At 40.5% G+C, this 115,343-nt stretch carries 91 protein-coding genes, 1 tRNA gene and 1 pseudogene (1 of these 93 running past the window's edge); 45 read left to right on the top strand and 48 right to left on the bottom strand.

The window, feature by feature from the left end; translation table 11 throughout:
• The 4 genes in view from modC to ACM2FC_RS16815 are tightly spaced (at most 12 nt apart) and all read right to left on the bottom strand, a layout consistent with a single transcriptional unit that may run on beyond the window.
• Positions 1-1,048, bottom strand: partial view of a molybdenum ABC transporter ATP-binding protein ModC gene (gene modC, locus ACM2FC_RS16830; RefSeq protein WP_498482124.1) — the 5' portion only. 62 nt of this gene lie to the left of the window's left edge; the window shows 1,048 of its 1,110 coding nt (coding positions 1-1,048); the start codon lies at positions 1,046-1,048; the stop codon falls past the left edge of the window.
• A complete protein-coding gene (modB, locus tag ACM2FC_RS16825) occupies positions 1,045-1,734 on the bottom strand; it encodes a molybdate ABC transporter permease subunit (protein WP_498482179.1) in 690 nt (229 codons plus the stop codon). The genes modC and modB overlap by 4 nt, the downstream gene beginning before the upstream one ends.
• Before the next feature lie 8 nt (positions 1,735-1,742).
• Positions 1,743-2,492 carry a molybdate ABC transporter substrate-binding protein gene (gene modA, locus ACM2FC_RS16820; protein WP_498482123.1) on the bottom strand — a complete coding sequence of 250 codons (750 nt, stop codon included), beginning with the start codon at positions 2,490-2,492 and terminating at the stop codon, positions 1,743-1,745.
• Between the two features lie 12 nt (positions 2,493-2,504).
• Complete coding sequence (locus ACM2FC_RS16815) at positions 2,505-3,971, bottom strand: cobyric acid synthase (RefSeq protein ID WP_498482122.1); 1,467 nt, start codon at positions 3,969-3,971, stop codon at positions 2,505-2,507.
• Positions 3,972-4,105: 134 nt separating this feature from the next.
• Here ACM2FC_RS16815 and ACM2FC_RS16810 point away from each other — a divergent pair, with 134 nt between their 5' ends.
• Positions 4,106-4,636 carry a hypothetical protein gene (locus ACM2FC_RS16810; RefSeq protein ID WP_498482121.1) on the top strand — a complete coding sequence of 177 codons (531 nt, stop codon included), beginning with the start codon at positions 4,106-4,108 and terminating at the stop codon, positions 4,634-4,636.
• Positions 4,637-4,663: 27 nt separating this feature from the next.
• Here the strand turns inward: ACM2FC_RS16810 and cra are convergent, their stop codons facing one another.
• Positions 4,664-5,662, bottom strand: coding sequence for a catabolite repressor/activator (gene cra / locus ACM2FC_RS16805; protein WP_498482120.1), 999 nt, complete (start codon positions 5,660-5,662; stop codon positions 4,664-4,666).
• A gap of 226 nt (positions 5,663-5,888) precedes the next feature.
• On the opposite strand from cra, the gene fruB reads away from it, so the two are divergent.
• The 4 genes from fruB to glgC all read left to right on the top strand — a co-directional run bounded on the left by fruB (position 5,889) and on the right by glgC (position 11,285).
• Positions 5,889-7,022 carry a fused PTS fructose transporter subunit IIA/HPr protein gene (fruB, locus tag ACM2FC_RS16800; protein ID WP_498482119.1) on the top strand — a complete coding sequence of 378 codons (1,134 nt, stop codon included), beginning with the start codon at positions 5,889-5,891 and terminating at the stop codon, positions 7,020-7,022.
• A 10-nt stretch (positions 7,023-7,032) separates the two neighbouring features.
• Complete coding sequence (gene pfkB, locus ACM2FC_RS16795; protein WP_498482118.1) at positions 7,033-7,980, top strand: 1-phosphofructokinase; 948 nt, start codon at positions 7,033-7,035, stop codon at positions 7,978-7,980.
• 19 nt (positions 7,981-7,999) lie between these two features.
• A complete protein-coding gene (gene fruA, locus ACM2FC_RS16790) occupies positions 8,000-9,730 on the top strand; it encodes a PTS fructose transporter subunit IIBC (RefSeq protein ID WP_498482117.1) in 1,731 nt (576 codons plus the stop codon).
• A gap of 337 nt (positions 9,731-10,067) precedes the next feature.
• A complete protein-coding gene (glgC, locus tag ACM2FC_RS16785) occupies positions 10,068-11,285 on the top strand; it encodes a glucose-1-phosphate adenylyltransferase (RefSeq protein ID WP_498482116.1) in 1,218 nt (405 codons plus the stop codon).
• Between the two features lie 86 nt (positions 11,286-11,371).
• Here the strand turns inward: glgC and ACM2FC_RS16780 are convergent, their stop codons facing one another.
• A complete protein-coding gene (locus ACM2FC_RS16780) occupies positions 11,372-12,250 on the bottom strand; it encodes an AraC family transcriptional regulator (protein ID WP_498482115.1) in 879 nt (292 codons plus the stop codon).
• Positions 12,251-12,395: 145 nt separating this feature from the next.
• Here ACM2FC_RS16780 and ACM2FC_RS16775 point away from each other — a divergent pair, with 145 nt between their 5' ends.
• From ACM2FC_RS16775 to ACM2FC_RS16765, 3 genes are all read left to right on the top strand, one after another.
• Positions 12,396-13,544 carry an iron-containing alcohol dehydrogenase gene (locus ACM2FC_RS16775; RefSeq protein WP_498482114.1) on the top strand — a complete coding sequence of 383 codons (1,149 nt, stop codon included), beginning with the start codon at positions 12,396-12,398 and terminating at the stop codon, positions 13,542-13,544.
• Between the two features lie 164 nt (positions 13,545-13,708).
• Positions 13,709-14,332 carry a lysoplasmalogenase family protein gene (locus tag ACM2FC_RS16770; RefSeq protein WP_498482113.1) on the top strand — a complete coding sequence of 208 codons (624 nt, stop codon included), beginning with the start codon at positions 13,709-13,711 and terminating at the stop codon, positions 14,330-14,332.
• 53 nt (positions 14,333-14,385) lie between these two features.
• Positions 14,386-14,841, top strand: coding sequence for a methylglyoxal synthase (locus tag ACM2FC_RS16765; RefSeq protein ID WP_498482112.1), 456 nt, complete (start codon positions 14,386-14,388; stop codon positions 14,839-14,841).
• A 49-nt stretch (positions 14,842-14,890) separates the two neighbouring features.
• Here the strand turns inward: ACM2FC_RS16765 and helD are convergent, their stop codons facing one another.
• Positions 14,891-16,960, bottom strand: a complete 2,070-nt coding sequence (gene helD, locus ACM2FC_RS16760; protein WP_498482111.1) for a DNA helicase IV — start codon at positions 16,958-16,960, stop codon at positions 14,891-14,893.
• A gap of 249 nt (positions 16,961-17,209) precedes the next feature.
• Here helD and yccS point away from each other — a divergent pair, with 249 nt between their 5' ends.
• The 5 genes from yccS (at position 17,210) to ACM2FC_RS16735 (ending at position 22,805) form a co-directional block, all read left to right on the top strand.
• The gene (gene yccS / locus ACM2FC_RS16755) at positions 17,210-19,381 is read left to right on the top strand and encodes a YccS family putative transporter (protein ID WP_498482110.1); all 2,172 of its coding nucleotides are present in this window, start codon (positions 17,210-17,212) and stop codon (positions 19,379-19,381) included.
• Between the two features lie 285 nt (positions 19,382-19,666).
• A complete protein-coding gene (locus ACM2FC_RS16750) occupies positions 19,667-19,843 on the top strand; it encodes a hypothetical protein (protein ID WP_498482109.1) in 177 nt (58 codons plus the stop codon).
• A 98-nt stretch (positions 19,844-19,941) separates the two neighbouring features.
• Positions 19,942-20,262, top strand: a complete 321-nt coding sequence (locus tag ACM2FC_RS16745; protein WP_498482108.1) for a hypothetical protein — start codon at positions 19,942-19,944, stop codon at positions 20,260-20,262.
• Between the two features lie 226 nt (positions 20,263-20,488).
• Positions 20,489-22,033: a glycerol-3-phosphate dehydrogenase gene (glpD, locus tag ACM2FC_RS16740; RefSeq protein ID WP_498482107.1), complete on the top strand. Its 1,545-nt coding sequence runs from the start codon at positions 20,489-20,491 to the stop codon at positions 22,031-22,033.
• A gap of 112 nt (positions 22,034-22,145) precedes the next feature.
• Positions 22,146-22,805 (top strand): PilZ domain-containing protein, encoded by a 660-nt coding sequence (locus ACM2FC_RS16735; RefSeq protein WP_498482106.1) that lies wholly within the window; start codon positions 22,146-22,148, stop codon positions 22,803-22,805.
• 5 nt (positions 22,806-22,810) lie between these two features.
• Here the strand turns inward: ACM2FC_RS16735 and luxQ are convergent, their stop codons facing one another.
• The 5 genes from luxQ to ACM2FC_RS16710 form a co-directional block, all read right to left on the bottom strand.
• The gene (gene luxQ, locus ACM2FC_RS16730; protein WP_498482105.1) at positions 22,811-25,381 is read right to left on the bottom strand and encodes a quorum-sensing autoinducer 2 sensor kinase/phosphatase LuxQ; all 2,571 of its coding nucleotides are present in this window, start codon (positions 25,379-25,381) and stop codon (positions 22,811-22,813) included.
• Positions 25,382-25,718: 337 nt separating this feature from the next.
• Positions 25,719-26,849 (bottom strand): conjugal transfer protein TraF, encoded by a 1,131-nt coding sequence (locus ACM2FC_RS16725; RefSeq protein WP_498482104.1) that lies wholly within the window; start codon positions 26,847-26,849, stop codon positions 25,719-25,721.
• 216 nt (positions 26,850-27,065) lie between these two features.
• Positions 27,066-27,356 carry a GIY-YIG nuclease family protein gene (locus ACM2FC_RS16720; RefSeq protein WP_498482103.1) on the bottom strand — a complete coding sequence of 97 codons (291 nt, stop codon included), beginning with the start codon at positions 27,354-27,356 and terminating at the stop codon, positions 27,066-27,068.
• Between the two features lie 5 nt (positions 27,357-27,361).
• Complete coding sequence (locus tag ACM2FC_RS16715; protein WP_498482102.1) at positions 27,362-28,018, bottom strand: YceH family protein; 657 nt, start codon at positions 28,016-28,018, stop codon at positions 27,362-27,364.
• Between the two features lie 28 nt (positions 28,019-28,046).
• Entirely contained in the window at positions 28,047-28,244 is a 198-nt protein-coding gene (locus ACM2FC_RS16710) for a hypothetical protein (RefSeq protein WP_498482101.1), read from the bottom strand.
• Between the two features lie 192 nt (positions 28,245-28,436).
• Here ACM2FC_RS16710 and ACM2FC_RS16705 point away from each other — a divergent pair, with 192 nt between their 5' ends.
• Together ACM2FC_RS16705 and ACM2FC_RS16700 are read left to right on the top strand one after the other, a co-directional pair.
• Positions 28,437-28,754, top strand: a complete 318-nt coding sequence (locus ACM2FC_RS16705; protein WP_498482100.1) for a DUF496 family protein — start codon at positions 28,437-28,439, stop codon at positions 28,752-28,754.
• A 286-nt stretch (positions 28,755-29,040) separates the two neighbouring features.
• The gene (locus tag ACM2FC_RS16700; RefSeq protein WP_498482099.1) at positions 29,041-29,271 is read left to right on the top strand and encodes a hypothetical protein; all 231 of its coding nucleotides are present in this window, start codon (positions 29,041-29,043) and stop codon (positions 29,269-29,271) included.
• 32 nt (positions 29,272-29,303) lie between these two features.
• Here ACM2FC_RS16700 and glpK read toward each other — a convergent pair whose 3' ends face one another.
• The 4 genes from glpK to ACM2FC_RS16680 all read right to left on the bottom strand — a co-directional run bounded on the left by glpK (position 29,304) and on the right by ACM2FC_RS16680 (position 35,874).
• The gene (glpK, locus tag ACM2FC_RS16695; protein WP_498482098.1) at positions 29,304-30,827 is read right to left on the bottom strand and encodes a glycerol kinase GlpK; all 1,524 of its coding nucleotides are present in this window, start codon (positions 30,825-30,827) and stop codon (positions 29,304-29,306) included.
• A 181-nt stretch (positions 30,828-31,008) separates the two neighbouring features.
• Positions 31,009-31,851 (bottom strand): MIP/aquaporin family protein, encoded by an 843-nt coding sequence (locus ACM2FC_RS16690; protein WP_498482097.1) that lies wholly within the window; start codon positions 31,849-31,851, stop codon positions 31,009-31,011.
• A 395-nt stretch (positions 31,852-32,246) separates the two neighbouring features.
• Positions 32,247-34,667 (bottom strand): bifunctional diguanylate cyclase/phosphodiesterase, encoded by a 2,421-nt coding sequence (locus ACM2FC_RS16685; protein WP_498482096.1) that lies wholly within the window; start codon positions 34,665-34,667, stop codon positions 32,247-32,249.
• Between the two features lie 298 nt (positions 34,668-34,965).
• Complete coding sequence (locus ACM2FC_RS16680; protein ID WP_498482095.1) at positions 34,966-35,874, bottom strand: DMT family transporter; 909 nt, start codon at positions 35,872-35,874, stop codon at positions 34,966-34,968.
• A gap of 1,303 nt (positions 35,875-37,177) precedes the next feature.
• Here ACM2FC_RS16680 and ACM2FC_RS16675 point away from each other — a divergent pair.
• Together ACM2FC_RS16675 and ACM2FC_RS16670 are read left to right on the top strand one after the other, a co-directional pair.
• A complete protein-coding gene (locus ACM2FC_RS16675) occupies positions 37,178-37,924 on the top strand; it encodes an MFS transporter (protein WP_498482094.1) in 747 nt (248 codons plus the stop codon).
• On the top strand, positions 37,912-38,436 hold the full coding sequence (locus ACM2FC_RS16670) for an MFS transporter (RefSeq protein WP_498482093.1): 525 nt from the start codon (positions 37,912-37,914) through the stop codon (positions 38,434-38,436). The genes ACM2FC_RS16675 and ACM2FC_RS16670 overlap by 13 nt, the downstream gene beginning before the upstream one ends.
• Before the next feature lie 98 nt (positions 38,437-38,534).
• Here ACM2FC_RS16670 and ACM2FC_RS16665 read toward each other — a convergent pair whose 3' ends face one another.
• Positions 38,535-39,578 (bottom strand): aldose epimerase family protein, encoded by a 1,044-nt coding sequence (locus ACM2FC_RS16665; protein WP_498482092.1) that lies wholly within the window; start codon positions 39,576-39,578, stop codon positions 38,535-38,537.
• Positions 39,579-39,619: 41 nt separating this feature from the next.
• Positions 39,620-40,642, bottom strand: a complete 1,023-nt coding sequence (locus ACM2FC_RS16660; RefSeq protein ID WP_498482091.1) for an L-rhamnose/proton symporter RhaT — start codon at positions 40,640-40,642, stop codon at positions 39,620-39,622.
• 499 nt (positions 40,643-41,141) lie between these two features.
• On the opposite strand from ACM2FC_RS16660, the gene ACM2FC_RS16655 reads away from it, so the two are divergent.
• Positions 41,142-41,906: an FCD domain-containing protein gene (locus ACM2FC_RS16655; RefSeq protein ID WP_498482090.1), complete on the top strand. Its 765-nt coding sequence runs from the start codon at positions 41,142-41,144 to the stop codon at positions 41,904-41,906.
• Positions 41,907-42,074: 168 nt separating this feature from the next.
• Here the strand turns inward: ACM2FC_RS16655 and ACM2FC_RS16650 are convergent, their stop codons facing one another.
• From ACM2FC_RS16650 to ACM2FC_RS16640, 3 genes are read right to left on the bottom strand one after another with little or no spacing between them, the layout of a single operon-like run.
• Positions 42,075-43,082 carry an Ldh family oxidoreductase gene (locus ACM2FC_RS16650; RefSeq protein ID WP_498482089.1) on the bottom strand — a complete coding sequence of 336 codons (1,008 nt, stop codon included), beginning with the start codon at positions 43,080-43,082 and terminating at the stop codon, positions 42,075-42,077.
• A 16-nt stretch (positions 43,083-43,098) separates the two neighbouring features.
• Positions 43,099-44,115, bottom strand: coding sequence for a zinc-binding alcohol dehydrogenase family protein (locus ACM2FC_RS16645; RefSeq protein ID WP_498482088.1), 1,017 nt, complete (start codon positions 44,113-44,115; stop codon positions 43,099-43,101).
• Positions 44,116-44,124: 9 nt separating this feature from the next.
• On the bottom strand, positions 44,125-45,579 hold the full coding sequence (locus ACM2FC_RS16640; protein ID WP_498482087.1) for a mannitol dehydrogenase family protein: 1,455 nt from the start codon (positions 45,577-45,579) through the stop codon (positions 44,125-44,127).
• A 425-nt stretch (positions 45,580-46,004) separates the two neighbouring features.
• Here ACM2FC_RS16640 and ACM2FC_RS16635 point away from each other — a divergent pair, with 425 nt between their 5' ends.
• Positions 46,005-47,093: a 3,6-anhydro-alpha-L-galactonate cycloisomerase gene (locus ACM2FC_RS16635; protein WP_498482086.1), complete on the top strand. Its 1,089-nt coding sequence runs from the start codon at positions 46,005-46,007 to the stop codon at positions 47,091-47,093.
• A 169-nt stretch (positions 47,094-47,262) separates the two neighbouring features.
• Here the strand turns inward: ACM2FC_RS16635 and aldA are convergent, their stop codons facing one another.
• The 6 genes from aldA to ACM2FC_RS16605 form a co-directional block, all read right to left on the bottom strand.
• Positions 47,263-48,705 carry an aldehyde dehydrogenase gene (gene aldA / locus ACM2FC_RS16630; RefSeq protein WP_498482085.1) on the bottom strand — a complete coding sequence of 481 codons (1,443 nt, stop codon included), beginning with the start codon at positions 48,703-48,705 and terminating at the stop codon, positions 47,263-47,265.
• A 50-nt stretch (positions 48,706-48,755) separates the two neighbouring features.
• Positions 48,756-50,306, bottom strand: coding sequence for an MFS transporter (locus ACM2FC_RS16625; RefSeq protein ID WP_498482084.1), 1,551 nt, complete (start codon positions 50,304-50,306; stop codon positions 48,756-48,758).
• 329 nt (positions 50,307-50,635) lie between these two features.
• The gene (locus tag ACM2FC_RS16620; protein WP_498482083.1) at positions 50,636-51,721 is read right to left on the bottom strand and encodes a glycoside hydrolase family 117 protein; all 1,086 of its coding nucleotides are present in this window, start codon (positions 51,719-51,721) and stop codon (positions 50,636-50,638) included.
• 166 nt (positions 51,722-51,887) lie between these two features.
• The gene (locus tag ACM2FC_RS16615) at positions 51,888-52,814 is read right to left on the bottom strand and encodes a GAF domain-containing protein (RefSeq protein ID WP_498482082.1); all 927 of its coding nucleotides are present in this window, start codon (positions 52,812-52,814) and stop codon (positions 51,888-51,890) included.
• Between the two features lie 351 nt (positions 52,815-53,165).
• The gene (locus ACM2FC_RS16610; RefSeq protein ID WP_498482081.1) at positions 53,166-56,033 is read right to left on the bottom strand and encodes a beta-galactosidase; all 2,868 of its coding nucleotides are present in this window, start codon (positions 56,031-56,033) and stop codon (positions 53,166-53,168) included.
• A gap of 79 nt (positions 56,034-56,112) precedes the next feature.
• Positions 56,113-57,384, bottom strand: coding sequence for a carbohydrate porin (locus ACM2FC_RS16605; RefSeq protein WP_498482080.1), 1,272 nt, complete (start codon positions 57,382-57,384; stop codon positions 56,113-56,115).
• Positions 57,385-57,869: 485 nt separating this feature from the next.
• Here ACM2FC_RS16605 and ACM2FC_RS16600 point away from each other — a divergent pair, with 485 nt between their 5' ends.
• Both ACM2FC_RS16600 and ACM2FC_RS16595 read left to right on the top strand, forming a co-directional pair.
• A complete protein-coding gene (locus ACM2FC_RS16600) occupies positions 57,870-58,778 on the top strand; it encodes a hypothetical protein (protein WP_498482079.1) in 909 nt (302 codons plus the stop codon).
• A gap of 239 nt (positions 58,779-59,017) precedes the next feature.
• Positions 59,018-62,098: a carbohydrate-binding protein gene (locus tag ACM2FC_RS16595; protein WP_498482078.1), complete on the top strand. Its 3,081-nt coding sequence runs from the start codon at positions 59,018-59,020 to the stop codon at positions 62,096-62,098.
• Positions 62,099-62,259: 161 nt separating this feature from the next.
• Here ACM2FC_RS16595 and ACM2FC_RS16590 read toward each other — a convergent pair whose 3' ends face one another.
• On the bottom strand, positions 62,260-63,261 hold the full coding sequence (locus ACM2FC_RS16590; RefSeq protein WP_498482077.1) for a CobW family GTP-binding protein: 1,002 nt from the start codon (positions 63,259-63,261) through the stop codon (positions 62,260-62,262).
• A gap of 234 nt (positions 63,262-63,495) precedes the next feature.
• Here ACM2FC_RS16590 and ACM2FC_RS16585 point away from each other — a divergent pair, with 234 nt between their 5' ends.
• Positions 63,496-64,185 (top strand): DUF1826 domain-containing protein, encoded by a 690-nt coding sequence (locus ACM2FC_RS16585; protein ID WP_498482076.1) that lies wholly within the window; start codon positions 63,496-63,498, stop codon positions 64,183-64,185.
• Between the two features lie 43 nt (positions 64,186-64,228).
• Here the strand turns inward: ACM2FC_RS16585 and ACM2FC_RS16580 are convergent, their stop codons facing one another.
• The 4 genes and pseudogenes from ACM2FC_RS16580 to ACM2FC_RS16565 all read right to left on the bottom strand — a co-directional run.
• Positions 64,229-64,396, bottom strand: coding sequence for a hypothetical protein (locus ACM2FC_RS16580; RefSeq protein WP_498482075.1), 168 nt, complete (start codon positions 64,394-64,396; stop codon positions 64,229-64,231).
• 409 nt (positions 64,397-64,805) lie between these two features.
• On the bottom strand, positions 64,806-65,969 hold the full coding sequence (locus ACM2FC_RS16575; protein WP_498482074.1) for a hypothetical protein: 1,164 nt from the start codon (positions 65,967-65,969) through the stop codon (positions 64,806-64,808).
• A 651-nt stretch (positions 65,970-66,620) separates the two neighbouring features.
• Entirely contained in the window at positions 66,621-67,667 is a 1,047-nt protein-coding gene (locus ACM2FC_RS16570) for a beta-galactosidase (protein ID WP_498482177.1), read from the bottom strand.
• A gap of 618 nt (positions 67,668-68,285) precedes the next feature.
• Positions 68,286-68,888 (bottom strand): annotated as a pseudogene (locus ACM2FC_RS16565) (hypothetical protein); the annotation flags it as partial.
• Positions 68,889-69,219: 331 nt separating this feature from the next.
• On the opposite strand from ACM2FC_RS16565, the gene ACM2FC_RS16560 reads away from it, so the two are divergent.
• The 5 genes from ACM2FC_RS16560 to ACM2FC_RS16540 all read left to right on the top strand — a co-directional run bounded on the left by ACM2FC_RS16560 (position 69,220) and on the right by ACM2FC_RS16540 (position 74,664).
• Positions 69,220-69,990 carry an FCD domain-containing protein gene (locus ACM2FC_RS16560; RefSeq protein WP_498482073.1) on the top strand — a complete coding sequence of 257 codons (771 nt, stop codon included), beginning with the start codon at positions 69,220-69,222 and terminating at the stop codon, positions 69,988-69,990.
• 357 nt (positions 69,991-70,347) lie between these two features.
• Positions 70,348-71,616, top strand: a complete 1,269-nt coding sequence (locus ACM2FC_RS16555) for an oligosaccharide MFS transporter (protein ID WP_498482072.1) — start codon at positions 70,348-70,350, stop codon at positions 71,614-71,616.
• Between the two features lie 54 nt (positions 71,617-71,670).
• Positions 71,671-72,072 (top strand): hypothetical protein, encoded by a 402-nt coding sequence (locus ACM2FC_RS16550; RefSeq protein WP_498482071.1) that lies wholly within the window; start codon positions 71,671-71,673, stop codon positions 72,070-72,072.
• 348 nt (positions 72,073-72,420) lie between these two features.
• Positions 72,421-73,689, top strand: coding sequence for an oligosaccharide MFS transporter (locus ACM2FC_RS16545; protein WP_498482070.1), 1,269 nt, complete (start codon positions 72,421-72,423; stop codon positions 73,687-73,689).
• 117 nt (positions 73,690-73,806) lie between these two features.
• Complete coding sequence (locus ACM2FC_RS16540; RefSeq protein WP_498482069.1) at positions 73,807-74,664, top strand: hypothetical protein; 858 nt, start codon at positions 73,807-73,809, stop codon at positions 74,662-74,664.
• Positions 74,665-74,683: 19 nt separating this feature from the next.
• Here ACM2FC_RS16540 and ACM2FC_RS16535 read toward each other — a convergent pair whose 3' ends face one another.
• The 4 genes from ACM2FC_RS16535 to ACM2FC_RS16520 form a co-directional block, all read right to left on the bottom strand.
• Positions 74,684-75,370 (bottom strand): ChrR family anti-sigma-E factor, encoded by a 687-nt coding sequence (locus ACM2FC_RS16535; protein WP_498482068.1) that lies wholly within the window; start codon positions 75,368-75,370, stop codon positions 74,684-74,686.
• Positions 75,363-75,971, bottom strand: coding sequence for a sigma-70 family RNA polymerase sigma factor (locus tag ACM2FC_RS16530; RefSeq protein ID WP_498482176.1), 609 nt, complete (start codon positions 75,969-75,971; stop codon positions 75,363-75,365). Before ACM2FC_RS16530 ends, ACM2FC_RS16535 begins: the two co-directional genes overlap by 8 nt.
• Positions 75,972-76,385: 414 nt before the next feature.
• On the bottom strand, positions 76,386-76,886 hold the full coding sequence (locus ACM2FC_RS16525; RefSeq protein WP_498482067.1) for a fasciclin domain-containing protein: 501 nt from the start codon (positions 76,884-76,886) through the stop codon (positions 76,386-76,388).
• A gap of 199 nt (positions 76,887-77,085) precedes the next feature.
• Positions 77,086-79,689: a hypothetical protein gene (locus ACM2FC_RS16520; protein WP_498482066.1), complete on the bottom strand. Its 2,604-nt coding sequence runs from the start codon at positions 79,687-79,689 to the stop codon at positions 77,086-77,088.
• 508 nt (positions 79,690-80,197) lie between these two features.
• Here ACM2FC_RS16520 and ACM2FC_RS16515 point away from each other — a divergent pair.
• The gene (locus ACM2FC_RS16515; protein ID WP_498482065.1) at positions 80,198-80,791 is read left to right on the top strand and encodes a class I SAM-dependent methyltransferase; all 594 of its coding nucleotides are present in this window, start codon (positions 80,198-80,200) and stop codon (positions 80,789-80,791) included.
• Positions 80,792-80,804: 13 nt separating this feature from the next.
• A complete protein-coding gene (locus tag ACM2FC_RS16510; protein ID WP_498482064.1) occupies positions 80,805-83,741 on the top strand; it encodes a DEAD/DEAH box helicase family protein in 2,937 nt (978 codons plus the stop codon).
• A 146-nt stretch (positions 83,742-83,887) separates the two neighbouring features.
• Here the strand turns inward: ACM2FC_RS16510 and ACM2FC_RS16505 are convergent.
• Together ACM2FC_RS16505 and ACM2FC_RS16500 are read right to left on the bottom strand one after the other, a co-directional pair.
• Positions 83,888-83,962: transfer RNA gene (locus tag ACM2FC_RS16505), tRNA-Gly, on the bottom strand.
• Positions 83,963-84,084: 122 nt separating this feature from the next.
• Complete coding sequence (locus ACM2FC_RS16500; protein ID WP_498482063.1) at positions 84,085-86,085, bottom strand: HAMP domain-containing methyl-accepting chemotaxis protein; 2,001 nt, start codon at positions 86,083-86,085, stop codon at positions 84,085-84,087.
• 253 nt (positions 86,086-86,338) lie between these two features.
• On the opposite strand from ACM2FC_RS16500, the gene ACM2FC_RS16495 reads away from it, so the two are divergent.
• The 5 genes from ACM2FC_RS16495 (at position 86,339) to msrB (ending at position 93,300) form a co-directional block, all read left to right on the top strand.
• Positions 86,339-87,976, top strand: a complete 1,638-nt coding sequence (locus ACM2FC_RS16495; RefSeq protein WP_498482062.1) for a VRR-NUC domain-containing protein — start codon at positions 86,339-86,341, stop codon at positions 87,974-87,976.
• Between the two features lie 29 nt (positions 87,977-88,005).
• Complete coding sequence (gene dsdA, locus ACM2FC_RS16490) at positions 88,006-89,340, top strand: D-serine ammonia-lyase (protein ID WP_498482061.1); 1,335 nt, start codon at positions 88,006-88,008, stop codon at positions 89,338-89,340.
• A 101-nt stretch (positions 89,341-89,441) separates the two neighbouring features.
• Positions 89,442-91,805: a fatty acid cis/trans isomerase gene (locus ACM2FC_RS16485; RefSeq protein ID WP_498482060.1), complete on the top strand. Its 2,364-nt coding sequence runs from the start codon at positions 89,442-89,444 to the stop codon at positions 91,803-91,805.
• Positions 91,806-91,847: 42 nt separating this feature from the next.
• On the top strand, positions 91,848-92,036 hold the full coding sequence (locus ACM2FC_RS16480; protein ID WP_498482059.1) for a hypothetical protein: 189 nt from the start codon (positions 91,848-91,850) through the stop codon (positions 92,034-92,036).
• 130 nt (positions 92,037-92,166) lie between these two features.
• A complete protein-coding gene (msrB, locus tag ACM2FC_RS16475) occupies positions 92,167-93,300 on the top strand; it encodes a peptide-methionine (R)-S-oxide reductase MsrB (RefSeq protein WP_498482058.1) in 1,134 nt (377 codons plus the stop codon).
• Positions 93,301-93,332: 32 nt separating this feature from the next.
• On the opposite strand, the gene ACM2FC_RS16470 is transcribed toward msrB, so the two are convergent.
• Positions 93,333-94,217, bottom strand: a complete 885-nt coding sequence (locus tag ACM2FC_RS16470) for a LysR family transcriptional regulator (RefSeq protein ID WP_498482057.1) — start codon at positions 94,215-94,217, stop codon at positions 93,333-93,335.
• Between the two features lie 143 nt (positions 94,218-94,360).
• Between ACM2FC_RS16470 and ACM2FC_RS16465 the strand changes: the two genes are divergently transcribed.
• Complete coding sequence (locus ACM2FC_RS16465; protein ID WP_498482056.1) at positions 94,361-94,804, top strand: hypothetical protein; 444 nt, start codon at positions 94,361-94,363, stop codon at positions 94,802-94,804.
• Between the two features lie 62 nt (positions 94,805-94,866).
• On the opposite strand, the gene folE is transcribed toward ACM2FC_RS16465, so the two are convergent.
• Complete coding sequence (folE, locus tag ACM2FC_RS16460) at positions 94,867-95,520, bottom strand: GTP cyclohydrolase I FolE (RefSeq protein ID WP_498482055.1); 654 nt, start codon at positions 95,518-95,520, stop codon at positions 94,867-94,869.
• A 164-nt stretch (positions 95,521-95,684) separates the two neighbouring features.
• Here folE and moeA point away from each other — a divergent pair, with 164 nt between their 5' ends.
• From moeA to ACM2FC_RS16445, 3 genes are all read left to right on the top strand, one after another.
• On the top strand, positions 95,685-96,920 hold the full coding sequence (moeA, locus tag ACM2FC_RS16455) for a molybdopterin molybdotransferase MoeA (RefSeq protein WP_498482054.1): 1,236 nt from the start codon (positions 95,685-95,687) through the stop codon (positions 96,918-96,920).
• A 13-nt stretch (positions 96,921-96,933) separates the two neighbouring features.
• A complete protein-coding gene (gene moeB, locus ACM2FC_RS16450; protein ID WP_498482053.1) occupies positions 96,934-97,695 on the top strand; it encodes a molybdopterin-synthase adenylyltransferase MoeB in 762 nt (253 codons plus the stop codon).
• Positions 97,696-97,770: 75 nt separating this feature from the next.
• Entirely contained in the window at positions 97,771-98,601 is an 831-nt protein-coding gene (locus ACM2FC_RS16445) for a sulfurtransferase (RefSeq protein WP_498482052.1), read from the top strand.
• 104 nt (positions 98,602-98,705) lie between these two features.
• Here the strand turns inward: ACM2FC_RS16445 and ACM2FC_RS16440 are convergent, their stop codons facing one another.
• Complete coding sequence (locus ACM2FC_RS16440; protein ID WP_498482051.1) at positions 98,706-98,840, bottom strand: hypothetical protein; 135 nt, start codon at positions 98,838-98,840, stop codon at positions 98,706-98,708.
• A gap of 335 nt (positions 98,841-99,175) precedes the next feature.
• Here ACM2FC_RS16440 and ACM2FC_RS16435 point away from each other — a divergent pair, with 335 nt between their 5' ends.
• Positions 99,176-99,814, top strand: coding sequence for an SGNH/GDSL hydrolase family protein (locus tag ACM2FC_RS16435; RefSeq protein WP_498482050.1), 639 nt, complete (start codon positions 99,176-99,178; stop codon positions 99,812-99,814).
• 81 nt (positions 99,815-99,895) lie between these two features.
• Here ACM2FC_RS16435 and ACM2FC_RS16430 read toward each other — a convergent pair whose 3' ends face one another.
• Together ACM2FC_RS16430 and ACM2FC_RS16425 are read right to left on the bottom strand one after the other, a co-directional pair.
• Positions 99,896-100,669 carry an SDR family NAD(P)-dependent oxidoreductase gene (locus ACM2FC_RS16430; protein ID WP_498482049.1) on the bottom strand — a complete coding sequence of 258 codons (774 nt, stop codon included), beginning with the start codon at positions 100,667-100,669 and terminating at the stop codon, positions 99,896-99,898.
• Between the two features lie 236 nt (positions 100,670-100,905).
• Positions 100,906-101,289 carry a hypothetical protein gene (locus ACM2FC_RS16425; RefSeq protein ID WP_498482048.1) on the bottom strand — a complete coding sequence of 128 codons (384 nt, stop codon included), beginning with the start codon at positions 101,287-101,289 and terminating at the stop codon, positions 100,906-100,908.
• Between the two features lie 958 nt (positions 101,290-102,247).
• Here ACM2FC_RS16425 and ACM2FC_RS16420 point away from each other — a divergent pair.
• The 4 genes from ACM2FC_RS16420 (at position 102,248) to ACM2FC_RS16405 (ending at position 106,675) form a co-directional block, all read left to right on the top strand.
• Positions 102,248-102,790 (top strand): spore coat protein U domain-containing protein, encoded by a 543-nt coding sequence (locus ACM2FC_RS16420; protein WP_498482047.1) that lies wholly within the window; start codon positions 102,248-102,250, stop codon positions 102,788-102,790.
• 134 nt (positions 102,791-102,924) lie between these two features.
• Positions 102,925-103,587, top strand: a complete 663-nt coding sequence (locus tag ACM2FC_RS16415) for a fimbrial biogenesis chaperone (protein WP_498482046.1) — start codon at positions 102,925-102,927, stop codon at positions 103,585-103,587.
• A 35-nt stretch (positions 103,588-103,622) separates the two neighbouring features.
• Positions 103,623-104,129, top strand: coding sequence for a spore coat protein U domain-containing protein (locus tag ACM2FC_RS16410; RefSeq protein ID WP_498482045.1), 507 nt, complete (start codon positions 103,623-103,625; stop codon positions 104,127-104,129).
• Positions 104,130-104,248: 119 nt separating this feature from the next.
• On the top strand, positions 104,249-106,675 hold the full coding sequence (locus ACM2FC_RS16405) for a fimbria/pilus outer membrane usher protein (RefSeq protein ID WP_498482044.1): 2,427 nt from the start codon (positions 104,249-104,251) through the stop codon (positions 106,673-106,675).
• 57 nt (positions 106,676-106,732) lie between these two features.
• On the opposite strand, the gene ACM2FC_RS16400 is transcribed toward ACM2FC_RS16405, so the two are convergent.
• The 5 genes from ACM2FC_RS16400 to ACM2FC_RS16380 all read right to left on the bottom strand — a co-directional run bounded on the left by ACM2FC_RS16400 (position 106,733) and on the right by ACM2FC_RS16380 (position 112,610).
• A complete protein-coding gene (locus ACM2FC_RS16400) occupies positions 106,733-108,889 on the bottom strand; it encodes a c-type cytochrome (RefSeq protein WP_498482043.1) in 2,157 nt (718 codons plus the stop codon).
• Positions 108,886-109,500 carry a cbb3-type cytochrome c oxidase subunit II gene (locus tag ACM2FC_RS16395; RefSeq protein WP_498482042.1) on the bottom strand — a complete coding sequence of 205 codons (615 nt, stop codon included), beginning with the start codon at positions 109,498-109,500 and terminating at the stop codon, positions 108,886-108,888. Before ACM2FC_RS16395 ends, ACM2FC_RS16400 begins: the two co-directional genes overlap by 4 nt.
• Positions 109,500-110,909, bottom strand: coding sequence for a cytochrome-c oxidase, cbb3-type subunit I (gene ccoN, locus ACM2FC_RS16390; RefSeq protein ID WP_498482041.1), 1,410 nt, complete (start codon positions 110,907-110,909; stop codon positions 109,500-109,502). Before ccoN ends, ACM2FC_RS16395 begins: the two co-directional genes overlap by 1 nt.
• An 11-nt stretch (positions 110,910-110,920) precedes the next feature.
• Positions 110,921-111,265 (bottom strand): c-type cytochrome, encoded by a 345-nt coding sequence (locus ACM2FC_RS16385; RefSeq protein ID WP_498482040.1) that lies wholly within the window; start codon positions 111,263-111,265, stop codon positions 110,921-110,923.
• Between the two features lie 364 nt (positions 111,266-111,629).
• Positions 111,630-112,610: a sugar-binding transcriptional regulator gene (locus tag ACM2FC_RS16380; RefSeq protein WP_498482039.1), complete on the bottom strand. Its 981-nt coding sequence runs from the start codon at positions 112,608-112,610 to the stop codon at positions 111,630-111,632.
• 446 nt (positions 112,611-113,056) lie between these two features.
• Here ACM2FC_RS16380 and tal point away from each other — a divergent pair, with 446 nt between their 5' ends.
• Both tal and ACM2FC_RS16370 read left to right on the top strand, forming a co-directional pair.
• On the top strand, positions 113,057-114,007 hold the full coding sequence (gene tal, locus ACM2FC_RS16375) for a transaldolase (protein ID WP_498482038.1): 951 nt from the start codon (positions 113,057-113,059) through the stop codon (positions 114,005-114,007).
• 66 nt (positions 114,008-114,073) lie between these two features.
• Positions 114,074-115,343, top strand: a 1,270-nt coding sequence (locus ACM2FC_RS16370) for a transketolase family protein (RefSeq protein ID WP_498482037.1), incomplete at its 3' end; no start/stop codon positions are given.

Genomic DNA, 115,343 nt, shown 5'->3' with positions numbered 1-115,343 from the left:
ACAACCCCTCCTTTAAACTCAGCTCTTCACATGCCCATCGGGTGACCGAAGCCCAAAGATAACAATCATCACTTAGCTTCAGCTGTATTAAAACATTAAATTTAGACTTTGAACTTGCTGGAGGGGCTTGAATGGCTTGGATTTCTGCTTTGAATACATTGCGTATTGACGTGTTTTGAGGCTCATTCAAAGCAATAGAAACATCATTTGCTCGGATTTGTAACCTGAGCATTGTTTTGTTGGGGACCTCTACCTTTTGAATCCATATATTATGCTGCTCGGTAATTCGCACCTTACTGAGCCCATATCCCTCATTTTGTTCGATAAGTTGTCCTTCAAATAAAGAGCTTTGCTCATCACTCTCTAACCAAGGTCTCATCTCCTTCGAAGCCCAAACTTTATGAATTGGACCTGATACTGCAACGGTTCCCTTGTTAACAATCACCAAATGATCCGCTAGTCGCAGCACTTCGTGCAAACTGTGGGACACGTATAAAATTGGTATTTCAATTTCTGTGGACAAAGCTTCCAAAAACGGCATGACTTCTCGCTTTCTCGGTAAATCCAACGATGCTAAAGGCTCGTCCATCAATAAGATTTCTGGCTTTGACAAAAGCGCTCTTCCAATAGCCACTCGCTGCTTTTCACCGCCTGATAACTCGGATACATGACGACCAAGCAAGTCACTTAACGATAGCATATTAACAACTTTATCAAAGTAGTGACTGTCATGCTTACCCACACCATAAAGTAGGTTTCCTTTCACTTTATAGTGAGGAAAAAGGCGTGCATCTTGAAATACATACCCGACTTTTCTCTTGTGAGTAGGAAGGTTGCAATGCTTAACAGAGTCAAATAACACATGCTCACCAATGGAAATATAACCACTACTAGGCTTACTCAATCCGGCTACTGCATTAATAAGTGAGGTTTTGCCTGCGCCTGAACGGCCAAATATCGCTGTAATCCCTTTCTCTGGCAACGTTAAGTTGATATCAAAATCTGTTTCACCTAATGTTTGCTTATACTCAATTTTAAGTCCGCTCATTTTTTCATCCCTAATTTGCGCTGCGTATGTTTGGCAAACCAATCGGATGCCATTAGAGACACTAGAGCGATAACGATTGAGATAATACAAAGTCTGGCAGCTTGTGCTTCATCCCCTGGTGTTTGTATAAAGTTATACATAGCAAGAGGAATGGTTTGTGTTTCTCCCGGGATATTAGAAACAAACGTCATTGTCGCACCAAACTCACCCAAACTGCGCGCAAACGCTAGCATGGTTCCTGTAATTATGCCCGGCACAATGAGTGGAAGCGTGATGGTAAAAAATACTTTGAATGACGATGCACCTAATGTTGCGGCTGCCTGTTCTAATTTTCTATCAACGTTGTCAATACTTAAGCGTATCGAACGAACCATCAACGGCAGTGCTACCACTGAGGAGGCGAGAACTGCTCCCTTCCAATTAAAGCTGAATACGATACCAAAATGCTCGAGTAACCACTCTCCGATCACGCCTTTCCTGCCCATTACCACCAGAAGTAAATACCCGACAACAACGGGAGGTAATACCAAAGGTAGGTGAATCGCACTATCGACAAACCCTTTCCCTATGAATTGTTTTCTCGAAAGCAACCAGCCTAAGACAATGCCAAAAGGTATCAACCAAATGACAGTGTAACTTGCAACCTTTAGGCTGAGGACGATGGCTTGGTATTCGTATTCAGTTATTAGCATGATTATACTGGTTGGCTAAATCCGTATTGTTTTAAGATTGCAGTTGCTTGTTTACTATTCAGGAAGTGAACAAAATTAGAAACCGCTTTGTCGTGATTCATTTGTACCAATGGATAAATAATCGGTGTGTGCAACTTAGCAGGAAACTCCGCTACAACTTTTACTTTTTTCGACATTAACGCGTCCGTTTTATATACGACACCTAATGGCGCTTCACCTAGTTCAACTAACGCTAATGCTGCTCGAACATTTGCTGTGGGAGCAAGTCTAGATTCTACGGTATTCCATACTCCTAGAGACTGAAGTGTTTGCTTCGCATAAATACCTGCAGGCACTGAGTTTGTGTCTCCCACAGATAAACGCTGCCCTTTCAGTTCGTTTGCCCATGCCGCTTTACTATTAATATTAAAATGAATATTTGATGTAGTTGGCTCAATCAATACTAGGCTATTTGTCGCAAACATAGAAATATCAGTTTTCTTAATCACTTTGTTATCCGCCAAATAACTCACCCATTTTTTATCAGCGGAGATAAAAATATCTGCGGGCGCTCCATTTTCAATCTGACGAGCAAGAGACGATGACGCGGCGAAAACAGGTACAATTTTTACATTGTGATCTTGGTTGTAAGCCTTAATGATAGAGTTAACCGCATCTGTCATAGAAGAAGCCGCATAAATGTTGATATTGCTAGAAGCATTTGCCAAAAACGGCAGGCAAAGCGATAACAGAAAACAAACCAGTTTTTTCATATTTTTCTCTTACTAATTAAACAATGTTGGCCACAACGAATTCAAATCAAGATGCCGTTCTATAGCATCCGCGATTCTATCGATACTTTTTTGTTGCATTTGTTCATGGGACTGAATGTTAGTTAAATTCTTTGCTCCAGCCCACTCACATATCAGCTTCAACGCTTCAGGTGTATCGAGAATACCGTGTAAGTAAGTACCCATAATTTGCTGGCACTCGCTTAACGCCCCCTCTGGTTTACCATCGCTCAAATGTATCGGCTGAAATTCTTCCACCTTAGTCTCACCTAGATGAATCTCATATCCTTTGACATCTACAGCTTGGCCTAGCAACCGGAGGCATCCGTTTTGGTTAGTTAGTTTTTTCTGAGGTGTGAACTCAGTGTAGGTGTTCAAAAGCTTTAAACCATGACATTGCTCAGGTTTTCCTTCGAAACCACCCCTATCGTCGATCGATTGACCAAGCATTTGGTAACCACCACAAATACCGAGCACTTTCCCACCGAATCTCAAGTGGCGATAGATATCCCTATCCCATCCTTGTGCACGCAAGTAGCGTAGGTCATCTAAAACAGATTTGCTCCCAGGTAAAATAATGAGATCTGCGCCAACAAGCTTTTCTCCCTCACCAACAAAAGTTAATTCTATTTCAGGATTTGAGCGTAATGAATCAAAGTCAGTGTGATTACTAATCCTTGGGAACACAGGAACAATCACTATTAACTTAGCGGTACCACATTGATTTTGTTCAGGGTTAATGGCGTCCTCTGATTCCAAATAAAAATTAGGCAAATAAGGTAGTACGCCAAGGACTGGCTTATTTGTTTTCTGTTCTAACCAATCTAAACCTGGCTTAAGTAAATCCAAATTGCCACGAAATTTATTGATGACAAAACCTACAACACGAGCTTGCTCGCTTTCACTTAGTAATGCTAACGTGCCATATAAGTGTGCAAACACGCCACCTTTATCAATATCTGCTACGATAATGACCGGAATATCAGCTTCTTCAGCAAACCCCATATTGGCGATATCATTTTCTCTAAGATTGATTTCAGCTGGACTACCTGCACCTTCAATAACAATGGAATCAAATTGTTTTTCTAACTTTTGAAACGAGTCTAAAACAAACGGTAAAGCTTTTGACTTGTAACTTTTGTAGCCAATTGCGTCAACATTACCGAATACAGCCCCCTGAAAAATAACTTGAGCGCTAGTGTCAGTAGAAGGTTTTAATAATACCGGATTCATATCGACAGTCGGTTCGATACAACATGCCTTCGCTTGTACAGCTTGAGCTCTGCCAATTTCTCCACCGTCAACCGTAACCGCACTATTCAATGCCATATTTTGTGGCTTAAACGGACACACTTTCACACTTTTTCGCGCCAACACTCTGCATAAGCCAGCCACTAAAACACTTTTACCCGCATCAGATGTTGTTCCCTGCACCATTAAGGCTTTTATCGTTTCTTTCAATTTATGCCACCAGCTGCATGTGTTAAGGCTCTTAGTAAATTAAGGTTCTGTGATCTCATCACATTTACCCGGCCTATTTTTTGCAGGTTTTTGTTTTTAAGTCAATATTTTGTCTCATATGACATGGAGTCACGATGTTTAATAAAGCGAAAGTCATAGCTAGCGCAGTTATTAGCTCTACCTGCTTTATTCCGTTTGCTGTCAATGCCAACAATTTTAGTTACAACTACCTAGAGGTATTCACCTCTATTAGTCCAGACTCATCCGGGGTTGAATTCAGTAATCAGATCATGGAAAACGCCCATATTATTGCCCGGGCTAGTACTCGATTTGACCGTGACCACGACTTTGCCGGAGGTATAGGTTTTAACGGCCCACTCAATCAGTTCGCTGATATCTATGGCCAGATTCTTCTACATCAAATAAAAGAAACACCGGACGAAGGTGGAGAAAGTAATGTAGAAGGCGAAATGAATGTTGGGGTTCGTGTTTGGTTCAGTGACCAATTTGAGGCCACTGGCAGAGTTGGACGCTTAGACGACAGATCAGTGTTTTATGGTGGGGTACGCTTTCATTCAACCGACCAACTTTCACTTTCTGCCGAAAGCAGAAATAATGGGATATACGGGCCACAACTTACTATGTCAGTACGATTCCAATTTTAATTCCCCTTCGCCCAGCGAGAATACATTCTAACACTGGGCTTCGTTTCGTATCTTAATTTTTCTTGGTACAAGCTCTACTTGAGGCCCACAAGGCTTGCGTTTGTTCGTCGCACTGAGTGCCAAAGACAAGGCTTTGCTAGATATCACGTCAAATTGTTGTGGCAGAGAGTTCACTTTAAAGGGCAAAAAATCCAGCAATCGATTGTCACCAAACGTTGCTAACTTAAGGTTTTTAGTCAGGTGGGGCCGTTCAACCAGCACATCAAGCACACCTTCAAGCAACGTATAGGACGTCGTCATGATAGCGTCAGGCAAGTTACAGTCTGTAATCCACTTTTCAATAATTCGTTTTCCATCTTCACTATGAAAGTTTTGTCCATAGCTTGTTATGGTCTCAACGGATAATTTTTTTGCCGCAGCGAAAAATCCGTTTTCACGTTCACGTGAAATATTCAACTCTGGTAAAGCACCTATTAAGCCTATTTTCTTTATATTTTCCGCATAAATCGATTGAGTGAGTTCGAAGGCCCCTCCAAAATCTTCACTAATTACGCATGAAAAATGTTCATCATCCAATGGCCTGTCAATCGCAATGACAGGCGTACCAGAGGATTGAACCTTTAAATAGAACTCTGTCGCATCGGAGATAGAGCTGGCTACGAATAACGCATCAACACTTCGGCTCAATAACGCTTCAACTAACCTTTTCTCAGTTTCTGGATCATCGTCAGTGCAGCCTATCAATATTTGATAACCTTCAACACGAGATTTTTTTTCTAGGAACTTAGATAAGCGCGCATAACTCATATTTTCCAAATCTGGAATCAATAAGCCAAAAGAATGACTGACTCCTCCACGAAGTGAGCTTGCAACATAATTTGGACGATAGTTATTTGACTGAACAACATCCATTACCTTCTTTTGTGTTTTAGCACTTATTCTATACTTTTGTGCTTTTCCATTGACGACATAGCTTGCTGTTGTCTTAGACACACCAGCTAACTTTGCAATTTCATCTAGTGTCATATGAGTACTCTTAAATTGTGGCTCAGATCAAATATTACTAACATTCTTCTCATGAATGGTTGCATTATATACTGAAACGATTCAGCATAAAAGCTGAAAGGATTCAGCAAAGCAAATAATGTTATATCTCACACACTTCACTTAATAATCAAATGAAAATGTGAATGCTTTGCTAAATTTTTTAAGCATTTGCTGAACCGTTTCAGCTTAATTACGAGGCACAAATATGCTGCAACTAAATATTGATGACATTTCTCTAGATCGGCATAGCGACGATGCGAAATCTGCAATCAATTTACTCGCTGCTGACCTGTCAGATAAAAACTACGTGGATAGCAATTACGTAAACGGAATGCTGGCACGTGAAAAGCAAAACTCAACCTACCTAGGAAATGGAATTGCAATCCCCCATGGTACTACCGATACAAGAGACCTAGTCAATCAAACGGGCTTAGTTGTGCACCACTACCCGAAAGGTGTTGACTGGGGCGACGGCAATATCGCCTATTTAGCTATTGGTATTGCTGCCAAGTCTGACGAGCATCTCGATATACTTAAACAATTGACTAAAGTTTTGTCACAAGACGGGGTTCTAGAAGCATTAAAAAACGCCGCCACCGGCGAAGAAATTATTTCGATTGTAAGTGGTACCGCCCAAGTAAATAGTGAATTCAATTCAAGCTTGATACAAACCCGCTTCCCTGCTTCTGATCTTTTACAGTTGTCTGCTGTAGGGGCTGGCCTACTCAAAAACGCAACATTTGTCGATAGCCAGTTTGTCGCAGAAGTTGTGTCAAAAGCGCCTACTCACCTAGGAAATGGTTTATGGATGGTGAGCTCTCGTGTAGGAGTTGAAAAAACAGCCATGTCAATAGTGACCCTGTCACGCACGGTAAAATTTGACAACCAACCTGTTGCAGCATTGATTACGCTTTCCACTAATAACTTTACTCATAAAACCCTATTAGATGTCATTGAGAATCTGATTCTAAATCATGAACAACAGAAAATAACTTCAGGTTCTAAGGAAGATATTTTGCAACTTTTTGCCTTAAACACGGTTAATGAACTGACGACAGAAGATGGCTTAACCGCTGTCTACAAAATTATAAATGCTCATGGGCTACATGCTAGACCCGGCGCAATGCTTGTCGCAGAGGCTAAAAAGTTTGAATCAAGCATACAAGTAGAAAACCTCGATGTATCAAGTGAGCCGGTAAATGCCAAAAGCCTAATGAAAGTTATCGCTTTAGGTGTCAAACACGGGCACAGACTGAAATTTACCGTACAAGGTAACGACGCCACACAAGCGCTTGAGTCTATTGGAACAGCCATAGAGTCAGGTCTAGGTGAGCGTTAAGGATATGTCTATGACAAATAAAGTAGTCACGATTACCCTAAACCCTGCTCTCGATTTAACAGGCAGTTTGAGCACCTTAAATGTTGGTAACGTCAGCCTTGTAGATCGCTCTTCTCTTCACGCCGCAGGAAAAGGTGTAAACGTCGCTCAAGTCCTTAGAGATCTTGGCGCAGAAGTCACGGTGACGGGCTTTTTAGGAAAAGATAACCAAGAGATGTTTTGCCAGCTCTTCAACTCTATCGGGGTAAATGATCAATTTATTCGAGTGGAAGGTGCGACACGTATCAATGTAAAACTCGTTGAAGCGTCAGGCGCAGTTAGCGATATAAACTTTCCAGGCGTGAACGTTTCCGAGCAAGACATTGCTCTGTTCGAAAAACAACTATTTGAACTCGCACAAACCCATGAGTACTTTGTACTCGCTGGTAGTCTACCAAACGGGGTATCTCCTCAACGATGTGCTTCATGGCTTGCAAAGTTAAATGAGCTAGGAAAGAAAGTTCTTTTCGATAGCAGTCGCCAAGCTCTTAGTTCGGGAATTAACGCTCAACCTTGGCTAATCAAGCCGAATGACGATGAGCTCGCGTACTTAGCCAATAAACCATTGACTTCGTTATTTTTAGTCCAGCAAGCAGCACTTGAAGTCGCAGAAAACATTGAAAATACCGTTATTTCGTTAGGTTCAGAAGGTGTCATATGGCACTCGAAAGGTCAATGGCTAAAAACATCACCTCCAAAAATGAACGTCGTCAGCACCGTCGGTGCAGGTGACACACTCGTGGCTGGTTTGTGCTGGGGGCACATGCAGGCTATGGAAAAAGAGCAAATTCTCTCGTTTGCAACGGCTTTATCAGCACTTGCAGTCGAGCAAATAGGTGTCGGCGTACAAAACATCGATGCTGTTACCCAATTACAAAAAAAAATAAAAGTTACCTCTCTCACACTCGCAACGAGATAGAAGGACAAAGGTCAATACTATGAACATCACAATTATTACCGCTTGCCCTAGTGGAACTGCAACCAGCATTCTTGCTGCAGGCGTATTAGAAAAGGCAGCTAAAAAACTGGGATGGAACGCAGCAATTGAATGCCAATCATTAGTGACTGATACGACTACTCTGACAAAAGAGCAAGTCAGTAACGCTGATGCTGTTATTATTGCTTCCAACACCCCAATTGATGAAACACGCTTTGTTAATAAAAAAGTCTACAAAGCATCGATTTCCGAGTGTTTAGCAAACCCTGAGCAGTTTTTGCAAACCGCTGTCGAAAAAGCGACAACTTTGACCGAAGCGATTACATTAGAAAAGACTGAAGGTGGCAAAAAGCGCATCGTCGCGATTACTGCTTGTCCAACTGGCGTAGCGCATACGTTTATGGCTGCTGAAGCGCTTGAAGAAGAAGCAATTCGACAAGGGTATCAAATTAAGGTTGAGACTCGTGGTTCAGTTGGTGCAAAAAACCAGTTGACCGCTGAAGAAATTGCACAGGCCGATCTTGTCATTGTCGCCGCAGATATTGAAGTGCCCATGGATCGATTTAATGGCAAGTTGATGTATAGAACTAAGACTGGGCCAGCTCTGAAGAAAACCAAACAAGAAATCGAACGCGCTTTTGATGAAGCACACGAATATCAGCATACTGGTGGAAATGCTCCGGCCACAACAGAAGAGAAAAAAGGCGTATATTCTCACCTAATGACCGGTGTTTCTCACATGTTACCAGTTGTTGTAGCTGGTGGTTTAATCATTGCTCTTTCATTTGTATTTGGTATAAAAGCATTCGAAGAAAAAGGGACATTAGCCGCAGCTTTGATGGATATAGGTGGCGGCTCAGCGTTTAAATTGATGATACCTGTGCTTGCGGGATATATCGCCTACTCGATTGCTGATAGACCCGGCTTAGCGCCTGGCTTAGTAGGTGGCCTGCTTGCTAGCTCCACAGGTGCCGGATTCTTAGGCGGGATTGTCGCAGGCTTTATTGCTGGATATGTTGCCAAATTCATCGCGGAAAAAGTCAAACTGCCGCAGTCGATGGAAGCACTTAAACCTATTTTAATTATCCCATTTCTAGCCACGCTATTTACTGGCTTGGTGATGATATACGTGGTAGGTGGTCCAGTTTCCCATCTAATGGAATCAATGACCTCTTTCTTAAATAATATGGGCTCTGCGAATGCGGTTCTATTAGGTATTATCCTTGGCGCGATGATGTGCTTTGACTTAGGTGGCCCTATCAACAAAGCTGCGTATACCTTCGGTGTTGGTTTGTTGGCTTCTCATACCTATATGCCTATGGCAGCAATCATGGCAGCTGGTATGGTTCCACCTTTGGCTATGGGACTTGCGACGCTCATTGCTAAGAGTAAATTTGATCAAAGTGAGCGTGAAGCCGGCAAAGCTGCGTTTGTTTTAGGCCTATGTTTTATCACGGAAGGTTCAATACCGTTTGCCGCTAAAGATCCAGCCCGTGTTATCCCTTGCAATATGATTGGTGGCGCTGTAACGGGTGCATTATCAATGCTTTTTGGTGCGCAACTTATGGCTCCTCACGGTGGTTTATTTGTATTACTCATCCCGAACGCCGTTTCTCCAGTATTCTTATACTTGGTCGCAATAGCGGTAGGTACAATCATTACAGGTGTTAGTTATGCCTTTCTTAAAAAACGCCCTGAACAAACGCCTCAACAAGTTGCGTTAAGCAACTAACTTAAGCCTAAAGTGGGCTTACTTATAGCGCCAACTTCAACGTTGGCGCTTTTTTTATCTAAATTTCAACTCACTCCACTACGTTAAGCTTGCCACTTAAAAAGCAGATAAACGAATAAAAACGTAAAGCCAAGTGTTTGCTAAATTCGCTCCACATCATCATGTAAGCTAAATGCTACATTTTAGTGCTCAAAAAGTTACCTATGCACCATTTTGTACATGGTAAATTTTGTAATATGTTGATTTATATGGTCTAGAGAAAAATAACTTTGTGGCTTAATTCTTGTAGAGCATAGGAATACCACTTCTTTCTTGCACAGTTTCAGGGAGTATTAGAATGCAAAACACATTGACTATCGTTCTAGCTGGCGGCGCCGGTTCTAGGCTGAGTCCACTGACAGACGATAGAGCTAAACCCGCAGTCCCTTTCGGTGGAAAATACAGAATTATTGATTTCACTTTAACCAACTGCCTACACTCTGGACTTCGCCGTATTCTTGTTTTGACGCAGTATAAATCTCACTCTCTTCATAAACATATCCGAAATGGCTGGTCCGTTTTCAATCCTGAATTAGGTGAGTATGTCACTGCAGTTCCTCCTCAAATGAGGAAAGGAGGAAATTGGTATCAAGGCACCGCAGATGCCATCTATCAAAACATGTGGTTACTTTCTCGGAGCGACGCTGAGCATGTTATCGTACTGTCTGGCGATCACATCTATCGCATGGATTACGCGGCAATGCTTAAACAGCATAAAAAGACCGACGCCTCCCTGACTGTCGCATGCATGGGGGTACCCAAAGAAGAAGCAAGTCAATTTGGTATTATGGCGATGGATAGCCATGGGCTAGTCGATGCATTTGTTGAAAAGCCGATTGACCCTCCAACCATTCCAAATAATCCTTCTCATTGTTTAGCTTCAATGGGTATCTATATTTTTAAAATGGAAACGTTAATGGATGCTTTGGCCGAGGATGCAGACTGTTGTTCCTCTGAACATGATTTTGGTAAAGATATCATCCCCAAACTTATCGATAAACGTGGCGTCTACGCATACAGCTTTGGCAGTGACAAAGGGCGGGTAGCTAAAGATAGCTATTGGAGAGATGTGGGAACGATAGATTCCTATTATCAAGCAAATATGGATTTACTAGAGCCTGTTTCACCAATGAATTTGTATCAGCCCGATTGGTCTATTAGAACTTATGAACCCCAATATCCACCAGCTAGAACCGTATCGTCTGCGACCGGCAATGAAGGGATATTCATCAATTCCATCATCGCGAATGGAGTTGTAAACACGGGTGGTTCTGTGCAGAGCTCAGTGGTTTCTCCGAACGTACAAATTAATGACAGAGCAACCATATGCAACAGCATTATTTTCGACGACGTGCAAATTGGTGAAGGATGCCAGCTTAATAACTGCATTGTTGATAAACATGTAAAAATTCCCCCTAACACCCAGATAGGGATTAATGCGTCAGAAGATGCAGAGAGATTTCACATTTCTCCAAAAGGGATTGTCGTAGTACCGGAAAGCTACCAATTTGACTAATGTTAGGACATATACACAAACTGGCTTAAGTTCTGATTTGGATGAATCAAGGTCAACTTATATGGGAGCTGAAACGCTCCCACTCTTTACCTTGTTGCTGGCGTCTGTTCAAAATGTCTTTTGTATTCGCGGCTAAATTGTGAAGGACTGTTGTACCCAACGAGCCTAGCTGCATCCCCCACTCTTTTACCTTCAAGTTGAATCAGCTCTTTCGCCTTATTCAAACGCACTTTCTTTATATATTGCAACGGAGATTCAAGTGTCACACTACGAAAAGCATTGTGAAAGGCGGAAACGCTCATATTCGCCTCACTGGCTAATTCTTGTACCGTCAACATTTGCTGATAATCTTGATGAACCTTATTGAGCGCTTTTGCAATACGCGCGTACTGCCCTTCGTATCGAGCCAAATCAAATAGTACGTAAGCTTTATCACTGGTTAAGACACGATAGATCAGTTCTTCATAAATTAACGGGCTAAGGATTTGTGATTCTGCTTCATCGCATAACGAGTTAATTAATCGTGTACAGGTGTCCAACATTGCAGCATCCATAGGAACTGAGTCAAGACACATCGCGTCAGCACAGGCTTGCTTCTTAGGCCTTACATCTTTTTTTTCCAGAATACTGACCAAACGCTGCAACGTGGCTTGGTCGATAGTCACTGATAAACCCAATATAGGATGATCTTGTTCAGCGAATGCCTCGCACTCAAGAGGTAAAGGCACACCGACCACTAAATAATCATTAGGCCCGTAAGAGACGCAACTGTTTCCAATGTGAATGTCCTTCTTGCCTTGCCCCAATATCAAAATACCGGATTGGTAAGTAAAAGGCTGCCTAGGGTTCCCCACACTACTTCGAAAAAAACGAACATGCTCTAGTGAAGTTTCGCTAACACCCTCCAGATCGTTTAAACCTTGTTTGTCCACATACTTTTGCATGATATCGCTCAAACTAGACACAAGTCACCTCAGTGTAAGAATTACATTTAGGAGAAATAGGCAAAAAAATTGGACTAATTCACCTTTTTAAAACCAGATAACGGGACTAATATGCATACTACTAGGTGTTATCACTGTCAGCAACAACAAATCAAAAGGTAACAAAATGCAATTTTCATATTCAAACCCAACAAACATTTACTTTGGCCAAGGTCAAATTTCAACAATAGCGGACTCTATCGCGAAAGAAAAAAGGGTTCTGTTCCTTTACGGTGGTGGCTCTATCAAGAAAAATGGCGTATATGACCAAGTAGTAAAGGCACTTGAAAATCACACTTGGTTTGAGTTTTCTGGCGTAGAGCCAAACCCAACAAAAGAAACGCTCGATAAAGCAATTAGCCTTGTAAAAGAGAAACAGTTAGATTTTATTCTTGCAGTCGGAGGCGGCTCGGTAATTGATGGTTCAAAATATGTTGCAGCTGGTAGCCTTTATGAAGGAGATGCTTGGGATATTTTAACAGGAAAATACACACCTCAAGCAGCAGTTCCAATTGGTGCTATTCTCACGCTTCCTGCAACTGGCTCAGAATCTAACAAAGGCGCGGTAATCACTAAATCAGAGACTCAAGACAAGCTTGCATTTATGTCTCCTTATGTTCAGCCTACATTCGCGGTACTAGACCCGGATACAATGAAAACTTTGCCTGAAAGACAATTATTGAATGGTATCGTTGACGCTTGGGTTCACGTGTGTGAGCAATACATTACAAGCCCAGCTGGCGCGTTTGTACAAGACGGTTACGCTGAGGCCTTATTAAAGAGCCTCAAGAACTTAGGCGATAATTATGCGAACCGTGACAATGACCAATGGCGAGCGAACCTAATGTGGACAGCAAACCAAGCATTAAATGGACTAATTGGTGCTGGTGTACAGCAAGATTGGGCAACGCACATGATTGGGCACGAGCTGACAGCACTTTATGGTGTCGATCACGCGAGATCTCTAGCGATTATTCAACCTTCACTGCTTAGAAATCAAATTGAACGAAAACGCGGTAAGCTAGAACAACTAGGCAAAAATGTGTTTGGACTACCTAGCACTGACGATTTAGCAGAGAAAACGATAGACGCAATAGAAGCTTTCTATCACTCACTCAATGTTCCAACTATGTTGAGTGATTATGGAACAGATAAAGCAACAGCAATTGACCAAATTGTTGACCAACTAGAGCTACACAAGATGCTAGCGCTGGGTGAAAATCAGTCAATTACCCTAGACGAAAGCCGCAAAATTCTCGAACATGCGATCTCGTAATCATAATTGGAAACCCAATTTAAAGTTTATATCGTAATTAAACGATCTCTAGGTAAAATCATCAAAGCAGCGCCCATTGCGCTGCTTCTTTTTTAAGCTGTTAATACCGTTAATATTCTGATGATTTACAGTATTATTTAAATGGGAGTGCCTAGGAATATGATATGTGGTTAATTGTTATAGGATTATTCTGCGTTCATTCAATATTCAACAACAATCTACCGCGATGGTTATACCTCGCAACTCGTTACTTACCGACAGCGTTATTAATCGGTTATCTTTTAACTAACATTTCTAGTTACTTATATTATACCTATCTTATTTCCTTCAGTTTGGTCGTAACAACAATCAGTGACTTCAAACTCAATCAAAAAACTAACAATACTTTAATTGCTGATTCGTTTTTACTCATTGCTCATTTAATTTGTTTTTTTGCATTCTTTCATATGCTGCATAATGAGCCAACAGCTTGGCTTTCTATCGTTATTATTTGCGCAGCGGTAATCATTTATCTGTTACTACTACCGAGCCTAGCCAACCATAAAGTGTTAATTGCCATATATTTTATTGTCTCTTCGATGGTGATTTGGTCTTCTGCTGAATATTGGATAGACACTAAACACCTTCCTTCATTGTTTGCCATGTTTAGCACTGCTAGTTTCATTATCTATGGCGCATTTATAAACCTAAAACGATTTGGGTTATCTTGGTGTCTAACTAACCAAACAATCACCTTAAGCTACTTTGCATTCCAAGCTTTACTGGCTTTATCTGTACAAACGTTATAGGGTCGTAACTACTAATTCTAAACTTAAAATTGCTGACTAAATAAGGGGCTTTGATGCAAAAAACAACTCGCATTATGTCTAAGAGCAAGCAGGTTGCTCTCGTTGCGCACGACAACTGCAAACCAGATTTATTACGTTGGGTGGTAGAACACAAATCCAAGTTACAACATCACAGCTTATTTGCTACTGGTACTACTGGAAATTTACTGAGTAAAGAAACTGGACTGGAAATTACCAGCCTCATCAGCGGCCCTATGGGGGGCGACCAACAACTCGGCGCATTAATTTCCGAACAAAAAATCGATCTATTGATATTTTTCTGGGACCCACTTAATGCAGTCCCACATGACCCAGATGTAAAAGCGCTTTTAAGAATAGCCAGTGTGTGGAATATCCCGGTCGCCACAAGCCGGGCTAGTGCCAACTTTTTAATCGAATCTTCTTTGCTAGATCAGGAAGTAGAAATTGAAATCCCTGATTACAACGCTTACTTAAGCGCTCGTACATAATATAACTCCGCAAACCCATGCTAAATCAAGAGCTTGGGTTTGCTACAGTTTATTTCTGTTTGATTATTGGGTAGCCTTCGTCAGTCAATTCTTTAACAAAACTCGATCCACTGCCAGAGTACGTCACCCACACTTTCTCTTTTGCCCGAGTTAATGCAACATAAAACAAACGACGCTCTTCTGCGTATGCAAATGTATCACCTGACTCTGATAGAGCTCCATCTAAGTGTAACGCCTTAACTTTCGCTGGGAACTGCCCTTCATCTACAGATAAAATAATGACTATATCTGCTTCCTTCCCTTTACTTGCGTGACAGGTCATGAATGACAACTCCAAGTTGGGGAACTGTTTATGCCAGTCACTAAGCAACTCCGGCTTGTGATAATGGTTTCGACCTAGTAACAAAACAGATTTGTTCTGCTTAGCTTGCTTACTCACTTGCTCTAATGCTTTTTCGACATTGGTAGTTGAAGCAAGGTATACAGCCTTTTGCTTCTGCTGTTTAAAGCTCGCTAACGGCTTGGGAATCTGATTTGGGTTCTGTTGAATAAACGTATTCGCCACTTCACCTATTTTGTTGTTGAATCGATAAGTCGTATCTAAATAATGTGTTGTGGAATGAGGAAAGCGCCTTTCAAATTCAGTTGTTAAAGCAACATTTGCCCCTGCAAACTGATATATTGATTGCCAATCATCGCCGACTGCAAACAGCGAGCGCTCGTCACTGGTGTTTTTTTGTCGGCATATCGATTCAATCAAATTTAATCTTTGCGGAGAGATATCCTGATATTCATCAATCATGATGAACTTCCACTGAGCCTTAAACTTGTTCTTTCTTACTAAGTCCGCAGCTTGAGTTATCATCATATTGAAATCAATGTGACCATTTTCCTTTAGCTCCTGCTTCCAAGCTTGATAGCAAGGCCAAACTAATGCAAGTTCACTGTTTAAACGAGTATAATCCGGGTGAGAAACAAGCTGCTCTTGAATCTGTTTTTTCGAAATTGCTATTGTAGCAAGCTGATTTAACTGAGTATCTAACCAAGTAATTAATTTCTCATTTTCTACATGGCTGGCTAGCTCTTCGTCACCTGCGATATAGGCGATTGGCCACTTAGCCAAATGTTTTTGCCAGCGCTTGAAGTTCGTCGGTGTCATCCAATGCTTTTTCAGCCAATCAATACACCATGCATGTCTAAGCTTATCATCTGTTGCTAACGGAGAAATAGTCGTCTGGCTGCCTGCGATATTATTTAATATCGACAACCCGAGCTTATGAAATGTGCTGACAGTGACATTTTCAGCCCCAAGCCCAACTTTTTCGTCTAAACGTTGACGCATTTCATTTGCTGCCTCTCGGCCGTAAGCAACAATTAATATGTCCTCTGCTTTCGCCAAGTGACTTTGTAGTAAATACGCAACTCTAGCACTCAGAACACTCGTTTTCCCGGAACCCGCGCCAGCCAAAACTAAATTATTGTCGTCATTAAGTAAAACAGCTTGTTGTTGGCTAACATTTAGCGGAGATGACTCAAGTTGAGAAAAGAGCACTTCCCAGTTTTTACGTTCTTCTTCAACCCAAACCTGATTTCGGTTTGCTAGGATTTCTTTAGTATTGTTGTACCACGGCAGAATTTCACGCACACGTTGGGGCATCCTTTGTTCAGCTTCAGATAAGCTAAACCCCATCCCTTCTATATCTGACCTAACTCTATTTTTCCAAGCCTCTACTTTAGAGTGATTCAAAAAAGACGGCAAAATGGAGAGTCTGTGTAGTTCAGTTTCCCATTGCGGTAAAAAGCGATTCAGTTGCTCAACTTGGTTCGTATGCCACTTGTCGTAACAATCAACTGCACGTACAGCAAAATCTCTACAATCTTGTTTTGGCAATCCTCTCACAACCCACATGGATTGAGAGTTATTGTTTACATGAGAAAAAAATTGCAAATCTGACCAAACTATTCCCTTTTTTACGATAACTTTTCCACTCCAAGCATTGAAAGAAATGGTTTCATCCTTCAAGCTCGAAGTTAAAACAAGAGAATTCCCTTCCAATCTAACATTGTGGTATTCGTTCTGAACAAAAAATTGCGCTGATTTTCCTGCGCTAACTTCCATAATACTTTGACCCTAATGCAGTAAAACTGACTCAATGATATACCCAAATCACCTTTCATGGCGAATTTCTGTCAAATGAGTTTGAGTAATAAATTATTGAAACGAAAAAACTAGAAAACGAAATACAGCCTTTACATTTGGGAAACAAATATCAGAAAAACATTGAGTTAGTTCTATCAATAAGAGTAAGATTAGCTGAGTTGTACCACGCAAGGATTCGCACTTAGAGAGGCCATTAGAGTTTAACCAGTGTATTCAGTCAGTCATATCCGCCAACTATGGTCGAACAAAACGATTAACTATAGTCTGCTAGTTTTTGTCACACTTATAACCCTTGTCCTAGCAAGCCAATATTTGGGCTTTCAGCGCTACGATGTACCACTCATTTTAGGTGTCATCGCTGCTGCGCTTTCTATTGACGATGAAAGTTTTATTGGTAGGCTAAAATCTTACACGCTTGCGTTGGTTGGTTTCGCTATCGCTTCTGTGTCGATTCAAATTCTGTATCCTTATCCTATATTTTTTGCGATTGGTTTAGCGGTTTCCACGTTCGGCTTTGTAATGTTGGGTGCTATCGGACCAAGTTATAGAACGTTATCCTTTGGTGCTTTGCTACTTGCCGTATACGCGATGCTCGGTGCGGACAGTTATACAACGCTTTGGCTTCAACCGACACTACTCTTAAGCGGCGCTTTGTGGTTTTTCGTGGTTTCTTTGATATGGCATGCGATCGCACCCATGCATCCTGTTAGGCAACACTTATCTGATATTTTTCATACTCTTTCCAAATACATTCATTGTAAATCTAAACGATTTCACCCCAACATGGAGTTGCCAAACCAAAATCTACGTGTTTCAGAGGCTAGACTAAACAGCGCTATTGTTTCGTCTCTAAATCAGGGCAAGTCCATTTTGCTAAGCCATTCTAGGAGTAGGCTAAGAAGCAGTACTTCACAGCGATATCTAAACATATATTTTTTAGCCCAAGACATTCATGAACGTATTCGATCTAGCCACATCAAATACGACGAATTAGCGGCGTATTTTAGCCGCTCAGATATTATGTTTCGATTTAAACATGTACTGGAGATGCAAGCAGAAGCATGCAGCAATATTGGTCATACTTTGGCAGTAGGCAAAAGTTATAAACACCATAACTCCACAGAGAAAAGCCTAAATGAATTAAAACACTCGTTGAACTACGTAGAAAAACAAGGCAAGTATTCGTCACATATTCTCGACCAACTCAATTTTCTGTATAAAAATTTGGCCACAGTTGAGCGACTTCTTTGTGCTGTGAGTACCCCTGATTCTCATATATTGGAAGAAAGTACCTTACATGACTCTCAGGCTCGTTCGCTAAAATCAAAGTGGACGAACATAAAATCCAGTATGAGCAGGCAGTCTCCGTTTTTTCGGCATGCTATACGCTTATCTGTAGCCTTAGTGGTCGGGTATGTTTTGCTAGAGAGTTTTCATATCAGTCATGGCTACTGGATTATTCTTACGACTTTATTCGTATGCCAACCAAGTTACAGCGCAACAAAGCAAAAGCTAGTGACACGATCGTTGGGAACAATTACTGGTCTGGTATTAGGCACTCCACTACTTATGCTTTTTCCTTCCCCTGCTAGCCAGCTGACAATTATTGTAATATCAGCAGTATTGTTTTTTGCTTTTAGAATTAATAACTACGGATTTGCCACAGCATTCATCACAATTCTTGTCTTGTTTTGCTTTGCACAAGTTGGTGAAGGATATGAAGTTATTTTACCTAGGCTATTAAATACCATATTGGGTTGTATCATCGCCGTGACAGCTGTGACCTACCTGCTCCCTGACTGGCAATCTAAACGAATGAACAAGATAATGTCCGAAGCGATTCGGGCAAACTCTATTTATTTAGATAATATTGTGGCTCAATATCGTGTTGGTAAAAAAGATAACCTAGCCTATCGAGTCACTAGACGCAGTGCCCACGACAAAGATGCAGAGTTAAACACGGCTATTTGTAATATGCTTGCCGAACCACGCAAGCATCGAATTTCAGTTGACGATAGCTTTCGTTTTTTAACTTTAAATCATGCGCTTTTAGGCTACATTTCTGCACTTGGGGCCCACAGACAACGAATTAGTGACGAACGAGCACACGCATTAATGCTCAATGTCCATCAGCTTTTACGTATTCAAATAAACGAGTTAAGTGACAAGCTCTACTCTACGAACGTAAAACCAGCTGATTGTTGTCGCGCTGCTACGTCAAGCGAAATAGAAATGGTGTTGTCTGAATGGCCTGTAAGTGATGACGACACTATCAAACTTGTCGCGCAACAATTACATTTAATTAATCAAATAATTCCAGAGTTATTTAACTTGGTAGAAAGTTTGAACTTAGATCCAAAGGCGTTGAACATTGCTTAGGTTAGAGCGGCTGAGCCTATTCAACTCCAAGGAAATAAAGTACCCAAATAACTTGGTCACCATTACTTAACTATATTTTCAAGTTCAATTCATTAACATAATGAATCAAATCAAAAACTGAAGCAAATAGTAACAAGTTGAATACAGCTTTTTGACAATTTTCGGACAATAACGCTTTTGTCGTTTTTTATCCTTTCACTATATATCACGAGGGTGAGTGGATGAACGGAAACGTCTCTTACTTTCAAGATGATGCAAATAGCATTTATTTTGAGGAAAGATATCATGACCCCAAAGCAATTCGAATTATTCAAAGCTCAAATTAGTCGACTAACACCACAACAGTTACAGATGCTTCAAGGTGAAATTAGTCATAAGAACGAACGGCGCGAGCAGAAGCATCAAGCTTCAGCTTTGTTAACTGAAGAAGAAGTCAACGTTATCTCAAGCTTATTCGCTTGAGTAGCACAACTTGCTAGATTTGCAAATACGTCTTAAGCTTTATTTAAGGTCAGCATACCTTTTTGGAATGAGGACCCAAGCGTGTAAGGAGACGGATTATGTCGGTTTCTATTAGTGAGTCTGGGTATCAGATTGTTAATCAGTCATCGAAAATGGCTGAGGAAGCTGCTCGTGAAATCAAAGATAGATCTCTTCCTACTGAAAAAGCTCCCCCACCAGAACAAAACGATAAATCGCTAGAGTTTAACAAAGTTGATTTTGATAAGGCGAAAGTCGAGCACTCAAAAGAAGATTACGCCTCTTCACACACAGATTCATCAGTTAAACTCAATCAAGCTTCGCGTTATCACCAAATAGGTACAAATGTACTTCAGCGCGATCAAGAGATGATCGGTACTTTATTAGACATTCATGTATAACACGTACCTTTCGAAGCTCCTCAAGTTAAAACTCTTAACAGCTATATAAAATCTTTCGCTCGTTTCACCTTCCTCTATTTTACAGGGCTCAGTAGTAGAGCTTGCATTCGCATATCTTCAAGAATTTGAATTCGCTCAAATAATAAATATTTAACATTTTCTTAATTGACTATTTTGTGGTTATATACGAACATTAAAAGCGCGAACGAACATTAAGGATTCAAAAATGACCATGAGCGTTGTCAAAAACGAAAATAGAATAGAAAACGAAATCCTCGACATCATTGTGGTAGGTGGAGGCATCAATGGTGCTGGAATCGCAGCTGACGCATCAGGTAGAGGCTTAAAAGTTGGCCTTTATGAGGCGAAAGACTTCGCTAGCGCAACCTCATCCGCAAGTTCAAAGCTTATTCATGGCGGACTACGATATTTAGAGCATTACGAGTTTCGTTTGGTAAGTGAAGCACTTGCTGAACGAGAAGTTATTCTAAAGAAAGCACCGCACATCGCATTTCCTATGCGTTTTAGACTACCACATCGACCATTTTTACGTCCTGCGTGGATGATTCGCGCTGGATTATTTCTATATGACCATTTAGGTAAACGAACTTCTCTTCCATCAAGTAAAAAAATTCGCCTTAATGCTGGTAACGTCACCAAAAGTGATTTAAAAGTTGGGTTTGAATATTCCGACTGTTGGGTTGACGATGCTCGTTTGGTTGTCTTAAACGTATTGCAAGCTAAAGAGTACGGTGCTGAAGTTAAGAATTACTGCTCTGTTGTTAAAGCAACTCGTGATGGAGAGATTTGGTCGGTGACAATGAAAGACGACGTTGCCAATACAACATTTACTCGAAAATGCCGAGCATTGGTAAACGCGACAGGTCCTTGGGTGAAAGATTTCATTGATGAAAATATAGATATAAAGTCACCGTACGGAATTCGTTTGATTAAAGGTTCACACATCATCGTTCCAAAAATTCACGATGAAGAACAATCTTATATACTTCAAAATGAAGATAAGCGAATCGTATTTGTTATTCCTTATTTAGGTAAGTTCTCACTTATTGGGACGACTGACGTTGAATACAAAGGCAATCCAAGAGCAGTAGAGATATCAAATGAAGAACGCCAATATCTGGTTGATGTAGCGAATAAGCATTTTGTTAAACAAATTTCTACAGAGGATATTATCAGTACCTTCAGCGGCGTTCGCCCTCTCTGCGATGATGAATCTGATTCACCACAAGCTATCACTCGCGACTATACTCTCTCATTAGATAGCAAAGATAACAAAGCTCCCTTACTTTCAATTTTTGGCGGAAAGCTTACTACCTATAGGAAATTAGGTGAATCAGCAATGAAGCACTTGCAACCATTTTTTCCAAAAATGGGGAAATCTTGGACTGGAGAAGCATTACTTCCTGGCGCTGAATCTTTCAATCAGAAGTCATTGAGTCAGGAATTAACAGTGAAATATCCATTCTTAGGAAAAGAAATGATAAATCGCTGGATACATACCTATGGTAGCCGCGTCAATCGACTATTAAAGAACGTCTCAAACGAAGCCGATCTTGGGGTTAAGTTTTCAGACCACTTATACCAAATCGAAATTGATTACCTGATGTCGAATGAAATGGCGTTTAGTGCCGAAGATATTTTGAAACGACGTACTAAACTGCACCTCCTTCTTACAATACAACAATGCGACGAAGTAGAAAGCTACATAAATAAAGTACATAGTCAGGAAGAAGCTAAGATCATTGCTTAGTTTCGTTTCTAAGACTGAGTGCACAGTTTGATTTTCGAAAGCAGATTTTAACCACCGTTCGCACTATATTATTGATAGATTGACATATAATTTGATTCGGTGTGTGATTTAAGTGAGTAGTGCTGCATCTGAGCTTTTCCCATTATTAAAACCAGGAATGAAACTGTCCGTTGTGCTCGAATTTGGGCCAAAGGACAGTTTTAGCTTTGCTTCTCAATACATCGGTGGAAAGGCCGATTTATATATGATTATCGACTTTCCAGCCAAAGTGAAAGAACAACTCATAATGCGTAAGGTTAACAATACGCGAATTGTAATTAGAGGAGTAAGTGATACCAAAGATGGCGACATCATTGCTTTTAAGAGTACAACATTAGCCCTTATTAACACCCCCACAGGTTTACTTTTTCTAAGGGCCCCACAGCATTATGCTAGAAAGCCTATTCGTGAACACGAGCGTTATAAAATCAACCTGTCAGCAACGATCTCCGCAGAGGGAGAAACCTATAACGCCACATTAGTGGATTTCTCAGTATCTGGGTGCGCAATTCTAATAAAAGAGCAAACCTCATTAAAAGAAAAACTTACACTTCAAATCAGTTCCGATTTAGATGAATATTTAAATAATGATTTAACCGGAAAAATCATATCCCTAACCAAAACAAAACAAGGTACAAAAATTGGAACCAAGTTTACTGAAGAAATATCGTTAGATGAAAAGCTGCGGTCTAAATTACTTGAAGAGGTGTTTAACGCAAGTTCGTTTAATTAGTTACCCTATTTCTTGAAATGATGTTCTCTAAAGTATATAAATGCGTCGTTCAGAGCCTGCTCTTTAATTGGTTTTATAATCACATAATTGGCCCCAGCACTAAGAAAAGCTTGTTGCGTATCTTGCATCCCATCTGCTGTACAAGCGTATATTGGCACCGAAGATTTAAGATCTTCACGAATAGTACGAGTCGCTTCAATACCCCCTAAGTTCGGTAACTGGTTATCCATCAAAACTAAGTCAACCTTGTCGTTGTGCTCTATGTATTCTATTGCTGTAACACCATCCTTGACCCACTCAACATTCATTCCATATTTTTTACAAAATGCCTGAGCAATAAACGCATTGGTATGATTATCTTCAACCAAAAGAACTTCTAGCTTACGGTTAAAAAGTTTAGATGGGTCTGCCTTAAGCGTTGTTGGCTTAATTTTTTCTTTTTGCTGTCTGATTTCGATTGGAAGAGAAACAGTAAACTCCGACCCTTTATTTAATTCACTTTTTACATCAATTTCTCCATAGAGAAGATCAACCAAACTTTTTACAATTGCTAAGCCCAATCCACTGCCACCGTATTCACGTGTAGTCGTTGATTCGGCCTGCACGAACGGATCGAAGATACTCTCCCACCTGTTTCGTTCAATCCCTATTCCTGTATCTTCGACTTTAATGGTGAGTAGTGATTCCTCTTCTGTCTGCTCAAACATGTTTATACTAATTTTCACCTGCCCTTGATGGGTAAATTTAACAGCGTTGCTCGCTAGGTTAAATAATATTTGATTTAGCCGAATCTGATCACTGTATACAATACTGCTCTTATCGACGTTCGACGTTACGCTTAGGAAGATACCCTTGTCTTCACACAGCGGCGTAAAAATTTTATTTACCGCATTCACGAGCTCTTGAAGCCGAAACTCAGCAGCTTGAATATGAAATTTTCCTTGTTCGATTTTAGAAAAGTCTAAGATATCATCCAATACTGCAAGCAAATGTTCACCGCTGCTACAAAGTACTTCAACATGCTCTAGGTTAGAGCGCTCGTTTAGGACCCCTTTTAGAAGCTGCGAAACACCGAGTATGCCATTGAGTGGTGTCCTAAGCTCATGGCTCATTCGAGCTAAAAAATCTGCCCGGATTTGTGCTGATTCCTCAGCCTCTTCTTTCGCTGCTTGGCTTTGTTTTTCCGCTTCTACAAAGCTAGTAATGTCCTGAGCTTGGGCAATGACACTTTGTACACGGTCATTCACAATTATTGGCGAAATGTTCCATCGATAGGTTTTGTCACCAACGGGGACGTTGACCCCAGTGAGTGTTGCTCCTTGGGCAGACATTTGGATCTGAGGTAGAATACTCTCTAACAGCTCTTTACAACCCTGAGTGTTAATGTCTTTGATATTGAAGTGCTTTTGTGCGGACGGGTTCATGTTTAATAACGAACCATCTCTCCCCCACAACATAATCGGAGATAAAGAAAAATTAAATAAGTCTTGAAACTGTCTCTCTTGTTCGTTTAAGCGCTTAAAAGTAAGTTCTAGGCTACGCCCTATCTGGTCAAACTCTGCAATCGAAGAGCCTTCATACGCCTTAATCCTTTTACTTGCAGCCACTTCCGTTGTGTAATTCATCAAATCAATGAGATCTGACGATACTCGCTGCCTAAGCCAAATACGGCTGATGATCGCGACCATGAGTACTGCAAATAAGACCACGCCCAACCATACATAATGACTGCGAGCTAATTGGGCAACTCTTTCATTGTTCTGTACTGTATAGACCGAGATAAACGTTTTCCCCCCATTTACATTCAAATCGGTTTTTGCAATGACAAAAGGGCTACGTTCATGAGTATCACGATAATTTTCTAGTAAAGATTGCCCAGAATAAGCACGCGTGCTGTCTATGGTTGAAGCTATAATTGTCGGTCCTACAGCGACAACAGCATCATCCACGTTACTACCATCTCGTAGTGCGTTCGCTAAGATGAAGTTGTTATTTAATACTATGCCAATGTACATGGTGCCTATCGCATCACCATTATTTGTATCAATAACCGGAGTATGACGCGCAAGTACATATTGAATGCCGAGTAAACTGTTCATTTTAGTTAGACGCCAATTGCTCGTCGTCGACATATCTTCTGCGAGCTTCGCTAAGTCACTAGAAGTAATACCATAGAACCTAGACTGCCTATCATTCCAAATAAGCTTGTGTTTATAAGTAATGAATCGAAAATCAGGAGCTAATGTAGGATCCATGTTATCAATGCTTTCAAAAAAACTATCCAACCGCTCTAAATGAGAATCGGATATGGCGGACACCAATATTCCGCTGCGCGTGTAGCTATCTTGTTGAATCTCTAGGGAGGTCAGTTTGAAGTTAAAAATTGATTGTAGAAGGCTCGATGTTTGCAATGTTGAACGAGCGACTTCAAGAGAAACGATTTGTTTACTCACTTGATAGTTTTGGAAAAGCAACATTAATGTCAAAACAAATACGATAATAAACACCGAGCGCGTTATTAACGTTGCTAAATTTTTTCGTTTCACCGTTGTTGACGGTTTTGATACTCCATCCATTCCTTACCTAAGTACCCAAATACGTTCAAGTGTTAATCGTATTTACTACAACTACAAACAGGCGCTTACTTTGGAAATCTCACATATCACTTAAACTTAACCCCTCTTAAATTTTGCTTACAAACGCTCAAGTTGATGAGCGTTAAGCTGCCAAGGTCAGAGTTTAGCTATCAGTGATACTAACGAGTCATGTGCCACCGCTTTACGTCAAAGTTAAGTATCGCAAGCGTATGTAAGAGTTGAAAGAGAAACTTTTACTTTTATCAATAACAATAGACAAAGCGCACGCAATCGCCTAGTGTGCGCTTAAAAAACAATCACACAGTTAAATGATTAATTAGAAAGTAAACTCCAAATTGGCCGAAACTCCATATTCGTGCTTGCCTGCGTAATTCCCCGCTAGATCGAAGCTCACAAGATCCCCCGGACTTATCCCAACGCCAGCTGTCACTGAGTTGTCTAAAGTGTCCTCTAAATCAATTTGATACCCAGCTCTTAGTTGCACCCAGTCCCAAGCGTTACCTTCAACCCCAAAACGCCAAAACTTAGTATCATCGTTGACATCTGTGAACCGGGATTGTTTGGTTAAATCCAAATCAGAAGTGACAGTAACCAAGCGAGCTGCATAGGCTCCCGATACAGTAACTTGAGTATCAAGCTTATAGGTACTGACTCCACCTACATTTTGTGTGTCGATTTTTTGCGAGAATAAATCTTTTACTGCAATACCTGCTCGGAACTGCTCATGCATCCAAACCGCACCTAAGTCCATATTAAATGCATTCTTTGTAGTTTCGGTTTCGTCGTAATCACTTACGTCAAAATCATTAACGTTTATGTTCTGCTTGTAGGTTCTAAGGCGCTGGATTTTCGGAGTCAACCCAAACGATACATCTTGATTTGCAACTGCCATCCGTTTAGCTAGAGCAACACCAAACTCCAAATAACCAAAAGCTATCAAGTCAATATTAGAGTTTTGATAACGTGTTTGCGTGTCTCCAGCAGAATTGCTAACAAAAGGAGCGATATCTGGCGTACCACTAATTTCCGCATACCCACGAGTAAAAACATTTAATGAGATTTTTTCATGTGGGATAGCGAACGCCGCGCTCACACCAGCACTAACATTCAACGACTTGTTACCTTCTAACTCGTCAAGATACCCGTTTATACTCGTGTAATCGTTAGCGTTTATAGCATCTTGTAGATCGTCAATAACATCCAAGTTGTTATCTGGGTCTCTAAGCTCCGCGCCAATAGCTGGAAGTAACAAACCAAAGTTATCTTTTTCTCGATAGACTGCAACTAAGGCCGGATTATAAAATGGCGCCATAATATAGTTTGCCGTAGTGACACCTACATTACCCATACCATTGCCACGACCATCTGCTACGGTAGTAGCGGCTTCGGCACCCAAAGAAGCTAAGCCGAATGCCCCTATTGCTGAAACTCTTTTTATATTTTTCATTTCCCTGTTCACCTTTGAATCCAATTCAATTTAAATATTAATACATAACAAGGCATTCACAATTTCCATAAAAACTAATTCAAATAGAAGGGATAAATATGAGAGTTATAGTCCAAACAATTTTGACAGGTAAGTAATGTACGTATTGGAACAATAAAAGAAGCTAAGGTATTTGAACGGAAGGGTATTGGAACAGAAGAATATTCAGGTGAAATATTAAGCCATAGTCTCGATAACTTTAGATATTGAATCTGGTTGTCGTATTAAGAGTTCTTTTTTACTTTTAGTCAGTTTTTTGATGGCATACTCAAGCTTAAGTGCCTGACTTCTACTAACACCGACTTGATAAGTCCAGACCAAACTCAGTGGCCCTTTTCCTCTAAGCGACTTGGCACCTTTTCCCTCACAATGCTGTTTATAGCGCCTTTCTATATCAGTTGTAATGCCGCAGTAGAGGTCACCACGGCAATTTCGAATGAGGTAAATAAACCAGATGGATTCGGCCACGAAATTTACAATAAAGAATTGACGAGGTTTCGTAACTCGGAGAGCTCTTGCTTTAGCTCAGCCACTTCATTTTCCAATAGAGAAATTCTGTCGGTTCCGTTTGCTTCACCAGTAGGCTGAAAGGTATTTTCTAACGACGCACTTAGATCTACTTCCCCACTAAATAGATGTTGATAGCGTGATTCACGCTTGCCAGCTTCTCTCGGAAGCTTAACAACCAAAGCCCCCTCTTCTCGGCTTGCCATTTGATCTAACACTGATTCGACTTCTTTAACGTCAGTAAAGCTTGATAACCTGTTGGTTCTTGTTCTTAATTCACCTGGTGTTTGCGCACCTCGAAGTAGTAAACAGCAGACGATGCCTTTTTCTTGTTCACTCAGCTGAAGATCACCAAATTCAGTATTACAAAAACGATGTAAAAACTTACTGGTACGGCTGTTAAAACCACTTTCATCGCTCACGAGACGTTTGGAGATCAAGCTATCTACTGCCGCTTGAACATCAATTTCAGACAAAGCCATTACTGGCTCTCGGTTACTTTTCTGGTTACACGCCGCAGTTAAGCTATTTAACGTTAATGGGTAATAGTCGGGAGTCGTTACTTCTTTTTCAATTAGGCAGCCTATTACTCGCGCTTCATTTGCAGTAAGTTGCATGTTCATGAACGTTCCTTTTAATTCGAAATATTAACTAATGATCCAAAAATAGTGGGCGATGAGTAACATTTCCATCTTCATCCAAAACTACAACCTTCGCTCTCGATAGTTCAACTTCAGTATATTCCAGCTTGTTCCGTTCATGGATATAAGCTTCAGCTACTTTTGAATTTGTAGCCGCTTTAGGCTCTATTACCTCACTTTTAGGGATCACAATCTGTGAAGTATTCATTGGCTTTGATTCCGCATCATTTCTGAGTATGCGCATAATATAGCGACTATCTCAATGATTACAATTATTCCAGCAAAGAAACGGTTATTATTACATCAAAGAACAGTAACTATTGATCTAAAGACTGTTATATAGGCAACCAATGTGATTTAATCGAGCCCAGTTACTGCTTTACTTAGGGGAAAAACGAAAATGAGTAGTGTATTTGAAATCGTTAGCCAAGCGCGCCGTAAAAATAAACTGAAGCGCGAACTTATTGATAACGAGAAAAAAATTCGCGACAACCGCAAACGTGTCGATCTATTGGAAAATCTACTCGACTATATCAAGCCTGATATGCCAACTGAAGAAATTTTCGCAATCATCAAAAACATGAAAGCTGATTATGAAGACCGCGTAGATGACCACATCATCAAAAGCGCTGAGATTTCAAAAGCGCGTAGAGATATTAGCCGCCGTATCCGCGAACTCACAGAAGAAGATAAGCAAACTACTAAAGCGAAAAAGTAATACGATTTTACTTTACTTTTCATGATTGAGCCACCTGATGATAGGTGGCTTTTTAGTGCAACCTATATCGTAACTATGTCTCAAGTTAACTTTTCTAAAAAACGTTTGCGTAATCGCTAACGCTCTCCCTTCTAAACATTGTCACTATAGGCCAATACACCTTAATGCTATATTTGTTAATAACGTTTAGCTGTGGCGTGAGCGTTTCTCGTTTAGGTAATTGTTAATTTAAACTCTCAATCACTTGAATAAATTTTGGATAAGAATATTAGTATTTGAAAGAGCTATGGAAACTATCGAAGTTATCGGTTATGCCGCTTCAATTATGGTGGCAATTTCTCTCACTATGCGTGAAATCGTAAAGTTGCGGGTATTGAATTTTGTTGGTTGTGCACTCTTTGTTGCTTATGGGTTAGCGATAGATGCTTGGCCGGTGGTATTAACCAATAGCTTTATCGCCATCGTTAATGTGTATTACCTAACCAAGATCTATCAATCACGGCACTCCCAAGATTAGTAGAAGGAGATGCCGCAATTAGATGCTAAGAATTAACTTTCGCTGTCTTCCTCATGCATCGAAGCCCAAACTTGCGCACATTTTACTGCACGTTTCCAGCCCTTATAGCGGCGTTGACGTTTTTCTTCATCATGGTGTGGGATAAACGACTTTTCTACCGCTGACTTGTCTGTCAGCTCATCAAGATCATTCCAAAAACCTACCGCGAGACCTGCGAGGTAAGCCGCGCCTAATGCGGTGACTTCAGTGACTTTAGGTCTGTGTACTTTTGTATCCAATACATCCGATTGGAATTGCATTAGGAAGTTGTTAGCTACTGCCCCGCCATCAACTCGAAGAGAGGATAAAGTAGTACCTGAATCCGCTTGCATGGCATCAAGAACATCACGCGTTTGATAGGCAATACTTTCCAGCGTAGCGCGAACTATATGATTAGAGTTTGCGCCGCGAGTTAAACCTACAATAGTTCCACGCGCGTATGGATCCCAATACGGTGCACCTAAACCCGTAAATGCTGGAACAACATAAACCCCATTTGAGGTATCTACTTTTGTTGCAAAATATTCCGAGTCTTTTGCATCTGCCACTAGTTTTAATTCATCACGTAGCCACTGAATAGATGCTCCACCCATGAACACTGCACCCTCTAGAGCGTAAACCGGTTCACCTTTAGGGCCACACGCTAATGTCGTTAATAGCCCATGAGTAGACGTCACTTTTTCGTTACCAGTGTTCATTAACAAGAAACATCCCGTGCCATATGTATTCTTTGCTTGGCCGGCTTTGACGCACATATGACCATATAAAGCAGCTTGTTGATCACCCGCAATCCCAGCAATAGGAATACGAGTCCCGCCCTTACCGCCTAAGTTAGTTTGACCGTATATCTCTGATGAATTCCTAACACTTGGCATCATAGAGAGAGGAATATCGAATTCCTTAAGAAGCGTCTCATCCCATTGCTTAGTGTTTATGTTGAACAACATCGTTCTTGAAGCGTTGGTATAATCTGTTACGTGAACGCGGCCCTGCGTCATTTTCCAGACCAACCACGTATCTACAGTACCAAATAACAACTTACCTTGCTTCGCGAGATCACGAGCACCAGTTACATTGTCTAATATCCATTTGATTTTTGTACCAGAAAAATATGGGTCAAGCACTAAGCCTGTGTTCTCTCGAATATATTCTTCAAGCCCTCGTTCCTTTAGCTCATCGCAAATTTCGGCCGTTCGACGACATTGCCATACGATAGCATTATAGATAGGTTCGCCTGTTTCCTTGTTCCAAACAATCGTTGTTTCCCTTTGGTTGGTAATACCAATACCAGCGATTTGATCAGTACGAATGCCTTTCTTAGTCAGAGCTTCAACGAGAGTTGAACTTTGAGTCGCATAGATCTCCATTGGATCATGTTCTACCCAACCAGCTTGAGGATAAATCTGAGTAAATTCACGCTGAGATACACTCACGATATTTGCATCATGATCTAACACCACAGCTCTTGAACTTGTGGTACCTTGGTCGAGCGCAACCATGTACTTCTTCTCAGTCATGTTGTCCTTCCTTTCAATAAACGTTATTTAAATTTTAGAATATAAAGCCCTAAGTAACCCCAGCTTCGGATAAGCTAAGTCAATCAGCACCGCTCTTTAAGCGTCTAACGGCGTTAAAATCAACGTAATAGACTTATGATTTTAATTTCTTATCCAATCCCGAGGTTAAATAATGGCCAAGTTATGCTTTAGAGTGTTCTAGTTCGTTTTGATTGCTGTCATTTTCAACAGCAACTTGATTTGGCAAATATTGCGCGATGAATTTAGGGTAAGCCCATGCACCAAAACAAGCCCCCAGTATTGGCGCAACAATAGGAACAATAAAATAAGGAATTTGTTTACCACCAGAAAGCGCATAATCCCACCCTGCTAAGTATGCAAATAGTTTAGGTCCAAAATCACGTGCTGGGTTCATAGCAAATCCAGTCAGAGGCCCCAATGAAGAGCCGATAACGGCAATAAGAATGCCAATAAGAAGAGGGTTAAGCGGCCCGCGTACCGCGCCGTTTTTTTCATCACTAAGTGCAAGAATAGCGAACATTAAAATAGCAGTGATCGTAAACTCCACCGCCATTGCACCAAAGAAACTGAGCGCTGGATTAGGGTAAGTCGAAAAAATGCCAGCAGTGGCTAAAGCGGCCTCACTGCTCCTTGCAATGTGGTGAACAATTTCGTATTGAGTAAATAAATTACTATACAAGCCGTACACAAGCGCTGCAGAACAAAATGCGCCTAGTACTTGTGCAGCTATATATGGCAATACTTTTTGTTTATCAAAGCCATGAAATAGTGCCAAAGCTATGGTTACAGCTGGATTGATATGGGCACCTGAAACCCCTGCAGTACAATAAATGGCAATGGAAACACCAAAACCCCAGACTATACTTATTTCCCACTGGCCATAACTTGCACCTGTTAAAACTAAAGCGGCGACGCACCCTACTCCAAAGAAAATAAGTATTCCAGTACCAATAAATTCTGCAATACACTCGCCCAATAGCGTCGGCTTTTCGCTATGATTCATTTGAGCACTCCCTCATGTTACACGTTTTGATATTTGCTTAACCCTTTTACAAAAGGGATTTCTAATTATGTGGAGCGTAATTTTGCATAGTTTGTTACATAGTCAAACTAATCGACATATCTTTTGAGCGTTCGAGCACACAATCATGATAAACGTGCTACATAAGTGTTAAATAGATCGATTTTTTGACCATTAAATTTCTAACGAAATTGATACATAGAAAATTGAGCAGGCATGTAACGTCAAGAATCGTGCTCTAAAGGGAATCTAATTTTAGTAAGAAAAATGGATGGAGTTAAGATTAGCAATAGCCTACAGGTAACTTTTAGGTTACAAAAACACAACAAGTTATACGCACAATTTGTCCATTCTAAGTAATGTTCGAACGAACATTTTTAACCTTTAGTTGTAATTCCAAAGTAACGAGATTGCAATTGTTCAAGAGTCAGTGGGCGCTCGAATAACTTACCTTGCAGTACTTCACACCCTAGTTTAAGCAGCATGCTTTTTTGCATGATATTCTCAACACCTTCCGCAGCTACACGAATATTATTAGATACACCGATCATCGCGATTGTTTTGACCAAGCTGTCATTCTGTGGGTTTACATGTAAGTCAGCGACAAACTCGCTATCAATTTTAATTTCGCTTATCGGTAATGAGTTAAGATACCGAAGCGAAGAGTACCCCTTCCCTAAGTCTCTCAATGACACCTCAAAACCTAACTGATGCAGACTATCTAGAACTGGTTTCAATTTTTTCATCCCTTCTGAAAAAACTTCTTCACTAATTTCTAGGGTCACTCGATTCGTTTCAAAACCGACTTCTTTGGTGATTTCATTAAGTGTCAGGGCAAATTTTTGATACATCAGTTGCTTTGGAGTGACATTGACTGAAATAGACACGGCTCCTTCACCGTTTGGCGATAATTTCAAAATCTCACAACAGGCTTTTTTAAAGGAAAAGTAGCCAATACTCATAATCATGCCCGTAGTTTCGGCAACAGGAATAAACTCTTCCTGAGGAATATAGCCTAAAGAGGCGGAGCACCAACGGGTAATAGCTTCGACACCAACCAGCTTTCCTGATTTTGGTTCAACCCTAGGTTCATAAAGAATATCAAATTCCTTAACTTGAACTGCATTGCGTATCGCATCTTCTAGAGCGAAATTATGTTGTACCTGATCGTTAATTTGTTTGTCATAAAACATCACCGTCCCTTTTGCCTGCTCTTTGGATCGGTATAAAACAATGTCAGCTTTTGATAGTAGCTCCCGAGGTGAAGTCCCATCGCCCGGGAACATTGAAACACCAACACTACAGGAAGTGTTAACAACAGTTCCAAGCAATATAAACTCGTCCTTCATTACATCACACAGCGCCTGCGCTTTCTTTCTTGCTTGTTCAGTAGTGTCTAGAAGAGGAAAACACAATATAAATTCATCACCACCAAAACGAACTAGCATATCTTTTTCATCGATGACCTTTTCGAACTTACGACTGATAGCTTTAAGTAATTCATCTCCAATGTGATGCCCGTGTTGATCATTTACTTTTTTAAAATCATCTAAATCGACAAAAAGTACCGCTAACAATTTGTTTTTCTCTCGGCTATCTTCAATGCCGGTTTGGATGCGCTCTTCGAGCATTAAACGGTTTGGTAACTTAGTTAATGAATCTAAAGTGGCGATTTCTTCCAACTTTTGTCTACTATTTTGTAGCTCAAAGAAATCTTCATCAATTTTATCTTGAAACTTAATAAAACGTATTTGGACATATCGAGTTACGTAGTAGGAAACGGCCGCAAGTACCCCCGCTAATATAAGACATATCACCAGTATCTGTGTGAATTGCTGCCTGTTTTGTTTGGTAATTTGCTCTGTTTGAGCATTAACTAGCTGATCTATTTGAGATAAGTACAAATCCGTTGCGATGATCCATCCCCAAGTAGGAATACTTTTGGCGTAAGTTAATTTATCGAGCGTCCGCATTCTAGTTGGAAGACGGATATCCTCATAACTCACAAATGAACTGCTATTATCTTTAGCTTGAAGGATGTTTTTGTGAAAATGATTGTATAGTGCTTTATTGACTTCTCCCACTTTTACCTTGTCGCGATGGACTAACATTTTACCGTTGGGTCCGAGAACATAAATAAAGCTATTTTTCCCAATCCTAAATTCAGATAACCGTGTCAGGACACGTTCAACAATTTTTGGACTGACAGGAGTAATGTACTCTTCAGTGCCAATAAACCAGTCTAGGGGTTCAAAATATTGACCATAGCGTATTTTTTCTACCCCATAATCAGCCCCACTTGGCTTTCGATGCCACCACCGATAAAACGCTCCACCAGTGGGAGAGTTTTCTATCAGCTGAATTTGCTCTCGTATATCGTACCTTCCCGATTCAGTTCTAGAATCCCACATTGATTCCCCCTGAAATTCGGGGACCATTGGATGCATTATATTGACACCATCCATTTGAAATATATAGAAATAGCCAGACCCTTCATTAAATACCAAATCTTGTAAGGATCGAATGATCAGGTTTTCTATTTCGTCTCTTGGTTTATTGAGATTTTCATTGTAAATTTTTGTCGCAATCGCATGAACGATTCGTACATGCTCCTTGATATCTTCCTTCAAAATATCAATGGTTAAGCTCTTTTCGAATTCAAGGTTTTGCGCAATATTTTCCAATTGCCTTCTGATGGTTTGTTTTTGAGTATCTAAAAAATCTTTACGTAGGTTTGTTGAAAGCTGCTCAGTGTGATCATGATTTTCTTTGTAAATAACGATCAGAATTATCGCCATAAAGATTAGCGTAACAGCTACAGGCAAAAACTTTATTGTCCTTAGTAATTTTTTGTCTGCAATTGATGGCAAATTATTCTCTCTTCACAAAGCCCGCAACAAATTGAGTTCCATTTACTTGGTTTGTAATAAATGAGCAACTAAATTTTTGAGAATTCACTCCTAAATAGTTTAGAGCATAAAAGGCAATGATGCCTTTTGCTAAAGGCTTAAAAGACAAAGGTGAAGAAAGAAAAATTTGGCTCAAATCGATAGGGACTCAAAAGAGAACAGGCCACTTTACGTGGCCTTTGCACATTTAACTGGTTGTACCTCGTAACTTTTGCGCAATTCTGTTGAATGGGAGTTTAGTTAACAATATACCCAATAATAATGGCACCAACATTAACAGAGATTGATTTGACATCGTCTTGTGAGTAACAAGGTCTGATAAAAGTAACGCGATTAAAGGAAATATCAAAAAGCATATCGAAGCCGTAAAAGGTGTAGACACCTGACCTAACCTAAAGTACGCGACAATTCCTCCTACACTCGCGACAACACCTAGATACACGACTGCGAGAATAGAAGTTAGCGTGAAACTCGCAAAATGAATATTTTCAGTAAAGAAAGCAGTAATAAACAGCAGCATTGAAGCGATATAGCATGGTAAAGCGTTGTAAGTAATAACCTTAATATCTTTACAATGCTTCTGAACAAACACGTACATAACAGAATGAATGACCACCGCTAAAATAAGTGCCCCCGCTCCTAGCAACAGATTGTCTCCACTGATTCCGAGTTCATGCGATAGAATGACATACAAGCTGAACACTGACATAAATATGCCTACATACTGATGAAAAGAAAGTCGTAAATTCAAGAAAAACATCGACATAATCATCACAGCAATGGGCATATTTGCGAAAATAACTGAAGCCAAGCCTGAAGATATATATTTCTCACCAGCGATCATGAGCGTAAAAGGTATCGCAAAATAAAAAATAGCGATAATAAACATCCACTTTTTCTTTCCCTTTGGAAACAATAACGGTTGTTTAAACACTTTTGATAAACATACCAATATTGGCGACGCGATAAAAAATCTTAGCCCGGTAGCAAATATAGGTGGAATACTTGTAACTGCAATTTCCATCGCCAGCCAAGTCGTACCCCAAATCAAACATACTGAACAAAATAACATCAGCATCAATTTGTTGTTATTCATCATTTTTCCTTCCAATCTCGAACTTTACTTTTATTTTTATGCTGACAACCACGAGATATGAGTTTGTAGGAAAAACAAACTCTAAGTACAAGGGGTTGAAGTTTTGAGTAGAATACGTGCTACTAGATAGAATTGCTTTACCTATTAACAACCAATCACAAGCCAAAATAGAAATTAAAAACTTAAAATAGATATTTTCTAGATTATTTTTCTAAAATATATTAACAATATAGTAATTTTATTATTCATTCATGAAGCCAATGACTATTGTACTAAGGTCAGACGACAGTCGGTATCTATCATAAAGAGTCTAGAGATGAATATTAATGCACTAATCTAAGACCGAAAGAATTTATGTGCCTAGACCACATTAACCTTATGTTGAAACCTCTTTAAATTGCTCTGCTTTACGTAAGAGATCTCTCACATTTCATGTAAGACTTTGTATGCAAAAGCACTAGCAATAAACAAAAATATCAACTTATCTGTTTGTATATTATATATATTAATTATAATTTTAATGCCGAATTGATGTTGCTTTTATGTTAACGGCATTGTGAAATTATGTAAATTCTCTATTCTTATAAGTGCAGGCAAGGAGCTGGCATTGAATACAAACGTAAAGGATTTACAGTTTCTAGGATGGAAACAAGGTTATTCAGAATGGATGAATAATCTGAATAGAAAGGATACATGGACGTTTGGATGTTGGAGTGGATTTCCAACAAGCAAGAAGCTAAGGACACCGCTAGGATGGCGAAGATCAGGATAAGCTAAAGGATTTAGCAACTGTCAGGATTGATGCACGGAGCATACTCGTAGCAGGACGCTGCAAGTAAGGAATAAGCCCCAAAAGTCTTTTGAACTTATGGGGCTTTCTTTTCGACAGCACCAAGAGGCTTGGTACCCATCTATTGATGTTCCCTTCTATTTAATGTCTTAACTCTGCAAGTTCTACATACCTACCAATTTTAAACTACGTAAAACACCTCATTATTGTTAAACCAATTACAAAAAAGGTCTAATCACGCCCCATTACCTTGACTCGAAATCACAAATTTAAAATACAAAGTCAATAATAAATCGTAGCAACCCTACCAATTAAATAAATATTATTGATTATATTTCAGTATCTTAATTCAAATTAAAGTTAAATCACTAGTGTTTACCAATAAATCACATTGGTTGATGAATATACCCATTTGTGATCAAATCTAAATATTAGTTAGTACCAAGTAGCTACAATCCCAGCCATAACAAAAACAAATGGTATGTTTTTAATCAATCCATAGGAAATGAAAATATGTATACGAAGCATCGTTACTTTGTCCTGGTGTTACTATTTATTGGTTCTATGATCAATTACTTAGATCGAAGTGCTCTATCTATATTAGCTCCTTATATCACAGAAGAACTACACGTTAACAAAGCGCAGTTAGGCATGATTTTTTCCAGTTTTGCCGTTGGGTATGGGATTTTTTGTTTTGTCGGTGGTTGGTTGGCAGATAAGTTTGGATCATTCAAAGTCTATACCAGCGTTATGCTTACTTGGTCAGCTTTTGCCGCCTTATCTGGAGCAGCTTGGAATTTTGTTTCACTGTTGATTATTCGTGTTTTATTCGGAGCTGCGGAGGGACCTATGGGTTCAGTCACGAATAAAACCATTGTCGAATGGTTTCCCAAAGAGGAGCGAGCACGAGCAGTTGGCTCCGCATTTTCTGGTAACCCACTAGGTGGTGCTATTGCCGCTCCAATCGTCGCTTCATTAGCAATATATGTAGGTTGGCGCTGGGCTTTTGTTGCTATTGGATCTCTAGGTATATTCTGGGTTATTGCTTGGGTACTGGTTAATAAAAGGAAACCTTATGCCCTCAAAACAGTTGATAGCGACTCGATTAAAACTAGAGTAGAAATAGCCCAATCAAAAGAGCAGCCCCTACCACTCACTTACTATTTAAAACACCCTATCATTTCATACACGGCCTTTGCTTTCTTCGCGTATTCGTACATTCTTTCTTCTTTATGTCATGGTTTCCTATGTATCTGTTAGACGTACGCAATTTAGATATTCAGTCATTGGCGATTATGAATTCTCTACCTTGGGCAATAGGCGCAATAGGGTTAGTGAGTGGAGGATTTATTTCAGACTTCATCTATAAAAAAACAAATAATTTATTGTTTAGTAGAAAAAGCGTCATTGTGGTTGGGCTAATCGTAGCGGCAGTATGTATTGTCATGTCTGCTTTGGCTGCTAGCTTAGTCAGTGCAATGATTCTAATGTCAGTGGGAATGTGTGCCATGTATGTTACAACGTCATGTTACTGGGCTATAGTACAAGACACCGTTCAAGGCTCTAATGTCGGCGCCGTATCAGGCTTTATACACTTACTCGCCAACTCTGCTGGCATTATTGCACCTTTGGCTACAGGATTCATCGTTCAATATACAGGCAGTTATTTAGCTGCATTTTTTGTCGTAGGAGGCTTGGCTATTGTCGCTTCTTTGCTAATGATGTTGTTTGGCAAGCCGCCAAAAACTGAGCTCCAACCAACAGCTGTGTAATTTTTAGATAGTAGAGTAAAACGGCCCTGTGACTAACTCGACATTGCTAGTTAGTCGCAGGGCCATTGTTCCAAGGGCTATTTAAACGGGTTGATTAATTACCATTTGAACTTAAAAACTGTTTGTGAGGTATACATATGACCTTTTTTAGTAATAGAGTTGGGCGATTTCTTTATATTTGGCCCATTAGGGTAGCGTGACGTTTCACAACAAAAACCTTTGTACTGCCCATACTTCTCTTGTTCGTTTCTTTGTAATTTATTAGATGTATATTTGCCAGTATAAAATAACATCGTAGGCTCTGTCGTATACACTTGTAGCTCTAGGCCATTACTCGGATTGGTCACTGTCGCAGCTTGAATCAGGTTCTGTGTTGGATTATCGAAAACATAGAAGTGCTCAAACCCATCATTTAATTTGTCCTGCACTTCTCTGATAGTCTTCCCTTGGCGTAAGTCTTCGACTGCCTCAGTAACATCCCGTATGCCTCCAGTACATGCACCACTACTGTCAACCTGCAGTAGTTGATGTGAATTCACTGTCACCTGATAGTTTTCAACTGTTTCTCGAAAATCACTTAAATTAAAATAACTGTGGTTGGTTAATGAAATCGGCGTATCTTCGTCTGGTATTGCCTCATATCTCAAGGTAATTTCGTTTTCATCTGTCAGCCCAATAATGACTTTAGTGGCAACATTTCCGTTGAACCCTTCTTCGAGTGACAGACTATCCATACAAAACTCGACTTCACTACTTTCTCGCAAAATGTTAGACGACCATATTTTTTTATCAAACCCGACCGCACCACCATGGAGGCTATTGTCGCCGCAATTCTGAGTTAAATGATATGTATGGCCATTTAATTGATACTTCGCGTCTTTGATCTGAGAGGCGTACCTGCCGACAGTGCAGCCAAAATAAGGAGCATTGTCCAAGTAATCTTCTGACAAGTAACCAGAAACGTCATCGAAACCGCACACCGCTTGTAACCTGCACTCTTCCGATTCTAGCGGTAGCTCGACTGATGTAATGGTTGCGCCATAATCTGATATAGATATTGCCATACCATTTTTATTCTCTAGCCGGTAAAGAGTAAGGTCGTTTATTCCTGTTGTTCCAAAACTTTCTTTTGATATTTTCATTGATTGTTCCGTTATTAGTTTATAAATATAAACATCAACAATTAAGCTGCCATACTGTTACCAAAGGCAATAATTACCACACCAATAATCATGCAAGCTAAACCTATATATAGCGCTCTTTTTGAGGAAGTGCTGGCTGAAACCCACTCTTTAGTCACCAAACCCGCTAAGATTGCAATCGCAAGTGACACTGTATTGTAGATAGCGTAACCCACAGAATTGCCTACTTGCCCAAGAGAAAACGCGGCGTAAGCGAATATTGCAGAAGCAGAAAAGTTCAATATCGCCATAATCGACGTCATTGAGATATTTTTGGTCAAATATTTGGTGTTGAAGTTTGTCCAGTGATTATTTTTGGTGATCTGATAGGCAAAATAAGGAACAACAAATATCGCTGCAGATAAATAAATTACATCCATAACTTCTATTGAAGCCATCCACTCGGGGTTTCCCTGAGCAACAATCAAACGTTTAATTTCACTTGAGCCAACTGCGTTAGCAAAACTAAATCCTGTTGCAAATAAACCACCAACTACAGCTATTCCTATTCCCACAAGCATATGCGCAATATGATGCTCCTCAGAAGAAACATCCTCGCTTGACTTGTGCTTTTGCCTTAGTATCCCCGCATACCCGTTGGCTACCACGCCAACTAGAACCACTGTTATACCAACCAAAATCGTAAAAAACACATCGTCGGCTGGCAAGCCATCAACAACAAACGGAATCAATGAGCCGACTAATATCACTGTTCCGATAAATAGTGAGAACCCAAGTGATAAACCAATATGACTTATCGCTTTGCCCCACATCATCATGCCTATTCCCCAAAGTATCCCAGCGACAACCATTTTTATTAATATATCTGTAGGCAGCGCGACCAAAATCGAACCAAAACCATGTATTAGTGTTAATCCGGCAACTAGTGGCACGACTAGCAAAGCGGTAAAGAAAAATGTTCCCCAAGTATTTTCATGTGAAAAACCAACTGCATACTTTTCTGGTAAGGCATACAACCCCAACATAATACCAGCAGCTACAGCCCAAAAAATTCCTTCAATCATATTTGTTACTCCAATATTGTGCCTACCAAGCCTGAAGGTAGGCGGCATATTTACAAACTATGATGTGCATAGCTCATTTGTATTTAAAAAGATTTAGAATTAGCCCAAAAAGGCTCAACCTGTAATTCTTTGTAGCTACTAAGAAGATTGGTAAAAAGTTTAAACTGGTAGACACATTACTGCACAAAACAACAAATGATCAACCAATATCATATTGATAGAAACCAATTTACTTGAACTGTGAAGTAACTCAAAAATAGCCTCAATGCACACATTGATTATTCAAACGTATACTCAAAAACAAGCACATGTCACAAAAAGGATCATAGTCCATAATAATCAGATAGTTATAACATAGCATTGATGTGTGAAAAATTTTCTCAGTAAACTTGCTAGTGATAAGCGTACTGACTTGTGAAGCCATCACCGATTTGCCAGTTGTTAATTTGTATGATTCTTCTTAATATTGGTAAACCAGTAATAATTCAAAGGCATGGACATGAAAGTGAAAACAGAAAGTAATGCCCGTAGGCGCTACTTTGATATTGGCACAGAAATAGAAAAGCAATTAGTGACAGGACGTTACAAACCTGGCGAAAAACTACCTTCTGAACGAGAACTAGGTGAACAATTCAATACAAGCCGAGCTATCATCCGAGAAGCCATCATTATGTTGGAACTGAAAGAGTTAGTAGAAGTGCGTCAGGGAGCTGGAATCTTCTTTAAAGATATACCCCAAAGCCAAACACCGACTGTAGAAACTGGGCTTTATATTGACGCTGTAGGGCCATTTGAGCTTTTGCAGGCACGATCTGTACTTGAGACTAGTATCGTACAGTTTGCTGCCGTAAATATTAAGCTGAGTGAATTACAAGAGCTACGCAACATTATACAAAAGCAGAAACAATGTCTTGCTGGTGATGGTGAATCTTTTGAAAGGCTCGACCGCGAGTTTCATCTCTGTATTGCGGAAGCCACACAGAACCGGATTTTAATAGAAACCGCAAAGCGAATGTGGAATGTAGTACGGACAGAAAACCCTTTGTGGAACCAACTCAATACTCGCTATTTACATGAGGATGACTTGAAGCAAAGTTGGTTAAAGGAACACACGAAAATCTATGCCGCCCTACAAAAAAGAGACCCAAGGCTCGCACATGAAGCCATGAGTGAGCATCTTCACCACAGTAAAGCTGAGTTAGCTAAATTGGTCGATTTTCAACAAACGGATACACTAGAATTGGACGACTACTTTTTTACTTAAACTTACTCTATTTAGTCAACTTTTTCTGCGATTAGGCTACAACAACAAAGGAAAAGTATTATCTCTATTGAATTCAAACGACACAGTCTAGAGTGTGTTGACCTTATATAAAAAAACAAGAGAGTGGTTGACTCTCTTGATTCCACAAAATTTTAGTTTCCCAGAAAGTTACGACTGTAAATACTGATACACGCCGTTGGCAACTGGGATTCCGAACTCATCACACTCTGCTTGGTAGGCCACTTGAGGGTCGTTTGGTGCTCGAACTTTTTCGACACCAGGTATTGGTTTAACAGCCCTTAGTTCACACACCATCGCCGCCATTGTTGTGGCAAATAGCGCATTGCCTAACGATTCCGGGTTAATCACGATAACCAAACTCGCTAGCTTGCGAGCCTTTTCGTAATCACCATACATTTTTACGATATGGTTGCTGTAGTTCGCCCCCATCAAAACTCCGGTTAACGCGTCAATTGACAGGGAGATACCAGATCCTTTGTGACCACCAAATGGTAAAAGAGTTTCCACTTTATGAGGGTCTGTTGTTTCATGCCCGTCTTCATCAAGTGCCAAGCCTTTACCTATAGATTGCCCCGTTTCTTTTGCATGTAGCAATTTCCCATATGCTGTTGCGCTAGTGGCCATATCGACAATCATTGGATGAGAGCCTTCCACAGGAAATCCAAACGCGATTGGGTTTGTACCAAGGAATTTTTCAGCCCCGCCGTAGGGAGCAACACAGGTATCGGTTTGAGTCATCGCAATTGCAACCATACCTTCAGAAGTTGCTTGCTCTGCAAAATAAGACAATGCTCCGCAGTGAGAAGTATTTTTAACACTGACAAAACCAAGCCCCGTTTCTTTCGCAAGTTTGATTCCATGTTTAGTAGCTGCTTTTAGTGCAGAATGTCCCATTCCATCGTCAGAATCCAAAATGGCTACTGATGGCGAAACCTGTTCAATAGAAAACTTAGCATTTGGATTTAACCCACCCGCATTCAAGCGAGTGCAATAGTGTTCAACACGCATAACCCCATGAGAGTGGACTCCGGTTTTGTCTGCATGAACCAATACGTCTACCACTTCACCAGCGGTTGTAACATCAAGCCCTGCAGCCTGTAATTTATTCAAGCATAGTTGGCGTAGGTCGGTTTCGTTTACTCTAGTTGTTTCCATTTTTTACTCCAATTCCTTAAAAGTTAATTACGCCTTTAACTAAGCTCTTGTTCTCGACAACATCTTCGCGGTAAGTGTGGCCAAACTCATAAAAGTTATATTCTTTGTTTTTCATGATTGATTGAGAAATCTTGCCTGAAGCCATGAGTTCGATAACCTTTTCAAAATCCTCGCGTGTCGCATTTCTACTGCTTAATAAAGTGGTTTCTTTTTTGTGAAAGGTCGGATCATCAAGTACTAAGTCGCCAATATACAAACCGATAAACACAATTCTCCCACCATGGCGAATCAACTCAACACTTCGACTCATAGACGCTTTATTACCTGTTGCATCCATTACGACACACGGTAAATTCCCTCCTAACGCACTCTTAAGTCTCTCATCATAATTTTCCGTCAATGGGTTTAACGCTCGGACATCAAGCACGCTCTCTACATGGGCACGTCTATTTTCATCGACATCCGCGACAACGACATTGGCACCTTCAGCTTTTGCAATAGCTGCTGCTGCTAAACCAATCGGACCAGCACCAACAACGACAATATTCTCGTTCGCTTTAATTTGCGCTCGACGAACCGCATGCGCACTAATCGCAAAGCATTCAACTAAAGCGCCTTCAGAATCAGATACAGAGTCTGGCAGCTCAACTAAATTTTCCTCGAACACTGATAGATATTCACTAAAGCCGCCATCTTGATGTACACCGTATAAAGAGACATTTTCACAACAATTGGTTTTTCCATCGTTACAAGCTGCACATTCACCACATGGGATACAAGGAATAACTGAATAACGTTTGCCTTGCTTAGGTGTCTTACACTCCTCCCCGATAGTTACTGCTTCCCCACATATTTCATGACCCAACACGCGAGGGTAAGAAAAGAACGGCTGCCTGCCAGCATAAGCGTGAATATCCGTCCCACAAATACCCACCGATTTAATTTTCAACAACACTTCGTTGGGAGCAACAGTTGGCACTTCACGCTCAACGTATGCAATCGAGTTAGGCTCATGGCAAAGTAAAGTTTTCATATCGAATTCCTATTGAATAGCTAAAGATTTAATTGTTGTTTTAATTCCGTTTTCATCGATGCTGGAGAAAGCTTCTCTGATAGCGTCTGTAAAGAGGGTTTCGGTTTCATCCACCATTTTCGCAGTTCGTAAAATTGCAGCCGCTTTTTCCAGCTTACTAATATCGGCATCTACAATTTCATGAAAAAACGAGCTCAGAGGGTCAAGAACTTCTCTATTTTGAGAAATCTCATCGATAACAAAGTGGATCCAACCTGCAACAATAAATGGTAAGATTCGAGAAGATATATCTCGCTTAGATAGCGTTTGATAAGGGTCAATGACTCGTTGCGGTAACTTTTGTGAGCCATCTACGGCGATTTGGCGCGTCTTGTGTTTAATATTTGAGTTGCTAAAACGCTCGATCAGCAAAAAAGCGTACTTATGTAAATCCACTTCTAAGCTTTCACTCAAAGATCGTGCCTGCTCGTTCACCATCAGGTTCAATGTTGCCGTCCGCAAATCACTGTCTTCCATGCATTGGTATATGTACTCATACCCAGCCAAGCTACCTATATAGGCTAAGAATGAATGACTACCGTTTAACATACGAAGTTTCATCTCCTCATACGGTAGTACGTCCTCAACTAACATGGCTCCAGCTATCTCCCAACTTGGACGACCAGCTATAAAATTATCCTCGACAACCCACTGACGGAAGTCTTCACAGACAACGCCGCAAGGGTCTTTGTACCCGGTTTCAGATTCAATGACGGCATACTGTTCTTCGGTCATGGCTGGTACGATTCGATCAACCATTGTGCTTGGGAACGACACGTTCGATTCAATCCAATGACTTAATTCAGTAGAGATATAGCTGGCAAACTCTAGAACTGCTCCTTTGATCAACAATCCATTTTCTGGAATATTGTCACATGACATAACACTAAAGCCTGATAAGCCATTTAACTTTCTTAGTCTTAAAGATTCAACGATAAGGCCAATTGCTGACTGAGGTTCACTTGGTGTTCTCAAATCTTGAGCGATAAGTCGGTTTTTCACATCAAGTTTGCGAGTTTTCGGATCAACACAGTAGCCTTTTTCAGTAATCGTCAGTGAAACAACCTTGATTTGCTCTTCACATAACTTATCTATTGCTATACCTATACCAGTATCAGGGGTATGAATTGATTCTGTTACGGTTCTAATTAGCTTTGTCTGTGTTTCCGTAGCTGATTTTTCAACCACTGAAAACAGGTGATCTTGCGTTTTCAAGTTGTCGATGAGCTCAGAGTTGCCAAACATGTTGATTTCACAAATTCCCCAACGTTCATCGGCAAGTTGGTTCGTCAAATCGTTGTACAGTGCCTGATGCCCTCGATGAAAAGCACCAAATCCTAGATGAACTATCTGTGTGGTTAGCTCATCTCTCCTATAATCTGTTTGAAACGAAAATTTTGCTTGCTCGATTTCCTGGGATGACATGGGTATATTCCTCAACTCCTATTCAGCATGTAGACCAATTCTAGCCACTAAGGTAAACCAATTAAAGAGATTTATATCACATTATCTGTTGAATTTGCCTAGATCAATACTATCTGTTTTATACTAATTAATTTTATTCGTTATTAATCAATTATTTAAAACATTAACCAGTTTAACTGTGCAATAAATTAATTTATATCTATGTGATCAGATACTGCATACCAAAATTTATTGGTTGAACTGTAGTAAGGATGAGACTTACTATCTGCAGTTAATCGTTGGTATTACTAGAGATTATTGACCTTCATCTAGACTTTAGGTTGCTAAAGCACCCTTGACCTGTGAGGCTGTGTCTTAAAAAACCAACTATAAAAAACAGTTGAATAGAGTTTCTTATTATTTTCATATAGTTAAAGGAATGGTTTATGAGTACCGCTATAAAAAATATCCAAAGCCGGCTATTTAAAGTCCCACTGAAGGAAATATTGTCAGATGCAAAGCACGGCGACCATGACCACTTTGAGTTGATTACAACCACGATTACATTAGAAGATGGCTCATCTGGTACAGGGTATAGCTACACTGGTGGTAAAGGAGGCTATGCCATTAAAGCAATGCTTGAGCACGATATTCAACCCCAGCTAATAGGTAAAGATGCCACTGATATCGAAGGTATTTATGACTTTATGGAGTGGCATATTCACTACGTTGGCAGAGGTGGTATTTCTTCTTTTGCAATGTCTTGTATTGACATAGCGCTATGGGATCTAAAGGGAAAACGGGAGAATCAACCTCTGTGGAAGATGGCTGGCGGCGTAAACAATACCTGCCAAGCGTATTGTGGCGGGATTGACTTACACTTTTCGACCGCGCGATTGCTTGAAAATATCCAAGGGTATTTAGATAGTGGCTACAACGCAGTTAAAATTAAAATTGGTCGGCCAGATCCGAATGAAGACATTGCTCGTATCAAAGCTGTTCGAGAGTTCATTGGCCCAGACGTGACATTTATGATTGATGCCAATTATTCTTTGTCTGTCGAGCAAGCTATTTCGCTATCAAAATCTGTAGAACAATATGACATTACATGGTTTGAAGAGCCTACAATCCCAGACGATTACCTCGGTTATGCTGAAATAGCAAAAAATACCAGTATTCCATTAGCAATGGGGGAAAATCTACATACTATTCATGAGTTTGGTTATGCTTATGATCAAGCGCAACTTGGTTTTATCCAGCCAGATGCTTCAAATTGTGGTGGTATCACTGGCTGGCTAAATGCAGCACGGTTAGCAAGCAAGTATAAGTTGCCGATATGTAGCCATGGAATGCAAGAGCTTCATGTAAGCCTAGTTTCTGCGTTTGACACTGGTTGGTTAGAAGTACATAGCTTCCCTATTGATGAATATACCAAGCGTCCTCTCGTGGTTGATAACCACAGAGCCGTCGCACCAGACACCGCCGGCACCGGCGTTGAATTTGATTTTGATAAGTTAGCGCCTTTCGAAGTCTAGTGGCTTAAACGTAGGTTAAGCTCTTTTAATATAAAATACATAAACCTAGCACTTGATAATCAATGCTAGGTTTTTATTTAGCCACAGAATTCTCTAAGTGATAACACGTACAAAAAAGTGCCTTCACGTATATGAAGGCACTTTTCATAGTTAACGACTTATTAAGCGGTTATCCATAATTTACATAGAAGGTTTTTTTCTCTAGGTACTGCTCAAAGCCATACTTGCCGTCTTCACCGCCAGTACCACTTAGTTTATAGCCGTTATGGAAGCCTTGATGCTGCTCTCCATGACCACGATTAACGTAGATTTCACCTGATTCCAACTCATTAGTTAACCTATGAACGTACTGCATATTCTGAGTAAAAATCATGGCAGCCAAGCCGTACTCACTCTCGTTAGAGTACTGGACAACTTGTTCAAACGTATCAAACTTTAACACAGGCAAAATTGGACCAAATGCTTCTTTCCTTACGATGGACATGTCTTGTGTAACATCACCAAGAACAGTAGGTTCAAACCAGAACCCTTTCTCAAACTCTTTCCCTTCTGGACGCTTTCCGCCATGCAGTAGCTTAGCTCCTTCATCCAACGCTTCCGCAACAAGCTCTTCCATATGTTCAAGTTCTTGCTTATTTACCTTTGGCCCCATGTCTGAACACTCATCCATTGGATTACCAACTTTAAGCGCTTGAACCTTCTCCATAAATAAGCTCATAAACTCATCATATACGCTGCTGTGAACATACAAACGCTCATTACACGTACAAACTTGACCACAATTATCGAAACGAGAGTGCAGAGCGGCGTCCGCCGCTTTTTCTAGATCAGCATCCTCCATGACAATAAATGGCGCTTTACCACCAAGTTCCAGTTGAACATGGGCCATATTGTTTGCAGATGCTTTAATTATCGATTGTCCAGTAGGAGTACTACCAGTCATAGTCACCATATTTGTATCTGTATGAGAAACAAGTGCGTTACCTAGTGAACGACCACCACCAGTTACAATATTAAGAACCCCTGCAGGTATCCCAACTTTTTCAGCAATGTAACCCAGCTCAAGCGTCGCTAGAGGTGTTTCCATCGTTGGTTTAACGATAATACTATTCCCTGCGACTAACGCTGGGCCAATCTTACGACCAGCTAGTGCAAGTGGAAAGTTCCAAGCGGTGATCGCGACAACAACACCTCGTGGTATTTTCTGAATCCAAATATGTTCATTTGCATTATCAGACTGGACAATATCACCATCCATTTGCCTTGCCCAATCACAAGCATACTCAATAAAGGTCGCAGTAACTTCCACTTCCATTTTCGCGACTTTCAGTAACTTCCCTTGCTCTTTTACCAGTAACTCCGCTAAGTATTCCTTACGATTTCTAATTTCTTGAGCAAATTCTCGTAACAGATTTGCACGTTCCTTGGCTGGTTTCATTTTCCAAGTTTTTTGGGCAGCTTTTGCGGTATCCATGATTAGCTGGCAATCAGTTTCATCTGCAAATTGAACTTCAGCAACTACCTCTTCTGTAGATGGACTGACTACCGTTTCAATTTGACCATTTTTTGCATCGATCCACTCACCACCAACATACATCTGATAACGTTTCATATAAATATATCCTATAAAATTACAAATTTAACCAATTGATTTTAATATCTTTATTTAATTAGAAGTTCTTCTAACTCCTCTATTGATTTGTTTTTTGTTTCTGGTAGAGAATAAAAGAAAATAACAAACCCTATTAGTGCAAAGGTTGCGTACATAAGGAATGTATTCGCAGCGCCCATGTGGGACAGCTGCCATGGAAAAAACTGTTGAATTAAGTAACTCGCAATGCTGGTAACAAACGCAAACGTTGGTATCGCTGTACTTCTCACAGAGTTCGGGAATATTTCAGAAAGTAGTACCCACATGATAGGACCAATGGAGATATTAAATGCAGCGATAAAGGACAGTATACCAAACAAAACTAACAGCGGATTAATCACTATTGAGCTTTCTATTATTTTACCCTGATTTAATCGCAAGTAATCTGAGCTGTAACGCTCTTTTAACGCATCCTTAAACGCCGTATCTGAAGAATAGGTTATCCCGATCATTGACTTAAGGGGGGTAACGTCTATTTGAGACTCAAGCTTTTGCACAGTTTCGGCTGAAACGTCATATCGTGCATTGTTAAACCCATACCAACAAAGCCCATGGCTTACAACAGCAGTCGCTAGTCCTAATAATATTAATGGCCTGCGTCCTACTCTATCGATAAATGCAATCGCGACTCCTGTAAAGACCACACTAACCAATCCTATATACACAGCTTGTTGAAAAGAAGCATCAACACCAAAACCGACTTGTTCAAACACAGTTGGTGCATAAAATAGTATCGCGTTCATACCAGTGACACCTTGTATCACTGCGATAGTAAAACCTATAAAGAAGACCTTGCGCATATTGGATGAAATCAGCCGGCGTAACTGTTGCTTACACTTCAACTGCTCGACGTCTTCTAAGCTCGATTTTATCGACTCTAAGACCGTTATTCTTTCCGCTGAGTTTGAGTATATTTTCCTCAAAACAAAATCTGCCTGTTCTTCTCTACCTTTTGAAATCAACCACCTAGGAGATTCTGGGATTTTAAATAATAAAGCAAACCAAGCAATTGCGGGTAACAACTCTGTAGCAAACATCACTCGCCAAATAAAACGGTCTGACAGGAATGTAAAATGCTCAGAGGCTAAACTAACTAGGTAGTAGTTAATGAAATAGGTCGCTGCCAGCCCTAAAACTATCGTCAGCTGATTAGCTGCAACTAACTTTCCTCTTATTGTCGCAGGTGATATTTCACCGATATACATTGAGGCTATAGAAAGTGAACAAAATGCAAGACCCCCTATAAATCTTGCTATAAATAACATCTCATAAGAGTTGGCAAGTGTTGAGCTCAACGCTGAAAAAAGGTAAAGAAAAGCAACGACTAATAGTGTTTTCTTTCTACCATATTCCTCTACTGCCTTCCCAGTAAAAATTAAAGCAATGATAGCACCTAGGCTTGGTGCGCCGACGACTGCGCCAATTTGAAGGTCAGATAAAGAAAACTCTGAACTGATGTATCTTATCGTCCCAGATACAACTGCAGCATCAAGTCCGAACACAAATCCACCCAGTGCAACAATGAGGGCGTAAAAACTCGCATTTTTATATGTTGTAATCATAGTTATCTTATAGTTATTGGGTACAGGCGGATAACTTACTACATCTGGGCGACCAATATTGTGCTTTTGATCTCATTGGTCAACATGTTAGTTAATTTTGGTTACTGTGTATAAGAGCTTACCTGATTTAAAATTCACCCACCATAAGTACGAGACACATGCTATTTCTACCTCGCTAAATAGAACGATGAAAATTGTAAATTTTACTTTAGGGCATGTAGCCCCATTAACCTGATCTCAAGATGAGAAAGTTAATAAAGCACTAATACTCAATGATTTTATTTGTTGAAAATATCAGTGCTGACACACCTAAATTATCGCAGTTTAGATTAGTTACAATTCTGGAATGTACCAGGATTTAATATTTGTCGTCTTGCTTTATAGCGGCATATGTAATTCCAGTTCCAAGATGGATCATATTTATGACATAGCCCCCAAGGTAAACCAGATTCATCGGCCAGTTCTTCAGTTGAAGGCCGATAAATACCAAGTGCTTCAGGAGCACCCTTAATGTGGGAAAGAATTTCAAAGTTGATGCCATCTTCAGCCCACTGAACTGTGTTTTTTTCAGGACCATCTGTCGTGATTAAAGAGGCTATTCCCCCTTTGTGGTGCCAAACGGCTATTTCATGACCACTATTAGATATTGGGTTGTACTCAGATTTTGTATAGGGCCCAAGGATATTATCGGCAATGGCTACACCATGTTTGATCTCACGGCCACCCATATTCATTTCTTCACCCATGGTTTCGCCTTTGTAGTACAAATAAAACTTAGTTTTATAATACATTAGACATGGATCGTGAACTTTATGACTGTCAAAACTTCCTTTGCTCTTTACTAAAAACCTATTGTCTTCTTCACCAGCCCATTCTCCATCTTTTTCTGGACTGAGGATTGGCTCATTTGATTTATACCAAGGCCCATAGGGTGAATTTGCCCAAGCGATGGCAATTTGTTCAAACTGACGATTTGTATAAGGTGCTTGGACCGTTTGATAAACTAAATAAAATTTATCTTCGTGCGCTAATACTTCAGGTGTAAAAACCGCTCTATCATCATAGCGGCCAGGTTCGCCGGCTTGGATTGCAGGCCCAACTTCAGACCAAGTTTCCTTATCTTCTGAAGTTGCATGCCAAATTTCTGTTTTGTCCCAAGGAAACACTTTGTCATCTGGGTTACCAGTAAACCCTTTTGTATCGCCTTCGCCTTTGGTATACCAGCAGTGGTAAACCCCTGCGACTTTAATTACAGCAGTTGGATCGCGGCGTATGACGCCCTCTTCGTAAGCTAAATCTCCTTTTAGCTCAGAAGTTTCAAATTCAATAACCCATTCAGCATCGCGTTCATCATAGCCACGCTCTAGTGCACGCTTGGATGCTAAACTTAATTTTTTACCAGAATTAGTACTCATACGTTCTACCCTATTGGCAACTTTTTAGTGAATTAACCGCAGCTAAAGGTAAACCAATATTAAGTAATTGTTCAACAAAAAGAGTTGAGATATAAGAGCATGCGCAAATTTTAAAGCCGCAGATCGAATTCACGACTGCGGCTTTGTATACATAATTGCCAAAAAGTTATTTTGCTGCGTTTTTTGCACTCATTAGTAGTTGCTTAAGCTCTGCAATATTTGCGCGTGGATTTGATGCAATCCCATAGCGGAATGCAAGAGGATAGACAAAATTACTTTTCGCATTGAATGAGTTAACAGCAGCATCTAACCGCTTTAACGCGATATGCGCGACCTTTTCACCGGAACCCGCTAAAAATATAGCAAATTGATCATTTTCAATTCGAGCAAAAACATCGGATTCACGAAACGTAGTTTGTATGATAGACGCAAACCCTTTTATTAATTCGTTATTTTCTTGTTGACTTGCAGTTGGTGGAAGGAGGAGCTCAAGGTGAGCTAGAGAATAAGGATACTTTCCAAATTGACAATAACTAAGCGTTTTTTGCGCAAGAGAGCAAAAGCCTCTTTGGTTCGATAATTGGGTGAGAGAATCTATCGACCTATCATGATGATCGGATAATTCACTCTCCACCTCCTTCGCAATTTCGATCAAACGTGCGGCATTTTGGCGGCTGAACACTCTTGGTTTATCATCAATAATGCATAACGCCCCTAATACAGTATCATCGCCATAAACTAGAGGAACCCCTGCATAAAAGCGAATGTTCGGCTCTCCAATTACAAGGGGGTTATCTAAGAACCTAGGATCTTTCGACGCATCTTCAATCACTAACGGATCTTTTGTTAATATTGCGTGACCACAGATTGAAATATCTCTTGGGGCTTTTTTTGCGGGTAGGCCAAAACAAGACTTAAACCAAATCCAGTTTTCATCAACCAGGCTCACAATTGCGATTGGAACATCGTAGAGTTGTCGAACAACTCTAGTGACTCTATCAAACCTTTCTTCATAACCAGATTCGATAATTCCAAGGCGTCGTAAATTTCTTAGCCTTTTACCTTCATTGGCAGGAATTTGTGGTTGAAGCATCTCGGCACACTCCTTTATGTTTGTATCTATCAACTGTTAGAAAACGTAATAATTAGAAAATCCTTATATATACCTGTAAAACGCAGAATTACCCACTATAGGCAGAAGTATCAACAGTTGGGCAGAGCTTTATTCTAATTGAGTGTTGAAGTTTGAGCGATTTAACACTTACAAACTTTAGATATTCAAAGATATTGGATCAGTTGCACTAAAGTAGCTTTTTGGGGAATGAAGCTTGCTAATACACATAGCGCACCAAATTAATACCACCAAATTGGTAAATTTAGTAGGTAGCGGTGTCCCGAGTTACACACCGCCATATACTGCTAAATGAATCGACGAAACCAGACGTTAATTTATCTGCTTGTTCACTCTTTTAAGGTCACCAAACCTGTCTTTATATAAGTTTTTATTGACTTGCTTCGCAGCCTTAACTAATTCGGTGTATGGGGTATCCGATATAGAGACAAATCCTATATTGTAATTTTCTCCGTCCCACGCTCGCCCAGTGGCAGGCGAATCAAGGTATTGGAACCAGTGAGCACCAACAAAATATGGATTTTCTATTACGCTCTTCATGTAATGGGTATACATATTTGCTCGCTCTTCTTGATTTGGCACTGTAACAATCCCTCCATGAAATAAACCGCTATCAGTGGCACCAAAATGAAACTCTCCAATCACGCTAGGCTTATCTAGTTCGGGAAGCAGGTTTTTCCAATGGGCTTTCTTGCCATTTAAATCGTTGGCGTAGAGGTTGTAACTCATCACATCAACGTACTTTGCTGCCCCTTTTGCAATTTCCGGAGTTACTCCCCAATCGGAAAACCGTGACCCCATATAGAGATGGTGTGGTAGCACTCGTTTAACTTCAGTTCGAACAATTGAGAAATACTTCGCTGATAGCATGGTGAGCATATCGGAATAATCCACCTTCATGCCAGGGGTTAGTGCTTTTCGATAATCAAACTTTTTATCAAACTCAGACCAAGAAGCGATACTCACATTCCACGAGCGATTGAGAGCCTCAACTGTTTTATATTTCTGCTTAAGATGGTCCGAAAACGCTTTTTTGGCCGGACTTTCATCTGCGTTATAACTAAGGGCGTTTATAATCAAACCAAAATGGTTAGCCTCATTGATTACATTTCCCCAGCTGATTTCGTTGTCAACAAACACTCCAACTAACCAAGGATCGCTGTCCTGCACTTTTTTAGCCAACTGCTCAGCCATTTGGTGCGTATCAACCTCAAACTGTGGGTCAAATGGATCGTGGATAGGCCCCCAATAATCGTTACCCGTACTTATACGTTTATGGTTTCCTTCAATCCACCCATGCACTTCATAAGCTACTCTCTCGTTACCGTAAAAAATAGGATCGATCCAATTGCCAAGGGTCGTAAAGCCCCAGTTTTCCATGCGATCAAGCGTCACGTCTTTCCAGACTTGCATCGTTTCAGGTTTATCTTTGCCGTACTTACGCATTAAGTTAGCCCGATAAAAGCTAAAGACTTCCCCCTTTTCTAAAGCGCCAGAATGAATGTAATCTGAATAGTCATAATTTACTGAAAGCTTATCATTTTCATCAGGCAACCAAGTAAACATCGAACGCCTAAGCTCAGAAGAGACATGTTTCCCTTTGTGAAGGGCTGGCTCAACGTAATCTTCTCCGGTAATTGTGACAGTGTCATTCATACGGATATTATCGAGCCCAGTCATAAAGAATAAGTAACCCTCTGGGTCAACGAGACTCCATTTGCCATCCACCTTTTCGGTTCTAAAAAACCCCGTCGCTTTAAGCTTAGGCCCATCTTTCCACCCGCCATACAGACTTCGATCAGACATCGCGCTAACTTTTCCTAGCTCAGCTAAATCTTTTTCACCTTGAGCTCTTAACTCAGCGTCGGAATGCACCTTATCAGGCCAATCATATCCTGTATATTGACCATACTGATCCACTATATTTTGGTAGCGAGATCCATCGTTATCCAAACTTGGAATCAAACGAATTGAGCGGACCAACACTTTACTGTCTTTGGTGGGGTTTTGTTGGTAAAGCTGTAGCGAGACAATATTAGATAGGTTTAAGTCCTTCACTCCCCAGCCATAACTTATTGGCTGTGCATCATACGCTTTTTTCGGTGGCTCACTGCGCATCCCAGAAACTAACTGACCTTGTCTTTCTTCCAAGGACAAATAATAAGTGCCATCTTTGTTCGGTTGCAAAGTGACATACCCTGTCATGCTGTCATTTACACCATCGGCGGTACCACCTATTTCTTTCCGCTCAGCTTGATCGATACGAACATACATTTGAATCGCTTCGTCAGACAGATTCTCTACATCGAAAGCTAAGTCGAAATTATCAAAACTACTCCAATTCCAAGCTTGTTTCGGTTTAAACATTACGCTTGGATAATCAGTATTAGCGATAAAGTTTATTTCTAGACCTTTGCCTTCTATTGGCTGAATTTGTGTCCCTGAACTTTGTTTAGAGATCAGGGATAGCGGTTTGCTTTCAAAGTCAGATATCTGCTTAATTGTCGGTATTGGTCCAGCATCGATCTCTATTTCTTGTGCTGAAATATAGTCCCCTGTTGTTTGCAACAATTTGAAGTCCTTCAAAATGACATTTTGTTCTCGGATAGGGCCTTGGACGTAAACTTGTAACTCAACTAAATTCCGTAGATTTAAATTCTTCCCTCCCCAATATCCTTCTAGACCGCGCTTACTTCCATTAAATAGGACTTCGATAGTTTGCTCAGCATCAGCTGGAATACTCACCGCATAATTTAACTGATGATCAGCAGCGCCATTTTGTCCTAGCTGATCAACAACTTTAAAAATAATATTGGCCTCATTATCCATTGGGTTACTGACTAATACTTTAAAACCTCCCCTATTGTTCCAGTTCCATACTTTATCCTTGGGAAACAATTTTATACTTGGCCATAACACCTTACTATCGTCTTCCGATACTTCTGAAAAAGTAATATTCAATATAGAATTGTTTGTTGCAGGAGTATTATTGAGCTCTGCATGGTGCGTAGTTATAGCAGCCTTACTCAACATCCCTAATGATTCGTTTTGCGCTTCGTCACTGATATAAGCATCTTCTTTATCAAAATCTGAATTATTCGATTCAGTTAGCTGGCACCCAGTGAAGCCAATTGCAACAAGTGAAGCTATTGTAGCTACCTTAAATTTGTTATTTAGCATAACTCGATCACTCTAGTCCTTAAGTTTTTCGTATGTATTAACATGACAAATGAGCGAATAATCGCTCACTTATGGGGGATTACCACCAAGCCTCGAACTGGACACCGAATGTTAGAGCATCTGCTGTACCCAACGAAATACTAGTGTCTGTGTTGTAACGGTCATAAACCTTAGTTTCGACGTCTTGTTTGGCATAGGTAACAAAATAGTGAATAACCGGTCTATCCCAGAATCCACTACCAATATGCATGTCTTGAGAAACTGTGACCTTGTAACCTGAATTAGTGCCACTATCTGACGCATTCACTGCATCAAAACTAATCGTTTCATAGCCAAGTTCTAAAGATGTGGAAAACCTTTGACTCCAAGTGTAGGAATTACGAAAAACAAACGCATCCCAATTCGAGTTGTTTATTGTCATCCCCGTATCTTCACGAGACTTGTCATCATAAATTGCGGTTTCATGCTGCCACAAATAGGCAATTCTATATTTCTCTGTAATAGCCCTAAAACCTTGGAAAAATCCACCTATTTGGTGAGAGGGAAACGCTTCCCAACTTCTCGTCATGGAACCCGAAGCATTGTTACTCAAACGAATAAATACTTCATCGTAGTCGACTGCATCTCCAAAACGAAGTTTCGATGCAAGTTGAGTCGCATCAGGGTGTGAGTCTTTTTGGGTATCTTGGTCTGGCCCCATGTAGGTTCCATAGTTTGCATAGAGAGCCAAATCTACTCGCTCGGATACTTTAATATCTTGAATTGAAGAGGTGAAAGCGACTATTTGGCCTTGGTCAGGTGCCTCATCATAAAGATCGCGTGTTACCCCTAAATGAAGTCTACCGAACCCTAAATCGTAGTCTTCCATACCAAAACCTTCACCATCATTGGACATCGATTGAGAATCTGAAAGAAACACATCAACACGATCGTAGTAACGCTTACCTGCCCAGAATGTCGCTGTAGGATTTTCCGGCAGAACGCCAGAGCCTTGCACCCATAACTCATCAAGGGCAAGATCGGTACCATAGACAATATTGGTATTTATGCCCCAATTCATGTCATTTTTTTCAGCCCAGTTGTAACCTTGGTGGAGTTCCAACCAGTTGGCTTCATTTCCGAGCCTACCTCCAGAAGCGTTGGTATAGGTATTACCCGGTAAACGAAATATATTCATCCCATTATTTGCCCAATCGTATCCAGCCTTATTTAATATTGGGTCGTTCGTTATTCCTATCCCTCCTTTTGCATATCCATGAAAAGTAAATCCTTCTTCCGCATAAACGCCTGATGCAAAAATTAACAACAAGCTTGGGCACACTGCTAAACGTCCAATATTTTTTAACTTCATTAATCATCCCTATTGGCATTATTTGCCTATTATTTTGGTTAACCTTTTTAGTAAGTTTGCAAGGCATATTAGGGAAACATTATCCAAACTAATGAGATTAGGTTATCAATATTCACAATTGGTCAACCTTTATTCTATAGAGACAAAACACTAATCAGAGAAAGGGTATACTTTTTAAGTATCAAACACTTAATTATTCTTTTGTTTGGTGTGACTTATTTGTAAGGTCTGATTGACTTTTTATAAATGTGACGAAAATCCACAAAAACTACTTGAATATCAACCTTCCTGCTTACCATGTCTTAGTTCACATGTTTACGGTATTTCATTCATATTTGCGTTTAAAATTCTCAATAAATGTATTCGAGCTTCACACTTTGCAGGTTCAAATTAATAAATTTTGAATAAACCCTCTAGTACACGGTGGAATTGGTTGATGTTTGATCATAGATTACGCATCAAACATTAACCAATTGGTATTAAACATGAAAATTAACACTCGTAAATCACTATTATTGGCTGTTTTTAGTGGCATAATTTCCACACCTCTATATGCAGCAGATTGGGATAACATTCCCATTCCAGCCCCTATAGAAAGTGGAAAATATTGGCAACTTCAGGATGCATATTCGGATTCATTCGACTACACCGGTAAGCCAAGTGAGTTTTATAACAAGTGGAAGGACGCATATTTTAACAATTGGACTGGCCCTGGTTTAACACATTGGGACAGTAATGAATCTTGGGTAGCCGATGGAAATCTAATTATCAGTGCATCCCGTCGGCAAGGAACAAATAAAGTAAACGCTGGCGTAATCACTTCAAAAACAAAAGTAAAATATCCCATCTTCTTAGAAGCAAATATAAAAGTCAGTAACTTAGAATTATCCTCCAATTTTTGGATGCTCAGCGAATCTGATGAGCGAGAAATAGACATGCTAGAAGTCTATGGTGGCGCAAGTGATACTTGGTTTGCTAAAAATATGTCGACAAATTTCCACGTATTTGTCCGGAACTTAGATAACTCCATTAAGAACGACTACAACGACCAAACCCATAATGAGCCAACTTGGGGCACCTATTGGCGCGATGGCTTCCACCGTTTTGGTGTGTATTGGAAAAGCCCAACAGACGTCACTTTTTACATTGACGGCCAACAAACCCCAAACGGGTCTTGGCAGCAGGTCAATATGGTAGATAAGGACTATACCGGCGGTCAAATGGACAAATCTCAATACAACATGGACCAAGAAATGTACATCATCATCGACACAGAAGATCACGCTTGGCGCTCCGATCAAGGCATTATCGCCTCAGATGCAGATCTTGCGGATGACAGCAAAAACAAAATGTATGTTGATTGGATCCGTGTTTATAAGCCTGTTAGTTATTAAAGCTTCTATCGAACCCTTCTATTAACCTCTGCTAGGACAAGGCAGCATACAAAGTATAAAAGGAGAATCATTACAACGTCACGAAAGCAAATTCATATTGATATCCAAATAATATAATCGGCCAGCATTGATGACATCGGAGTAAGTCGAAACATTTCAGGTAACCGAATGTTAGAGACTGCGTCATTGCTATAGGTTCGAAGTGAAATAATCAATGTATTTAAAACATAGGATGTTTTATGTCTATAAAGATTAGAAATAAGGCTCCCTTGTACTTGGCTATTGCTGCAATTACGAGCATTGGAATATGTTCAGCAGCTTTTAGTAACACATCCCAAGTACAAGCGAACGAGCTTATACCCAGCAGTGTAAACATTCAATCAAGTACCAGTGCTAATTCGATCCCAGTTTCTGGGAGTTTTGTACTTGAAGCTGAAGATTATCAAGGCGTGGGCGGCAGCGTCCAAACCTACTCTATCCCCTCTGGTAGCGCCGTTAACTATTTTAATTCAGGAGACTATCTAGAGTTTTACGTAGACCTCGATAAGTCGGGTTTATACAGTGTGACCTATACCGTTGCTACTGGTAACTCAAGCGATACAGCCGCAGGGTTAATGCTAACCGATCACGAAGGCAACTTATCCCTGAAAAATACGACTAATATTTCCAGTGTCAATGGTGATTGGGATTCCTACTACGACCAAGTAGGTTCCAGCACATTTAATATGTATGCTGGCAACAACACTATTCGCGTGGTCGGCTCAGGCTCTGCTGACTTTCAATTTAATATTGATAAAATCACATTTACCCGCCTTGGTGACGCGGACAATACCCTCGACAGTGATAACGATGGCGTCCCTGATATTTTAGATCAATGCCCAAACAGCCCAGCAAATGAACAAGCAGATGAGAACGGATGCACACCAAGCCAATTGGACAGTGACAACGATGGCGTAAATGATGCACTCGATCAGTGTCCAAACACTCCGCCAGGCTCTTTTGTTGATTCTACTGGCTGTGTCAGTACAGGTGGTGACGACGACGACTTTGATGGTGTGCCAAACGCGCTAGATCAATGTCCGGACACACCTTACGGAACCAATGTAGATGCTCGTGGATGTTCGATTTCAGGCAATGATGACGACAATGATGGAATCACTAACGACTTAGACTTGTGTCCGAATACGCCTGAAAGCGAGTTTGCCAACCACGAAGGTTGCTCTCCTTCTCAGTTAAGCAATAAAGAAACCGTCAAAGTATCGGTTAACGCGAATATCTTACACGAAGTCAATGGCGTATCAGACTTTGGTCGAGATAGACATATTACCGTACATAGTGGTGTGTTTGAGAATGACTGGATTGGCCACACTGATAAGCTCAACTATCTGTTGAACACACTTGATGCGTATATGGGACGTGATAACGGCTCTGCAACATGGCGCTTCCAAGAAACAGAGCAAGATCCAAACAAACCAAACTGGCCAGATATGGACTGGATGGTAGACCGGGGTAAAGTGTTACGTGAGTTGTATGAAAATACCCTAGTCAATCATATGTTCCCTGCGAGCAAAACAGAATTGATTGGGGGTACTAACCCTCACCCAGTTTACCCTACGTTGAGTTGGTACCCGAACGGCATGACGTACACCGGTTGGCAACCAAAAGACATCGAAACCTCCGCCGCTTGGGTTGCACAGTATTTGAAAAATTACTATGCAAACTCCGGCAATGGTTACGTGGGTGAGCCAATGCCAAAATATTGGGAAGTAATCAACGAACCGGACATGGAAATGAAAACTGGTCAGTTCATGGTCACAAACCAAGAAGAAATATGGCGTTATCACAAGCTTGTTGCGGAAAAAATTCGTGAAGCACTAGGAGATGAAGCACCAATGATTGGGGGAATGACATGGGGTCAACACGATTTCTATCGTCGCGATGGCATTTCTCGTTTCGCTGATGATGCCTACGACCAATGGATTTTTGACGATGATCCTGAGGTTCAGGAAGCTGCAAGAGAATTTTATCGGAATGCAATGACCACAGAGGTTGATGACACCCGTGATCAAGATTGGTATCAATGGGATGTCATGTGGCGTGGCTTCATGGAAGCAGCTGGCGACGATATGGATTTTTACTCCGTACACATCTACGACTGGCCAAGTGCAGACATCGGCGGCCCTGCAACTATTCGTCGTGGTGGCCATGTACAAGCCATGCTCGATATGATGGAGTGGTACGATGTTAAGAAACATGGATTCGCTAACCGCAAGCCTATCGTATTGTCTGAATACGGTGCCGTTCAAGGTGGCTGGGATAACAGGCAGCATGAAGAACGTTTTGATATTGAAAGCCTTAAAGCATTCAATGGCATGCTTATGCAGTTCCTTGAAAGGCCTGACTACGTGATCAAATCAATGCCTTTCACACCAGCGAAACCTATTTGGGGTTATATGCCAGGCGGATGTGCATACGATGATAATGTTCAATGCACGGTACCATACCACTACGGTATGATGCTTGAGTCTGAGTTAAACAATGGTGATTGGCAGTGGACTTCTTATATCAAGTTCTACGAACTGTGGGCAGATGTCGATGGAACACGCGTTGACGCACACTCAACCGATCCAGACGTACAAGTTAATGCCTACGTCAACGGAAGTGAGCTATTTGTTATCATCAACAACCTTGAAAACTACGACACGACTATTGACCTAAACGTCCATGGTCTAACAGGGCTAGATGTTAGCAACGTTGAAATGCGTCAAATGTATTTCGACGGCTACGATGAAACCGTACTAGAAAGGCGCCATAAAAAGCAGAAACCTACTAGCTTAACGCTTGCTGCAGATGGCACGGTCGTTCTTCGGTATAAGCTAACTGGTGACATTAAAATTGATCAAAAAGTCACTGAACACAAATACTTTGGTGAAAGTGTAAGTGGCGGTACTCTTCCTAATCGTATCAGTGTTGCAGGTGGAGCGAAGACGCTAAACGTTAATAACGTCAGTATTCCGACTGGTGCAGCAGAGGCTATGTTACGTTTGACAGTCGCGCTATATCCAGCAGCTGACGATATTGAAGGAGGCTTCTTGACTATCAATTCGCTCATTATCAATGGTAAAGAAGTAGAAACACCAATCGACTGGAGAGGCCCTGCAGAGAACTCTGCAGAAAAGTATTTCGCTACTCTAGAAATACCAGTACCAGTCGATGTTCTCTCTACAGACAACACCATTAATGTAGATTTCAAACACAATGGTGATCTAGCCGTTGCTAGTATTGTAGTGTGGGATTTCACAACGCAGCCAGAGCGCTAATGTAATCCATAGTTTGGGACGTTAAAGGTCGCTCGCTTCCCAAAACTATGAGTGCAAACCCAATCGGTTACAATGTCACTTAAATGTAGATATTGTAACCGTTTTTTATTGACCAGAAGATCGAATAACTCAATAAAGAGCAAAGGACTTAGAGCACTAGTCTATATCCTCGCCTTCAATAATTCGGACTCAATCTGATCATCGAGCGTCTGAGCTATTATTTCAATTCGACTCTCTTCACAATCATCAAGCTCAATCATATTTAATGCATCAGGGGTTAGGTTATACCCAAAAACCCCGTTGTCTGTAATAAACACCGCTTTCATTCTTTCGGCATGTATTGTGCCTAAAACTGACGACAGCTTTTGATGGTTAAAGACTATATCTGGGGCAAATCTCCACCCTACACTCTTAAACCCTTCCCCTTTGTTCTCTGCCCTTATATAACCAACTTCTGGTATAGGTTCATCTGAGACTAAAGGTTTGCGATTGTTTGAGGGATGATGGTGATGATCATGAATTAGCTTGTTGGCAGTAGAGCCGTTCAACTCGCTTAAATCTATGTTGGCTGACTCAGAAAAGATAACTTGAGTGTGTGATTGAGCATTCTCTTGAACGTATTTTATCAACAGTTCACTATCTTTCTCGCCATACAGATCCAGCTTATTGCCGACCACTGTATCTGCCATTAAGATTTGTTGATTAAAGGTTTCATGCTTTGTAAACTCTTCATCCTTCAATTTACGCGCATCGACTAAAGTGAGCGTTTTTTGCAATGACAATAATTCTTGATAATGTCCTGTTGAAAGGACTTGCAATACTTCTTTTGGGTGGCCTAGCCCCGTAGGCTCTACAAGTAAGCGATCAGGTTTTGCTCTGCTCAACAGCTGGCTCAATGCAATTTGCATCGGTAAGCCTGCGGCACAACACATACATCCGCCGGGGACTTCTTGGAAAAATACATCTTTGGCATTTTGGCTGTGTCCTTCAAACAGGCTTCCATCTACTCCTATTTCGCCAAATTCATTAACCAACACGGCCCAGCGTTCATGTGGTGGCTTCTTTTGCAGTAAATTCAATATTGCCGTTGTTTTACCAACACCTAAAAAGCCCGTAATGACGTTGGTTGGTATTGCACTAGGTTTATTTTTATCTAAGTCCATGTAACGCCTTGTTTATGATGCTTGATTAATTATGAATAACAGTTGATAGAATCTTAGTTCATTGACCAGTCTAATGTAAGTTTAAGCAGAGTAAGACTTAAGTTTATTAGGTATCTAGCACACCTTAGGTATGCCATGACAGGTATTGTAACTCACAAACATTATGTTATAACATAACATTTTAAGGATTATAATATTTACTTCTATTCGTCACATCTAAAGTCGAGAAGCACTATGGCGACAACAGCTAATTTATCAGAAATGAACACGCAAATGATGCCAAATGCAGTAGATCAACTGCGCTACGCTAAGCATGGCAACACTCCTGTTGTCTTTACGGAAATATATAACGAATCACACAACATCACTGTTTGGCAATGCGATTTGCCTGTCCCGATTAAAAAGTCAGTAGACACATTCACAAAAGAGAATCCGATATTCCAACGCTCTATTACTGTCTCACCCGAAACGGCTACTGATGTTGTCGAGAAGCTACTCAATGATTCGGAATACAGTCCGCTAGTTGAAAACATCGCTGAACTTGTAGAAATGTTTTGTTGCCTATTTGATCTTTCACATGTTGGGCTGCGCCTTACAACATTAAACACCGCCATGTGCCCAAAGTTCCACGTAGATAAAGTCGCCTGTCGATTAGTTACAACCTATCAAGGACTTGCAACCGAATGGCTACCTCACAATACAATAGATCGAACTAAGCTTGGCCATGGTAGCAATGGGCTATCGGATAGTGAATCTGGTTTATATAGTAAACCAAGCGATATTCAACAGTTGGACTGTGGTGATGTAGCTTTACTAAAAGGTGAACTTTGGGAAGGTAATGAAAACGCTGGATTGGTACATCGCTCTCCGGATATATCTTCCGGAGAACGACGTTTATTGTTAACTCTAGATTTTGCTGACTAACACTTGGTAGGAAAGGACATCTATTTTGAGCGGTTTAACCGCTCTACTTATCTTCATCAACTCGCTGAAATTTCGCTTTTTTCTCATCGACTAATTGTGCTGCATATGCCGGAGTTACGGCACGACGCTCACCTTTCTCAATATACATGTCTCCTTCCCAAGCATTATCTTTGTAATGGCCGGATTCCAGAAACTCGATTACTACTTTCATAACTATCCCTCTGACAACATACGTAACTTAAAGTTTATATTACAAATTTTAGTGTAGGATGACTGCCTTTTCCAAGCAGTTCCCTGTGGAAAAGTGCGCTCAAACGTAATTGAACAAATAGTATTCACTTAAACGCTATTCCGCTTTATGTTTAATAAACAACAACACATACGTTTGCCGATGAAATGAGATTCAATATAAATCGTTTACACCTTGAATTTGGCATCTTTCGCCTATCGGGAGAGATAGATCAAACCACACAACAAGTGATATTTAGCTCTGTTGAAATGAAGGGGGACAGATGGATGTTAAAGAATCAACCAACCTTCCTGTTCAGGCTAAAACTTACTTAGTAAATTAGATCTTCAGCTACCCAATGCCCCTTTAAGAAACGCAAATATTAGAGAGCTTAACGTTCAACGGAAAAAGCAGAGTCAAGTTTTGTAGACAAAGATATCCTAGCGTTGCGTAGTTTGTGACTTATAGTTGTCTTTAACTTTATTTTTTGTGGGATCGACTCTAAGTAAAACGCGTGTAATAACCTTAAGTCTGGAATTAGGTAGGTTAGGTTACTATCTAAATTTAAGAAGCAAAAATTCTGATTCATATCGCTCCATAAATCGGTGGCTACTAAAAAAATCGAGCTCAACTTTACTGGCTTTGGTTTTTTCGGTTTTGAGTCTTCAATATATTTATTATTAATAACATAAGCGTTCAAAGAAAATTCCGTTGGATTTTTTCTAGTTAAATCGCTATTTAAATAGGAACACTTGCTTAAAATAAACGTCGACGATACATCATGAAACTGCAAGTCCGAGTTAAAGGCTTTTACTAGGCATTTACCTTCTGTAACGATTTTCAACTTGCTGAAATCATCACTCCAAGCTTCAATACCAAGTAGTTCATAACCCGCCCATTCAGAAAGTGGTACCTGTTCATTAACTTCACAGACATCTCTTTGAAACAGGGAGTTCTTTTTATTTTCTCGTCCAAAATTTACAATCTTAAAATGATTAAAATTTACGTTATCGACATTACACTCTGTTTCATTAAAAGGGATTTGGTCAATATTGTTTCGTATACTTAATCCTATTTTATGCATTAAATATTTATTAGGATGCCCTATATCTTTTACATAAAAGTCAACGAGATCATGTCTGTACATCACACCGTCAAGATTTACATATGGTATTCCATACCGTTTTAAATTGAATAAGTGTCTCTTATTTATATTTGATGCAACTTTGCATCTTGACACTAAAGGCAAAATTAAAACTATTTTTTTGACCCCATGTACCCCTGCCAAGGCATAGTAATATGCATCAATACATTTCAATATGACATCTAAAGGAAACAAGCCTATCCAAACTGAATGGAAATCATTAACATTGGACTCTGAAACTATCAAATCTGAGTGAATAATGCTTTCTTTATTCTTGATTAATTCAAATAGGTTCTGGCATGAGCTTGATGCACCTAAGGCTAGGTTGGTAACCTCATTAAAGGTATTAAGACCTTCATACAACCCATCAGACAATATTGAATTACTTCCGCCAAGGAGAAATACTTTCATGATGACAAAAAACCAAGAAAAGCCAATTTGGTTAGAAAACAACCAGCCAGAGAAATAACTTGCTCAGCCACTAAAGTAATCAGGTTTGTACTCATAATCACCTTGATAATATAAGTTAGACATATCGAACAGTAAATTATATCTGAATATGATGTTCAATATTTTTCATTTCAATAAAAGTAGGTGTCAATACCCAAATATATAGGTGATACAATACTGTTGAACTGTGACCAGGGTTGTATGATTGTTGTTGCGATTGTGCCAACTAATTTCAACTGAAGATGTTTTGTAGATAAACAATGCTGTTTTTTACCAAATTACAGAAATTCCTTTAAGCAAAATAAATTGACAAATCTGGCTGTCGACTTTAAGTATCTACGAGATTTAAGAAAGAACTTCGACACTACAAATAGTATTTATAAGAAATGCAGCTAGTAGAATAAATTAAACTAAACCAAGAATGGGCATGCTAACGAAGTCTGTTTGCTCAAGCTGCTGTACGTTGAGATATTGAAACCATCTAAAACAATGGACAATGTCAACCCTGAATTGAAATATGACATTGTCACAACTGGCATTTCACTTTGTCGACGTCTTAAATATCTAGCCAAAATAAGCTTACATAGATTTTAAACGCCCTTATCTCGAGGCTTATTTCCCATCTACTTTGTTTTGGTAACGACGAACATACATATTTCCATGAACTCGTTTCGCAGCATCCACCATAGGTTGGTATGGGATGTCAGCGTTGGTAACAAAACCAACGTTATAGTTTTCTCCATCGAAAGAGCGGCCAGTAATTGGTGAATCGATGTATTGGAACCAATGAGCACCGACAAAGTATGGATTATCTATAACAGACTTCATGTAGCCTTCATACATCTCTGCTCGCTCGGTCTGATCTTGCGCAGTAACAAGACCGGCATGGAAGAAACCACTATCCTGTGCACCGATATGATATTCGCCAATAATACTTGGCATATCCACTTCACTTAAAAAGTTCCATGACCAAGCTTTTGGATGTAAGCCTTCCTTGTAGTAGTTGTAGCTAATAACGTCACAATGTTTTGCTGCCGCTTTAATGACATCAGGAGTCACTCCCCAATCTGCAAACCTAACTCCGAGATAAAGGTGATTTGGTAGCTTTTTCTTAAGCTCTTCATTCACGATACGGAAATACTCTGAAGCATAGACCTCCAATAATATGCCGTAATCAAGTTGTTGCCCTAGAGTATGCTTTAAATTAGACACACCTTTTGCTAATTGCTCCCAAGATTCGATCTTGCTTTCCCAAACGAGATTGAGCTTTTCAATATGTTGATATTTGTTTTTCAGAACGCGTACAAATTCTGCTTTTGTTGGAGAATCCTCTGAGTCTCGGGACAATGTGTGAATGGCAATGCCATGGCGACCTTCTATCGTCCCCATCCTACCCCAACTTTTTTCATTGTCGATAAAGATGCCCACGCACCAAGGTGAGTCACAAATCTCATCGTAAACTTGTTCAACGGTTGCAGCGGCTCGTTGACGAAAAACAGGATCGAACGGATCTGGCAGTGGAGCCCAAAAATCATCACCACTCGTTACCGTTTTGAAATCGCCTATAATCCAACCATTAGCAAAAAAGGGTATTTTTTCATTTTTATAAAATTCGGGAGCATTCCAGTTACCTAGTGAAGTGAACCCCCAATTCAGCATTCTATCGACGGTCACTTCTCGCCATTTTTCTAAATAGCTTGCCCCATATTTTCGCTGTAAGTTTGCACCGTAAAAACTGAATGTTTCACCATGCTCGACTGGGCCTTCGAACAGTTCTCGAATGTAACCATAGTGCTCGGAAAGTGGATCGTTGTAATCTGGTAACCAAGCAAAACAGTCTCTCCTGCTCTGATTAGCTACAAATGCCGTTTGCTTTGCTTGCTCTGATACTGTGATTTTTTCTTTAGAATCTTCAGGTGTCGTATCTTCAGTATCACGCTGTACGACAGTATTTTGATCGTAATCGATACCCGTAATGGTATAAGAGTTAGCTAAGCGAATGATATCAATACCTGTGGCAAAGTATGGATAACCCTCTGGATCGATTAATGACCACTTCCCATCAACCTTTTCAGTTCTAAAGTAACCCGTGGCATGATATTGCTTACCCAACTTAAATCCACCGAACTTCGAGCGATCAACCATAGGACCTTGCTTAAGCGCTTCTAGCTCCTGTTCAGTTCTTTGTTGCAAATCTTCATTAGAGTGCACTTTGTCTTCATAATCAACACTACTGTTTTGACCATATTCATCAACTAAGCGGATAAGGTAATCTGGGTTTAGTGGCGGGCTTTGAACTAACTGGATATTGCGAACAAGTAACTCATGATCGATTAAAGTACCCTGTATACTTAACTCTATTTTCGCAACGTTTGATAAATCGAGATTCATTTCTCCCCACATCCAAGTGGCATACACTGTATCTGAATCCCAAGGAGCTGGGTTTGATCTTAATCCAGACTCAAAGTTTGTTTTACCCTTTAAACATTTTCCTTTCAGCTCTATTAGATACGTTTTCCTGCCCTACAAACTAACGTTAACACTCCTACTGTGCATCGTTCCGTGAATATCAAATATATTGAAGAACACTTGGGTAGAACGATCGCCAATGTTTTCAATATCTACAGAAAGACAAAAGTCCGGAAATTGCTCCCAATCCCACACTTGATTATCTTCAGGAGCAATAACGGCTGAAGTGTAAAAATTATCTCTGCTGTGTGCCTTTAAATATAAATATGGCTCGTCGTATCGTGTAACTAACTCTGAACTAATATTTGAAAATGATAGTTGTTTTAGAGTTGCTTCCTTGTCGAGTTTAACTAGTTCCGCTAAAACTTCTAACCGATTGCATTGTTGATGTGATTCTGCTTTTACTACCATGTATATCACCTGAGTATTTATCAAAATAAGACGACTACAGAACGCAAGATATAATTATCTCAATGCCTATAGCAAAACGGTATTCATCACTCTAAACCTTCACCACCAACTTGTTAACCAATTTAATTTTAATAGCGGCCAAACCTTGCAGTAGATCTCAACCAATAAACCAACATGCGCACCAGAAAGACTCTATAGTTAATAAATTAGCGCGGAATTCATAAGTAATTGCAACCCATCAACCAAAGCACTACTGGATGAATTTCTATTGAACAGATTCCATTGATTGTTACAATCTGGAATAGTTAATGATAGAGATGATTATAAATATATGGACCATACAAACACTAAACGTCGCTACTATGATATCGGCTTACAAATTGAGCAATTGTTGCATTCTGGAGTATTTAGTGGTGGTGAAAGATTACCGTCAGAAAGAGAGCTTAGTGAGCGACTGAACACCAGCCGTGCAACAATACGTGAAGCTATCATCATGTTGGAATTAAAAGGCTTAGTTACGGTTCGACAAGGCGCTGGTATCTACTTTGTAGATTCTCCAGACAAATCTAAGAGAGGTAATATCATCCCTCTTAGCGACATAGGACCATTTGAGCTTCTTCAAGCACGACAACTCATCGAACCCCAGATCGCGGGTTTTGCTGCAACGCAAATTAAAATCAACGAATTACGCGAGCTAAAACATGTACTGCATTTACAAGAAAATGAACATGAAGCAAACGGTGCGAAGTTCGATGACTTAGACCGTCAGTTTCACAACTTAATTGCCGAATCAACTCAAAACAGGATGTTAATACATCAGGCCTCTGAACTATGGCGCAGCGTAAGAACAGAAAATCCACTTTGGATAGCCCTGAATAAAAAGCACTTGCATGAGACTTCATTACGAAATAAGTGGCTTGAAGATCACAAGCGTATTTTCATCGCTTTGCAAAAACGTTCCCCAGAAGAAGCTAGGCAGGCAGTATGGCAACATATAGAAAACAGTAAAAAAGAGCTATTAGGTATTTTATCGTCTGAAAAGATCGACTCTGATTTGGATGATGCTTTTTTTGCTGCAGACCTTGATCCAAGCTGCCTTTAAACCCGCACCCAAACAACTTAGTCCTTGTTTATTTTCGGTTGTTTGGGGGGCACTTTGCATCTGACAAATGTCTATCGTCACTTCCCATCTTCCACGTCTACTTTGTTGACAACTCATTAAAGTACCAACCTCGTAATACTAAGAACTTTACTCACCTAACTGGATTTTTTACCAAATAGAGATATTTACTTTTTAAGTATTCCTATCGAGATCACATAATAAATATTTATTTAACCCAAAGTACAACATCAGTCACTTATCTTTGGTAAACCAATATGTAGTATTTGATGCAGAAAACATTATTACAGGTCAACCTGTTTTGCTTTTATAAAAAATTATGTTCAGTGGTGAATGACAGTGAAAAACGATTCCAATCGCATCGCGATGCTAAAAATATGCTTTATGTATTTCTTTTATAACTTTTTTTGGTCGTTAAGTTCCGGCTCTTTATTCTCAGTTTGGTTAAATGATAAGGTCGGAATTGACGGTTCTCAAATAGGTGTTCTGTTCGGTTTACAAACCGGTATTGCTGTACTTTTCAAACCTGGGTTTGGTTATATTCTTGACAAGTTAGGGCTTAAAAAACACTTAATCGTGTTTATTTCTATTCTTAGTCTTTTAATTGGTCCGTTCTACATATATATCTATGGTCCACTACTCAGCGATAGTTCAACCTTTACACTTGGCATCATATTAGGCTCGCTCTATTTGGGTATGCTCTTTCAAGCTGGAAGCGGCGTAATCGCTTCTTATAGCGACCGATTCGCTAGGTGTCATGAAAATGATTTTGGGATCGTCAACGGTTTCGGAATTGCCGCGTGGGGAGTATCCGCGATATTAGCTGGCTTCCTTTACAACATAAATCCTGATTTAATTTTTGTCGCGTGCAGTGTATCTGCGTTACTCATGCTTGTTTGCGTAATGTCTTTGAGAGTGAAGCACCTAGATAATATTGATAATGACGTGGTCTCGGCTGAGAAAATCACGAAGCACGACGTAATTAAGTTGTTTCAAAACCCAAAGTTTTGGGCATTTATGACCTATGCAGGAACGATATCAGTTGTGTTCTGGACTTCAATGACCCAGTTTACACGATATTTCATTACTTTCTTCCCTACCCAACAGGAAGGGATTACTTTCAGCTCGAACATGGACGGCATTACCGCTGTATTTTTGTTCTTCTTTAGTGCCGCTGTCCCTTATATCATTCGAAAAATTGGTTGCAAAGGTAGCCTGATTTTAACTGCCGCAGGCATTACTTCTGTTCTACTAATGATTGGGTATGCGGGTTTAGGCGAGAAAAATTTGTATATGGCGATTGCCGCCAAGATCTTGTTTGGAATCGTTAACCCACTGCTTATCGTTTCAGTATTTGCCTACGTCGCTGAACAATTTAACAAGAAAGTGAACTCCTTTACCTACATGTTTGGTTTCCAAGCAATCAACAACATAATGACCGCCATCGCGTCTCCTATCATGGGCAACATGTATGATACGTATGGTTTTTCTTGGAGTTATATCTACTTTGGTTTTTTTGCGGCCGCGGCGACCGTATTCGCACTGTTTACTCTGAGCTCGAAAAAATCTCAAGTAATAGAGGAAGAAAAAGAGCCAACTCCGGCATAGGGAATCGACTCTCTTTAAACATAAAACTTCAACGAAAACTATAGTGAGAAACAAATGAAAAAACTTTATATAGTTCGTGGTCCGTTCGGCAGTGGTAAAACCGAGTTTGCAAAAACGATCTGTGACAACACCATTTCCTGTTGGGATTACTACGCCAACTACGGACAAAATCAATGGAACGAAAAACTAAAACCCCATGCTGATAAATACTGTATTGATTCGGTGAGAGAATTAATGGAACAAGGAGAGGAGTCTATCGCTGTATGTAACTCGTTCTCGGAGACGCATGACTTAGACATTTTCTATCAAATGGCAAATGACTTTGGGTACACTACGTTTTGCATGATTATGGATAACAAAAACACAGAACAATATAAACGTGATGCTCCGGACGAAGTTATATTAAAACAAATCATCAAGTTAAAAAACAACTCAGTATTCCATCAAGGGTTCTGACAATCTCATTTTAAATTGAGAACCAAAGTATTAAGACTTAAAGCTTAGTAAAAACCGTAATTCAACCTCTATTAAAATCTACTTTATTTACTCTATTGGTATCCTATTTTATGTTGTTTTTAAAATTAGGATACCTCTACTTATTTGCACCTATCTATCAAATTTCAAATCAAGCTCTTCTATCTTTGTGCTTCTATAAAAAGCGTAATCTTGCTCACACCTAAATTGGGTGTTTAACTTGAACTGTTAATCCAATCACTGAAAATAGGTTAACCAATATGCAATAGTTACCACTCCAAGCACCTATATTAGGTGCGCCAAAACTTGTTAACTTATTGGTGGCTGATCGTGAAAAAGGACTCAAACCGTATAGCAATGCTTAAAATTTGCTTTGTGTATTTCTTTTACAATTTTTTCTTTTCGCTGAGTTCTGGTTCCCTCTTTTCCGTATGGCTTAGCGAAAAAGTGGGTATCGATGGCTCACAGATAGGATTATTGTTTGGGTTGCAGACTGGTATAGCTGTTCTCTTTAAACCTGGTTTTGGTTATATTCTCGATAAGCTTGGACTTAAAAGACATTTAGTCATATTCATCTCAATTCTTAGCCTACTCATCGGCCCATTCTATATTCATATTTACGGCCCTCTTCTTAGCGAAAGTTCAACATTTATGCTGGGTATCATTTTGGGGGCGTTATATCTCGGAATGTTATTTCAAGCTGGAAGCGGCGTCATTGCTTCATATAGTGATCGATTCGCACGCTGTCATGATAATGACTTCGCCATCGTAAATGGCTTCGCTATTGCTGCATGGGGATTATCGGCCATGCTGGCAGGTTATCTATACAATATTAATCCAGATTTCATTTTTGTAGCCTGCAGCATTTCGGCACTTTTAATGCTTTTGACCGTCATGTCTCTGAAAGTGAAACATTTAGAAAATGTGGAAAACAATGTCCTTTCCGTTGAAAAAATCACAAAGCTAGACGTCATTAAGTTATTTAAAAACCCTAAGTTTTGGGCCTTCATGACCTACACAGCAACAGTGTCAGTGGTATTCTGGACATCAATGACCCAGTTTACTCGTTACTTTATCTCTTTTTTCCCTACACAAGAAGCTGGCATTAGATTTAGTGCCAATATGGATGGGGTGATCTCCATGATATTGTTCCTCGTAAGCGCAGTCATCCCTTACATCATTCGTAGACTTGGATGCAAGAATAGCTTGGTGCTGACTGGTGTCGGGGTCACGATGGTTCTGCTATTGATAGGTTACGCTGGTTTAGGTGAGAAGAATGTTTATATTGCTATCGGAGCTAAGCTTCTATTCGCCATTGTAAATCCATTTCTTATTGTATCTATCTTCGCGTATATCGCTGAACAGTTTAATAAAAAAGTGAATTCGTTCACCTATATGTTTGGCTTTCAAACAGTCAATAACATTATGACAGCAATCGCCTCCCCTATTATGGGCAATATGTATGACTCGCATGGCTTTGCGTCGAGCTATATTTACTTTGGTATTTTTTCAGCTGTTGCAACTGTTATCGCGTTGTTTACATTAAGTTCGAAAAAATCGGGGGTTGTACAAGAGAATATCGAACCTACGGCTGCATAACTGGGTACACTGTGAGGCTCTTTAATATCAAAGAGCCTTACACAGATATAATTTTGATTACCTATACATCCAATTCTATAGTTTATATATCACCCACTCTCTTTGATTAGTGCTTGTTTGTTTAAACTGTTTCTTTTTTCCTCATTAGCTTTTTATTCTTTGTGTGCCAATGCCTTTACTATCACTGTTGGCTCAGATAAATACGTTGCAGAAAACTACTTCGCAATGCTGCAGAATAAAGATTGTATGTCAGTAAAAGAGTTTTCATCACCTCACGCTAACCGAGGTACAGTTGAACTTATATTATTGTGCCAAGCCCTTAAATTAGGCGGCTATGAAGGCAATATTGAAATTATATCCTATCCCAATTACACCAGAGCCCTACTTGAAACAAAGAATGGAAATGTCGATGTGGCAGCTGAAACGATATGGCATATTGACGCTGAAAAGAACAAATTTTACCTTTCCCACGATATTATTCGTTATGGTGAGTTTCATAAAGGCGTATACGTGGAGCCCGACGCTAAGGGCATTATGCAAGTGCGCTCACTTGAGGAGCTCAATAATTATACCCCAGTGATGCCATCAAATTGGTTTGTCGACTATAAGACACTGCAAAAAATGAACTTTTCTCATATTGAAAACGCCAATATTACTAGGCTTATTTTTCGGAAAATATATCGTCAAAGGGCTGACTTTACATTGTTGGAGTTCACCAATAACAAAGGAATGATACATAGCTACGAAGGGATAACGCTCGTTCCTGTAACTGGTATCAAAGTCGGGCTCGATGGTCGGCGTATGTACGCGATTTCACAAGCCAGTAGCAATGGAGAAAAAATATTGGATTACCTAAACCTCGGAATAAACAAACTAAGAAGCACAAAAGGTATTCAAAAAGCCTATGAACAATCAGGCTTTTTTAATCCAAAAGTAAAAGACTGGATACTAATTTATCCAACGCCTGCCAAATAACAAACAACTTTATTCAGCGCTAATAAATCAGCTTGCCAAGTACATTAAAGACCTTGCTCACACCTTGAGTAAAATGTAGTGCATCGTCACAAACCGTTAAACAGACACACCCTTCTTTTGTCATTGGATTATGGTTGTGGGATTCATTTAACCAGATAAAGTCCCCAGCTTGATAAGTCCCAAGCTCATCTTCGATGCTTCCTTGGAGCAATAAGGTCACTTCGAAGCCTTTGTGAGTATGTGGCGGTATGCTGCCACCTTTGTCGATATGAAGTAAGCTTGTACGACGATTTTCATCGTCAAGGTTTAATCTTGCGCGAGATATTTTGCCTAGCCCTTTCCACTCATTGATTGCTATCGAATTTAACGCTCTTGGTAAGACTATGTGATTACCAGATACTTCAATTTCTACGGGTAACGCAACAATCTTACTTTTGTTCTCAACTGGTTGGCTAGTGATAGAACGAACGAGTTGTGAGCTTGAATCATCGAGTTCATCAAATTCGTTATCGATTTCGTCAAAAAAAGCGGTTTCTTCCGTCAATTCAAACGCATCTAGCGCCGCTTTCTCAGTAAGTTTGTCTACGAGCATTTGGCATTCGTGGCACATTTCGACGTGACTCGCGACGATAACAGAAAGAGAAGCAGGCAAGTTTCCAGACACAAACTCTTTCAGTACTGAATGATTTGGATGGTGCTTAATCATTTTCCTGCTCCTTCATGTGTATACGGATCTTCTCAAGTGCTAAGCGCAGCCTAGACTTTATCGTACCTACTGGCACATCAAGTTGTTTAGACAATTGCTCTTGAGTTAAGTCCTGAAAATACAGGCCTTGAACCACCACTTTTTGCGGCTCAGGTAAACTTTCTACGATGTTCTTAAGGTGTTTAGACATCAGATGATCTTCGTCTAATGGACTAACGTGGTCAGTTTCTGCTAACGCTTGATCAATAGGCCAAATATCATCACCCAAATTGTGCTCTGGCCTACTTTTTATTTTCCTTGAAAGGTCAAAAGCTGCGTTACGCATCACGGTATAAATCCATGTTGTCGCTGCGCCTTTATTAGAGTCGTACAAGTGAGCTTTTTTCCAAACATTGGTCATGGTTTCCTGCACCAGCTCGCTCGCTTGACTTTCATTACGAAAATGCTTTAAACCAAACTGCTTAATACGCGGAGCAAAAAACTTGAACAAAACAGAAAATGCTTGTTCATCTTGTTTGGTTGCCACAAGAGATAACCACCGACTGAGCTCAGGGTTGGCTTGAATAAATTTATGCTGAGAAATGGGACGCTCTCCCGACATCACTGTTAAGTTTTGCTCAATCTGTTCCATGTAAAGCGTGCTCTCTTTTGTACATGTAAACAGATACGTGAAGAGCAGTAGAACGGATCACTTTTTAATACTTTATTTTCTAACATAGAGTTTAGAAAAATAGCGAATATGAAAAATTGCTCTCATACACAATTTTCGTGTTCACTTCGATGGCGCGAGTAGAGTCTAAAGCACACTAACCCACCCCACTGAGCATAGGTTAAATACGATGATTTATATAGTTAACGTGAGCTCGGGATAATTTGTCTCAGAGCATGAGCTTTGCGAAGAGGGCTTCACTCAACGTCCTTGTAAAGTGAAGCAAATGCAAAAATAAAGGGAAAGGAAACTCTTAAAAATAAGTTGGGTGTAGCTTTAGGTGCAATACCTGTAATTGGTACACGTTTATTTTGGCAGTAACACAGTATCGATGACATGAATGACACCATTGCTGGCTCTAACATCAGCAATCACTACCTTGGCATTATCAATCATCACGTTGCCATCGTTTACTGATACTGCTAAGTTTTGACCTTGAACAGTTTCAGAACTGTCTACTTTGATGACATCTTCAGCCATCACTTTGCCTGGGACAACATGGTAAGTAAGCACAGCGATAAGCTTGTCTTTATTCTCAGGCTTTAGTAGCATTTCAACAGTGCCCGCTGGCAACTTAGCAAAAGCCGCATCGGTTGGTGCAAAAACCGTTAGATTACTCTCTCCTTTTAACGTCTCAACTAACCCAGCCGCTTTAACTGCGGCAACTAACGTATTGAATGAACCATTTGCTACCGCAACATCGACGATATCTTTTTTATCGCTATGAGTGCCATAGGCAAAAGTCGCTGCAGAAAAAGAAAGGCTCGCAAGCAACACGGTTAGGGTTTTGGTAAATTTGGTAAACATTTTGACAATCCTCTATCAATTTAATCTTCGTAATTTTCGGTACCGTGTACGTTTACGAACCTTGTTTATGATTAGATCAATTTTATTGAAGAGTTTTTAAGAAAAACGAGAAAATATGTTTTTAAGATAAAATAAAAAACGATAGTTGGGCTTCACTGAAATACTTTCTTAAACATTCAATGAAGCCCTAATCAATTAATTATCTTGGAGATATTTGATATTCAAACGCTCTGTCTAAATCAGGTTCTCCAGCAATTGACACATTTAATACTCCGCTTCTTTCCGAGCCCGAGCCACTATTAAACGCGTTGTTGTTGCATCTAGACGTAATATAAACGCTATCACCTCTTTGAACTTTATCGAATGTCATCAAACCAATGGCTTCTCCCGAAACATTAATATTCAGATCACCGATTGTTCTGTTTTCAGGTAAAAATACTTCTAACGTATCTTCAGCCATAGAGGTTGAGCAGTTGAACGCGCCTAAATCATCTGGGCTATTGAAAAAAGCAGAAGTAAATGGGATCTCCTCATAAATATAGGTTGGAGGCGTAGAAGAATACCAAACCTTATCTGTGATAAATAACTCCAGCATTCCGCTGCCACTTGCCCTAGAGCTATGTTCTTTTAGGCTCACAAAAGTCGGCTTTTTCAATATAATATCCAACTTGCTTCTGTCGTGGTTATATCTCCCTTCTACGTTTAGCATGTAATTTGGATTTTGCGCGTAGGCCCTAGACTTATTTAAAATATTGTCTGTCCTCCCGCGAGCAAATTCAGGAACTGAAAGCGTCACTACAACCTTTCCATTCGGGTTACTAGGAATATTCCAAGGAAGCGGTCTCACATCCCAGTGCCAACGCTTATTGTCAGGAAGCTGTTGATTTAACGCAATACTGTTAAATATCTCAGCATCAGAGACGATGTCTTTGTATTGAATAAGCGCTGTCCTAAACCCTGTGGTATGCTTTTCATGCAAGTTCGCATGCAGGTACATACCTGACATAATCATATTCTCTTCCATAGAAAGGGGGCTGTTCACCGCTTCAAACGCGCGTCGGTAAAAGTGATCATCTGATCTTTTCGCATCAGCTAAAATTGGATGCATTCCGGTCAACTCTTTAATTTGTGCGAACATATCCTCCTTTAGTTTCAGCAAGTCATTCAGCTGTTCATCGGTTTTATAATGAAAGATTTTCTTCAACTCGTCTTTAGTTGCCAACAAATCGCTGTACGAAGCGATAGGATTGTTATTTCGATCAATTTGGTGCTGCGACAAATACCCACTTGAGACACCAGATAAAATTTGTAATACCTTGCGATTGCTCGAGTTTCTTATCACGCTCATTTCCAATAAGCCAGCGTAACTTAAGTACGAGTCTTTCAATACTTGTATCGACATATCCATATTGTCGTTTAGCTTTGAGATACATGATTCTATGTTGATTTCACACTCAGTTTGGTTAAACCCTTCTTGAGCAGAAATTAAAGTTAACAACCTACGCGATACTGCAGCCGCATCGTCAGTTGACGAGTGAGTTTGAAAATGGTCATACGCAGCAAGGCTATGAACTTTCAATTGATGCCACTTTAACATCGCGGTTGATGTTCGAGACAAATGCTCCTGAAGAAGAAACGCGAGATAAGGTGTAATCACGTAGTGACTTGGATTTTGTGATGGTGGGTTTGAATAACGAAAGTCAAAACTAAACCCATTCGGCTGAGAGAAGTTCCCATCAGAATAATATCTGTCGGAAAGTGACTCAAAATAGCGATTGATGGTATACGCAGGCGGAACATATGGACGGCTTGTTCCTACCTGTCCTTCCGAATCAAACAACTGCGCATAGTGCTGATAAAAACCATCATGTAACGTGTTATAGATAACTTCGAGCTCACGCTCTGTCGGAATGTAATTCTCAATGGTAGCATTTTGCTGGAACAAGGCTTCTTTAAGTTCTGCTTGATAGTGATCGAACCTTGAAGCAACATGGTTTTCAGCCTCAAAGAATTTCTTCATTATTTGACTATCATACATATCTGTTAGCAAAGATAAGATATGATCGGACTTTCCGCTAAGCGCCACAACCAAGTCTTTTATTTCATCTAACTTTGCTGACATCTGATTCAGGTGCTCGAAACCGCTATCTCCTCCAGAGCCCGCACCCAAGAAGTTACATAGCGAACCACCTGAAGATTTACATATTTGCCCTACTGAGGATTCGATTAACCAAAACGCACTCGCGTTCAACAACCCCATGCCAAAAGATGAGAAGAATCCACCCTTAGCCACCGAATTGGCATAGTTCGCATCAGGCGATAGCAAGTCTGATTCATCAGCATTGATTTGATACCTTACCCCACTCAACACATTTTCAAACGTTCTGTTATCGTTACTCTGTTTATAAAACGTTAACGTTGATACCAAAGATATAGGGGCATCTATTATTGTTGGCCGATCGTCTGAAGGCTTATTTAATAAATTGGAATAGAAACATGTTTGTCCTTCACGGCACAAAGCCACGTAGAATTGCTCACTAAGGAAATCTAGTGGAATTCTATATTCAAATTGATGGGACTGATTATTAAGTTGGATATATTCAAGGTTTTTATTTATTGCACCATTTGAGTCAGCCAAATAAATATTATATTGACCACTTGGCGCTAGCACTCGGCTGACTGATACCTGAATATAGGCATGTTTATTTGAGTTTGATTTTTTTTCTTCAGCAAACAACCCAGCTGATAACAACATAAATAACAATGGGATATAGCGAATGTACCTTATGTCTAAATTCAACATATATTACTCCTTGCCAATTAAAGTTAAGTATTAAAGTGCAAAACGTTTTCCCTCCTTTTTGTTTTTTGGCACATTCTATAGATAAGCTAACAACTAAATAGGCACAATATTTACCAATTTATTATTAACGGTAAAAATTTATTTCTAAATGGCACACTCAATATTTAACACACTGTTAACGGTCATGTTTTAAATATTTAACTAAAAAATATTTTTATTCTAATTTTGTAAATAAATATGTCTTACATAGTGATGTTGGTTATTAAGCTTGCATAGTTAGGCTTTCCCACACATTTACCTCTTAAACCAGTTTGGCTATCTAATCTCGATAATATTTAAACCGTATTGCCTTTCGATTTGTTTCGACTTTTAATAGCAAGTATGTAAATTGGTCTTGTTTGCAGCGACAAATCAGGTGAATTTAAAGCTCTTCTCTAAATATTCTTATTGCTAGAAGCGTAACTATTGATAAGATCAAATGGTTGTCAATTTTACTAGCTATCACCATATGACTACCAACTACTACGATAGAAATGCCCCAGAATTTTTTAACACTACTGTTAAAGTCGATGTCACCCCATTGTATAACCACTTTCTTCCCTATTTACCCCAAAATGCCAAAGTAGTAGACGCAGGTTGCGGCTCTGGCCGCGACACTCATTTTTTTCTTTCAAGGGGTTATCGGGTTACTGCGTTTGACGCAAGCTCACAAATGACAAAGCTAGCAAAAGAATATATTAAGCACCCTGTTATGTGTTGTACCTTCATGGATTTTTCTATCGAAACGAGTAGTCAGGATGCGATTTGGGCTTGCGCTTCACTTTTACATGTTCCAAAAGATGAGCTAGGCGACACTTTGGCACACTTGGCGCAATTTTTAAAAACCGACGGTATTTTTTATTGCTCTTTTAAATACGGAGAAAATGAAGTTGTACGCAATGGGCGACGTTTCACAAACCTAAACGAAGCGCTGTTAGAAAAATTATTGAGTTCATTACCTATGAGAGTAAAAAAAACTTGGATAACTGGTGATTTACGCCCCGGCCGAGAAAGTGAGCTGTGGCTAAACGCGATACTCGTTAAAAGCTCAGAATCAAAGTAAGGGAAAGTAAAGAATGCCAGACCTATCTTTAGTTCTCGATCACGACGTACTGACCATTGGTGACAATGACCCCCTACTAAATCAATTGCTCCACGCAATAAACCATGCCACAGAGATTGAAATTGCTGTCTCTTTTATTCAACCATCTGGTCTTGATCTAATATTACCTGCGATTATTGAGGCGCTACAACGTCAAGAGCTCGAAGGATATCCATTAAAGTTAAGGCTGTTGACATCAGATTATCTGCATATCACCAACCCAATAGCCCTGCGTTCTTTAGTCGAGCTCAATGGCCCAAATGTAGAAGTAAAAATATTTGAAACCCATAACCATAGTTTTCATATGAAGTCGTATATTTTTGTCCGAACGGATGAAGCGAATACATTCTATCAGGGCTCTGCGTTTATCGGTTCTAACAACATAAGTAAGGCTGCACTGACTGACGCTCATGAATGGTGTATTCGATACGACTATTGCGAACCCGACACCTCCAAAGAAGCGAGACAATTTCAAATCATACGAGAAAAGTTTGACGACATTTTCAATCACCCTTCTGCTGTCACATTGACTGATCAATGGATTAACCATTACATACAAATTCGACAAAAACCAAAGCTTACCGCCGTTGCAGACAATAGCCTGATTGATGATGATCCTTTCGCACCTAACTCTGCTCAACAAGAAGCATTAGACAAACTGTCACAAACCAGAAATGACAGAAATAAAAGAGGACTAGTCGTCTTAGCAACAGGTATGGGTAAAACTTGGCTCTCGGCATTTGACGCAAAACAGTTGAATGCCAAGCGAGTATTATTTGTCGCGCACCGAGAAGAAATACTCACTCAAGCCCTCAATACCTATGCAAAACTATGGCCTGAAAAATCATCCGGCTACTATTATGGAAAGTCAAAAGAGAAACAAAAAGATATGTTGTTTGCGTCTGTACAAACGCTCGGACGCGATACACATCTAAAACACTTTAGTAGAGACCACTTCGACTACATTGTGATTGATGAATTTCACCATGCTAGTGCCAAGACTTATCGCAATATTATTGACTACTTTACACCTACTTTTTTGCTCGGTTTGACTGCAACACCAGAGCGTACCGATCAATCCAATATATTGTCACTCTGTAACAACAATTTAGTTTTTGAACGTAATTTGGTTCATGGCATCGATAGCAAAATTTTAGTGCCTTTCCATTACTATGGTGTTTGGGATGAATTTGTAAATTATGAGGAAATTCCTTGGCGCAATGGTAATTTCGATCCGTCAGCATTAGATGCGCAGTTTGCCACTCAAAAACGTGCTAATCATATATTCCAGCATTGGGAAAAACATAATCAATCCCGAACTCTCGCTTTCTGCATATCTCAAAAACATGCCGACTATATGGCTAACGAGTTTAACAAAACGTTTAAACAACAAGGGCTCAAAGCCGTCTCGGTTCATAGCAAATCACAAGTACGGCGCAATGAAGCTTTAAGCCAATTGGATAAAGGTGAGATACAGATTATCTTTTCGATAGACCTGTTTAATGAAGGCACTGACCTGCCCTCTATCGATACTGTTCTCATGATTCGTCCAACTGAATCAAATATCATTTTTCTTCAACAATTAGGACGAGGACTACGTCTTCACCCCAATAAACAACACCTTGTTGTGTTGGATTTTATTGGCAATCACAAAAGCTTTTTAAATAAGCAGGAAGTGTTAGGGATACAATTAGATTCTAAAGGGCTATCTAACTCTGATGTGACTGGTTATAAACCAGAGATTGGTGAAGGGTGCTACATAAATATCGACCCAACAGCTATCAACTTTTGGAATCAGCTTGTAAAAGAATACCGCAGCACGGCATTAGAAGACTTCGTAAATCTTGAAACCCACTTAGGGCATAGGCCAACCGCTACCGAATTCTACCGTTCGAATAACCAAGACATTTCTAAAGTAGGCCACAAAGTTAACAAGCAACACAGGAATTGGTTCAATCTAGTTAATCAAGAAACAGAAAATGTGTTGATGAAAGAAACAGCTTCTAAATATGGCGATTTTCTGTTTAATGGAATTCAAGTTACCAATATGGTCAAATCCTTCAAAGCCATATTACTTGAGGCTTTCCTTGAACTAGATGGATTTAGGTTTCCACCAACAGTAGAAGAACTATCAGAAAAAAGTTGGCACGTCCTATCAGGTTATCCCTATCTAAAAGCCACTGAACTCCCGATAAAAGAGCAGTCTTTATCAGCAACCGATAAAAAATGGGTTTCCTACTGGAGAAGCAACCCGATAAACGCCTTTACCAGTGCGAAAAAGAATGACGCGGCCAATTGGTTCGCCATAGAAAACAGTAAGTTCAAAGCAAATTTCGATATAGATAGTAAACATATCGACACGCTACACGATTTTGTAAAAGAGCTCGTTGATTTTCGTTTGGCTCAATATACGGATCGAAAACAGAGTAAGGGCACACGCTCTACCCAGAACGCTCAAGATAGTTTGCTTAACCATCAGAGACCAGAAGCTGATAACGTTGTAGAGCTTCCTTTTTATCCAAATTTGAAAATCGCTTGTGGTCACTTCAAAACCGGTCGTCATGATGAATGTGAAATGATGGGAGTTAACATTCACAATGTCAGCCCAGACAACCATTTCTTAGCACGAGCTTCTGGTAACTCAATGAATGGTGGTAAGAATCCAATTCACGATGGCGACGTACTTCTCTTCGAAGCAGTCACACCAACTAGCGCAGGCTCTATCACCGGTTTAGTTATGGCAATCGAAATACAAGAGGAAGCAGGCGACAATCAATACCTATTGAGAGTTGTGGAAAAACGAGACGGACAATACTGGCTAAAAGCAAAAAACCCAGACTACCAAACCATCCCAGCCAACAATTCGATGAGAACCTTTGCAAGGTTTAAACAAGTGATTGAGCAAGAATAAATTACCTAAAAGCTCCAAGGACTTATCTAGGAGCTTTTTATATTCTAAACGATTTATTAATTATAAATTATATAGTTACAGAAACAGCAGTAGCCGCTTAAGCGACAACCTAAAAACTAACTTACCGAATAGATATACTCGTAACTTGGAGCGTGCAGCGGGAATCGAACCCGCATCATCAGCTTGGAAGGCTGAGGTAATAGCCATTATACGATGCACGCATCTCGTCTTGATGGGATTACTATGCCACATCCTTATGAAAAGAAAACCCTTTTCCTTCAAATTTGGTTTGAATGATTAGTTTTGAATCAAGTTGATCTTATTTTGAACAAGACCGTACGATTTAAGACGTTTTAAACTGATCCATCTCACGGTTTAGATCCGTCACCTGATCTCGTATTTGTACCGTCGTTGAATTGGATGACTCACTGATGGTCGATACATCGTTCACTGATTGCGTCACTCCTTCCATCAAGTGATTAATCGCGCGAATGGTATTCGACTGCTGCTCTGCGGCCGAGGCTAATTCGTCCATTTGGGCATTTAACGCATCGATTTGATCGGTTGTCACATGAAGCTTCTCAACCGCTTGCTCGGTATGTTCAGAGCCTTCCACCGCCAATATCTTGCTCGCTTCTATTTGCTCAACCACAAGTGAAGTCGACGTTTGTATTGCAGTAACAATTGCATTGATCTCGGAAGTCGACTCCGTGGTGCGTGTTGCCAGCAAGCGAACTTCATCGGCGACGACAGCAAAACCACGGCCATATTCCCCGGCCCTCGCCGCTTCTATTGCCGCATTCAGAGCAAGTAAATTGGTTTGTTCAGCCAAACCTTCAATCACTTCGGTAACACGGCCAATAGCATCGGTTTCTTTACTCAAGTTAGCCACTTTTTGGCTCGCTTCCTCAATCGTTGCGTGCAATTTTTCAACGGTACTTTTGTTTAGATCAAGAGCTTTAGAACCTTGGGTAATTTGTTTATTCGATTCAGTTAACGAGTCAACCGAGCGCTGGGCATGTTCTGACGTTGTTTCAGCTGAAGTGGCCACGTCATGTAGCTCCTGCCCGATTTGGTCAATATTGGTACGCTGCATGGATACTTGTTGAAGCGTTTGTTCGTTGGCATTGAGTAAGTTACTCATGCTTGCATCCACCTCATGGGCTTTAGTCGTTACACCCTGCACGATACCCGCCAACGACTGGTTCATCCGATTAATGGCATCGGTCAAGCTTGCCAACTCATCGTTGCCTTCGATGGTCAACGCTTTTTGCGAAATATCCCCTGCCGCAATAATTTGTGCACGTTTAGAGATATTTTTCACTCTTCGACCGATATTTCTACCCATATAAGTTGAAATCGCTAACGCAGCCACAACCGAGAGAATACTTGTAAAAATCAGGGATGTGAGAAGCTGATTTACTGATTGGTATATCCCCTTTCCACTAGAATCTGCTTTGGCTTGCTGCTCCTGTACAAGTTTTTCTAAACTGTCTTCTAAGGCTAGCGCTTGGGGAACGAGTTCATTGGCCATTTTTTCATTTGCAACGTTCCAGCCGCTTGATTTACGAAGCTCCATTACCTGTTTAGCTAAAGGCAAATACAACTGCTGCATATCCTTAAATAATGACCATAAGCTTTCACCAGTGCTTGATAATAGATCAGATTTACTTTCAATTTCAGCCACTGACTTATCGTGCGCTTTCATGAAGTCGTTGTATTTTTCTATGTGCTCATTTTTTCCATACAGCAAAAAGTCACGCATAGAAGAAAGCGCATTCGCAAGAGAGTTATAGCTATCTGCATAGAGTTTGAATAAACGCTTTCTATCTCCACCATCCCTATTAGAGGATTCGTCGTTAATCAAACTTTGCAGCTGATCAAGTGCAACCTCTGCAATAGGCGCAGCTTCATTAGTAAAAAGCGTATGGGCAGGTAAGTTTTCATCACTGTGACTCAATTTAGCGATTTCCATTACAGAAGCTTTCACTTGCTGCCACTGCTGAGTAATGGTGTCGAATTCTTGCTGAGGAATAAGTGACTCGAAAGTAGGCACAAGCTCGTCTGTTCTTGCGATTATCGCTTCCATCGCGGCAAATTGCTCTTTGCCCACAGATTCATCACCACCGAGTAGCATATAAGCTCTTACTGAAGAAATGGTCTCTTGGATGGACTGCTGAAGTGATCGACTTGCATCCACAGTTGGTAAATCTGTGTCTATCAAAGAGTGAGTATGATCTTCTACGACGGTAACACTGCGATAAGTAAAAAAGGCCGAAATGATGAATAGCAAGGCGAGAAAAAGAAAGCTCATCTGCAATTTCCCTGAAATCGAGAGTTTCATCCCTAGTGCTCCTTAAAATAGACTCTTATTCAATATAGTAATCAACTACTAATTTTAGAATTAATCCTCAAAATAAGTTCACCAAACCTTACTATCTGTCGCATTTATATTGATGTTTTAGTCAATATTTATCTGTAATGCCCAACTGCGAAGTGAAAAGTGAATGCATATTCTGTGGTATATCGGCATTAAGAAACAAAAATTTAGCTTAAAGTGTTACTCTTGAACCTTAGTGTGTTTAGAGAGCATAGCTATGTTGGAGCGAATAACCTTACCGGAGAGATACTACCTTGGGAACTTTGTTAAGTTATGCCAGCACGCCACAAATCAATACTTCGACTTACTGAAAAACGATGAGATAGATTGGCTACGGCAATTTGAACAGCTCGATGTGCAAAGCCAATGCTTGCTCGTTCGGCTCCTTATCCGAAAAGGCGAATTGTTCCGTTCAGATAAGCTCGTTTATACAGAAATACCTGACCTTAACGACTGTATTCACACTCTCGCGAGTATGGCGTTTATTGAGCTCGACCCTGACATTACCCAGCAAGAGCTGGCCCAACAACTATTGGTCAAAGCAGAAATTGTCCATCTTTTTCATTTTGGCGGTCAAGCCAATAAGAAACGTAAACAAGAGCTTATCGATGACATTAGCAATCAACAATTTGATGATTATGCGTTGTTGCCTTTTACTTGTATGCGTTTACTGCACGCCGATATTCTTAGCGTTCTACAGATACTATTCTTTGCCAACACCCATCAAGATCTTAGTCAATTTGTTTTGCAAGATTTAGGTTTACTCACTTTTGAAAATTACCAGTTAAGCAAAGAAACGCGATTTTTCCAAACACGACAAGAAGTAGAATACTTACAACAAATATATGCGCTTAAAGAGCAATATCAAGCGCTAGACAAGACTAGCAAGTTTGCTTTTTGCAACACTTGTTTGAACCAAATCCCTCCTGAATGTAGCCATGAATATGTCAACAGAAAAAGAGAAAAGTTGATCAATTTACTCGCTCGCGATCTAGAAAGGCAAGGAGAATTGAACCAAGCCTTAGAGTGGTTTCAAAAAACAAACTTACCTCCCAGCCGTGAGCGTCGTATTCGAATATATGAAAAGCTTCAAGAGTTTGACAAGCAAACTTCAATTGTACAGCAGATTCTACATAGCCCTCAGGATATCAACGAATTAGAAGTTGCTCTCCGGTTTGAAGTAAAAGGTCTAAAGCGATGCGGAGAAAAAATAGCACCGATTGAAAAACTTAGAGTTAAACAATTTTCCATCCATCTGGATTTAAGTGAAGAAAGAGTCGAACTCAAAGTTAAACAGTATTTAGAACAACAAGATTGGCAAGTTTACTATGTTGAAAATTTTATGCTTATGGGGGTATTTGGACTCACTTTTTGGAACGTCATATTTGCTCCTGTGGAAGGTGCATTTATTAACCACTTTCAACTAATGCCAAAAGACTTATACAACAATAATTTTGTCGAAAAGCGACGATGTATTATCGACAGCTGCTTCTCCAGCCTACGCACAGGAGGTCTACAGACATTATTGAATGTGTATGATGAAAAATTCGGTATCGAGAACCCTTTTATACATTGGGGTTTATTTACTCGCCCGTTGTTAGAAAACATCATTGATACCATTCCTATTGAGCACCTTGCTAAGCTATTAAATATCGTTCTCACTGATATTCGTAGCATGAAAACGGGTATGCCAGATCTTATCGCATTTAAGCCCGGTACTTATTGGTGGGTTGAAGTCAAAGGACCGGGAGACAAACTTCAACCTAATCAGGAAAGATGGATTCGTCATTTTAACGAGCACAATATCCCTTATTCTGTCTGCTATGTCAGCAAGATTAATAGCGGTGATTCCTAAGCCAAATAAAATTATAAAGGACTATAATAATGCAACGATTAGACATTGAAGATCTTTGCGATATTTGCCCGCTTATACGCCAAATGAGCGCTCAACATGAAGTTACTTGGATAGAGCCTGAATTGACTTCCTGTCATCAAGGACTGCGTCATGTCGGGTTAACCTACTCTGATGTTGCTGATGCAAGCGAACGACTCAGACGCTTTGCTCCCCTTATTCAAAAAGCATTTCCAGAAACCAAAACGAATAACGGGCTCATCGAATCTGAGTTGGTTGAAATTAGCGCAATGAAATCAGCACTTGAGCAACATTACAGTGTCACGATTCCGGGTAAGCTTTGGTTAAAAAAAGACAGTCATCTGCCGGTTTCAGGTTCGGTCAAAGCGCGAGGTGGGATATACGAGGTACTCCTCTTGGCGGAACAGCTAGCGATGCAACATAAGTTGTTACGCATCGAAGACAATTACCAAATGTTGCTTCAAGATCCGTTTCACGAATTCTTTAGTCAATTTGAAATTATTGTCGGTTCTACGGGCAATCTGGGCATGTCTATCGGGCTGATAGGAGCAAAGCTTGGCTTTTCAGTCATTGTTCACATGTCCTCTGACGCAAGACAGTGGAAAAAACAAAAACTACGAGCTTTGGGCGTCAATGTAGTAGAACATAAGCAAGACTATAGCTCAGCGGTTAAATTTGCCCGACAACAAGCAGAGGGCTCGGAACATCGCTTTTTTATTGATGACGAACACTCAACCCACCTATTTCTTGGCTATTCAGTTGCTGGAGAAAGGATAAAACAGCAAATTAACGAATTAGGTGTGACTGTCGATGAAGAGCATCCCCTCATTGTATATTTGCCTTGTGGTGTAGGTGGAGCACCTGGAGGCATTTCTTTTGGACTAAAACTGGCGTTTGGTGACAACGTACATTGCATTTTCGCCGAACCTACTCGCTCACCATGTATGCTGCTTGGGGTAATGACTCAATTACATGACCAAATTTCTGTACAAGATATTGGGCTAGACAACCAAACTGAAGCCGACGGCTTAGCGGTTAGTAGAGCGTCTGCTTTCGTCGGCAAAGCGATGCATCGCCTCATTGACGGATACTACACAATTGAAGATAAAAGGCTTTACGACTTGTTGGCATTGTTGTCTTCTACAGAAAATATCAACCTCGAGCCCTCAGCGTTAGCGGGGATGCTGGGGCCAACCGTCATACCAAACAACCAAGATTTTCTTTGCAAATACTCGTTAAGCCAGTCGCAAATAAATAATGCAACCCATATTGTCTGGGCGACGGGCGGTGGTTTAGTGCCAGAAAATGAGATGCAGAAATTTTTGGCAAAAGCGAAAGCGTGTTGACCTTGGTAACAGAATCGAAATGCCAATAATCCAAGTCAGTACTATATTGGTCATAATAGTATTTACCTGTGTGACACCAATTTAGTGCTTGATTAAGGATTATGAATATAAGGAAGCTTTTTATAATAGTGGGTTTAACCCTCTTTGCTGGTTGTGCAACGTATGCGGCATATAACTATGATGAGCTGTACGGCAAGCAAGAAGTGAGAGATCGAATTGCAAAACGTGACACAATTCAAGCTGATTTTTATATCCAAGAAGTAAAACCCATTATTGATAATCGGTGCGTCGTCTGCCATGCCTGTTACGATGCACCTTGTCAACTCAAACTCTCTTCTGAAGCAGGCACAGACAGAGGGGGTACAAAACAATTGGTCTACGATGGCACTCGACTCGTCGCTACCGATCCCACTCGGTTGTTTGAAGATGCACAAACAACGCAGCAATGGCGTGAAAAAGGATTCAGTCCAGTTTTAAATGAACGTGCACAGACTCCAGATGCCAATTGGCAAGCTGGTCTAATGGCAAGGTTACTCGAACAAAAAGAAAAACATCCACAGCCACAAGTCGATCAACTAAAAGGGTTTGATTTTTCCATCTATCGCGAGCAAATATGCCCAACAATAGAAGAGCATGCATATTATGAACAGCGCTACCCAAACTGGGGAATGCCTTTCGGAATGCCAAATTTGGACAAAAAACAGTATGAAACACTGAAACTGTGGTTGAAAAACGGTGCAATAATGACTGCTCCCCCACCACTGACTAACGAAGAACAAAAATACATCAATAAATATGAAGCATTTCTGAATAACAGCGATTTGAAATCACAGCTAATGGCTCGCTATATCTATGAGCACTTATTCCTCTCACACCTGTATTTTTCTGAGATAGGCGCAGAGCGACCACGTTTCTTCAACTTAGTCCGCTCAAAAACACCTCCTGGTGAGAAAGTAGTCCGTATCCCCACACGTAGGCCTTATGGCGATCCCGGCGTTGACCGTGTCTATTATCGAATTATCCCCGATCCAGAGACCATTGTAGATAAAACCCACATGCCCTTCGCTGTGAACGAAACAAGATTGAACAAGTGGAAAAAGTGGTTTATCGAGGCCGATTATCATGTAACTCAATTACCAAGCTATGAGCCTGATGTTGCCGCAAACCCAATGACAGCCTTTACTGAGCTGCCAGTAAACTCCCGTTATCGGTTTATGCTGGATAACTCTCAAAATACCATCTTAGCCTTTATTAAAGGTCCCGTTTGCCGAGGGCAGTTGGCCTTAAATGTTATCAATGATCGTTTCTTTGTGTTCTTTTTTGACCCGGACAAAACAGACGTCCCTGCGGTGAATGACTTCTATCGAGAGCAAGCAAAAAATCTTAAGCTACCTAGCGAACTGCAAAGTAACGCCCTACCCATCGTCAACTGGGTTCAATTTTCCCGACAACAAGCTCGTTTTTTAGAGGCTAAATCTCAGTTTCTCAATAAAGCATTTAAAAGCGGTGGTGCACAACGCTTAGACTTAGATTTAATTTGGGATGGTGATGGCCATAACCCCAATGCCGCGCTGACAATATTCCGTCATGTCGATAGCGCCTCTGTGGTAAGAGGCATGGTAGGCAAACCAACTAAAACGGCTTGGATACTAGATTACGAACTGATTGAGCGTATTCACTATCTGCTCGTCGCAGGATTTGATGTCTATGGTAATTTTGGTCACCAGCTTATTACTCGAATGTTTATGGACTTTTTACGTATGGAGGGAGAAAGTAACTTCATACAATTCCTACCTGAAGACATGCGCCATAAGGAAATGTCGAGCTGGTACAAAAACCAAAGCGTTCAGCTAAGCACCTTCTTACAACGTAACATTAAGCCGTTTAGTCAACCAACAGATATAAAATACAAAACTGATACGCCTAAAATAGAGTTGTACAGTATGTTACGTAAAAAGTTGTCTCCCGTTTTGACCACAAGATACGATATCGAGAACACTGGATTGAACAAAGAAAGTGAAGCGCAGCTCCGTAAAATCAATAATATCGTGGGTAAAGGGCTTATCTATGTTCCACAAATAGTCATGATTATGATCAGTGGCGATTCAGGTGAAGAGTCTGTTTTCACTATGCTACATAACAATGCTCATTTAAATGTATCCAGTCTCTTTGATGAAGCAAGAAATCGCGATCCTAAACATGACAGTTTAACTCTGGTGAAAGGGACGCTTGGCAGCTATCCGGCCGTATACTTACGTGTACAAGAAAAAGATATTGGAGAATTGGTTGAAAGATTACAAACTATTCGCACCAATGAGGACTACGTTAAGTTATTGGATAAATTTGCAATCCGTCGAACCTCTCCCGATTTTTGGGCGTTTAGTGACAAATTGCATCATTGGTATCGCCAAACTCAGCCTATCGAATTTGGCCTATTGGACTATAATCGTTTTGAGAATAGGTAAAACTTTTCCACTTCTTGTCTGCATAGACATGGGAGGCTTGCTATGGATATTAAAGGTAGCATTGAAGCCTTGGAGCAAGAGATCTATGTTGCTTGTTCGGAAGGGGACTACGATACCGTCGACATGCTGGAACACCAGCTCGAATACTTGAGAGATAGAGCAGATCACCCTTTCGACAATGACATTTACTCTTTAGAAGGTAAACCATTTTTAGAGAGTGAAGAATGGTAAAGTAAAATCCACCTGAAATTCTCAGGTGGATTTTCATTATCTATCCATGAAAATTTTTCTCATAAGCGAAATTTAACCGTCACAAGTCCTTTCTTATAGGGAAATACTGTTACTTTGAGACAAGGTTATTATGATAGGTATAACGAAAACTCGGATAGCTTTAGCGTTCATTTCCGTATTAAGTGTTTCCTTTCCTGCAATGTCTGCCATCACAGAGCAGCAAGCGAAAAGGCAAGGTTATCATGTGGCAACACTCGCAGGTGGTTGTTTCTGGTGCACAGAATCTGATCTAGAAAAACAGCCCGGCGTCGTTGAAGTGGTTTCAGGGTATTCCGGTGGCAGCAAAGATAACCCAACGTACAAGCAAGTCGCTTCAGGAAAAACCAATTACATAGAAACGGTTAACGTTTACTACAATCCTAAAGTCGTGGGCTATGAACAGATCTTAGATCAGTTTTTCCGTCATATTGACCCAACAGACAACAAAGGTTCATTTGTGGACCGTGGTCCACATTATCGCCCTGCCGTGTTTTATCGCGATGAACAACAAAAACAAATTGCGCAAAAGTTTATAAAAGAGATCGATGAGTTAGGTGTTTTTAAAAAACCGCTGAAAACTGAGCTCATTGAATTTAAAAAGTTTTGGCCAGCAGAAAACTATCACCAAGACTATTACAAAAAAAGCAAAATTCGATACAAATATTATCGCTACGCATCGGGCAGAGATCAGTATTTAGACGATATTTTTGGATCAGATCGGAATGAAAACCCAAAAACACTACGTCAATTAATTGATGAAAAAAAACTGATATCCAACGCAAAACCTTATGACAAGCCGTCTCAAAATGAGATTAAAAATAAGCTAACCAAAATCCAATATTATGTCACTCAAGAAGACGGTACGGAACGCGCATTCCAAAATGAATATTGGGATAACAAAGCGGAAGGTATTTACGTTGATATTGTTACTGGGGAGCCTCTTTTCTCATCAAAAGATAAATTTAAATCGGGTACCGGTTGGCCAAGCTTCACCCAACCAATAAATCCTGCTTATGTCACCACTAAAACTGACTACAAGCTTTTGTATCCAAGAACAGAGGTTCGTAGCCGTTTTGGAGATTCACATTTAGGGCACGTATTTACCGATGGTCCCGCGCCTACTGGCCTGAGATATTGCATTAATTCAGCTTCCATGCGCTTCATCCCAAAAGAAGACCTAGAGAAGGAAGGCTATGGCGAATATTTAGTTATGTTTGACAGTTAAACTTTTCGCCAACCTAAATCTAAATGGATAACTCAAGTGCGATACGCTTGAGTTATCCCACTCCAAAATGTCTCTGAAACTGGGCCTTTGTTACTCACCCTCTTTCTAAACATATACATCTTGCCCTGACTTCGTGTTGGAATATTTTCAACTAATATAGGCTCTAATAACCCGTTGACTAGCTCTTGCTCAATAAGGTGTTCTGGTAGCCGCCCCCAGCCTAGTCCCGCAATCGTTAATTCTTTCTTGGTGGCCATATCACTCACACTCCACATTTCACCATATGGTGAAACATACATGTCGAGTTTATCCATTTTCTTAGATGTATCCCTTAACACTATTTGTGAATACTCTCGTGATTCTTCCAATTTTATTTCCCGTTGATTTCCTCCTTTAAAGTAATTTGGCGCAGCCACATTTATAAATGCAATGTCCCCAATGGGCAGCTTTTCGTGAGTTGTATTCAAACCAAACTCTGGTCCAAACCCTAAATCGGCTTCGTCACTGTCAATGCTTTCAATGACACCATGCAGCACCTCGGTTGTAATACGAAAGCGTGTATGTGGGAATTGATCGATGATGACTTTAAGTTGCTTTAATAAAAAAGGTAACGGACAGCTCGCACTGACTACAATATCAAATGATGGCTCAATATCACTCGCTAACTGATGTCCCATGCTATGAAGCTGTTTAAAATGATCCATCGTCAACTTGGCTTTTGCATAAAAGGCCTGACCAATTTCGGTCAGCTGTGGCCGGTACTGATTTCGGTCGAATAAAACAATATCGAATTCATTTTCAAGCGACTTGATTGCTGCACTTACGGCGGCCTGAGTTTTAAACACGACTTTTGCCGCTTTACGAAAACTGCCTTGCTCTGCTACAGCAATAAGCACCTTAAGCTGCTCATTTGTCATTAAACTCTCCAGCATGACAACTTCTACTTATCATTTTAATAAAAAATAGTCGTTATTTTGTATTCATTCTACGTTTTATAGTGTTTACCAAGTTGAACAACCCATGCGTAGCAAAATTAGGCACAAAATTAAGGTAGGCAAATATGAAAACTTCAGCATTACTAAAAATTTCATCTCTTCTTTGGTTGGTCTGGGGAGTGTTTCATTTCTTGATTGGTGCAGCCATGATTTATCTGCTGTCCCTAGGTAATGAAGCCTTGTCTTTAAGTTTTATCTCTAATGACCCACTTATGGCTGAGTTAGTAAGGCAATACGCACCAGTAGTGACGGCAACATTAAAACAACACTCATGGAACTTAGCTTGGTTTGGCCTTGTTACTACAGTCGGAAGCGTGTATATCTGGAGAAAAAATGTCACCGCAATATTTGTTACAGCGTTGGTAGGTGGTCTTGCCGATTTAGGTTACTTTGTATTTGTCGACATGGCGAACTTAGCACCACCAGCAGGTACACTAATGACAGTGATCAGCGCATCAGCCATTGTTTTGAGCTTCAGTGCTTACTACAGCAATAAAAAAGAAGAATGAATAAAGTAAGCAACTGTACTATTAGATAGTTTGGCCCAATCATTAAGAGTGGGCCAAGTCGCTTATCTTAAGCCGTGGAAGAATTCAGCTCGGGTCGCCGAATTAGATTTAAAAATACCACCAAGGGCTGTGGTTGTGGTTTCACTAGTCGCATCCATAACGCCACGGGATTTAACGCAATAATGCGTTGCATCAATTGTTACCGCAACGTCGTCTGATTTCAGAAGTGTTTGAAGTGCGACCAGAATTTGTTCCGTCATTCTCTCTTGTACTTGAGGTCTTTGCGCGAAGAAACGAACGATTCGGTTAATTTTCGATAGACCTATAATTTTGCCTCTCGGGATATAAGCGACAGCCGCTTTACCGTCGATAGTCACCAAATGATGCTCACAAGTACTGGTTACGGTAATGTCTTTTACGCGTACCATTTCATTCACATTCATTTTGTTTTCTATAACAGTTATTTTTGGAAAGTTTTGATAATCCAGACCAGAGAAAATTTCGTCAACAAACATCTTTGCTACACGCTTAGGCGTATCTTGCAAACTATCATCGGTCAGATCGAGTCCCAGCAATGACAGCACTTCACGCATATGATGTTGAATTTTCTCCTTTTTTTCCTCTGGAGAATAGGCACCTTCAACCATTGGAGTTTCTAATCCACTGCGTTCTAACGCTTCTTTAACTAATTTCGCTGACTCGCTTAGGGCCGCCATGTATTCCTCTGCTCAATTTCTGGTCGTTTGCAAGGCGGATAAGGATACTCGTATTTTAAATTTATTACACCCTTATTTTGCCCAAGGTCAATTATAGAGTGCTCATATCTAATAGAAATTGTGATACAGTCTTACCAACTCTTAAATAACCATAGGACTTCAACATGAGCTGCTGCGATGCTCCAAATTTGATGCCGATTGAAGATGCACTTCAACATATGCTTTCCGGAATTAAACCTATCGAACAATCAGTAAAGCTAGCACTTCAAGATGCGATCGGTTTCGTACTAGCAGAAGACCTACTCTCCCCTATCAACGTTCCACCATTTAACAATTCGGCAATGGATGGATACGCAATTCGAATTTCTGATCTTGAACAATCAAACACGCTCCCTTTGGCTGGTAAATCCTTCGCGGGCCAGCCTTTTGAAGGAGAATGGCCAACTGGCACTTGTATTCGAATTATGACCGGAGCCAAAATCCCAGAAGGCTGTAATGCCGTTATCATGCAAGAGCAAACTGAATCGACAGATGCTGGCATTCTGTTTACTAATACAAACGTAAAACTCAACAATAATATCCGCCCAATTGGTGACGATATTCAAGAAGGTGATATCGCCTTAGTCAAAGGCTCAAGATTAACTGCACGCGATTTACCTATGATAGCATCCCTAGGGATCAGCCACGTTAATGTTCTACGCAAGCCTAAAGTCGCTTTTTTCTCAACTGGAGATGAACTCAAGCCACTCGGCCAACCGCTAGAAGAAGGCCAAATTTATGACAGCAACCGATATGGTATTCGACCTGTCATAGAAAAATTTGGTTGTGAGGCCATTGATCTAGGTATTATTCCTGATTGCCCAGAAACTCTGAAAGCAACCTTTGAAAAAGCGCAACTGGAAGCCGACGTTGTTGTCACCTCTGGTGGAGTCAGCGTTGGTGAAGCTGACTATACAAAGGATATTCTTGATGAAATTGGGCAAATAGGATTTTGGAAGCTCGCCATCAAACCCGGTAAACCTTTTGCATTTGGCGCGCTAGACAAGGCTTGGTTCTGTGGCCTACCGGGCAATCCCGTTTCTGCATTTATTACGCTTTATGTGTTGGTTCAACCCGTTCTTGCGAAATTAGCTGGGCACACAGAGTGGAAACCACAGCCTTCAATTCCTGCTATCAGTAAGAATAACTTCAAAAAGTCACCGGGTCGTACAGATTATCAAAGGGGCATTTACACCATCGAGGACGGCAAGTTTTACGTAGAAACAACTGGCAACCAAAGCTCTGGCGCTTTCCGTTCAATGAGTTTAGCGAACTGTTTTGTCGTCTTAGAACAAGATCGTGGCCGTGTCGAAGCTGGTGAGACTGTGCAAGTACAGCTGTTTAACAGCGCGTTATATTAACTAGGAGTCACACTTGAAAGAGTTAACTGATCAAGAAATTCTTCGGTACAACCGGCAAATTACTCTGAAGGAATTCGATTTTGAAGGCCAAGAGGCACTCAATAACAGTTCAGTGTTAATTATAGGTGCTGGAGGACTAGGTTGTGCTTCCAGTCAATACCTTGCTGTTGCAGGCGTAGGGAACATAACACTGGTCGATGATGATGTTGTCGAGCACTCCAACTTGCAAAGACAAGTGCTTCACACTGATAGTGATATCAACCGCAATAAAGTCGATTCAGCTGCTGACGCTTTAAAGGCTCTTAATCCTCACATCAAAGTTTCTACTGTCGACCACCGACTTGAAGACGACGAACTCGAACAATTAATCACTATGCATGACGTGATCCTTGACGCCACGGACAACGTTGAGACACGCAACCAACTTAATAAACTGTGTTATCAAACTAAAACACCATTAGTATCGGGTGCGGCGATACGAATGGAAGGTCAAGTCAGTGTTTACACATACAAAGATGAAAACCTACCTTGCTACCAGTGTTTGAGTGCACTATTTGGGCAACAAACTCTAACCTGTGTAGAAGCGGGGGTAATGGCGCCCTTAGTTGGCATCATCGGTAGTGTGCAAGCAATGGAAACAATTAAGCTTATCGCAAATTATGGGCAACCTGTGGAAGGAAAACTTCTACTCTTAGACGCGTTGAACATGTCGTGGCGAGAGATGAAGTTAGCTAAGCAGCCCTCTTGTCCAGTATGTGGTGATAACAAACAATAAACAACGAATCCCAATTCACAAGGTCAGGTAACACTGACCCGATATTCAATAATAACAATCTAAAAGGAATAAAGTATGGGGCCTTTAATTGACGCTCAATGGCTAAATAAACACTTAAATGACGATAATTTAGTGATACTTGACGCGAGTATCAACTTTCAAATTCCTGCGGAACCAGAAAAGGATACGATTAACTTTATTCCAAATGCAATCAGGTTCGACTACGACAGTGTCTTCTGCGATCAAAATAATCCATTGCCTCATATGATGCCAAGCGAGGAACGTTTTAATCAACTCGCCCAAGAACTTGGCATTAACAACGATTCAATTATTGTCGTGTACGATAACAGCGGTACTTTTGCCTCACCAAGGGCTTGGTGGATGTTCAGAGCAATGGGTCACAAGCATGTTTATGTTTTAGACGGTGGCCTGACAGAGTGGAAAAATAACGATTACGAATTGACACAGACATATCGTAATATCGAGCAAAAAGGTGACTTTAGTGGCACCCTAACCCCTAGTCATTTCCTTGATTCGACTTCAGTTTACAACCAGATCGAACAGCCAAGTAGTTTAACCATTGACGCGAGATCGAAAGCTCGTTTCTTAGGCCAAACTCCTGAGCCGAGACAAGGCGTCCGCAGTGGCCATATACCTAATGCCGTTTGTTTACCTTTTGTAGAACTTATGTCTGGGCACAAACTGAAGCCTGTACAAGAACTAAAAAGTGCATTTGAAACGACAATTTCGAGTTCACAAGATCAGTATATTTTCTCATGCGGCTCCGGTGTGACTGCTTGTATTTTGACTCTAGCTGCTGAGTTAGCAGGTTATCAAAATTTATCTGTATACGATGGCTCGTGGACTGAGTGGGGACAAAGACAAGATCTGCCTATCGAAGTTTAGGATATCCGGAGTAAAAAATAGGTGACTACTTTGAGAGGATGAAATTCAAAAGCAGTCACCTATTATCGTTAAGCTCAAACCAATTCACCTTGCCCAATCGGTTTTTAGTCATGACACTCGTCAAAAATTGCTGGAAGTTCTGGGGTGTCTTTGTCTAATACAAACGTACTGTCCCACAGCTCGTAGAAATGATCATGATCGTTGGTCAAGTGCTCTAAATCTTCAGCATTGGTTTTCATAGTCTCATCCTATAGAAAAAATCCATTCTTAAGCGTTGTCAGGAAAGGTGTTCAAAATTCCCACAACAAAGTTAGTGGTACTATGGCTGCGGTCACTTTTCAAACAGTTTGCACTCAGGTTTCGTCAAAGTGTGAGTAGTGCGGGCATGTAGTGTAATTTAAATGTAATTATGCATTTTTTATTTTATTTATAGCTGGGTTTTATTTTTATTATGAATACAACCTATTGACCAGTGGTTTTTATGTCATATGAATGCAAAAAAATGCATATTACTATCCGTAATCGTGCTCGAAAGTGTTAGTTTGGACTCAATACTATTTTGTTGGAGTAAGGCATGAAATCAATTTTGTGTTTTGGTGACTCGTTGACATGGGGCTACAACCCAAGTAACGCGACGCGTCATGAGTTTGATGTGCGCTGGACGGGTGCGATGCAAAATGCACTTGGCCATTCTTATCGAGTAATCGAAGCTGGGTTAAACGGACGCACGACAGTACATGATGATCCATATCTTAACGGTGAAGCTCAAAATGGCGCCAAGTTTTTACCCGTGTATCTAGAATCTAACTTTCCGTTAGATTTGGTCATTCTTATGTTGGGTACAAATGATTTAAAAGAACGCTTTCAAAGCTCTGCAAACCAAGTTTCGCAAGGTGTTGCAAGTCTGGTTCGAAAAACGCTATCAAGTGGATGTGGTCCAGATGGAAGTGCTCCGAAAGTTTTACTGCTTTCTCCACCGCACATTGGCGAAACTGAACATTTTATGGATACAATTTTCGACGGCCAAAAACAAGTCTCACTTGAACTTGGCAGGCATTATCAAACTGTTGCGGATTTTTACAAAGTTGAGTTTTTGAATACTGCTGATTATATAAAAACAGCTAAAGGTGAAGGTATACACCTCGACGAGCAAGCGAACTTAACATTAGCATCTGTTTTAGCAGACAAAGTGCAAAGTATTCTTAACGATTAGCATTTAATCAAGACTAGCGTTTTCATAACAGCTGGTGTTGTGAAAACGCTAAATCAAATAGCGAAGAAAAAACAGCAAACTCTAGAGATCCTGCATAACAGCACTTCTACCACCATCAATAGTGATTGTAGTGCCAGCTATAAAGCCTGCATTCTTACTAGATAAAAAGTAACACAGCTCCCCAACTTCTTTTGGACTTCCAATTCGACCTACTGGGTGAGCCTGCTCGACTTGTTCACGTACCTGCGTCGAGTCTTCATGGCTATCAAACCACGCTTGATTTCCCTCAGTATCGATAAATCCGGGCGCTATCCCCACGGCTCTAATGGTCGGTCCCCATTCAAGAGTGAGGCTTTGTACCAAGGATGTTAATGCTGACTTAGTTATGTTGTATGGCGCGCAACCTTTTAAAGTTGAGTAAGCATGGTTAGAAGACATCACTATGATAACCCCTTCCCCCTTCGTTAAGGCAGGTTTTAACCCTTTACATAGTTGCCAATGAGAAGTTAAGTTCAAATCTAAATTACTGTCCCAAGTATCTTTATCACAGTCTATACCCGAAAATATATTCTTTCCGGCATTGGATACAACTGCATCGACAACCTTATAGTGTTGGTTTACATCTCGACAAAAATGTTCAAGCGCTTTGGAATCCGTTAAATCAGTTTGGAAATAACGGAAAGACTCTCCATATTCTGCATTAAATTTCTTAAGCGAGGGCGTACTCTTGTCAGCGACATTAGCACAGCCAATAACAACATCTCCTTTTTCCAAGAATACTTCGCTAATTGCCGCTCCGATGCCTTGGCTCACGCCTGTAACGACAATGACTCGTCGTTTATCTTTGTTATTCATAACACTCCACTAGTAGTATCGATGATGGTGATGATGGTGATGGTGGTATGGCCCGACAGGGTATACTACGCAGCCTCCTAACATAGAAGCCAGTAAAGCTATAACCGCTAGCTTTCTCATTGTATATATCCTAATAAAAAGCCATCAGCCGACGGCTTACATTCTACAAAAATGATCAGTACGATATACCCAAGCAAACTCAATATGCAGATTCAGTTACTTGGGTACATTGGCGTTTAGCCAATCATAAAACGGTCGGTACAGTTGTTACCTACCACTTTCACATCATTAACCACACCACGTTTAGTGCGGAACACTGTTTTGCATGTTAATTTATACCAACCATCTCGAAACTCTCTCGACTTAGTTCGTTTATAAACCAGCTTTGATACCCCATGTCCTTCGTCAATACGAGTATCAGGTGTTCCAAAACGATGTACCACTGCATGACGATCTCGACCATAGAAACGATCCATTTGGTGGCGATATTGTTTACGATCTTGGTGATGATTAACCATAAACTGATTGTAAGTAGGTCTATTGTTTACCGGATGCGCGTAAGTAGTTGCACATGCAGATAATGCTACTGTAGCGAGTGACAAGAGAATAGTTTTACGCATTTTTACGTTCCTTATTAAGTTTAACCTTCCATCTATAGAACACTACGTACTGTAAAAGAGAAGGTATTTCAGTATCTTAGGCGGAACGGATAGTGCTACACAAAATAAAAATCACTGTTCATAATCCGTTAAAATAACGTCAATTCAATTTATACTGTGCGGTATAATTTAGAGGATTTAACTCCATCCATATAAGTTAAGCCCCTAATACTTATAGCATTTACTCGGCTTAAAGTTCTAAAATCTATTTTCCGAAATCTGTTAGATTAATTAATACCTAAGATTGACAACCAAGTTCAATCTCCAATCATCAAAGTCCCCACTATGCAAACTGCCATAACCCGTCCTAAAGCATGCATTGCTCAAAGAAACACCCTATTCGTGCCGTTGAGAATACTTACTGATTAAGATCAACGTCATGCCCGCTAAAGCTTACTTACGACTTAGAGTCATTTTCCAACCTTTAGCTGACTATTTTTAGCGCACCTTTTAGCACACCAAAATAGCGCCTGTGATTATTTTTATTTCCAAATAATAAATCTTAGTATTTGTTAGTAATAAATTGGTACTCACTACGTAAATAATCATTTTTCAAGAAATTAATGATAATTTTAATAATAAATTTAACACATGACCTAATAGAAATATTAAAAAATAAGTAAATATGAAAGTTATCAAGAGTTAACTGAATGGGATATTATTTGATCGATAGGTTGTGATTTTTTAATATATTTGACACTTATTCGTACAATTAATTTATCTTCACAAACTAACATAAATTTTAACTTCCAATCAATCAATGTATCTTGTTGTTTTTATTGTACATTTATTTACAAAATACAATTCTGCATGCTAGACTCCTCCCGCAAATATAGAACAGGATTACGATTAATTTATTTAATGCTAGGGAAGTAGATATTTGTAATACATATAACAAACAAATATGAGAGTTAATATAATGAAAAAATCGACTAAGCTCGCGCTAAGTATTGCTGCAGTATTACCTTTTGCGTCAGCAACATCATTTGCTGCATCAGTTAATTCATTGGGTGCAACAACTCAAACTGACTTAACGGTACAAGCGCATGTTGTAGCAAGCTGTCATTTAGATACTCCAACAGCTCTAGATTTTGGCGCTATCAACGCAGATGAAACTGGCTCAAAAGACGCTCAAACTACAATCAGCGTGAATAACTGCTACACAGTGAACAACCAAGATCCGAAGTTGTACATTGCTACTGGTGCAACGAAAGTCAACAGCTATAAAATGACTGATAGTGCAGGAGATGCTATTTACTACGGTCTATTCGCTGACTCTTCACACTCAGCTTCTCAAGAGATCACGCCGTACAATGCTGAAGATGCAACAGGTAAGAACATTACCCTCAATAATGGTTATGGCTCAGCAACTATCTACGGCCAAATTCCTTCAGGTCAAAAATTCACAGCGTTTGCTGGCCGTCAGTTTAGCCAAACTGTACACGTTCAGGTTGAATTCTAATCTTGAAATAATCAACTAGCCTACTTTCTCTAGCTTAAGAGAAACGAGGCCGTCCATAATATATAATACTAGCGTTACTACGGGCTCATGATATGTGCAACAAGCCATTTAAAATAATATATTTTCTGTTTTCAATGTCTTTTATAGGACTAACATTTTCCTGTAGTGCGCTAGACTTAGCGCCTACTTCATTAAACTTTAACAATGATAGTCAGCTCAAAACTGTGCGGCTATTAAATGACACAGATAAGCCAGTGGATATTCAGGCAAAAGCCTATCTTTGGTCTTCAGTAAATAATATTCAGCGCTTAACCGCAACGAATGATTTATTTCCGTCTCCGACGATATTTAAAATACCACCACATAAAGCAGAAACCATTCGCGTAGGATTGTTCGTTAAAAACAACTCAGATCAAATAAAAACGTATCGAATCGACCTAAAAGAACTTCCCACAACGGACATGACGGCACAAAATCAGAAAGTGAGTGATATAAAAATACTGTATAACATTACTTTCCCAGTGTTTGTCCATCCAGATCACCCCGTAGCAGATAGCTGGCAATGGAAAAAAGAACACGACGTCCTCAAGTTTTCGAACTCTGGTGGCACTGTCTTGAGCTTACGCCAATTACAATTCATCGACAAAAAGGGGAAGGCTCATGATGCTTCACCTGTGCGTTACATCTTACCTAATCAAACAGTAACGTTCCCACTTTCCAATAACTGGCAAGTACAAACGGTAGAACAAACGCTAAGTAATCTTAAAACGACAAAGAAAAGTAAAATTTCTGTATAGCATGTCCACAAAGGAAACACTGATTAAGTGCAATTATGTTTAAAATTTACTTTCTTTTCGCTATCTCGTTGGTGGCAGCGATTTTTCCACCTGCGACATTGGCTAACTCATTTGGCAACGCCCCTTTACAACTAGCTTGTAGGGTACAAATGAAAGAGCTAAATTTTCAAAATATCTATCGCCCTAAAGTTGTTACTAATGCGACATCATTTAGAATTGTGTGTGGTGCTAATCGGTTAGCTAATGGTCCAATCCACTATACGCTTTGGATACCAACGCAGCCCAATGATTCGATTTATCATCGCAATCTCGATAGAGGAATGAGTTTTGCTCTGTATGCAGACCCAGCACACAACCGGGTAATTGGAAATAACCCTAATTCAAGCCAAGTCATAGAGGGTACCTTTACGGTGAGAAACCAGTCAGGCTCTACTCCTTGGATTCCTATCTATGGCGTATTGAACGTAAAACACTATGGTAAGTTCCCTAACCCGATTAAACACTTGCGTCCAGAAATACAGTTGAAATATCTAAACACTTAACCGACGTTTATATCGGTCTAACTTTCCTTGCTCTAGCTCTTATTTTTTCTATACGAATAAGAGCTAAGGCTAAGTGACTCTTAGTAAAAAGCTATCACCAGACAACAGTACTTTCCCAAATGAACTTGCCCACCAAAATTTTTACCTCTTTTAATCGCTGCTTGGGCTACGTACTGTTGTTCGTTTCTATACTCGATTTCAAGGCTTATGCCGATATTACCGTCCCGGGGGTTTGTTTTAAAAATGAAATGGACCCTGTTATATCTGCAATCTATGTTAACGGTGAAAGTGGACAGCTTTGGCCAATTTGCCATAAAAGCAGTGAATTCTGGATCCCGAAGAAACTCTTTTCTCAGCACCACGTAAAAAACTTTAACCAACTCCGTTCGATCAACAAGTCGGGAATCGATTTTATTGTAATGAAATCCACCTCTTCTGAACTTAGTTGGGATGAGCAAACGCAAAGTATCAAATTGGCGCTGCCCAACTGGCGCTTTCATGCTACCAAGTTAAATTTAAAAGCACTTGGAGTGAAAACGGACCTAAAGCCAACCTCGGCAAACGGTTTTTTTGTTAACTACAATCTTATTGGTTCTTGGATAAACCATTCCAATATCTATTCTACTGGGGTCACAGGTGAATTAGGTGTATTCACCAAGAGCTCTGGATTCTTTAGTCAGACGGGCAGTTACACACCACCAGAGATAAACAACGATGACGATTCCTCCGATGATGGCACATCCGAATGGATTAGACTCGACACGAATTGGCGTAAAGATAACCTGGGCGATCTCACGACAATAGAGCTTGGTGACAGCACTACAACTAATGCCCACTGGGGCGGAAGTGCCAATTTTGCTGGTATCAGTTATTACAAAAACTACGCGTTAAAACCGCAGTTGGATATTCGATCGCTCCCGTTAATCACTGGCAAAACAGACTTACCGCAGAATGTAAAGTTAGATGTCAATGGAGTACCGGTTGGAAATTATCAAGTAAACCCCGGGAGTTATCAATTCTATAATATTCCAGTGTCTGACGGCTCAGGTACAATTACCGTCCAATCAACAGACAAAAACGGAAAAGTCACCACCTACAAAATTCCCTACTTCGCAAGCATCAACATCCTTCGTCCAGGTATCTCTAGCTATGGCTTCCAGCTTGGAGCTTTAAGAAGAAACTATGGTATTGATAACTTTGACTATGGAAAAGTTTTTGGTTCCTTAAACTATAGCCATGGCGAAACATCACATTGGACGTATGAGCTTCACTCCAGCGTGTTGCAGCAGCAGCAAACTTTTGGCACTTCACAATTCGTAAAAATAGGCGCAAACAGTGCGATTACAGTGGACAGTGCTATCAGCCAAAGGAACTCTGACATAGGCGCTCTTGGTGCGGTCGGCTATCAGTTTCAATACAACAATATTTCACTTAACACCAACTATCAGGTTACAGGTAGGCACTTTACTCAACTTAACACCGCTGATACAGATATTAATGACTTAGTCGCCGGCTACCAAACTAGTGTTGGGGTCAACATTCCTGTTACAAACTGGAGCTCTTTTTCAGCAAGTGCACTATATGACAAATCGACTGATTCAACCGTTGCTTCTTCACATGTATATACAGCACAGTTTTCTGCCAATATTACTCAGAGACTAAATCTCTCCAGTAACTATCAAGCAAATTTTAGTGACCAACACCAGTGGAGTGTCAACTTAGATATCAATTATCAATTTGGTACAAACAGCGAAGTATCCACCTCTGTACAACAAGACCAAGATACAACAAGTCAATACGCATCATACATGACAAGCCACCAATTCTCGGACGGAGAGACTCTTACGTCAAACGTTGGGGTGGATCATCAATTTAATACTGCGCAAAACCAAGTATATGGTTCGCTGTTTTTGAACGGTACACAAACTGGCAACTACAGTGCAAACTTCTACCAATATGGTTCTGATAGCCAAATTTCACTAACTGCAAATGGTGGACTATTGTGGATGGATAGTCATTTCCTAGCCACCCCACCAATGTATTCTAGCTTCGCATTGGTTGAGACTAGTGGCTATTCTGGTATTGGGATTAAGCAGAATGGTGCAACGATAGGTAAATCTGATTCCAAAGGGTTATTTGTCGTCCCGAATTTGGCGTCTTATTCTCCAAACGACATTAGTTTGTCTGAAAATGTCCCGTTAAATCTTCAAGAAGGTTCTACAAGTGAAGCAATTATGCCCAAATATCGCTCCGGTGTTCGCATTCGATTCAACATAGAAAAAATTCACCAAATACTTGTCAACCTTAGAGGTGCTCAAGGCAAATATATCCCTGTTGGAACTTTAGTTTCGGTAAAAGACGGCTCTTCCACTCAGCAACATATCATCGGTGATAGTGGGCTACTCTACCTTTCGAGTGGCAATCTAAACTTCAGTGGAAAAATTCTGAATGGCAAAATGAAAAATGAACAATTTGAGATCCATATAAAACCTAGCAACAATATAGTCATTACCAAACAAACTAAGTGCACTTCACCTATCACGTAAATTTAAACCCAAACAGATTCAGACTGTTTGGGTTTAAATTACAAGGCCGGAAGCACTCTACTCTATATCAATACGAGTGTCTCTATTGATATACATTTGCGGAGTAGTATGCAATCCACCAGTAAATCCTGCTTTTTCCAGAAGTTTCCTAGTTTTCATTACTTGTTCTCTGGTAACAGGCTCTTTTCTATCACCTAGATATAAGCGAACAAAGCTAATAAGGCTGGCAAGTTCCTGATCAGATAGGATCTCTGAAAAGCTCGCCATTGGCATATAATCAGTTTGCTCGTCAATATAGCTTGGCGAAAGCCCTCTAATGGTCACTGCCATTGTATTAAAAGGATCGCTATGCATGATAATACCATTGTGTAACAAAGTTGGGGCTATCCCCTCTCTACCTTTGCCATCTGCACCATGACAAGCTCCGCAGGTATCACTGAAGAGTTTATACTCTTTCGTTTGAAGCGCCTCATCTGTAAATCCTGTTGGTGATAACTTAACCGCATTAGGGCTAATCATATTCCCTTCATCACCACTTAGTAGGTAATACGCAATACTTTCAACATCATCGCGCGTCATATGGCTGAGACTATTTTTCACAACGTCCGCCATGCCAGCAAACGCTGTTCCCTTAGATGAATTCCCAGTATTTAGGAAATCTGTAAGGGATTTGAGATCCCAACCATCAACATACAGCTCATTGGCGTCAATAGCGGGAGCGTTCCATCCATCAATTAGGTTTCCTTGGAAAACACGGTCAGTTTCTAGTGCTTGAGCGAAGTTTCTCGGTGTATGACATTCACTACAGTGCCCAAGCCCCATGACCCAATATTTACCTTTTTGCCATTTTTCAACATCATCCACCGTTGATTTTAAGCTAGCGGGTAATTCATAACTAAGTGGCGTCTTATCCATAAACACCAGATCCCAACCCAATAATCCGAGGCGGATATTTGAAGGGAAGATCATCTTGTTCTCGTCATTTCGTCTTGGTATGGCAATGATGGATTGGAGATAGTCCCACAATGCTTGAATGTCTTCGTCTTTAACGTACTGGTAAGAGGTATATGGCATAGCTGGATATAGATACCCATGTTTACCTTTACCATCAACAAGTGCATCTCGGAACTCATCGAAATCGTAAGAACCAATCCCCTCGTCGACATGAGGTGTGATATTGGTTGAGTAAACGGTACCAAATGGCGTAACAAACGGAAGTCCACCAGCGAACGGTTCGCCACCAATAGCGCTATGACATGCGATACAATCACCAGCCTGAGCAAGGTATTCACCACGCTTTACTGAATTGGCATTCAAACTAGCGATTTTCGCGTCGTTATCGAGCCTTGAGCGAGTAATGAATGCAGCAACAGCGAGAATTTCGTCTTGTGTTAATTTATCTTGAAAAGACGGCATCACATTGTTTAAACCATACAATATCGTCGTTTGTATATCTTCTAAGCTCCCGCCATGCAACCATATTGAGTTAGCCAGATTAGGAACTCCAGTCTCGGTGTTACCGTGCGTACCACCCCCATGACAAGCAGAACAATATTGTACGAACAGTGACCCACCAAGCTGTAGTTTAATTGAGGGAGCGTCGCTATTTCGTCCATTGAGTGACGCTAAATGATACGATATGTCTTGAACCTGCTCATTGGTCAAAACACCTTTCCATCCTGGCATTACGCCATTTCGTCCCTCTGTTATTGACTTGAGTATATCTGCATCAGTGCCACCATATAGCCAGTGGTTATCGATTAAGTTCGGAAAATTCTTCTGCCCCTGTGCATTGCTTCTATGACAGGCAGCACAGTGAGTTTGAAACAGCATTTGACCAGAAATAACAACCGTGTCATTTTTCGCTAAACTCGTCAGCGAAAAGTCCTTGATCGTCGCCATTTGCTTATCTAATGTCGTAGTTGGACTGCTAAGTTTGTCATCACTTGACTTCCATTTCATTAGTCCGGACCAATTACCTAAACCGGGATACAGAATTAAGTAGAGCAACGACAGTACAAAAGCTATCAAATATGCAGTGAATAAAAATTTCGGGGCCGGCGCATCTCTTTCTTCTATGTTATCAAAAGTATCAATGACCCTATTCTCATCGCCTTGGCGATTAGAACGCCAATACTTGAAAATAATTTGGATCATTAATACAAAGAAAATTAGGGTAAGGGCGACTGCCCAAAGATTCCAAAAAGAACTCATTGCAAACCCTCCGCCGAAGTATCTACCCCTAAGCTTTGCAAATAGCGAACTAAAGCTTCCCCTTTGGTTTTGCCTCTAACCTCTAATCGCGCATTGGAGATTTGTTTATCGGAGTACGGAACACCGAGGAATCGCAAAACTTCCATTTTCTTGCCTATATCTTCACCAGTAAGTGTTTGTTCAAACAACCAAGGATAGGATGGCATTATCGAGCTTGGCACCACGTCCCTCGGGTTAATTAGGTGATAAATATGCCATTGGTCAGAGTACTTAAGCCCAACATTAGTGAGATCAGGCCCGGTTCGTTTAGATCCCCATAAAAATGGAAATTCATAGATATCATCTGACTCTTTATTTGCTCTACCACTTCGCTTAATTTCTGGTTCCAGTGGCCTAACTAATTGCGTATGGCAAACATGGCAACCTTCACTGATATATACATCTCGTCCAGCCAGTTGCAGAGGCGTTAAGGGCTTTGCCAAGCTTTCCTTTTTTAGTTCAGAAGAACTGAGGACGTTAGGTATAACCCAAGTCAAAAGTGAAAAAGAAGCGACCACAACGGTAGATATAATCAATATGAACAGGGATTGGGTAAGATCTTTGCTCATCATTACGCCTCCTTCGCCACTAGTTTGGCCGGAGCCTTAATGGTTTTATATAGATTTGTGACCATCAAGAGCATACCTAGAACAAATATCGAGCCACCTATAAAGCGGACCAACAGCCAAGGTGCTTTGAAGTTTAACGCCTCAATAAAACTGTATTTCAGTTCTCCGTTTTCATGTTGAGCAAGCCACATGTAACCTTCACCAATTCCAGCCACCCACAGCGAGATGGCGTACAATGCAACACCTATGTGAGCTAACCAGAAGTGCCATTTTAATAAGCGGCTCGACCACAGTTTCTCCTTGCCCCATAACCTTGGGATGAAATAGTAGAAAGTAGCGATCCCAGACATGGCTACCCAACCTAGAGCACCAGAATGAACATGACCAATAACCCACTCGGTATCATGAGCGATCATGTTAAACCAACGTATTGCTAGCAAAGGGCCTTCAAACGTTGCCAAGCAGTAATACAAAATAGCCGAAAAGAAAAACAGTAAAATATAATCTGATTTAAGCTTTGGTTTGTTTTGTAGCATCGTCATTGCAATGTTGTACGCACCTGCCCATGAAGGAAGCCAAAGAATGAGCGACATGATCATACCAATACTCTGCACCCAAACAGGAACTGAAGAATAAAGTAAGTGGTGCGTGCCAGCCCACGTGTAAAAGCCGACTAGGCCCCAGAAGTTTATAATTGAAAGCCGATAAGAATAAATTGGCCTCTCGGTCGCTTTGGGAATGAAATAATAGTTCATCCCGATGACACCAGCAGTTAGCATGAAACCCACGGCATTGTGTCCCCACCACCACTGTACAATCGCGTCATTTGCACCGGCATATATTGAGTAGGATTTCGTTAGAGTGACTGGGATTTCTAAGTTATTCACGATAAAGATCATGGCAATAACAATAATGAAAGCAGCAAAAAACCAGTTAGAAACAAATATATGGGGAACGTTTCTTTTCCCAATAGTCCCTAAAAACAGTACTGCATAAAGCACCCACACAAGCGCAATGAGTATATCAATCGGCCACTCTAATTCAGCGTACTCTTTCGACGTGGTATAACCCAGCGGCAGCGTAATGAGCGCAAGAAGCAAAATAAGTTGCCACCCCCAAAATACCATCCACGCGAGGCTCTTGTTGAAGAGTTCACACTGACCAGAGCGCTGCACAATATACAGTGATGTACCCATCAAAATATTGCCAACAAACCCATAGATCACTCCTGAAGTATGCAGTGGTCGCAATCGACCGAACTGAAAATACTCCGAGTCAAAATTTAAAGATGGCCAGTACAATTGGGCCGCGAGTATCGCTCCTATGGTCATACCCGCAACCGCCCAGATAACAGAAGCAACAACAAAATACTTCACCACTTTTACGCTATATTGAACGTTGGTGTTGTTCATCTTGGCGTTCCTTATTGGTTGGAGTCTTTACCTAAATTGGAGTAATAGTAGGAAATATCTTCGATATCTTGTTCTGAAAGGTTTTCAGCTTGCTGCTGCATTAAAATCGCCAAGCCACTTGTTCTATCTCTAGCTTTATAATCCTTTAGCGCAGAGACTAGGTAACCATATTTTTGACCACGTAAATTTGGATAAGGATCTAAAGTTGAAATCCCATTTTCACCATGACAAGTCATACAGACTTTTGCTTTTTGTTTGCCAATCTCAAACTTATCGGAAGTCGCGGCACTAGAAGAAAATGTAAGCAATGTGGTGAATATAAAAACAGAAGTAATCCAAAAAGGTTTAACAATCATGGTAGCTACCTTAATTTATATAAACTTTCTATAGACTAGTTGAATAATTAATTATATTCATATAAAAATCAGGAATTTTTTGGGGTTTATATAGAGCATAAAATCTAAAGTGAGTTACGATAAAAAAGCCGTCTAGTCGCGCCCGACAGATACCTAAAAAAGCATCGAAAACTCATCACTACTCTGCGAAATATTAATTGTTATTCGAGGAGGAGAGCCGTCACTAAACAGCTCTACTAAACAAATTTAATTCGGGCTTATTGATCTTTTCCGAGTGAGTTATTCGGAGAGTTGGTTTTCAAACAATATTGAAAGTGCTTCAAGCCAAGGAAACATATGAAGTTACGGAATAAGTTCACGACACTTAGTTAAATTTCTCTTCTAGATTTAGTACCGTTAGTGCGTTACTAACGCTGGTCGCCAATACATCAATTGCACCAGTTCTCAGCGCTCCAAGAAGAGCAAGCGGCTTACTATTTTCTGCGGCAATTGCAATGACTTCCGATATTGCTCGGTATTCATCCATACCTAACCCAATAACCCTATCATTCATTACGGTATTAACCACTTCCCCCTGTATATCAAAAAAATCATAACCTGCGAAGTCTCCGACCACTCCATCTTGCAAGCGTGACTGTACAACTTCGTTCGGGGTAAACCAACCGAGATCGACCATATAGCTGTTCTCGCTCATATCCCCAACCCCAACTAGAGCAACATCTGCTTTACGCGCTCTATCAAGAGTCTGTTTAATGGTTGAGTTTTGCATAAATGCTAGTTTTTGCTCTCTATTCTCTGCGTAAGCGGGGGCATAAAGTGTTTCAGAAGTGCCTCCGTATTTCTTAGCCATTTGCCGTGAAATATGATCAGCATTGTAAGTACCGCCTCTAGGGTGAATTCCACCGATTCCACATACAAACGTACAATCACGCGGCGAAATAACACCAGTATATTGCCCAACAGCAGAAACATTTCTCCCCTGCCCAATAGAAACAACCATTCCATTTTTTAACGTGCTAGAAAGGTAGTTAGAAACTAACCCTGCGACTAGTTCCCGCTGCTCTTCCTCCTGTGGCTGGTCTAACGCAATTAACGCTCTTTTAATCCCAAACCGCTCTATTAATCTTTGTTCAATTTTGGCGCTAAAGACGGGGTGGTACTTAACAGTGATTTCAACGATGCCCTCGTCCCTAGCCTGCTTAAGCAATCTACCCACTTTGGCACGAGATATTGAGAATTTTCTAGAGATTTCCTCTTGTGTGGCTCCATCTTGATAATAAGCAACTGAAATTTCAGTCAACAGGTTCGCCATTTCCTGTGAAGAATCTTGACTTGAGTTATACATCTATTCCTCTTCTAATCTCACAAACACGCCGTTTATTACATTGCTATACCATATACAAATTTGTTTAAACCATCCAATCATATGTTCATTACCATTACATTTTCTCAATGTAGAACTAGAATTCGCTCTTGCCAAAAGCATGTACCTAGCGGTCATAAATTGTACAAAACACGCTCATTTAGGCCGTATAATAAAAATAACTTAGATTTGATTTACATTAGCCTTAGCATTCGATTGACATTGGATGAATATAAGATATATATGGTTCCATCATTTACTCAGCAAGCGAGCATCTGCGCAGAGCAAATGTTTCACCTGCTGTTTTTTGTTTAAATTAGCTGCAACAGTTCGTCGGTACAGTGACGAGAAAGTGCAGCCAATTAACTCAAACAGAAAGTAAACCGAGCACTTCGGATTTCTTAGCCCAGAAAATAGGATTATCGATTATGAGCAACAAGTTAGAGCAACTTCGCAAACTAACAACTGTCGTAGCAGACACTGGTGAAATCGACGCAATTAAAAAGTATCAACCAGAAGATGCAACCACAAACCCTTCATTGATTCTAAAAGCAGCACAAATCGCTGAATACGCTCCTCTTATCGACCAAGCAATTAAGTATGCAAAAACTCAAAGCAGCGACAAAGCGCAACAAGTCCAAGATACTTGTGACATGCTAGCGGTAAATATTGGTAAAGAAATTCTAAAAACCATCCCTGGCCGTATCTCAACAGAAGTTGATGCTCGCCTTTCTTATGACACTGAAGGCAGTGTCGCTAAAGCTCGTCAACTAATTAAAATGTACAACGATGCGGGTATCTCAAACGACCGTATTCTTATTAAACTTGCTTCTACTTGGGAAGGCATCCGCGCTGCAGAAGTTCTAGAAAAAGAAGGCATCAACTGTAACCTTACACTTCTATTCTCTTTCGCTCAGGCTCGCGCATGTGCTGAAGCTGGCGTATTCCTAATTTCTCCATTCGTTGGCCGTATCATGGACTGGTACAAAGCGAAAGAAGGTCGTGATTTTGAAGCACAAGAAGATCCAGGCGTACTGTCTGTTACTAAGATCTACAACTACTACAAAGAGCATGACTATCAAACAGTTGTCATGGGTGCAAGCTTCCGTAACATCGGTGAAATCCTAGAACTAGCCGGCTGCGATCGCCTAACTATCAGCCCAGCTCTTCTTCAAGAGCTTGAAGATGCACAAGGCGACATCGAAGCAAAACTTACTCCAGCTTCTAGCGTTCAAGAGCGTCCTGCTGCAATGACTCATGCTGAGTTCTTGTGGGAGCACAACCAAGACGCAATGGCAGTCGAGAAACTAGCAGAAGGCATCCGCAACTTCGCTATCGACCAAGGTAAACTTGAAGCGATGATCGCTGAAAAGCTATAAGAATTTTGAAAGAGAGGAGCTACTCCTCTCTTTCTTTTTTGAATTAAAGTTATTCTGGAAACAATTATGAACCGCAAACAACTCGCCAATGCAATTCGTGCGCTCAGCATGGATGGTGTTCAACAAGCTAACTCTGGTCACCCAGGTGCCCCAATGGGTATGGCTGATATCGCTGAAGTGCTTTGGCGCTCTCACCTAAACCACAACCCAACCAATCCAGACTGGGCTGATCGCGACCGTTTTGTATTGTCTAACGGCCACGGCTCTATGCTTATCTACTCTTTGCTTCACCTAACAGGCTACGAGTTACCGATTGAAGAGCTAAAGAACTTCCGTCAACTGCACTCAAAAACTCCGGGTCACCCAGAGTATGGTTATGCACCGGGCATTGAAACGACTACTGGCCCTCTAGGTCAAGGCATCACTAATGCTGTGGGTATGGCGATTGCGGAAAAATCTCTTGCGGCGCAATTTAACAAAGATGGCCACGAGATTGTTGACCACTACACTTACGCGTTTATGGGCGATGGCTGCTTGATGGAAGGTATCTCTCATGAAGCATGCTCACTCGCTGGAACACTTGGTCTAGGCAAGCTGATTGCATTCTGGGATGACAACGGCATCTCAATCGACGGTGACGTGGAAGGTTGGTTCTCTGACGATACGCCTAAGCGTTTTGAAGCGTACGGCTGGCATGTGATTCCTGCTGTTGATGGCCACGATTCTGACGCGATCAATGCTGCAATCGAAGCGGCAAAAGCTGACCCACGTCCAACGCTAATCTGTACTAAGACTATCATCGGCTTTGGCTCGCCAAACAAATCTGGCTCTCACGACTGCCACGGGGCACCACTAGGTGCAGACGAAGTGAAAGCAGCACGTGAATTCCTAGGTTGGAACTGCGGCCCATTCGAAATTCCATCAGACATCTACGCTGAGTGGGATGCAAAAGAAGCAGGCAAAGCGAAAGAAGCGGCTTGGAATGATAAGTTTGCAGCGTATGAAGCCGCTTATCCAGAGCTTGCTGCTGAATATAAACGCCGCGTAAACGGTGAACTGCCAGCACAATGGGAAGCTGAGACGCAAAAAATCATTGCTGACTTACAAGCTAACCCAGCCAACATCGCATCACGTAAAGCATCACAAAACGCACTAGAAGCGTTTGGTAAAATGCTACCAGAATTCATGGGCGGCTCGGCTGACTTAGCGCCTTCTAACCTAACCATGTGGTCTGGCTCGAAGTCATTGACTGCTGAAGATGCGTCTGGCAACTACATTCATTACGGTGTGCGTGAGTTCGGTATGACAGCCATCATCAACGGTATTGCTCTGCACG

The sequence above is a fragment of the Vibrio sp. A37 genome (assembly GCF_059777565.1).
Note: the sequence above shows the minus strand (reverse complement) of the source record. Positions and strands in the feature narration are given on the sequence as shown.

Bases quoted from the DNA above. Each gene is read 5' to 3' on its own strand.
- ACM2FC_RS16550 (WP_498482071.1), top strand. From the start codon at position 71,671: ATGAAAAAACTTTATATAGTTCGTGGTCCGTTCGGCAGTGGTAAAACC.
- ACM2FC_RS16710 (WP_498482101.1), bottom strand. From the start codon at position 28,244: ATGAATACTTCACAGATTGTGATCCCTAAAAGTGAGGTAATAGAGCCT.
- tal (WP_498482038.1), top strand. From the start codon at position 113,057: ATGAGCAACAAGTTAGAGCAACTTCGCAAACTAACAACTGTCGTAGCA.
- ACM2FC_RS16600 (WP_498482079.1), top strand. From the start codon at position 57,870: ATGAAAATTAACACTCGTAAATCACTATTATTGGCTGTTTTTAGTGGC.
- ACM2FC_RS16715 (WP_498482102.1), bottom strand. From the start codon at position 28,018: ATGAACATGCAACTTACTGCAAATGAAGCGCGAGTAATAGGCTGCCTA.
- ACM2FC_RS16610 (WP_498482081.1), bottom strand. From the start codon at position 56,033: ATGCTAAATAACAAATTTAAGGTAGCTACAATAGCTTCACTTGTTGCA.
- msrB (WP_498482058.1), top strand. From the start codon at position 92,167: ATGATAGGTATAACGAAAACTCGGATAGCTTTAGCGTTCATTTCCGTA.
- ACM2FC_RS16435 (WP_498482050.1), top strand. From the start codon at position 99,176: ATGAAATCAATTTTGTGTTTTGGTGACTCGTTGACATGGGGCTACAAC.
- ACM2FC_RS16425 (WP_498482048.1), bottom strand. From the start codon at position 101,289: ATGCGTAAAACTATTCTCTTGTCACTCGCTACAGTAGCATTATCTGCA.
- ACM2FC_RS16430 (WP_498482049.1), bottom strand. From the start codon at position 100,669: ATGAATAACAAAGATAAACGACGAGTCATTGTCGTTACAGGCGTGAGC.
- ACM2FC_RS16810 (WP_498482121.1), top strand. From the start codon at position 4,106: ATGTTTAATAAAGCGAAAGTCATAGCTAGCGCAGTTATTAGCTCTACC.
- ACM2FC_RS16445 (WP_498482052.1), top strand. From the start codon at position 97,771: ATGGGGCCTTTAATTGACGCTCAATGGCTAAATAAACACTTAAATGAC.
- ACM2FC_RS16465 (WP_498482056.1), top strand. From the start codon at position 94,361: ATGAAAACTTCAGCATTACTAAAAATTTCATCTCTTCTTTGGTTGGTC.
- ACM2FC_RS16405 (WP_498482044.1), top strand. From the start codon at position 104,249: ATGAACTTGCCCACCAAAATTTTTACCTCTTTTAATCGCTGCTTGGGC.
- ACM2FC_RS16690 (WP_498482097.1), bottom strand. From the start codon at position 31,851: ATGAATCATAGCGAAAAGCCGACGCTATTGGGCGAGTGTATTGCAGAA.
- luxQ (WP_498482105.1), bottom strand. From the start codon at position 25,381: ATGGATGGAGTATCAAAACCGTCAACAACGGTGAAACGAAAAAATTTA.
- ACM2FC_RS16530 (WP_498482176.1), bottom strand. From the start codon at position 75,971: ATGTCGGGAGAGCGTCCCATTTCTCAGCATAAATTTATTCAAGCCAAC.
- ACM2FC_RS16660 (WP_498482091.1), bottom strand. From the start codon at position 40,642: ATGATTGAAGGAATTTTTTGGGCTGTAGCTGCTGGTATTATGTTGGGG.
- ACM2FC_RS16480 (WP_498482059.1), top strand. From the start codon at position 91,848: ATGGATATTAAAGGTAGCATTGAAGCCTTGGAGCAAGAGATCTATGTT.
- ACM2FC_RS16775 (WP_498482114.1), top strand. From the start codon at position 12,396: ATGCAATTTTCATATTCAAACCCAACAAACATTTACTTTGGCCAAGGT.
- ACM2FC_RS16585 (WP_498482076.1), top strand. From the start codon at position 63,496: ATGGCGACAACAGCTAATTTATCAGAAATGAACACGCAAATGATGCCA.
- ACM2FC_RS16485 (WP_498482060.1), top strand. From the start codon at position 89,442: ATGAATATAAGGAAGCTTTTTATAATAGTGGGTTTAACCCTCTTTGCT.
- ACM2FC_RS16745 (WP_498482108.1), top strand. From the start codon at position 19,942: ATGTCGGTTTCTATTAGTGAGTCTGGGTATCAGATTGTTAATCAGTCA.
- ACM2FC_RS16765 (WP_498482112.1), top strand. From the start codon at position 14,386: ATGCAAAAAACAACTCGCATTATGTCTAAGAGCAAGCAGGTTGCTCTC.
- ACM2FC_RS16665 (WP_498482092.1), bottom strand. From the start codon at position 39,578: ATGAAAATATCAAAAGAAAGTTTTGGAACAACAGGAATAAACGACCTT.
- ACM2FC_RS16420 (WP_498482047.1), top strand. From the start codon at position 102,248: ATGAAAAAATCGACTAAGCTCGCGCTAAGTATTGCTGCAGTATTACCT.
- ACM2FC_RS16750 (WP_498482109.1), top strand. From the start codon at position 19,667: ATGACCCCAAAGCAATTCGAATTATTCAAAGCTCAAATTAGTCGACTA.
- folE (WP_498482055.1), bottom strand. From the start codon at position 95,520: ATGGCGGCCCTAAGCGAGTCAGCGAAATTAGTTAAAGAAGCGTTAGAA.
- ACM2FC_RS16380 (WP_498482039.1), bottom strand. From the start codon at position 112,610: ATGTATAACTCAAGTCAAGATTCTTCACAGGAAATGGCGAACCTGTTG.
- glpD (WP_498482107.1), top strand. From the start codon at position 20,489: ATGACCATGAGCGTTGTCAAAAACGAAAATAGAATAGAAAACGAAATC.
- ACM2FC_RS16625 (WP_498482084.1), bottom strand. From the start codon at position 50,306: ATGATTACAACATATAAAAATGCGAGTTTTTACGCCCTCATTGTTGCA.
- ACM2FC_RS16650 (WP_498482089.1), bottom strand. From the start codon at position 43,082: ATGGAAACAACTAGAGTAAACGAAACCGACCTACGCCAACTATGCTTG.
- ACM2FC_RS16415 (WP_498482046.1), top strand. From the start codon at position 102,925: ATGTCTTTTATAGGACTAACATTTTCCTGTAGTGCGCTAGACTTAGCG.
- aldA (WP_498482085.1), bottom strand. From the start codon at position 48,705: ATGAAACGTTATCAGATGTATGTTGGTGGTGAGTGGATCGATGCAAAA.
- ACM2FC_RS16700 (WP_498482099.1), top strand. From the start codon at position 29,041: ATGGAAACTATCGAAGTTATCGGTTATGCCGCTTCAATTATGGTGGCA.
- modA (WP_498482123.1), bottom strand. From the start codon at position 2,492: ATGAAAAAACTGGTTTGTTTTCTGTTATCGCTTTGCCTGCCGTTTTTG.
- ACM2FC_RS16685 (WP_498482096.1), bottom strand. From the start codon at position 34,667: ATGGCGATAATTCTGATCGTTATTTACAAAGAAAATCATGATCACACT.
- moeA (WP_498482054.1), top strand. From the start codon at position 95,685: ATGAGCTGCTGCGATGCTCCAAATTTGATGCCGATTGAAGATGCACTT.
- ACM2FC_RS16590 (WP_498482077.1), bottom strand. From the start codon at position 63,261: ATGGACTTAGATAAAAATAAACCTAGTGCAATACCAACCAACGTCATT.
- ACM2FC_RS16570 (WP_498482177.1), bottom strand. From the start codon at position 67,667: ATGCTGAATTGGGGGTTCACTTCACTAGGTAACTGGAATGCTCCCGAA.
- ACM2FC_RS16560 (WP_498482073.1), top strand. From the start codon at position 69,220: ATGGACCATACAAACACTAAACGTCGCTACTATGATATCGGCTTACAA.
- ACM2FC_RS16615 (WP_498482082.1), bottom strand. From the start codon at position 52,814: ATGCTTCAACCACAAATTCCTGCCAATGAAGGTAAAAGGCTAAGAAAT.
- ACM2FC_RS16705 (WP_498482100.1), top strand. From the start codon at position 28,437: ATGAGTAGTGTATTTGAAATCGTTAGCCAAGCGCGCCGTAAAAATAAA.
- ACM2FC_RS16640 (WP_498482087.1), bottom strand. From the start codon at position 45,579: ATGTCATCCCAGGAAATCGAGCAAGCAAAATTTTCGTTTCAAACAGAT.
- dsdA (WP_498482061.1), top strand. From the start codon at position 88,006: ATGCAACGATTAGACATTGAAGATCTTTGCGATATTTGCCCGCTTATA.
- glgC (WP_498482116.1), top strand. From the start codon at position 10,068: ATGCAAAACACATTGACTATCGTTCTAGCTGGCGGCGCCGGTTCTAGG.
- ACM2FC_RS16385 (WP_498482040.1), bottom strand. From the start codon at position 111,265: ATGATTGTTAAACCTTTTTGGATTACTTCTGTTTTTATATTCACCACA.
- ACM2FC_RS16525 (WP_498482067.1), bottom strand. From the start codon at position 76,886: ATGTTTACCAAATTTACCAAAACCCTAACCGTGTTGCTTGCGAGCCTT.
- ACM2FC_RS16535 (WP_498482068.1), bottom strand. From the start codon at position 75,370: ATGATTAAGCACCATCCAAATCATTCAGTACTGAAAGAGTTTGTGTCT.
- ACM2FC_RS16645 (WP_498482088.1), bottom strand. From the start codon at position 44,115: ATGAAAACTTTACTTTGCCATGAGCCTAACTCGATTGCATACGTTGAG.
- ACM2FC_RS16675 (WP_498482094.1), top strand. From the start codon at position 37,178: ATGTATACGAAGCATCGTTACTTTGTCCTGGTGTTACTATTTATTGGT.
- glpK (WP_498482098.1), bottom strand. From the start codon at position 30,827: ATGACTGAGAAGAAGTACATGGTTGCGCTCGACCAAGGTACCACAAGT.
- ACM2FC_RS16635 (WP_498482086.1), top strand. From the start codon at position 46,005: ATGAGTACCGCTATAAAAAATATCCAAAGCCGGCTATTTAAAGTCCCA.
- ACM2FC_RS16770 (WP_498482113.1), top strand. From the start codon at position 13,709: ATGTGGTTAATTGTTATAGGATTATTCTGCGTTCATTCAATATTCAAC.
- ACM2FC_RS16595 (WP_498482078.1), top strand. From the start codon at position 59,018: ATGTCTATAAAGATTAGAAATAAGGCTCCCTTGTACTTGGCTATTGCT.
- ACM2FC_RS16500 (WP_498482063.1), bottom strand. From the start codon at position 86,085: ATGAAACTCTCGATTTCAGGGAAATTGCAGATGAGCTTTCTTTTTCTC.
- ACM2FC_RS16495 (WP_498482062.1), top strand. From the start codon at position 86,339: ATGTTGGAGCGAATAACCTTACCGGAGAGATACTACCTTGGGAACTTT.
- ccoN (WP_498482041.1), bottom strand. From the start codon at position 110,909: ATGAACAACACCAACGTTCAATATAGCGTAAAAGTGGTGAAGTATTTT.
- ACM2FC_RS16620 (WP_498482083.1), bottom strand. From the start codon at position 51,721: ATGAGTACTAATTCTGGTAAAAAATTAAGTTTAGCATCCAAGCGTGCA.
- ACM2FC_RS16400 (WP_498482043.1), bottom strand. From the start codon at position 108,889: ATGAGTTCTTTTTGGAATCTTTGGGCAGTCGCCCTTACCCTAATTTTC.
- ACM2FC_RS16515 (WP_498482065.1), top strand. From the start codon at position 80,198: ATGACTACCAACTACTACGATAGAAATGCCCCAGAATTTTTTAACACT.
- ACM2FC_RS16605 (WP_498482080.1), bottom strand. From the start codon at position 57,384: ATGAAGTTAAAAAATATTGGACGTTTAGCAGTGTGCCCAAGCTTGTTG.
- ACM2FC_RS16575 (WP_498482074.1), bottom strand. From the start codon at position 65,969: ATGAAAGTATTTCTCCTTGGCGGAAGTAATTCAATATTGTCTGATGGG.
- fruA (WP_498482117.1), top strand. From the start codon at position 8,000: ATGAACATCACAATTATTACCGCTTGCCCTAGTGGAACTGCAACCAGC.
- ACM2FC_RS16655 (WP_498482090.1), top strand. From the start codon at position 41,142: ATGAAAGTGAAAACAGAAAGTAATGCCCGTAGGCGCTACTTTGATATT.
- ACM2FC_RS16580 (WP_498482075.1), bottom strand. From the start codon at position 64,396: ATGAAAGTAGTAATCGAGTTTCTGGAATCCGGCCATTACAAAGATAAT.
- cra (WP_498482120.1), bottom strand. From the start codon at position 5,662: ATGACACTAGATGAAATTGCAAAGTTAGCTGGTGTGTCTAAGACAACA.
- ACM2FC_RS16670 (WP_498482093.1), top strand. From the start codon at position 37,912: ATGTATCTGTTAGACGTACGCAATTTAGATATTCAGTCATTGGCGATT.
- ACM2FC_RS16410 (WP_498482045.1), top strand. From the start codon at position 103,623: ATGTTTAAAATTTACTTTCTTTTCGCTATCTCGTTGGTGGCAGCGATT.
- ACM2FC_RS16470 (WP_498482057.1), bottom strand. From the start codon at position 94,217: ATGACAAATGAGCAGCTTAAGGTGCTTATTGCTGTAGCAGAGCAAGGC.
- ACM2FC_RS16395 (WP_498482042.1), bottom strand. From the start codon at position 109,500: ATGATGAGCAAAGATCTTACCCAATCCCTGTTCATATTGATTATATCT.
- fruB (WP_498482119.1), top strand. From the start codon at position 5,889: ATGCTGCAACTAAATATTGATGACATTTCTCTAGATCGGCATAGCGAC.
- helD (WP_498482111.1), bottom strand. From the start codon at position 16,960: ATGGAAGTTAGCGCAGGAAAATCAGCGCAATTTTTTGTTCAGAACGAA.
- ACM2FC_RS16520 (WP_498482066.1), bottom strand. From the start codon at position 79,689: ATGTTGAATTTAGACATAAGGTACATTCGCTATATCCCATTGTTATTT.
- ACM2FC_RS16725 (WP_498482104.1), bottom strand. From the start codon at position 26,849: ATGAAAAATATAAAAAGAGTTTCAGCAATAGGGGCATTCGGCTTAGCT.
- ACM2FC_RS16440 (WP_498482051.1), bottom strand. From the start codon at position 98,840: ATGAAAACCAATGCTGAAGATTTAGAGCACTTGACCAACGATCATGAT.
- ACM2FC_RS16510 (WP_498482064.1), top strand. From the start codon at position 80,805: ATGCCAGACCTATCTTTAGTTCTCGATCACGACGTACTGACCATTGGT.
- ACM2FC_RS16680 (WP_498482095.1), bottom strand. From the start codon at position 35,874: ATGAATAACAACAAATTGATGCTGATGTTATTTTGTTCAGTATGTTTG.
- pfkB (WP_498482118.1), top strand. From the start codon at position 7,033: ATGACAAATAAAGTAGTCACGATTACCCTAAACCCTGCTCTCGATTTA.